Origin of the sequence: Luxibacter massiliensis (assembly GCF_900604355.1) — a bacterium.
GTDB lineage: Bacteria > Bacillota > Clostridia > Lachnospirales > Lachnospiraceae > Luxibacter > Luxibacter massiliensis.
This window is the reverse complement of the sequence record NZ_UWOE01000001.1, coordinates 2,879,628-2,994,970: the sequence shown is the minus strand read 5'-3', so window position 1 is coordinate 2,994,970 and position 115,343 is coordinate 2,879,628. Positions and strand designations below refer to the sequence as shown.

The 115,343-nt window shown below is 44.7% G+C and carries 98 protein-coding genes and 2 tRNA genes (2 of these 100 cut by a window edge); 80 read left to right on the top strand and 20 right to left on the bottom strand.

Going from position 1 to position 115,343, the window contains the following annotated elements:
- The 5 genes from EFA47_RS13725 to rpoC all read left to right on the top strand — a co-directional run.
- Window positions 1–1,032, top strand: partial view of a GntR family transcriptional regulator gene (locus tag EFA47_RS13725; RefSeq protein WP_122643790.1) — the 3' portion only. Its footprint begins 87 nt before the window's first position; the window shows 1,032 of its 1,119 coding nt (coding positions 88–1,119); its start codon lies off the left edge, out of view; its stop codon occupies window positions 1,030–1,032.
- A 55-nt stretch (window positions 1,033–1,087) separates the two neighbouring features.
- Window positions 1,088–1,774: an L-ribulose-5-phosphate 4-epimerase gene (locus EFA47_RS13720; RefSeq protein ID WP_122643789.1), complete on the top strand. Its 687-nt coding sequence runs from the start codon at window positions 1,088–1,090 to the stop codon at window positions 1,772–1,774.
- A gap of 97 nt (window positions 1,775–1,871) precedes the next feature.
- Window positions 1,872–3,368, top strand: coding sequence for an L-arabinose isomerase (gene araA, locus EFA47_RS13715; RefSeq protein ID WP_122643788.1), 1,497 nt, complete (start codon window positions 1,872–1,874; stop codon window positions 3,366–3,368).
- A gap of 219 nt (window positions 3,369–3,587) precedes the next feature.
- Window positions 3,588–7,442, top strand: coding sequence for a DNA-directed RNA polymerase subunit beta (rpoB, locus tag EFA47_RS13710; RefSeq protein WP_122643787.1), 3,855 nt, complete (start codon window positions 3,588–3,590; stop codon window positions 7,440–7,442).
- Window positions 7,443–7,456: 14 nt separating this feature from the next.
- Entirely contained in the window at window positions 7,457–11,083 is a 3,627-nt protein-coding gene (gene rpoC, locus EFA47_RS13705) for a DNA-directed RNA polymerase subunit beta' (RefSeq protein WP_122643786.1), read from the top strand.
- A 198-nt stretch (window positions 11,084–11,281) separates the two neighbouring features.
- On the opposite strand, the gene EFA47_RS13700 is transcribed toward rpoC, so the two are convergent.
- Window positions 11,282–12,064, bottom strand: a complete 783-nt coding sequence (locus EFA47_RS13700; protein ID WP_164690007.1) for an IclR family transcriptional regulator — start codon at window positions 12,062–12,064, stop codon at window positions 11,282–11,284.
- 183 nt (window positions 12,065–12,247) lie between these two features.
- On the opposite strand from EFA47_RS13700, the gene EFA47_RS13695 reads away from it, so the two are divergent.
- The 4 genes from EFA47_RS13695 (at window position 12,248) to EFA47_RS13680 (ending at window position 16,770) form a co-directional block, all read left to right on the top strand.
- Window positions 12,248–13,480: a M20 family metallo-hydrolase gene (locus tag EFA47_RS13695; RefSeq protein ID WP_122643784.1), complete on the top strand. Its 1,233-nt coding sequence runs from the start codon at window positions 12,248–12,250 to the stop codon at window positions 13,478–13,480.
- Window positions 13,481–13,536: 56 nt separating this feature from the next.
- Complete coding sequence (locus tag EFA47_RS13690) at window positions 13,537–14,055, top strand: L-2-amino-thiazoline-4-carboxylic acid hydrolase (RefSeq protein ID WP_235853268.1); 519 nt, start codon at window positions 13,537–13,539, stop codon at window positions 14,053–14,055.
- Window positions 14,056–14,080: 25 nt separating this feature from the next.
- On the top strand, window positions 14,081–15,406 hold the full coding sequence (locus EFA47_RS13685) for an L-cysteine desulfidase family protein (RefSeq protein ID WP_122643783.1): 1,326 nt from the start codon (window positions 14,081–14,083) through the stop codon (window positions 15,404–15,406).
- Between the two features lie 104 nt (window positions 15,407–15,510).
- Entirely contained in the window at window positions 15,511–16,770 is a 1,260-nt protein-coding gene (locus EFA47_RS13680; RefSeq protein ID WP_235853267.1) for an Nramp family divalent metal transporter, read from the top strand.
- Between the two features lie 182 nt (window positions 16,771–16,952).
- On the opposite strand, the gene EFA47_RS19915 is transcribed toward EFA47_RS13680, so the two are convergent.
- From EFA47_RS19915 to EFA47_RS13670, 3 genes are all read right to left on the bottom strand, one after another.
- A complete protein-coding gene (locus EFA47_RS19915) occupies window positions 16,953–17,105 on the bottom strand; it encodes a hypothetical protein (protein ID WP_164690006.1) in 153 nt (50 codons plus the stop codon).
- Between the two features lie 155 nt (window positions 17,106–17,260).
- The gene (locus tag EFA47_RS13675) at window positions 17,261–17,980 is read right to left on the bottom strand and encodes a response regulator (RefSeq protein ID WP_122644552.1); all 720 of its coding nucleotides are present in this window, start codon (window positions 17,978–17,980) and stop codon (window positions 17,261–17,263) included.
- A 6-nt stretch (window positions 17,981–17,986) separates the two neighbouring features.
- Complete coding sequence (locus EFA47_RS13670) at window positions 17,987–19,039, bottom strand: sensor histidine kinase (RefSeq protein ID WP_122643782.1); 1,053 nt, start codon at window positions 19,037–19,039, stop codon at window positions 17,987–17,989.
- Between the two features lie 329 nt (window positions 19,040–19,368).
- On the opposite strand from EFA47_RS13670, the gene EFA47_RS13665 reads away from it, so the two are divergent.
- Complete coding sequence (locus EFA47_RS13665; RefSeq protein WP_122643781.1) at window positions 19,369–20,457, top strand: M24 family metallopeptidase; 1,089 nt, start codon at window positions 19,369–19,371, stop codon at window positions 20,455–20,457.
- 251 nt (window positions 20,458–20,708) lie between these two features.
- Entirely contained in the window at window positions 20,709–22,691 is a 1,983-nt protein-coding gene (locus tag EFA47_RS13660) for a sodium-translocating pyrophosphatase (protein WP_122643780.1), read from the top strand.
- Window positions 22,692–22,749: 58 nt separating this feature from the next.
- Here EFA47_RS13660 and EFA47_RS13655 read toward each other — a convergent pair whose 3' ends face one another.
- From EFA47_RS13655 to murC, 4 genes are all read right to left on the bottom strand, one after another.
- Window positions 22,750–23,949 carry a ribose-phosphate pyrophosphokinase gene (locus EFA47_RS13655; RefSeq protein ID WP_122643779.1) on the bottom strand — a complete coding sequence of 400 codons (1,200 nt, stop codon included), beginning with the start codon at window positions 23,947–23,949 and terminating at the stop codon, window positions 22,750–22,752.
- Window positions 23,922–24,947: an ATP-binding protein gene (locus EFA47_RS13650; RefSeq protein ID WP_122644551.1), complete on the bottom strand. Its 1,026-nt coding sequence runs from the start codon at window positions 24,945–24,947 to the stop codon at window positions 23,922–23,924. The genes EFA47_RS13655 and EFA47_RS13650 overlap by 28 nt, the downstream gene beginning before the upstream one ends.
- A 13-nt stretch (window positions 24,948–24,960) precedes the next feature.
- Window positions 24,961–26,028, bottom strand: a complete 1,068-nt coding sequence (locus tag EFA47_RS13645; RefSeq protein ID WP_122643778.1) for a DnaD domain protein — start codon at window positions 26,026–26,028, stop codon at window positions 24,961–24,963.
- Window positions 26,029–26,173: 145 nt separating this feature from the next.
- Complete coding sequence (gene murC, locus EFA47_RS13640) at window positions 26,174–27,550, bottom strand: UDP-N-acetylmuramate--L-alanine ligase (protein WP_122643777.1); 1,377 nt, start codon at window positions 27,548–27,550, stop codon at window positions 26,174–26,176.
- A gap of 283 nt (window positions 27,551–27,833) precedes the next feature.
- Between murC and EFA47_RS13635 the strand changes: the two genes are divergently transcribed.
- From EFA47_RS13635 to spoVG, 3 genes are all read left to right on the top strand, one after another.
- Complete coding sequence (locus EFA47_RS13635; protein WP_122643776.1) at window positions 27,834–29,108, top strand: glucose-1-phosphate adenylyltransferase; 1,275 nt, start codon at window positions 27,834–27,836, stop codon at window positions 29,106–29,108.
- Window positions 29,105–30,223, top strand: coding sequence for a glucose-1-phosphate adenylyltransferase subunit GlgD (gene glgD, locus EFA47_RS13630; RefSeq protein ID WP_122643775.1), 1,119 nt, complete (start codon window positions 29,105–29,107; stop codon window positions 30,221–30,223). The genes EFA47_RS13635 and glgD overlap by 4 nt, the downstream gene beginning before the upstream one ends.
- A 71-nt stretch (window positions 30,224–30,294) precedes the next feature.
- Window positions 30,295–30,588, top strand: coding sequence for a septation regulator SpoVG (gene spoVG / locus EFA47_RS13625; protein ID WP_122644550.1), 294 nt, complete (start codon window positions 30,295–30,297; stop codon window positions 30,586–30,588).
- A gap of 205 nt (window positions 30,589–30,793) precedes the next feature.
- Here spoVG and EFA47_RS13620 read toward each other — a convergent pair whose 3' ends face one another.
- Window positions 30,794–31,540 (bottom strand): RluA family pseudouridine synthase, encoded by a 747-nt coding sequence (locus EFA47_RS13620; RefSeq protein WP_122643774.1) that lies wholly within the window; start codon window positions 31,538–31,540, stop codon window positions 30,794–30,796.
- Window positions 31,541–31,697: 157 nt separating this feature from the next.
- Between EFA47_RS13620 and EFA47_RS13615 the strand changes: the two genes are divergently transcribed.
- From EFA47_RS13615 to tuf, 10 genes are all read left to right on the top strand, one after another.
- On the top strand, window positions 31,698–32,990 hold the full coding sequence (locus EFA47_RS13615) for a 5-bromo-4-chloroindolyl phosphate hydrolysis family protein (protein ID WP_122644549.1): 1,293 nt from the start codon (window positions 31,698–31,700) through the stop codon (window positions 32,988–32,990).
- Between the two features lie 66 nt (window positions 32,991–33,056).
- Complete coding sequence (locus EFA47_RS13610; RefSeq protein WP_122643773.1) at window positions 33,057–34,181, top strand: toxic anion resistance protein; 1,125 nt, start codon at window positions 33,057–33,059, stop codon at window positions 34,179–34,181.
- A gap of 43 nt (window positions 34,182–34,224) precedes the next feature.
- Window positions 34,225–35,667 carry a proline--tRNA ligase gene (gene proS / locus EFA47_RS13605; protein WP_122643772.1) on the top strand — a complete coding sequence of 481 codons (1,443 nt, stop codon included), beginning with the start codon at window positions 34,225–34,227 and terminating at the stop codon, window positions 35,665–35,667.
- A gap of 241 nt (window positions 35,668–35,908) precedes the next feature.
- Window positions 35,909–37,240: a phosphoadenosine phosphosulfate reductase gene (locus EFA47_RS13600; protein WP_122643771.1), complete on the top strand. Its 1,332-nt coding sequence runs from the start codon at window positions 35,909–35,911 to the stop codon at window positions 37,238–37,240.
- A complete protein-coding gene (locus EFA47_RS13595; RefSeq protein WP_122643770.1) occupies window positions 37,228–37,779 on the top strand; it encodes an IbrB-like domain-containing protein in 552 nt (183 codons plus the stop codon). The genes EFA47_RS13600 and EFA47_RS13595 overlap by 13 nt, the downstream gene beginning before the upstream one ends.
- Window positions 37,780–38,059: 280 nt before the next feature.
- Complete coding sequence (gene rpsL / locus EFA47_RS13590) at window positions 38,060–38,479, top strand: 30S ribosomal protein S12 (RefSeq protein ID WP_122643769.1); 420 nt, start codon at window positions 38,060–38,062, stop codon at window positions 38,477–38,479.
- Between the two features lie 168 nt (window positions 38,480–38,647).
- Entirely contained in the window at window positions 38,648–38,794 is a 147-nt protein-coding gene (locus EFA47_RS19910; protein WP_164690005.1) for a hypothetical protein, read from the top strand.
- Window positions 38,795–38,807: 13 nt separating this feature from the next.
- Complete coding sequence (gene rpsG / locus EFA47_RS13585) at window positions 38,808–39,278, top strand: 30S ribosomal protein S7 (protein WP_178044060.1); 471 nt, start codon at window positions 38,808–38,810, stop codon at window positions 39,276–39,278.
- 16 nt (window positions 39,279–39,294) lie between these two features.
- The gene (fusA, locus tag EFA47_RS13580; protein ID WP_122643767.1) at window positions 39,295–41,412 is read left to right on the top strand and encodes an elongation factor G; all 2,118 of its coding nucleotides are present in this window, start codon (window positions 39,295–39,297) and stop codon (window positions 41,410–41,412) included.
- A 119-nt stretch (window positions 41,413–41,531) separates the two neighbouring features.
- Window positions 41,532–42,725 (top strand): elongation factor Tu, encoded by a 1,194-nt coding sequence (tuf, locus tag EFA47_RS13575; RefSeq protein ID WP_122643766.1) that lies wholly within the window; start codon window positions 41,532–41,534, stop codon window positions 42,723–42,725.
- Between the two features lie 198 nt (window positions 42,726–42,923).
- Here tuf and EFA47_RS13570 read toward each other — a convergent pair whose 3' ends face one another.
- Window positions 42,924–43,403 (bottom strand): hypothetical protein, encoded by a 480-nt coding sequence (locus tag EFA47_RS13570; protein ID WP_122643765.1) that lies wholly within the window; start codon window positions 43,401–43,403, stop codon window positions 42,924–42,926.
- 164 nt (window positions 43,404–43,567) lie between these two features.
- Here EFA47_RS13570 and EFA47_RS13565 point away from each other — a divergent pair, with 164 nt between their 5' ends.
- The 28 genes from EFA47_RS13565 (at window position 43,568) to EFA47_RS13430 (ending at window position 72,647) form a co-directional block, all read left to right on the top strand.
- Window positions 43,568–45,169, top strand: coding sequence for a hypothetical protein (locus EFA47_RS13565; RefSeq protein WP_122643764.1), 1,602 nt, complete (start codon window positions 43,568–43,570; stop codon window positions 45,167–45,169).
- Window positions 45,170–45,310: 141 nt separating this feature from the next.
- Window positions 45,311–46,942, top strand: a complete 1,632-nt coding sequence (locus tag EFA47_RS13560; protein ID WP_122643763.1) for a response regulator transcription factor — start codon at window positions 45,311–45,313, stop codon at window positions 46,940–46,942.
- A 9-nt stretch (window positions 46,943–46,951) separates the two neighbouring features.
- Window positions 46,952–48,016: a sensor histidine kinase gene (locus EFA47_RS13555; protein WP_122643762.1), complete on the top strand. Its 1,065-nt coding sequence runs from the start codon at window positions 46,952–46,954 to the stop codon at window positions 48,014–48,016.
- A 30-nt stretch (window positions 48,017–48,046) separates the two neighbouring features.
- Window positions 48,047–49,510: an ATP-binding cassette domain-containing protein gene (locus tag EFA47_RS13550; RefSeq protein WP_122643761.1), complete on the top strand. Its 1,464-nt coding sequence runs from the start codon at window positions 48,047–48,049 to the stop codon at window positions 49,508–49,510.
- Window positions 49,511–49,723: 213 nt separating this feature from the next.
- A complete protein-coding gene (locus EFA47_RS13545) occupies window positions 49,724–51,211 on the top strand; it encodes a sugar ABC transporter ATP-binding protein (protein ID WP_122643760.1) in 1,488 nt (495 codons plus the stop codon).
- Entirely contained in the window at window positions 51,212–52,189 is a 978-nt protein-coding gene (locus tag EFA47_RS13540; protein WP_122643759.1) for an ABC transporter permease, read from the top strand.
- Window positions 52,190–52,211: 22 nt separating this feature from the next.
- Window positions 52,212–53,225 carry a sugar ABC transporter substrate-binding protein gene (locus EFA47_RS13535; RefSeq protein WP_164690004.1) on the top strand — a complete coding sequence of 338 codons (1,014 nt, stop codon included), beginning with the start codon at window positions 52,212–52,214 and terminating at the stop codon, window positions 53,223–53,225.
- Window positions 53,226–53,336: 111 nt separating this feature from the next.
- Window positions 53,337–54,398, top strand: a complete 1,062-nt coding sequence (locus EFA47_RS13530) for an alcohol dehydrogenase catalytic domain-containing protein (protein WP_122643757.1) — start codon at window positions 53,337–53,339, stop codon at window positions 54,396–54,398.
- A gap of 417 nt (window positions 54,399–54,815) precedes the next feature.
- Window positions 54,816–55,184: an RloB domain-containing protein gene (locus EFA47_RS13525; RefSeq protein ID WP_268888469.1), complete on the top strand. Its 369-nt coding sequence runs from the start codon at window positions 54,816–54,818 to the stop codon at window positions 55,182–55,184.
- A gap of 166 nt (window positions 55,185–55,350) precedes the next feature.
- Window positions 55,351–55,833 carry an RpiB/LacA/LacB family sugar-phosphate isomerase gene (locus EFA47_RS13520; protein ID WP_122643756.1) on the top strand — a complete coding sequence of 161 codons (483 nt, stop codon included), beginning with the start codon at window positions 55,351–55,353 and terminating at the stop codon, window positions 55,831–55,833.
- A complete protein-coding gene (locus EFA47_RS13515; protein ID WP_122643755.1) occupies window positions 55,830–56,492 on the top strand; it encodes a ribulose-phosphate 3-epimerase in 663 nt (220 codons plus the stop codon). Before EFA47_RS13520 ends, EFA47_RS13515 begins: the two co-directional genes overlap by 4 nt.
- A gap of 221 nt (window positions 56,493–56,713) precedes the next feature.
- The gene (locus tag EFA47_RS13510) at window positions 56,714–57,850 is read left to right on the top strand and encodes a LacI family DNA-binding transcriptional regulator (protein WP_235853265.1); all 1,137 of its coding nucleotides are present in this window, start codon (window positions 56,714–56,716) and stop codon (window positions 57,848–57,850) included.
- Between the two features lie 36 nt (window positions 57,851–57,886).
- Window positions 57,887–58,450 (top strand): SIS domain-containing protein, encoded by a 564-nt coding sequence (locus EFA47_RS13505; protein WP_235853264.1) that lies wholly within the window; start codon window positions 57,887–57,889, stop codon window positions 58,448–58,450.
- Between the two features lie 80 nt (window positions 58,451–58,530).
- A complete protein-coding gene (locus EFA47_RS13500) occupies window positions 58,531–59,646 on the top strand; it encodes an autoinducer 2 ABC transporter substrate-binding protein (RefSeq protein WP_122643754.1) in 1,116 nt (371 codons plus the stop codon).
- A 280-nt stretch (window positions 59,647–59,926) separates the two neighbouring features.
- The gene (locus EFA47_RS13495) at window positions 59,927–61,420 is read left to right on the top strand and encodes a sugar ABC transporter ATP-binding protein (protein ID WP_122643753.1); all 1,494 of its coding nucleotides are present in this window, start codon (window positions 59,927–59,929) and stop codon (window positions 61,418–61,420) included.
- 17 nt (window positions 61,421–61,437) lie between these two features.
- Complete coding sequence (locus EFA47_RS13490; RefSeq protein ID WP_164690003.1) at window positions 61,438–62,460, top strand: ABC transporter permease; 1,023 nt, start codon at window positions 61,438–61,440, stop codon at window positions 62,458–62,460.
- A gap of 2 nt (window positions 62,461–62,462) precedes the next feature.
- Window positions 62,463–63,425, top strand: a complete 963-nt coding sequence (locus EFA47_RS13485) for an ABC transporter permease (protein WP_122643751.1) — start codon at window positions 62,463–62,465, stop codon at window positions 63,423–63,425.
- A 169-nt stretch (window positions 63,426–63,594) separates the two neighbouring features.
- Window positions 63,595–64,536: a ribokinase gene (locus tag EFA47_RS13480; protein ID WP_122644545.1), complete on the top strand. Its 942-nt coding sequence runs from the start codon at window positions 63,595–63,597 to the stop codon at window positions 64,534–64,536.
- On the top strand, window positions 64,529–65,095 hold the full coding sequence (gene hxlB / locus EFA47_RS13475; protein WP_235853263.1) for a 6-phospho-3-hexuloisomerase: 567 nt from the start codon (window positions 64,529–64,531) through the stop codon (window positions 65,093–65,095). The genes EFA47_RS13480 and hxlB (EFA47_RS13475) overlap by 8 nt, the downstream gene beginning before the upstream one ends.
- A gap of 47 nt (window positions 65,096–65,142) precedes the next feature.
- Window positions 65,143–65,778, top strand: a complete 636-nt coding sequence (gene hxlA, locus EFA47_RS13470) for a 3-hexulose-6-phosphate synthase (protein ID WP_122643750.1) — start codon at window positions 65,143–65,145, stop codon at window positions 65,776–65,778.
- Between the two features lies 1 nt (window position 65,779).
- Window positions 65,780–66,340, top strand: coding sequence for a 6-phospho-3-hexuloisomerase (gene hxlB, locus EFA47_RS13465; RefSeq protein ID WP_122643749.1), 561 nt, complete (start codon window positions 65,780–65,782; stop codon window positions 66,338–66,340).
- 379 nt (window positions 66,341–66,719) lie between these two features.
- Window positions 66,720–67,103 (top strand): GntR family transcriptional regulator, encoded by a 384-nt coding sequence (locus EFA47_RS13460; protein WP_122643748.1) that lies wholly within the window; start codon window positions 66,720–66,722, stop codon window positions 67,101–67,103.
- On the top strand, window positions 67,084–67,944 hold the full coding sequence (locus EFA47_RS13455; protein ID WP_122644543.1) for an ABC transporter ATP-binding protein: 861 nt from the start codon (window positions 67,084–67,086) through the stop codon (window positions 67,942–67,944). The genes EFA47_RS13460 and EFA47_RS13455 overlap by 20 nt, the downstream gene beginning before the upstream one ends.
- 1 nt (window position 67,945) lies before the next feature.
- Entirely contained in the window at window positions 67,946–68,677 is a 732-nt protein-coding gene (locus EFA47_RS13450; RefSeq protein WP_122643747.1) for a hypothetical protein, read from the top strand.
- 143 nt (window positions 68,678–68,820) lie between these two features.
- The gene (locus EFA47_RS13445) at window positions 68,821–69,996 is read left to right on the top strand and encodes an iron-containing alcohol dehydrogenase (RefSeq protein WP_122643746.1); all 1,176 of its coding nucleotides are present in this window, start codon (window positions 68,821–68,823) and stop codon (window positions 69,994–69,996) included.
- 70 nt (window positions 69,997–70,066) lie between these two features.
- Window positions 70,067–70,531: a ribose 5-phosphate isomerase B gene (gene rpiB / locus EFA47_RS13440; RefSeq protein ID WP_122643745.1), complete on the top strand. Its 465-nt coding sequence runs from the start codon at window positions 70,067–70,069 to the stop codon at window positions 70,529–70,531.
- Between the two features lie 20 nt (window positions 70,532–70,551).
- On the top strand, window positions 70,552–71,631 hold the full coding sequence (mtnA, locus tag EFA47_RS13435; RefSeq protein WP_122643744.1) for an S-methyl-5-thioribose-1-phosphate isomerase: 1,080 nt from the start codon (window positions 70,552–70,554) through the stop codon (window positions 71,629–71,631).
- A gap of 254 nt (window positions 71,632–71,885) precedes the next feature.
- Window positions 71,886–72,647: a DeoR/GlpR family DNA-binding transcription regulator gene (locus tag EFA47_RS13430; protein ID WP_122643743.1), complete on the top strand. Its 762-nt coding sequence runs from the start codon at window positions 71,886–71,888 to the stop codon at window positions 72,645–72,647.
- Between the two features lie 143 nt (window positions 72,648–72,790).
- Here the strand turns inward: EFA47_RS13430 and EFA47_RS13425 are convergent, their stop codons facing one another.
- Window positions 72,791–74,164, bottom strand: a complete 1,374-nt coding sequence (locus tag EFA47_RS13425) for an aldehyde dehydrogenase (protein ID WP_122643742.1) — start codon at window positions 74,162–74,164, stop codon at window positions 72,791–72,793.
- An 18-nt stretch (window positions 74,165–74,182) separates the two neighbouring features.
- Window positions 74,183–74,977, bottom strand: coding sequence for an HAD family hydrolase (locus EFA47_RS13420; RefSeq protein ID WP_122643741.1), 795 nt, complete (start codon window positions 74,975–74,977; stop codon window positions 74,183–74,185).
- Window positions 74,978–75,205: 228 nt separating this feature from the next.
- On the opposite strand from EFA47_RS13420, the gene EFA47_RS13415 reads away from it, so the two are divergent.
- Together EFA47_RS13415 and glmM are read left to right on the top strand one after the other, a co-directional pair.
- Window positions 75,206–76,609, top strand: coding sequence for an NAD(P)/FAD-dependent oxidoreductase (locus EFA47_RS13415; RefSeq protein WP_122644542.1), 1,404 nt, complete (start codon window positions 75,206–75,208; stop codon window positions 76,607–76,609).
- A gap of 77 nt (window positions 76,610–76,686) precedes the next feature.
- Complete coding sequence (gene glmM, locus EFA47_RS13410; protein ID WP_122643740.1) at window positions 76,687–78,030, top strand: phosphoglucosamine mutase; 1,344 nt, start codon at window positions 76,687–76,689, stop codon at window positions 78,028–78,030.
- A gap of 199 nt (window positions 78,031–78,229) precedes the next feature.
- Here glmM and EFA47_RS13405 read toward each other — a convergent pair whose 3' ends face one another.
- Entirely contained in the window at window positions 78,230–80,812 is a 2,583-nt protein-coding gene (locus EFA47_RS13405) for a PEP/pyruvate-binding domain-containing protein (protein WP_122643739.1), read from the bottom strand.
- Between the two features lie 184 nt (window positions 80,813–80,996).
- Complete coding sequence (locus EFA47_RS13400) at window positions 80,997–81,761, bottom strand: N-acetylmuramoyl-L-alanine amidase (RefSeq protein ID WP_122643738.1); 765 nt, start codon at window positions 81,759–81,761, stop codon at window positions 80,997–80,999.
- Window positions 81,762–82,086: 325 nt separating this feature from the next.
- Here EFA47_RS13400 and EFA47_RS13395 point away from each other — a divergent pair, with 325 nt between their 5' ends.
- The 3 genes from EFA47_RS13395 to EFA47_RS13385 all read left to right on the top strand — a co-directional run bounded on the left by EFA47_RS13395 (window position 82,087) and on the right by EFA47_RS13385 (window position 86,712).
- Window positions 82,087–83,037 carry a helix-turn-helix domain-containing protein gene (locus tag EFA47_RS13395; protein ID WP_122643737.1) on the top strand — a complete coding sequence of 317 codons (951 nt, stop codon included), beginning with the start codon at window positions 82,087–82,089 and terminating at the stop codon, window positions 83,035–83,037.
- Between the two features lie 127 nt (window positions 83,038–83,164).
- Window positions 83,165–84,973: an ABC transporter ATP-binding protein gene (locus tag EFA47_RS13390; RefSeq protein WP_122643736.1), complete on the top strand. Its 1,809-nt coding sequence runs from the start codon at window positions 83,165–83,167 to the stop codon at window positions 84,971–84,973.
- A gap of 2 nt (window positions 84,974–84,975) precedes the next feature.
- Window positions 84,976–86,712: an ABC transporter ATP-binding protein gene (locus tag EFA47_RS13385; RefSeq protein WP_122643735.1), complete on the top strand. Its 1,737-nt coding sequence runs from the start codon at window positions 84,976–84,978 to the stop codon at window positions 86,710–86,712.
- A 187-nt stretch (window positions 86,713–86,899) separates the two neighbouring features.
- Here the strand turns inward: EFA47_RS13385 and EFA47_RS13380 are convergent, their stop codons facing one another.
- The 4 genes from EFA47_RS13380 to EFA47_RS13365 form a co-directional block, all read right to left on the bottom strand.
- A complete protein-coding gene (locus tag EFA47_RS13380) occupies window positions 86,900–88,642 on the bottom strand; it encodes an ABC transporter ATP-binding protein (RefSeq protein WP_122643734.1) in 1,743 nt (580 codons plus the stop codon).
- Window positions 88,643–90,445: an ABC transporter ATP-binding protein gene (locus tag EFA47_RS13375; RefSeq protein ID WP_122643733.1), complete on the bottom strand. Its 1,803-nt coding sequence runs from the start codon at window positions 90,443–90,445 to the stop codon at window positions 88,643–88,645.
- An 86-nt stretch (window positions 90,446–90,531) separates the two neighbouring features.
- Window positions 90,532–91,149, bottom strand: coding sequence for a TetR/AcrR family transcriptional regulator (locus EFA47_RS13370; RefSeq protein WP_122643732.1), 618 nt, complete (start codon window positions 91,147–91,149; stop codon window positions 90,532–90,534).
- Between the two features lie 194 nt (window positions 91,150–91,343).
- Complete coding sequence (locus EFA47_RS13365) at window positions 91,344–92,651, bottom strand: HlyC/CorC family transporter (protein WP_122643731.1); 1,308 nt, start codon at window positions 92,649–92,651, stop codon at window positions 91,344–91,346.
- A 511-nt stretch (window positions 92,652–93,162) separates the two neighbouring features.
- Between EFA47_RS13365 and murB the strand changes: the two genes are divergently transcribed.
- From murB to EFA47_RS13295, 14 genes are all read left to right on the top strand, one after another.
- Window positions 93,163–94,068, top strand: a complete 906-nt coding sequence (murB, locus tag EFA47_RS13360) for a UDP-N-acetylmuramate dehydrogenase (protein WP_122644541.1) — start codon at window positions 93,163–93,165, stop codon at window positions 94,066–94,068.
- A gap of 1 nt (window position 94,069) precedes the next feature.
- The gene (gene rapZ, locus EFA47_RS13355) at window positions 94,070–94,948 is read left to right on the top strand and encodes an RNase adapter RapZ (RefSeq protein ID WP_122643730.1); all 879 of its coding nucleotides are present in this window, start codon (window positions 94,070–94,072) and stop codon (window positions 94,946–94,948) included.
- 13 nt (window positions 94,949–94,961) lie between these two features.
- Window positions 94,962–95,921, top strand: coding sequence for a DNA-binding protein WhiA (gene whiA, locus EFA47_RS13350; protein ID WP_122643729.1), 960 nt, complete (start codon window positions 94,962–94,964; stop codon window positions 95,919–95,921).
- On the top strand, window positions 95,918–96,175 hold the full coding sequence (locus EFA47_RS13345) for an HPr family phosphocarrier protein (RefSeq protein WP_122643728.1): 258 nt from the start codon (window positions 95,918–95,920) through the stop codon (window positions 96,173–96,175). Before whiA ends, EFA47_RS13345 begins: the two co-directional genes overlap by 4 nt.
- Before the next feature lie 191 nt (window positions 96,176–96,366).
- A complete protein-coding gene (locus tag EFA47_RS13340) occupies window positions 96,367–97,290 on the top strand; it encodes a diacylglycerol/lipid kinase family protein (RefSeq protein WP_122643727.1) in 924 nt (307 codons plus the stop codon).
- Window positions 97,291–97,641: 351 nt separating this feature from the next.
- The gene (locus EFA47_RS13335) at window positions 97,642–98,394 is read left to right on the top strand and encodes an EFR1 family ferrodoxin (protein WP_122643726.1); all 753 of its coding nucleotides are present in this window, start codon (window positions 97,642–97,644) and stop codon (window positions 98,392–98,394) included.
- Window positions 98,395–98,497: 103 nt separating this feature from the next.
- A tRNA-Glu gene (locus tag EFA47_RS13330) sits at window positions 98,498–98,569 on the top strand.
- Window positions 98,570–98,691: 122 nt separating this feature from the next.
- Complete coding sequence (locus tag EFA47_RS13325; RefSeq protein WP_164690001.1) at window positions 98,692–100,611, top strand: BglG family transcription antiterminator; 1,920 nt, start codon at window positions 98,692–98,694, stop codon at window positions 100,609–100,611.
- A gap of 120 nt (window positions 100,612–100,731) precedes the next feature.
- Window positions 100,732–102,126 (top strand): PTS sugar transporter subunit IIC, encoded by a 1,395-nt coding sequence (locus EFA47_RS13320; protein ID WP_122643724.1) that lies wholly within the window; start codon window positions 100,732–100,734, stop codon window positions 102,124–102,126.
- Window positions 102,104–103,495 carry a glycoside hydrolase family 1 protein gene (locus EFA47_RS13315; protein WP_206215532.1) on the top strand — a complete coding sequence of 464 codons (1,392 nt, stop codon included), beginning with the start codon at window positions 102,104–102,106 and terminating at the stop codon, window positions 103,493–103,495. Before EFA47_RS13320 ends, EFA47_RS13315 begins: the two co-directional genes overlap by 23 nt.
- 13 nt (window positions 103,496–103,508) lie before the next feature.
- Complete coding sequence (locus EFA47_RS13310; RefSeq protein WP_122643722.1) at window positions 103,509–103,817, top strand: PTS lactose/cellobiose transporter subunit IIA; 309 nt, start codon at window positions 103,509–103,511, stop codon at window positions 103,815–103,817.
- Window positions 103,817–104,128 carry a PTS sugar transporter subunit IIB gene (locus EFA47_RS13305; protein WP_122643721.1) on the top strand — a complete coding sequence of 104 codons (312 nt, stop codon included), beginning with the start codon at window positions 103,817–103,819 and terminating at the stop codon, window positions 104,126–104,128. Before EFA47_RS13310 ends, EFA47_RS13305 begins: the two co-directional genes overlap by 1 nt.
- A gap of 245 nt (window positions 104,129–104,373) precedes the next feature.
- Window positions 104,374–105,240 (top strand): class II fructose-1,6-bisphosphate aldolase, encoded by an 867-nt coding sequence (fba, locus tag EFA47_RS13300; protein WP_122643720.1) that lies wholly within the window; start codon window positions 104,374–104,376, stop codon window positions 105,238–105,240.
- Window positions 105,241–105,389: 149 nt separating this feature from the next.
- Window positions 105,390–107,504 (top strand): glutamine synthetase III family protein, encoded by a 2,115-nt coding sequence (locus EFA47_RS13295; protein WP_122643719.1) that lies wholly within the window; start codon window positions 105,390–105,392, stop codon window positions 107,502–107,504.
- Between the two features lie 106 nt (window positions 107,505–107,610).
- Here the strand turns inward: EFA47_RS13295 and EFA47_RS13290 are convergent, their stop codons facing one another.
- Together EFA47_RS13290 and EFA47_RS13285 are read right to left on the bottom strand one after the other, a co-directional pair.
- Entirely contained in the window at window positions 107,611–107,898 is a 288-nt protein-coding gene (locus tag EFA47_RS13290) for a DUF6465 family protein (protein WP_122643718.1), read from the bottom strand.
- Between the two features lie 134 nt (window positions 107,899–108,032).
- Complete coding sequence (locus tag EFA47_RS13285; protein WP_122643717.1) at window positions 108,033–108,275, bottom strand: hypothetical protein; 243 nt, start codon at window positions 108,273–108,275, stop codon at window positions 108,033–108,035.
- A 295-nt stretch (window positions 108,276–108,570) separates the two neighbouring features.
- Between EFA47_RS13285 and EFA47_RS13280 the strand changes: the two genes are divergently transcribed.
- The 9 genes from EFA47_RS13280 to EFA47_RS13240 form a co-directional block, all read left to right on the top strand.
- A tRNA-Gly gene (locus EFA47_RS13280) sits at window positions 108,571–108,641 on the top strand.
- 189 nt (window positions 108,642–108,830) lie between these two features.
- A complete protein-coding gene (locus tag EFA47_RS13275) occupies window positions 108,831–109,454 on the top strand; it encodes a YesL family protein (RefSeq protein ID WP_235853262.1) in 624 nt (207 codons plus the stop codon).
- Window positions 109,455–109,502: 48 nt separating this feature from the next.
- Window positions 109,503–110,084 carry a xanthine phosphoribosyltransferase gene (locus EFA47_RS13270; RefSeq protein ID WP_122643715.1) on the top strand — a complete coding sequence of 194 codons (582 nt, stop codon included), beginning with the start codon at window positions 109,503–109,505 and terminating at the stop codon, window positions 110,082–110,084.
- A gap of 39 nt (window positions 110,085–110,123) precedes the next feature.
- On the top strand, window positions 110,124–110,354 hold the full coding sequence (locus EFA47_RS13265; protein ID WP_122643714.1) for a hypothetical protein: 231 nt from the start codon (window positions 110,124–110,126) through the stop codon (window positions 110,352–110,354).
- The gene (locus tag EFA47_RS13260; protein WP_268888468.1) at window positions 110,347–111,024 is read left to right on the top strand and encodes an HAD family hydrolase; all 678 of its coding nucleotides are present in this window, start codon (window positions 110,347–110,349) and stop codon (window positions 111,022–111,024) included. Before EFA47_RS13265 ends, EFA47_RS13260 begins: the two co-directional genes overlap by 8 nt.
- An 8-nt stretch (window positions 111,025–111,032) precedes the next feature.
- Complete coding sequence (locus EFA47_RS13255) at window positions 111,033–111,740, top strand: 3'-5' exonuclease (RefSeq protein ID WP_122643713.1); 708 nt, start codon at window positions 111,033–111,035, stop codon at window positions 111,738–111,740.
- Window positions 111,741–112,037: 297 nt separating this feature from the next.
- The gene (locus EFA47_RS13250) at window positions 112,038–113,444 is read left to right on the top strand and encodes a glutamate synthase-related protein (protein ID WP_122643712.1); all 1,407 of its coding nucleotides are present in this window, start codon (window positions 112,038–112,040) and stop codon (window positions 113,442–113,444) included.
- A 678-nt stretch (window positions 113,445–114,122) separates the two neighbouring features.
- A complete protein-coding gene (locus EFA47_RS13245) occupies window positions 114,123–114,632 on the top strand; it encodes a DedA family protein (protein WP_122643711.1) in 510 nt (169 codons plus the stop codon).
- Window positions 114,633–114,726: 94 nt separating this feature from the next.
- On the top strand, window positions 114,727–115,343 hold the 5' end (the start) of the coding sequence (locus EFA47_RS13240) for a glycosyltransferase (RefSeq protein WP_122643710.1). The gene runs 745 nt beyond the window's last position; 617 of the gene's 1,362 nt are visible here — the first part of the coding sequence; its start codon is at window positions 114,727–114,729; its stop codon lies off the right edge, out of view.

The window sequence follows — 115,343 nt, the reverse complement described above, 5'->3', positions numbered from 1 at the left end:
ATTTATTCTGAAAATGAGCTGGTATCCATGTTCCGTGTCAGCAGGCAGACAGCACGTCATGCGGTGTCAGTTCTGGAGCGGCGGGGGATTGTGAAAAGGAGGCGCGGAAGCGGCACTTATGTGAGAGGGATTGAAAGACTGGGTGCGCCTTCCGGGGTTAGGACCATGCGCATTGCCGTTATGACAACTTATATAGATGAGTATATTTTTCCAAGTATGATCAAGGAAATAGAAAAGTGCCTGTCGGGTAAAGGGTATGCACTGCAGATTGCTTTTACTAATAATACAGTAGAAAAGGAACGTATGATTCTTAAAGGGTTTTTGAAAGGCGGCGAAGTGGACGGTATTATTGCGGAACCAACAAAGAGCGGCCTGCCTACGCCCAACTTGAATATTTACAGAGAATTGGCCAGTCAAGGAATTCCTGTGTTATTTATAAACAGCTATTATTCTGGGATTCAAGCAGTGCATGTGGGCATGGATGATTTTATGGCAGGGCGAATCGTCACAGAGCACCTGATCCAGTGCGGGCATAAAAAGATTGCAGGGATATTTAAAGGGGATGACGGCCAGGGACATAGAAGATATGCGGGATATGCAGATGCTCTGATGGCCAGGGACATCAAGGTGATAGGGGAGCGGATTGCCTGGGTTGATACCTGCCAGGTGAGAGAGATGGGGGAAGACGCCCCCCGTTATCTCAGGCGTATATTGGGATGTACGGCCTGTGTGTGTTATAATGACGAGGTGGCAAACAAGCTGGTTGGAATCTGCAAAGAAGGGGGAATCCGTATTCCAGAGGATTTGTCTATCGTTGGGATTGATAATTCTGATCTGGCCGGACGGTGTGAGATTCCCCTCACATCTGCACAGAATCCAGTTAAAGAGCTGGCATCGGCTGCCGCTTTTAAGATTCTGGAGATGCTGGAAAAAGGCGGGGATGTGGAGAGCGTTGAACTCCAGCCTAAATTGATTATCAGGAAATCGGTCAGATTGCTGGATGAATTAGAAGAGCTTGGAAGCAGGCTGTAATATTTTAGGCCATCAGGTACCCTAAAATAAAAATTTTAATAAAGGAGGAGCACAAATGTTAGAACAATTGAAGCGGGAGGTATACGAAGCAAACATGCTGCTTCCCAAATACGGACTGGTTACATTTACATGGGGGAATGTCAGTGGACTGGATAAGGAGTCGAATCTGTTTGTAATTAAACCCAGCGGCGTAGATTATGAGGCGCTTACCCCAGATGACATGGTAGTTGTGGATCTGGAGGGCAAGAAGGTGGAGGGGAAATATAACCCATCCTCCGACACAGCCACACATGTTGAATTATACAAAGCGTTTCCTGATATTGGAGGGATTGTACATACACATTCTTCCTGGGCCACCAGCTGGGCGCAGGCAGGGCGGGGGATCCCCTGCTACGGCACTACCCATGCAGACTACATGTATGGTGAAATACCATGCGTGAGAAATCTGACAAAGGCCGAGATTGATGAGGGATATGAGAAAAATACTGGTGTGCTTATAGTAGAACACTTTAAAAACCAGGACTATATTTCCATGCCTGCTGTTTTATGCAAAAACCATGGGCCTTTTACCTGGGGGAAGGATGCGGCCCAGGCCGTGCATAATGCGGTAGTTTTGGAGGAAGTGGCCAAAATGGCCTCCCGCTGTGAGATGATTCATCCGCATGTGCAGCCTGCGCCCCAGGAGCTGCAGGATAAGCACTATTATAGAAAACACGGGGCCAATGCCTATTATGGACAATAAAAGTCAGAATATTCTGAAAATGGAAGTCAAAGGGGACAGTCCCTTTTGCAAAAGGGACTGTCCCCTTTGACCCTATTACCAACAAGGAGGTACAAGCATGAAAAGGAAGCAGTATAAATTCTGGTTTTGTACAGGTTCACAGGACTTATACGGGGATGAGTGCCTTGCCCATGTCGCCGAGCATTCTAAGCGGATTGTGGAGGCGCTGAATGGGTCTGATTCTATTCCCTATGAGGTGGTGTGGAAGCCTACATTAATTACCAACGAGCTGATCAGAAAGACGTTTAATGAAGCGAACATGGATGAGGATTGTGCAGGCGTCATAACATGGATGCACACTTTTTCACCTGCAAAGTCATGGATTCTGGGACTTCAGGAATACCGCAAGCCGCTGCTCCATCTGCACACACAGTTTAACCAGGAGATTCCCTACGATACTATTGACATGGATTTCATGAATGAGAATCAGTCTGCCCATGGTGACAGGGAGTATGGCCATATCTTCAGCCGCCTGGGAATGGAGCGGAAGGTCGTTGTGGGGTTCTGGGGCGACAAATCGGTGCAGGGCAAAATTGGATCTTGGATGCGCACTGGCGTGGGGGTTATTGAGAGCAGCCATGTACGTGTGATGCGTATAGCAGATAATATGAGAAATGTAGCCGTGACAGAGGGTGATAAAGTAGAGGCCCAGATTAAATTTGGATGGGAGATAGACGCCTACCCGGTAAATGAGATTGCAGAGGCCGTGGCAGGAGTCTCTCAGGGGGACATCAATACCCTTGTGGAAGAGTACTACGATAAATATGAGATCATAACCGAGGGGAGAGACGAGAAAGAGTTCAGGGAGCATGTGGCAGTACAGGCGGGGATCGAGCTTGGGTTTGAGAAATTCCTTACTGAAAAAAACTACCAGGCAATTGTGACCCATTTCGGGGACTTGGGAAGCCTGAAACAGCTTCCGGGACTGGCAATCCAACGGTTGATGGAAAAAGGATATGGCTTTGGCGGTGAGGGGGACTGGAAAACTGCCGCTATGGTACGTATAATGAAGATTATGACCGAGGGTATGAAGGATGCCAAAGGGACTTCTTTCATGGAGGATTATACTTATAACCTGATACCGGGGAAAGAAGGGATTCTTCAGGCCCATATGCTGGAAGTATGCCCCACAATAGCAGACGGGCCTATCAGCATCAAAGAGCAGCCTTTGAGTATGGGCGACAGAGAGGATCCCGCACGTTTAGTGTTTACAGCAAAAGAAGGGCCGGCAGTGGCCACATCACTGATAGACTTAGGAGATAGATTCCGCCTGATTATAAATGATGTAAATTGTAAGAAAACAGAGAAGCCTATGCCTAAGCTGCCAGTGGCAACAGCATTCTGGACGCCGGAGCCTGATTTGGCCACAGGGGCCGAGGCATGGATCCTGGCAGGAGGCGCCCACCATACCGCGTTCTCCTATGACCTGACCTCTGAACAGATGGGAGACTGGGCGGCGGCCATGGGAATTGAGGCGGTATATATCGATAAGGACACGAAAATCCGCCAATTTAAAAATGAACTTTTATGGAATGAGGCGGTATTCAGAAAATAAAAGGTTAATATCACAAAAATCGACATATGTCAAGAGTTTTTTTAAAACATTCACAGGAAATATGTTGACAGAAAAAAGAGTTATGTGATATAGTAAAAAATGCGCTATTATGGAAAGGTATGCCATTATTTACTATCACATGGCTCTTTTCCAATTTACAGGAACTGATTGAAGGGCATCTCGCAGCCCGCCAAAAAATATATGAGGAGTGAAACGTCAATGGAGAAAAACAGAATTCGTCCCATCACAAACGGAAAAAGTTCACGCATGAGCTATTCCAGGCAAAAAGAAGTATTAGAGATGCCGAATCTTATTGAAGTCCAGAAAGACTCATACCAGTGGTTTCTGGATGAAGGACTGAAAGAGGTATTTGACGATATTTCCCCAATCTCTGATTTCAGCGGCCATCTGAGCCTGGAATTTGTTGATTTTACGCTTTGCGAGGATGACGTAAAGTACACAATTGAAGAGTGTAAAGAGCGTGATGCAACATACGCTGCACCTTTGAAGGTAAGGGTAAGGCTTTACAATAAGGACAACGATGAGATTAACGAGCATGAGATTTTCATGGGAGACCTTCCGCTTATGACGAAGACTGGTACCTTTGTAATCAATGGTGCTGAACGTGTTATCGTAAGCCAGCTGGTACGTTCACCTGGTATTTATTATGGAATTGCCCATGACAAGCTCGGAAAAGAACTTTATTCATCCACAGTCATTCCTAACCGGGGGGCATGGCTAGAATACGAAACAGACTCCAATGACGTTTTTTATGTACGTGTAGACAGAACAAGAAAAGTACCGATTACCGTTTTAATCCGTGCCCTTGGCATTGGGACAAATGCAGAAATCCTCGACCTGTTTGGGGAGGAGCCTAAAATCCTTGCAAGCTTCGGCAAAGACGTGGCCGAAAATTATCAGGAAGGTTTATTAGAGCTGTATAAAAAGATAAGGCCAGGGGAACCGCTCGCTGTAGACAGTGCGGAGAGCCTGATTACAAGTATGTTTTTTGACTCCAGACGTTATGACCTGGCGAAAGTTGGACGTTATAAGTTCAATAAGAAGTTAGCTTTAAAGAACCGTATTAAAGGCCAGAGAGTGGCAGAGGATGTGGTTAGCCCGCTGACTGGTGAGGTAGTAGCGGAAAAGGGGACAGTGGTTACAAGGGAATTGGCTGACAAAATTCAGAATGCAGCGGTGCCCTACCTGTGGGTAGAGGGGGAAGAAGATTCCCGCAATATCAAGATCCTGTCCAATATGATGGTAGATTTACAGGCTGTGGTTGATATAGACCCGAAAGAGGTAGGTGTCACAGAGCAGGTATATTATCCCGTTCTGGAGGGATTGTTAGAGGAGACTGGCGGTGATATTGAGGAACTCAAACATGCCATCAGAAGGGACATCCATGATCTGATACCAAAGCACATTACGAAGGAAGATATACTTGCTTCTATTAATTATAATATTCATCTGGAATACCGGATGGGCAATGACGATGACATTGACCATTTGGGGAACAGACGTATCCGGGCAGTGGGAGAACTCTTGCAGAACCAGTATAGAATCGGCTTATCCAGGCTGGAGAGAGTTGTCAGGGAGAGAATGACAACCCAGGATCAGGAGGGGATTTCTCCTCAGTCACTGATCAATATTAAACCTGTGACCGCCGCAGTTAAGGAATTCTTTGGATCTTCACAGCTGTCCCAGTTTATGGATCAGAATAACCCGCTTGGTGAGCTGACCCATAAAAGACGTCTGTCTGCCCTGGGGCCTGGAGGTCTTTCCAGGGACCGTGCAGGTTTTGAAGTCCGTGACGTCCACTATTCCCATTATGGAAGAATGTGCCCTATTGAGACGCCTGAAGGGCCTAACATCGGTTTGATCAACTCTCTTGCCACTTATGCAAGAATCAATGAGTACGGTTTTGTGGAAGCACCGTACCGGAAGATAGACAAAACCAATCCGGACAATCCGATTGTCACAGATGAAGTTGTGTATATGACCGCAGACGAAGAAGATAATTATCATGTTGCCCAGGCCAATGAACCTTTGGACGAGAACGGGCATTTCCTGCATAAGAATGTTTCAGGACGTTACCGGGAGGAAACTCAGGAATATGAGAGAAGCAAGTTTGACTATATGGATGTTTCTCCTAAGATGGTATTTTCCGTTGCCACAGCGCTGATCCCCTTCCTTGAGAATGACGACGCTAACCGTGCATTGATGGGATCTAACATGCAGCGTCAGGCAGTGCCCCTCCTCACAACGGAGGCCCCTGTAGTGGGCACCGGCATGGAGACAAAGGCGGCAGTTGACTCCGGGGTCTGCATGGTTGCCGACAGGGCAGGCGTGGTTGAGCGTTCCACATCCAAAGATATCACCATTAAGCATGAGGACGGGACAAGAAAGACTTATAAACTTACTAAGTTCTTAAGGAGTAACCAGAGCAACTGCTACAATCAGAGACCAATTGTAGATAAAGGCGAGAGGGTAGAGGAAGGACAAGTAATAGCTGACGGCCCCTCCACTTCAAGCGGGGAGATGGCTCTTGGCAAGAACCCTCTTATCGGTTTTATGACATGGGAAGGCTATAACTATGAGGATGCCGTTCTGCTCAGCGAGCGGCTGGTGCAGGACGATGTATATACGTCTGTGCATATCGAGGAATATGAGGCCGAAGCCAGAGATACTAAGTTAGGGCCTGAAGAAATCACAAGAGATATACCAGGCGTCGGAGATGATGCACTTAAAGATCTGGATGAAAGAGGGATCATCCGTATTGGAGCAGAGGTACGGGCAGGGGATATCCTAGTGGGCAAGGTGACGCCCAAAGGAGAGACAGAGCTAACTGCCGAGGAGCGGCTGCTGCGCGCCATTTTTGGCGAAAAGGCCCGTGAAGTAAGGGATACATCTCTGAAAGTCCCCCACGGTGAGTACGGTATTGTAGTGGATGCCAAAGTATTCACGAGGGAGAACGGGGATGAGCTGTCGCCAGGGGTGAATCAGGCGGTCCGTATTTATATTGCTCAAAAGAGAAAAATATCTGTTGGTGACAAGATGGCAGGGCGCCATGGCAACAAGGGTGTTGTTTCCCGTGTACTGCCTGTGGAAGATATGCCTTATCTGCCTAACGGGCGTCCTCTGGATATTGTCCTTAACCCTCTGGGAGTGCCTTCACGTATGAACATCGGACAGGTGTTGGAGATCCATTTAAGCCTGGCCGCAAAGGCGCTTGGGTTTAATATCTCCACGCCGGTATTTGACGGCGCCAATGAGATCGATATTATGGACACTCTTGACTTGGCTAATGATTATGTAAATATGGAATGGGAAGACTTTGTGAAGAAACATGGAGATTCTTTGCTTCCAGAGGTGCTTGACTATCTGTCAGAAAACAGGGAACACAGGGCGCTTTGGAAAGGCGTGCCTCTTTCCCGGGACGGTAAGGTGCGTCTGCGTGACGGCCGTACAGGAGAGTTCTTTGACAGTCCTGTAACGATCGGGCACATGCACTATCTGAAGCTCCACCATCTGGTAGATGATAAGATCCATGCACGTTCTACCGGCCCATACTCACTGGTAACACAGCAGCCCCTGGGCGGTAAGGCGCAGTTTGGCGGACAGCGTTTCGGAGAGATGGAGGTATGGGCCCTGGAGGCTTATGGGGCGTCTTACACTTTACAGGAAATCCTGACTGTGAAGTCAGACGATGTTGTAGGGCGTGTGAAGACCTATGAGGCAATCATCAAGGGAGAAAATATCCCGGAACCTGGTATCCCGGAATCTTTCAAGGTGCTCTTAAAAGAGCTGCAGTCCCTGGCTCTGGACGTACGTGTGCTGCGCGATGACAACACAGAGGTTGAGATTATGGAAACCGTCGATTACGGCGAGACAGACCTGCACTCTATTATTGAGGGCGACAGGAGATACCGCGATGAGAATGAGTCTTATGGGGATCATGGATTTACAGAGCAGGAATTCGTCGGGGAAGAATTGGAAAATGTGGAACCGGAGGAGGAAGATTTCGAGGAAGAGGGAATCGACTTTGAAGAATTTATGGATGACGAAGAATAGGAGGAGCCATTTATATGCCAACAAGTAGTAATGAACAACAATACCAACCATTAACTTTTGATGCAATTAAAATCGGGCTGGCTTCACCGGATAAAATTATGGACTGGTCGAGAGGTGAGGTTACGAAACCTGAGACCATCAATTATAGGACACTGAAACCAGAAAAGGACGGCCTTTTCTGTGAAAAAATCTTCGGACCAAGCAAGGATTGGGAATGCCACTGCGGGAAATATAAGAAAATCCGTTATAAAGGGGTAGTCTGCGACCGATGCGGCGTAGAGGTGACGAAGGCCTCTGTCCGCCGTGAGCGTATGGGGCATATTGCGCTGGCAGCGCCGGTTTCCCATATCTGGTATTTTAAAGGGATTCCCAGCCGTATGGGTTTGATCCTGGACATCTCCCCGAGGACGCTGGAAAGGGTATTGTATTTCGCATCCTATATTGTATTGGATAAAGGGGAAACAGACTTACAGTACAAACAAGTACTCTCCGAGGCAGAATACCAGGAAGAGAAGGAAAAGTGGGGGTATGGAGCTTTTCGGGTAGGCATGGGGGCAGAGTCCATCCAGGAGCTCCTCCAGGCAATTGACCTGGAGAAAGAATATACGGAACTCCAGGCGGGCCTTGTAAATGCCACAGGCCAGAAGCGTGCCAGGATCGTAAAGCGCCTGGAAGTGGTGGAGGCATTCCGGGAATCGGGCAATAAGCCGGAGTGGATGATCCTCACAGCAATTCCCGTTATCCCGCCAGATCTGAGGCCGATGGTACAGCTGGACGGAGGACGTTTTGCGACTTCAGACTTGAATGACTTATACAGGAGAATTATTAACAGGAACAATCGCCTGAAGAGGCTGCTGGAACTGGGGGCGCCGGATATTATTGTGCGGAACGAGAAGCGTATGCTGCAGGAAGCGGTGGATGCCCTGATTGATAATGGCCGCCGTGGGCGTCCGGTTACAGGTCCGGGAAACAGAGCCTTGAAGTCTCTTTCTGATATGCTCAAAGGTAAGTCAGGGCGTTTCCGCCAGAATCTTCTTGGGAAGCGTGTGGACTATTCAGGGCGCTCTGTTATTGTAGTAGGCCCTGAACTCAAGATTTATCAGTGTGGCCTTCCAAAAGAGATGGCCATTGAGCTGTTCAAGCCTTTTGTTATGAAAGAGCTTGTCGCCAATGGAACTGCACACAATATTAAAAATGCAAAGAAAATGGTAGAGCGGCTGCAGCCGGAGGTCTGGGATGTGCTGGAGGAAGTCATTAAAGAGCATCCGGTTATGCTTAACCGTGCCCCCACGCTGCACAGGCTGGGTATCCAGGCGTTTGAGCCGATTCTCGTGGAGGGTAAGGCGATTAAGCTTCATCCCCTTGTTTGTACTGCCTACAACGCAGACTTTGACGGAGACCAGATGGCGGTCCATGTGCCGCTGTCAGTAGAGGCACAGGCAGAATGCCGTTTCCTTCTGCTCTCCCCGAATAACCTTCTGAAGCCGTCAGATGGAGGGCCCGTTGCGGTGCCGTCACAGGATATGGTTCTTGGTATCTACTACCTGACTCAGGAGAGGCCAGGCGCCAAGGGAGAAGGGATGTTCTTTAAAAATGTGAATGAGGTTATCTTGGCTTATGAGAATGGATATATTACACTGCATTCCAAGGTTAAAGTGCGTATCTCTAAGACAATGCCTGATGGGTCTGTAAAATCTGGCATAATTGAAGCTACCCTGGGAAGGCTCCTCTTTAATGAAATCATCCCCCAGGATCTGGGATTTGTAGACCGTGAGGCAGAAGGGAATGAGCTCTTACTGGAGGTGGACTTCCATGTAGGGAAAAAACAGCTAAAACAAATTTTAGAGAAGGTAATCAATACACATGGAGCGACCCAGACAGCAGAGGTGCTGGATGATGTAAAGGCAATCGGGTATAAATATTCAACCAGGGCCGCCATGACAGTATCTATTTCCGATATGACAGTACCCCCTGAAAAGCCGCAGATGATTGAAACTGCCCAGAATACAGTGGATAAAATTACAAAGAACTATAAACGTGGCCTTATCACAGAAGAAGAGAGATACAAAGAGGTCGTGGAGACCTGGAAGGCCACAGATGATAAATTGACAGAGGCATTGCTTTCTGGCCTGGATAAGTATAATAACATCTTTATGATGGCAGATTCAGGCGCCCGTGGTTCTGACAAGCAGATTAAGCAGCTTGCAGGTATGCGCGGGTTGATGGCAGATACGACAGGACGTACGATCGAGCTTCCTATTAAGTCTAACTTCCGTGAAGGGTTAGACGTACTGGAGTATTTCATGTCTGCACATGGAGCCCGTAAAGGTCTGTCTGACACAGCCCTTCGTACAGCCGATTCTGGATACCTTACCAGACGACTGGTTGACGTTTCCCAGGAATTAATTATCCATGACAGTGACTGCATGGAGGAGGGAAAAGAAATACCAGGCATGTATGTAAAAGCTTTCATGGACGGCAATGAGGAGATTGAGAGCCTTCAGGAGCGTATAACGGGCCGTTTTTCCTGTGAAGATATTAAAGATAAAGACGGCAATGTGATTGTGAAAGCAAATCACATGATCACGCCAAGGCGGGCAGAAAAAGTCATGAAGAATGGTGTGGATGAGAATGGAAATACACTGGAGAAAGTAAAAATCCGCACTATCCTCACATGTAAATGCAAGAACGGCGTATGCTCTAAGTGCTATGGGGCGAACATGGCTACAGGCGAGGCAGTACAGGTGGGAGAGGCCGTCGGTATTATTGCAGCTCAGTCTATCGGAGAGCCAGGCACACAGCTGACCATGCGTACTTTCCATACGGGCGGTGTTGCCGGTGATGATATTACCCAAGGTCTTCCCCGTGTGGAGGAGCTTTTTGAGGCAAGGAAGCCGAAAGGACTTGCGATTATTACGGAGTTTGCAGGAACTGCCACCATCAGCGATACAAAGAAAAAGCGCGAGATTATTGTGACAAACGATAAGACAGGTGAGTCAAAGGCATACCTTATACCATATGGTTCCCGCATTAAGGTGCAGGACGGAGCAGAGCTGGAGGCCGGCGACGAGCTGACAGAGGGTAGTGTAAACCCACATGATATCCTGAAGATCAAGGGACTGCGGGCAGTGCAGGACTATATGATTCAGGAAGTACAGCGTGTATACCGCCTGCAGGGCGTTGAGATCAATGATAAGCACATAGAGGTGATCGTGCGCCAGATGCTGAAGAAAATCCGTATCGAAGAGAAGGGAGATTCTGAATTCCTTCCAGGCACTATGGCAGATGTACTTGAATTTAACGAGGTGAATGAGCAGCTCGAGGCAGAGGGAAAGGATCCCGCAGCAGGTGAGCAGATTATGCTGGGTATCACAAAGGCGTCTCTTGCAACAGATTCCTTCCTGTCAGCGGCTTCCTTCCAGGAAACAACGAAGGTCTTGACAGAAGCGGCTATTAAAGGGAAAGTAGACCATCTGATAGGCCTGAAGGAAAATGTTATTATCGGTAAACATATTCCTGCAGGTACAGGTATGAGAAAGTACAGGGATGTGAAGCTAAGTACCGAATTGAGCCTAGACGATGAGATTGACTTTGAAGAGGATATGGATCTGAGTGAAGATTTAATATTGCCCGAAGTATAGAGAATGATAAAAAGGTAAGCAGTCCCGGAAGAGGACTGCTTACTTTAGACTGTAGATAAAATTGGCGTTGGAGCCTAACTTCAGCGCCAATTTTATCTACAGTCTGAAGTGGCTCCCTTGTTGGGGCCACTTTTATTTTTAGGAGGCTTGGCGTAGCCATTTAAAAAATACATGGATAATAATAAAAACAAAAAAGTATTAGATAGTATAATGCTTGGAAATATTGTCAGAAATATAAATACTTGCTTGTTTTAAATCTTTTAACAGTTTATTAAAAATCCCTTTCACTTTTACTGAAGGTGCAGCAATACTCAGCGTTCCGTCTAAAGCACCTTGTTTATCAAATATTGGAACAGCCACACTGCTGATACCTTCATCAATTTCTTCGAATTCAGTTGCATACCCATTATGATAGACATCATTTATCATTTGAATAAAAGCCTCCCGTTCAGTAATTGTATACATGGTTAGTTTGTCTAAGGGAACATTTAGAACTATTTTTTGGCGTTCAGTTTCTGGCATGTAAGCAATACGTAGTTTACCTGATGCCGATGCATGTAGCGGAAGATTAGCACCTGATTTTGGAGCATATGAATAAGTTGAATTAGTTGGTTCAACAGTCTCCACGGTATAAATATTTCTATAAAAACTAATTTGTAGCCAAGAAGAAATCCCATAATTTTCTGTTATTTTCTCCATGCGGGGATGTGCAATATCTCTGATACGCTGTATTTGATTTTCATATACTAGTTTTGATTTTGTTAGAAATTCATATCCAAGTGCATAGGTTCCATGTTCAGCATCTCTGGATAGGAAACCATTTACTAAAAGTGTTTGTGCCAAACCACGAGCTGTGTTTATATTAAGTTCTAATTTTGAGCTGATTTCTTTTAAACTAATACTGTGACCAGCATCTCCAACGCAATTCAAAATATCTATGGCTCTTTGTACCGATTGTATTGTCTTAATTTCATTTTTCATAGTTTTCTCTCTCCCTTGGTAATTGTGCATAAAAAAAATAGGATTAATTGAATAACATTAACAATATTTTGATTTTTCACGACAATGCCGTCTTATTAATTGTATTATCGTTTTATTCTGATATTATAACCGTATAAATAAACTATGTCAATTTAGTATTAGTGAAAGCAAGGAGACAAAGCAATGACTGATATAAAAAGAATTCTAGCTGATATTGAAAATCTAAAACACATTTCAGAACCTTGTGAAGCAGGCACTACAAGGATAGGATTTACTGATATTTATCGAAAAGGTGCAAATTATTTCAAACAACGTATGAAAGAGGCAGGATTGAATGTTAGAGAAGATGAAATCGGAAATGTATATGGGCGCTTAGAAGGTTCCCAAAAAGAATTACCAGCTATCTTGTCTGGATCACATTTGGATACTGTGAGATGTGCAGGAGCATATGACGGGATTGCAGGCGCGGTCTGCGCTCTTGAAGCAGCCCGCATGATAAAAGAGCAAGGAATAAAATTACGCCATCCCTTTGAAGTAATAGGAACTATTGAGGAAGAAGGTACCCGTTTTGGGCAAGTATTACTTGGAAGCCAATACATAACAGGCGTATTTGGTGAAAAAGAATTAGATACAATACATGATGACACAGGTTTGTCTTTAAGAAAGGCTAAGGAATCTTATGTATTAAAAGATGCTTGCCCTGCATATAGAACCGATAATGAAATATTGGCATTTCTAGAATTACATGATGAACAAGGGCCAATACTTGAAAAGGAAAAAATTGATATTGGGATTGTTGAAAATATAGTAGCTGTCTCGTGGCTTACGGTGACTGTCACAGGATTTGCCGGCCATGCTGGTACAGTACCAATGTTGTACCGAAAAGATGCAGCAACGGGAGGCTTTCAATTGGCAACACAAATTACAAATTATGTTACTCAGAATTATGTTAACAGTGCTACTGCAACGATTGGAAGAATAGAATTGTTTCCAGGTTCCACCAATTGTATTCCAGACAAATGTATTTTTACTGTAGATTTACGTTCAATAAAACTATCACATATAGAAGAAATAACTAATTTTATTCAACGTGAGGCCAAGGCGGCAGCCCAGAATTGTAATGTAAATATTGAAGTAAAAATTAACTCAAATAAAAGACCAATTAAAATGAATCAGGATTTATGCCATGTAATTGAAAAAAGCTGTGAACAATTGGGATATTCCTATAAGGCCATGAATAGTGGAGCAGGACATGATGCGATGATACTATCATCTCGATGGCCGACGGCAATGATGTTTATCCCTTGTAGAAAAGGTATTACACATAATCCGGCAGAGTATGTTTCACCAGAAGCTCTTGCCAAAGGAACAGAGGTATTATACCAAGCTATTATTGCATTGGATAATGAGAAGTAAGAACATGCGTAGCATTTCTTATAAATGAAATAAAATATTTAAGGAGGAAATTAAAAATGGAAAACAAAGAAAAAACTGAAGGCACAGTAAGTATGAAAGACAACGAAAGTAAGGAACCTGTATCGTGGGCGACTTTATTTTGTAGATTATTCGCGCACCTATCAAAAGAAGTTGTTGAAAAATTTGGAGAGGAAGGAGAGCAAGCTATCCGAGACGGCGTTTGGAATTTTGGTGTGGAAAGAGGTCGAAATATTGCTGAACGTGCTAAAGCAAATGGCGGTGAAGCCAATGTAGAAAATTACCTTCCGAATTATGATATGGGAAGAAGCGATGATTTTACGGCACAAAATACATATGGAGATAATCAAGTAGAACAGTTATTTTCTCAATGTGGATTTGCAGACCAATGGATTCAAGATGGAATGGAAGAATATGGGAAATTATATTGTGACATGATAGATCCTGCCATAGCACATGGTTATAACGAAGATTTAGAATGTATCCATGACAGACGTGTTTATGAAGATGGTGTTTGTTCATTCTGTTTCCGCATGAAAGATAAGAAAGCAGAGTAATCTTTAATTATGAGGAGATAAAAACATGGATCAAAATATCTATGATAATTATGTTGCAATTTTAAAAAGCGAGCTTGTTCCGGCCCTTGGCTGCACGGAACCCATAGCGATAGCTTATGCAAGCGCTAAAGCAGTTGAATTACTTGGCTGTCAACCGACTCATATCGAGATGCTATGTAGCGGAAATATAGTAAAAAATGTACAAGGAGTTACAGTGCCAAATTCAGGAGGGTTGAAAGGCATAGAAGCAGCAGCAATACTAGGTGCATTAGGTGGAAATGCGTCTCGGGAATTAGAAGTATTAGAAGATATATCTCCAAGTGTTAAAGAAAAAACCGCTGAACTTGTGGGGACCGGCTATTGTAATAGCACATTAGCAAAAGAAGTAGAAAATTTATATATCCTTGCTACAGTTTGGTTTGAAAATCATAACGCAGAGGTGGAAATAAAAAATAAACATACAAATATTGTCCGTATGGCAGTAGACGGTAAAGAAGTTTACCATTGTGATACGGAAATGAAAAGTATTGAAAAATTTGGAGATAAAAGGCTATTAAATATCCATGACATTTTAGAATTTGCTGATACCGTAAATATAGAAGATATCAGAGATTTATTAGATAATCAGATTGATATGAATACAGCAATCTCTGACGAGGGATTAACTGGTGATTATGGTGCATGTGTCGGCAAAACTTTACTTCAGACTTATGGAGACGATATAAAAATACGCGCAAAAGCACGAGCGGCAGCAGGCTCAGACGCGCGTATGAGCGGATGTTCTTTGCCGGTTGTTATTAATTCGGGAAGTGGCAACCAAGGAATGACTGCATCCTTGCCAGTTATAGAGTATGCTAAGGAAATTGGAGTGACTAAAGATAAGTTGTATAGAACCCTTGTTGTTAGTAATCTTACAGCCTTACACCAGAAAAAGTACATTGGTAATCTATCTGCTTATTGCGGGGCGGTTAGTGCTGCTTGTGGAAGTGGTGCAGCAATCACATACCTTTATGATGGTGATTATGATGAGGTTTCTAGAACTATAATTAATACTATTGCAAATGTAGGAGGAATCGTTTGTGATGGAGCTAAACCATCATGTGCAGCGAAGATAGCTTCAGCAGTAGATGCAGCCATAATGGCTCACTATTTAAGTGTAAACCATCATGTTTTTGAAGATGGGGAAGGTCTTGTGCAAAAAGATGTAGAACGTACTATTCGCAATATTGGAGAAGTAGGCAGAGAGGGTATGAAATCTACAGATATTGAAATTTTAAATATTATGCTTTCAAAAAATGTGGAGAAAACAGAAAATAATTACCAAGCAGTAGAATCAAGTACTGTGTGTTAAGACAACAATAAATGATTGGTTTTGTTAGAAACGATAATAGCATCTCGATGATATTTTAGTTATTAAATTAAGACTAAAAAAGAAATCTATAGGAGACTAATTTTATGGGAGATAATAAAGCATCAAAGTCTAGCGCTAATGGAGTGCTGTATCATAAATATACTTTAAAGGAAAAACTTAAAAATATGGGGCCAGGGATACTTGTTGTGGGAACTTTTATGGGGCCGGGATCAATTACAAGTGCTACTCGAGCAGGCGCTGATTTTGGATATACTCTATTGTGGACAGTTGTATTTTCTATTATAGCAGTAATTGTTTTACAAGAAATGGCATCGAGGTTTGGTATTGTTACACAGACTGGATTAGCAGACGGGATTGTCTCATATTTAAAAGATAGGCCTACAGTAAAAGCCATAATGAAAGCGGTTATAGCTATTTCCATATCACTAGGTGGAGTTGCCTATATGGGTGGAGACTTAACAGGTACAGCAATGGGTGTATCTACCATATCAGGCATTCCTTCAAATATAGTGGCTGCCGTATGGGGGTGTTGTATACTTATAATCATAAACATTAGTAATGATATATTAGGAACACTTATGAAATTGCTATCTGTTACAGTGACTATTATGGCTATAGTTTTTACAGTAACAATGATAGTAACAAAGCCAGATGTAAGCGAAGTATTCGCAGGGTTAGTTCCCAGGATACCAAAAGGCGCAGCTTTAACATGTGGGGCAATGATAGGTACGACTGTAGTGCCCTATAATATGTTTATTCACGCAACTAGTTCTAAAAGAACATGGTCTGATCCAAAACAACTTCCACTTTCTCGTTTCGATACAACAGTAACAATGATAATTGGAGGAATTATAACAGCAGCTATCATGATCAGTGCAGGCACAGTTATTCGTGGACTTGAAGTGAATTCTGCCGCAGATATGGCAGTTGCATTAGAGCCGCTATTGGGGCGTTTTGCTAAACCATTTTTATGCATAGGGATGATAGCAGCCGGTGTTTCAGCCTCTACAGGGACACCTCTAGGAGTATCATTTGTTCTATCTGGATTATTTGGATGGAAAACTGAAAAAAGTGACAAGCGATACTTTTTCACAAATATTATTGTTCTTGCTATTGGCATTATTGTTGCATTATCAGGATTCCAACCTGTAAAGATTATTATGACTGCTCAGGCTGTTAATGGAATTTTCCTTCCAGTAGTTGTATTTTTGCTGATTTATTTGACTAGTAGAAAATCCCTAATGGGAAAATATAAAAGTACACCCATCCAAACTTTTCTAGGCTTTTTGGTTGGGTTAGTAACGCTTATAGTTGGAATAAGTAGTATTATATCATTTTTTTAAGAGCAATTACCTCATGCTTTTAATCCCATAGAGATATTGAATAAAAGGATTTTGTCTGCAATCTGAGGTAAGCAGTCCCTAAAAATAGGACTGCTTATCTTTTGCTTTTTTAAATAAATGTTTTGGGAATTATCAGGCCAGCAGCTGTATGGCCGTAGAAATGCGGGAAGCCTTTTTTCTTACTAATCGGTTAATTTATACCCATAGCGCGCTTTTCTGTACAGCTTCCATACGATCACAGCTGGAAAACTAAGGGCTAAATATACAGTGGAAATAACCCCCGCTGATCCTCCTATGATCATTAAAATAATCATTCCTATATTTCCTGTATCCATGTAAATACACTCCTTTAATATTGAATTTATTTTCACTTTTTTTATTTTAAAGGATTGAGTATGGAAAGAAAAGCAATTACAAAGGTTCTTAGCGCAATTTTAACTTCAGGATAGTGCTGCTTTTTAATCAACAGATATAAGGCATGTACAAGGCTCTAAAGGGCGTCTGAAAATTCATCCTCTTTCATGCGGTACCCCACGCCTACCTCTGTGAAAATATACTGGGGTTGGGCCGGATCTGCCTCAAGCTTCCTGCGTATATTTGCCATATTTACCCGCAGGATCTTATTGTCGCTGTCGGCATAAGGCCCCCATACACTGGCGAGAATGGCGGCATAGGTCATAACTTTCCCAGAATTTTGGGCAAGGAATGAAACAATCTTATATTCAATAGGGGTCAGATGGATTTCCTCACCGTCAATTGTTAAAAGCCGCCTGGAGAAATCCAGAATCAGGCCTCCGCTTTGGTAGGGGCGGATATAAAGAGTACTGTCAGTCATCAGTTTGTTACTGTGCCTGAGGGAGGCCCGGATACGGGCCAGAAGCTCAGATGTGCCGAAGGGTTTGGTTATATAGTCATCAGCTCCACAATCCAGGGCCAGTACTTTTTCCTTTTCTGCAGTCCTGGCAGAAATAACAATAATGGGGGTGCTGGACCAGGTGCGTACTTCACGGATAATCTCGCCTCCGTCCATGTCGGGAAGTCCCAGGTCCAGCAGAATAATGTCAGGGCACTGGGAGCGGATAATATCCAGGCCTTCACCTCCGCGGTCTGTACAGAGAACTTTATAATCGTGCTTTTTTAGTACTTTAGATACAAAGGTTTGTATATTCTTTTCATCTTCTATAATTAAAACCGTAAATTTATGCGTCATATTCATTCACCCTTTCAGTGGGAGGATAAAAGTAAATTCAGCACCATTGCTATGGTTAGAAGCTGTAATTGTTCCGCCATGGGCCGTTATAATTGTTTTACAGATAGATAATCCGATGCCGATGCCTTTACGGCGGTCGGTTGAATTGCTGATATAATTCCCTGTAAAAATTGAAGGGATCTGTGACTCATCCAGGCCCACCCCGTAGTCACGTATGGTAAATATAACCTCGTCGGCAGTGCTTTTGATGATTATATCTACAGTCCTTGAGCTATTGGCATGCAGCCAGGTATTTTCGAGAAGGTTAATCAGAACTTGCTCTATCAGTGTGGCATCCATTGGAAGCATTAAGAACTCCTGGGGCATGTCCACGTGTATTTTTAATTCGGGATACCGTTTGTGTACCCGCAGGATAGCCTCTGCCACAACCTCCTCTACGACCTCCAGTGATTTTTTGACCTTTCCAGAGTCATTCTGTATACGGGTCACAGTGAGGAGGTTCTCAACCATATTTAAGAGCCAGTTGGCATCTTCATTTATATTGGCGACCAGTTCTAATTGTTCAGCTTGGGATAAATTCTCCTGGTCTTCAATAAAAGAAGCAGAGGAACCTATAATACTGGTCAGCGGCGTCCTAAAATCATGGGAAACTGCTCTTAGAAGGTTAGCGCGTATTTTTTCCTTGTCCGCTTCGGCAAGCTTGCGCTCACGCTCGTCCAAAGCTTCTTTTTGTTTTTTTAGCCTGGTAGTTGTTGTGCTGGTAATAATACTGATAGTCAGCATACCCAAAAACGTGACAGGATACCCGTCCAAAGTGAAATCCATCTTAAAAAATGGATAAGTAAAAAATGTGTTTACCGCAGCTACACAATATACCGCGGCTGCGATCCCGTACAGATATCCCCGTGTGTTCAGGGCAATGATAATCAGGGTCAGAATATAGACCAGGGCAATATTGACCGAGTTCTTATGGCCAAAATGAAAAAATAAAAATGCAAGGACCGTTGATGCGCACAGGCATACAAAGGTTAAAGACAAATTTTTAAATAGGTTCTTCAATTTTATCACCTCATTGTTTCATAAAACAGACATATTTATGGGCAGGCTTTTTAAAGATGCCGGCTAAAACTGAGATAAAACAGGTGAATCAGTCATAAGTATGGATGCATTTCTATGTCCGGTTTTTCAGGAAGGCCTGCAGATAAATCTGCGGATTAAAGTATATCATAATTTGGTCAAAAGCTACAGGAGATTTGAAAAAATTAGCGATAAAAATAACAATAAGATTCCTCTCAGACTGATTGACATGTTGCTTAAATAGCTATACAATTATAGAGGTATGTTAATAAAATTTGCATGGAATGTGCAAGAAAAAGGAGGACTTATTAATGGACACAGGCAAGTTGAACAGAATACTTAAAGCAATGGAAGAGAAGGACATGCCGCAGATGATTATTGCGGATCCGCTTACTATCTTCTGGCTGACAGGAAAGATGATCGTACCAGGAGAGAGGTTATTGGCTCTTTACCTGAATGTAAATGGAAACCATAAACTGATGATTAACGAGCTGTTCCCACAGGAGAAGGATCTTGGGGTTGAGCTGGTATGGTATAATGATGTGCAGGATGGCGTTGAGATTCTGTCACAGTTTGTTGAAAAGGATAAAGCTATCGGCATTGACAAAATCTGGCCTGCAAGATTTTTGCTCAGATTACAAGAATTGGGTGCTGGAAGTAAGTTTATGAACGGCTCTATGATTGTGGATTATATAAGGATGATCAAGGATGAGAAAGAGCAGGCATTGATGCGTGAATCATCAAGGCTGAATGATATTGCCATGGAGAAGCTGATTCCCTGGGCAGGGAAAGGGATGACCGAGAGAGAGCTCAATGAGAAGATCCGTGAGATATACAAGGAACTTGGCTGCGAGGATGTTTCTTTCGACCCGATTACAGCTTATGCGAAAGGCGCAGCAGACCCACATCATGTAACAGATAATTCAAAAGGCAAACGCGGGGATTGTGTAATCCTTGATATTGGCGCATTCAAAGACAGTTATGCATCTGATATGACAAGGACGGTATTTATTGGTGAGGTTTCCGATAGGGCAAAGGAAATATATGACATTGTAGTTGAAGCTAATATGCGGGGGATTGCAGCAGCTAAACCTGGCAACAGAATGTGCGATGTTGATGCTGCATGCCGTGATTATATTACAGAGAAGGGATTCGGCCCGTACTTTACACACAGAACAGGCCATTCTATCGGACTGGAGGATCATGAGTTTGGCGATGTATCTTCTGTCAACGAGGATATTATTAAGCCGGGACAGTGCTTCTCAGTAGAACCAGGAATCTATCTGCCGGATGAAGGGATTGGCGTACGTATCGAGGATCTTGTCCTGATTACAGAGGATGGATGCGAGGTGTTAAACCACTTTACTAAGGATTTGATTATTGTTCCTGAGGAAGCATAAGTCCACCGGGTTGGCCAGCATATGTTTAGGATATAAAGGCGGCCGGGCAGGGGTATGAAATACAAATAAGGCATAATAGCGGCCATCCTGAGTATATTCGGTTTGAAGAGACTACAGGTTTTGGCCGCTTTTTACTGTTCCAATAGCCGAAGGCCAGGCTCTGTATAAGAGTGGGGCCTGGCGGAGAGAAGCATATGGGCGGAATGTCAGTTTTTATAAAGTGATTATGTTTATACGTCAGGAGGGGTGAGATGAAAACAGCATTATACTTGGTTCCAGTGACAGGAATTTTAACATTGTTTTTCGCTGTGTATCTGTCAGTAAAGGTTAAGAGACAATCGGCCGGAAATGATAAAATGAGGGAGATAGCCAACGCAATCAGTGAAGGTGCAAAGGCCTTTCTGGCGGCTGAATATAAAATTCTGGTTATTTTTGTAGCTGTACTGTTTATTTTAATAGGAGTTGGTATTGGAAGCTGGGTGACGGCAGCCTGCTTTGCTGTGGGCGCACTTTTTTCTACGCTGGCCGGATATTTCGGCATGGACGTGGCCACGAAAGCTAATGTCAGGACGGCAAATGCGGCGAGGAGCGGGGGAATGAATAAAGCATTGTCTGTCGCATTTTCAGGCGGGGCAGTGATGGGCATGTGCGTGGCAGGATTGGGCGCCCTGGGGGTTAGCCTTGTGTATATTTTGACCGAAAATGTTGAAGTGTTATCGGGTTTTAGTTTGGGAGCCTCCTCTATTGCATTGTTTGCACGTGTGGGAGGTGGGATTTATACAAAAGCGGCTGATGTAGGTGCAGATCTGGTTGGCAAAGTAGAAGCCGGGATTCCCGAGGACGATCCCAGGAATCCTGCGGTTATTGCGGATAACGTGGGAGATAATGTGGGAGATGTGGCAGGCATGGGGGCGGATCTTTTTGAATCCTACGTAGGGTCTCTCGTATCGGCTATTACTTTGGGGGTTGTTTATTATAAAGCTGCAGGCGCCATGTTCCCGCTGGCTATCGCTGCCCTGGGCCTGATAGCGTCTATAGCGGCAACATTCTTTGTGAAGGGGGATGAGGGATCTAGTCCCCATAAAGCCTTAAAAATGGGAAGTTATGTATCCTCTGGACTTGTGGTGGCAGCATCTATTATTTTGAGTAAAATCGTGTTACATAATTTTAGCGGGGCAGTGGCAGTGATTGCAGGCCTTGTTGTTGGAGTCCTGATTGGGATAATTACAGAAATTTATACTTCTTCAGACTATAGATTTGTAAAGCGGATCGGTGAACAGTCTGAGACAGGGGCTGCAACTACAATCATAAGCGGCATTGCTGTGGGTATGCAGTCGACAGCTGCACCTTTGCTGCTGATATGCGCCGGCATACTGGTTTCTTTTTGGGCCAGCGGCCTATATGGCATTGCCCTGGCGGCAGTGGGGATGCTGTCTACAACGGGTATCACGGTGGCAGTGGATGCCTACGGCCCCATTGCAGATAATGCAGGGGGAATCGCAGAGATGTCGGGCCTGGACAGGTCTGTCCGTGAAATCACGGACAAGCTGGACTCTGTAGGAAATACTACGGCAGCCATGGGCAAGGGATTTGCTATTGGCTCAGCGGCGCTGACGGCATTGGCTCTTTTCGTATCCTATGCGAATGCTGTGAAGCTGGATACGATCGATATTTTGGATTACCGGGTCATAATTGGTCTGTTCATAGGCGGGATGCTGACTTTTTTGTTCTCAGCATTTACAATGGATTCGGTTTCCAAGGCAGCATATGAGATGATAGAAGAAGTCAGAAGGCAGTTTCGTGAGAACCCGGGTATTATGAGGGGGACACAGAAACCGGATTATAAGTCCTGTGTGGCAATTTCTACCACGGCAGCTTTGAAAGAGATGCTCCTGCCAGGGACAATGGCAGTGGCTGCCCCTCTTTTAGTAGGAATTGTACTGGGGGCGGAATCCCTTGGCGGAATGCTGGCCGGAAGCCTGGTCACAGGGGTTCTGATGGCAATTTTTATGTCAAATTCAGGCGGCGCCTGGGATAATGCCAAAAAGTATATCGAAGAAGGGAACTATGGCGGCAAAGGGAGTGAAGCCCATAAGGCAGCCGTTGTGGGGGATACTGTGGGGGATCCGTTTAAAGATACATCAGGCCCGTCTATAAACATCCTGATAAAATTAATGACCATAGTATCGTTGGTTTTCGCACCTTTATTTCTGTCTATAGGAGGATTGATTTAGAGAAGGGGAGCTGCAGGCTGTGCAGCTCCCCGATTTGTCAGGACACTCTGAAAAGATATTATACTGTTTCTGAAAGGGTGTTCCCTGCATTGGTGTATTGAGAAAGCACATGCTGTATCCTCTCATTGGGATTGAGAAGAGTGCTGATAGATCCGTCGTGGTTGAGGGTATCGATCAGGAGGGCAATGTATTTGCTCATGTCACAGTTGATATAGTAGGGCCTGGAGAGGAGCTCTGGAGACTGATAGATTAGGTTGGTAGTTAAAATTCCGGTAATGATGCCATCCTCATAGGCCTTATCAAATTTTTTCATGCCATTTGTGAAAAGGCCAAAGGTTGCAGCCGCATAAATACGGTTGGCCTTGCGCCGTTTCAGCTCAGTAGCCACTTCAATAATACTGTCGCCGGAGGAAATCATATCATCTATGATAATCACATCCTTTCCTTCCACTGAGCTGCCCAGAAATTCGTGGGCAACAATAGGATTCCGGCCATTTACAATCCGGGTATAATCCCGGCGTTTATAGAACATGCCCATGTCCAGTCCGAGTACATTGGCCAGGTAGACAGCACGGTTTGTCCCACCCTCATCGGGACTGATGACCATCATGTGCCTGCTGTCCATCTGCAGGTCCTCCACATTGCGCAAAAGAGCCTTTATAAACTGATACGTAGGAGGAACTGTCTCAAAACCGCTGAGGGGGATTGCATTTTGGACACGGGGGTCATGGGCGTCAAAAGTGAGGATGTTGTCTACGCCCATACGGACAAGTTCCTGTAAGGCGAGGGCACAGTCCAAAGATTCCCTTCCATTTCTTTTATGCTGCCGGCTCTCATATAGGAATGGCATGATAACATTGATACGGCGGCCTTTGCCTTCAATAGCGGCAATGACCCGCTTCAAATTCTGAAAATGATCATCAGGCGACATATGGTTTATGTTTCCTGTCAGTGAGTAGGTAACATTGTAGTTGCATACATCCACCAAAAGATATAAATCCTTTCCACGGACAGATTCTTTAATAATCCCTTTTGCCTCACCAGAGCCGAATCTTGGTACACTGGCATCTATAATATAATTGTCCCTCTCATAGCCGGAGAATGCGATATCCTCTTTGTGCTCGATGGCACTTTCACGCCTCCATTGCACAAGATAATCGTTGACCTTTGCCCCAAGCTCCTCGCAGCCCGGCACCAAAATCAGGCCGAGGGCCCCTACTGGTATATTTTCTAAATTTCTTTCTGTGCGGTGTAACATGAATGATCCTCCCTGTTTCGTAATTTCTTTTTAATTCTGATATCGTCGCCAATCAGCTTCAGCATCGTGTATTTGCTTGTAATTCTGGAGAACGCCCTTTCAGTATAGAGGTCAGCCAGTGTATCCAATGATAAGTTGGTTGATATAATACTGGATTTACGGCTCAAGAGCCTTTCATTGATGCAGGTAAAAAATTGAGAAGCTATAAATGAATTTGTAAATTCGGTGCCTAAATCATCGATTATCAATAAATCACAGTCAAAGATATATTCATATAAATTCTGTGCATCAATATTATTTTTATCGAATGTATTTTTGGCAAGTATAGAAAAGAATTTGGAAGCCGAAAAATATAGAACAGAAAATTCTCTGTCCATTAGCTCCTTGGAAATACAGTTCGTGAGGAAAGTCTTTCCTACCCCCACATCGCCATATAAAAATAAATTGTGAAATTCCCGGCCAAATGAGTCGGTAAAATGATGGCATATTTGAAGGGCATCCTGTATTACTTGTAATGAAGAACGCCCTGTTTTTGGATCTATGTAGTTAGCTGAATAAAAGTCCAATGAAAAAGTATTAAAATTCTCAAGCTTTAATATCTGTTCTAGGTTTGACTGCTTATAGAGGATACGGATTACCTTCTTTTTAAAACAGTGGCATTTTTGATTATGAACGTATCCTGTATCCTGGCAGTCCGTACACTCATAGACAGGTTCTAAATAATCGTCAGGAAAGCCTGAGCCATGCAGAAGCCTTTTTTTCTGCTCCCGGAGCATAGAGAGCTCATTTTTCAGGGAGTCCACTGCGTGCTCGTCCCCATTGAGAAATTTCCGGCCATATTGTACAGACAGAACAGAGATGGAATGATCCAAAGATTCAAATTCAGGGATCATCTTGTATACTTCCTCATAGCGCTGGGCCATAATATCACGGCTTTGAAGCTGAAGCCGTTCATAACCGCGCATAATTTCCTGGTATTGAGATGGTTTGAGTCCCACAGGCATACTCCTTCTAATTACTGTTTAATAGTTGTTCTTCCAAAGAATCCATATCATATGCCCGTCTCTCGAAATTGTTCAAATTCTTTGAGACAGGTTTTGGCCTGGCTTCCGAAGATCTGCGGGCAGCCTTTTCCTTTTGGTAAGCAGTATCTAGCGCTGCAATGTCTTTCAGGTGGCGGACCTGGTTATCGTACCACCTGGTAAGTATAGTATCTGCATAATCAAAGCTGGGCTGATGGGTAGCCGCGATGGTACGGCTGCAGGCCTCCTGAATAATATCCAGAGTAAACCCATACTGTTCTGTCCATTTACGGATAAGGGCAACCTCACCGGGGGCAGGGCCTCTTCCACGGATGCCAAAAGCGCCAAGTACTGTATAACAGTTCTTATTGTAATCTGCTGAACGCTGTTTAGCCTGCTCTACTGTTACTATACCGCTGTCATTCCAGGAAAGGGCGACTTTCTGAATATAATGGATACTTTTATGGCCGTTCTCAACACAGGACTCAATTAAATATTCGATTAAATCGGCAGACATGTTTAAGGACTCATAAAAATATGTAATGGCATCTACATCTGTCCTGGACAAAGTCTTGCCCAGATACTGCTCCGCAATAAAGAGCAGAGATTTCATCTCCTTCTGTGCCTTAAAAGAAGTTAAAGGGATGGCGTTATTGCCCAGGGCGGGTTCAGAGGGCGCCTGGGGCATGTCCCCATGGCAGCCGGCATCCGGGGATAGGAAAGAATCTTTAGGGACGGTCACTCTTCTTGATACGGGAGAAGGGGTCCGCTCCAGTCCAATTCCGATTATCCGTCCATTCTCATCATTCTCCAGACTTAAAAGGCCTTCGGATTCCCAGTATCTGAAGGCTCTCAATATATCATTCTCAGTATTATTCAGACAGTCGGCAATTGTGGAAACTGTCAAACCAGAACAGGAATCATCCAAATGCCTAAGTAAAAACAAATAAACTTTTACAAACTCACCGTTGGCTGCCGCCATATAATTATCTATAAAATCATTTGTAACCAGGGTCACATTTGCCTGGAATTTGTTTTTCAGAGTTAGTGTTTTCATTTTGTATTCCCACCCTTTGATTTTCCTATTTCGTCTCTCATGCGTAAAGGTATTATAGCACCATATTGAAGATGGAAAAAGCACTTTTTCGTGGGTAACTCAAGGTTTTTTGTAGATAACTCTGTGTGGAAAATGTGGATAAGTCCTATTTTAAGAGATCTTCTCCGATGTTTACAACATCCCCTGCCCCCATAGTTATCAACAAATCTCCGGAAGAACAATTTGTACGGAGGAAATTCTCGATATCGTTAAAGGAAGGGAAGTAATGGACATCGGTCCCCAGAGTACGGATCTCCCCCGCAAGGTCCTGGGACGAGATGCCAAGGGTATCTGTTTCCCGCGCTGCATAAATATCCGCTAAAACTACATGGTCAGCGTGAGACAGGGCCTCGGCAAATTCACGGAAAAAAGCCTTAGTCCTAGTGTAGGTATGGGGTTGGAACACACACCAGAGTTTTTGATGGGGATAGTGCTGCGCTGCCTTTAGAGTGGCGGTAATTTCAGTTGGATGATGAGCATAATCATCTACGATTGTAACGCCGCCCACAGTTCCCTTGTATTCAAAACGGCGGTCAGTGCCTGAAAAGGACAGCAGCCCTTTCTGGATCACATCCATAGGGATATGAAGCAGCTCTGCCACTGCTATTGAAGAGAGGGCGTTGGATACATTGTGGTCTCCGGTAACGGAAAGGGCGATATGTTCTGCCAGGGTGCCGCGGCGCACAAGGTCAAAAGAAACTCTCCCCTTTTCATCATACTGGATGTTACGGGCGCTGTAGTCTGCATCCGCCGAGCTGCCGTAGCGTATAATATGGCAGTTCAGCCCGTCACAAATTTCTGAGCTGTCTTTAATATCTGCGTTGAGGACCAGCGTTCCGTCAGCAGGGAGCAGTGCGGCGAACTGGTGGAATGAATGGCGGATATCTTCGAGATCTTTAAAAAAATCTAAATGGTCTTCTTCTACATTGAGTATGACGCTTATTTTAGGGAAGAAATGCAGAAAACTGTTTGTATACTCGCAGGCTTCAGTTATGAAGGTACCTGAACTGCCCACACGGATATTTCCGCCGATTGCTTTAAGGATTCCTCCTACTGATATAGTAGGGTCTGTTTTGCCTTCCAGGAGTATATGCGAAATCATGGACGTAGTAGTAGTTTTTCCATGGGTACCAGAAACTGCAATAGGTGTCTCATAATTTTTCATGAGCTGGCCAAGAAGTTCAGCGCGGGACAGCATGGGGATCTTTTTAGAAACGGCTTCAATAAGTTCTGCATTATCACGGCTAATGGCGGCAGTATAGACAATGCACTGAATGCCGTCAATGATATTTTCTGCCTTCTGTCCATAAAAAATCTGAGCGCCTTTTTCCTCTAATTGTATAGTTAATGGTGATTTCCTGGAATCTGAACCGGAAACTGTAAAACCTTCTTTCAGCAATATTTCAGCCAGTCCGCTCATACTGATACCGCCAATTCCTATAAAGTGTATGTGGATTGGCTTTTCAAAATCAATTTTATACATAAATAATTTCCTTCCCTTAATAAATTTGTAATAGTCCAGACAGCGGCCTTAAATTATATCTGTTATGCGTAAAGATACTAAACTATTACACAAATTTCTTGAAAATGGTCATAAACGACAACCACTTTTTATATTATACTATATGTGGGGAATTTTTAAAGAAGTTCTTTTTGTGCAAAATTTACAAAAAGGTTAAAATTTAAGCTAAAAAAATGTAAAAAATGTGCACAGAAAGAAAATATGTGTTATAATGAATGCAATTAACTAGAAACGAGGTGACGACATGATTAAGAAGGAAATGATTGCTATGCTGTTAGCTGGCGGACAAGGCAGTCGACTCGGTGTTCTTACCGCAAAAGTGGCCAAGCCGGCCGTAGCTTTTGGGGGGAAGTACCGTATTATTGATTTTCCGCTTAGTAACTGTATAAATTCAGGCGTGGATACTGTAGGAGTATTGACACAGTACCAGCCTTTAAGATTGAATACACATATAGGGATTGGCATCCCATGGGATTTGGACCGCAATGTTGGAGGCGTGACTATACTTTCCCCATATGAAAAGAGTACAAGCAGTGAGTGGTATACTGGCACGGCGAATGCCATTTACCAGAATCTGGATTACATGGAGACATACAATCCTGATTATGTACTGATTTTATCTGGGGACCATATATATAAGATGGATTATGAAGTGATGTTAGATTTCCACAAGGCGAACAAGGCGGATGTGACCATAGCCGCTATGCCTGTTCCCATGGAAGAGGCCAGCCGCTTTGGAATTGTCGTTACAGATGAAGAAAGCAGGATTAAGGAATTTGAGGAGAAACCTGAACAGCCCAGCAGCAACCTGGCGTCAATGGGGATTTACATATTCAGCTGGCCGGTACTAAAGGATGCGCTGCTTAAATTGTCAGAGCAGCCCAACTGTGATTTTGGAAAGCATATCATCCCATATTGCCATGAGCATGGCAAGAGGCTGTTTGCATATGAGTATAACGGATACTGGAAGGATGTGGGAACCCTCAGCTCATATTGGGAGGCTAATATGGAGCTGATCGATATTATCCCTGAGTTTAACCTATATGAAGAGTTTTGGAAAATCTATACGAACAGCGCCAATATCCCGCCCCAGTATATTTCAGAACAGTCTGTTGTTGACAGATGTATTATAAGTAATGGCTCAGAGATTTATGGGGAGATCCACAGTTCTGTGCTTGGAAGCGGGGTGACTGTCGGCAAGGGAAGTATCATCCGGGATTCTATCATTATGCGTAATGTAAAAATAGGGGATAATTGTGTGATAGATAAGGCAATTATCGCGGAGGGCACAGACATTGCAGACAATGTGGTGATTGGTATAGGCAGCGAGGTTCCCAACAGAGAGAAGCCCCATATATACAGCGGCGGACTTGCAACTGTGGGAGAGAATTCGCGGATACCGTCCGGCGTACAGATTGGTAAGAATACCGCCATTAGTGGTGTTACATCCATAGATGATTACAGTGATGGAGTACTTGCAAGCGGTGAGACATTAATAAAGGCAGGTGAAAGTGTATGAGAGCAGTAGGGATAATTCTGGCAGGGGGCAACAACAGGAGGATGCTGGAGCTGACATCCAGGCGCGCAGTGGCTGCCATGCCTATGGCTGGAAGTTACAGGGCGATTGATTTTGCCCTGAGCAATATGTCGAATTCACATATTCAGAAGGTGGCTGTTCTGACACAGTATAATGCCAGGTCGCTGAATGAGCATTTGAATTCTTCTAAATGGTGGGACTTTGGAAGAAAACAGGGAGGATTATTTGTATTTACCCCCACGATTACGGCGGAGAATGGTTATTGGTACCGGGGTACAGCAGATGCCATCTACCAGAATCTTGACTTTTTGAAAAAGTGTCACGAACCCTATGTGATCATCACATCCGGGGATGCAGTGTACAAGCTGGATTACAATAAGGTGCTTGAATACCATATAGCCAAAAAGGCGGACATTACTGTCGTTTGTAAAGATTTGGAGGCTGGGGAGGATGCAACGCGTTTTGGCACAGTGCGGATGAATGAAACGGCACGGATCAAAGACTTCGAGGAGAAGCCGATGGTGGCCCATTCCCAGACTATCTCAACAGGGATATACATCATCCGCAGGAGGCAGCTGATAGATCTTATAGAACACTGCGCCGAGGAGGAGAGACACGATTTTGTAACCGATATTTTGATTCGTTATAAGAATCTGAAGAAGATATACGGTTATAAGATAAACAGCTACTGGAACAACATTTCAACAGTAGATGCATATTATCAGACAAATATGGATTTCCTGAAACCCGAAGTCCGCAACTACTTCTTCAGAGAGCTTCCACCAGTTAATTCCAAGGTAAGTGACCTGCCCCCAGCAAAATATAACCCGGGGGCCGTGGTGAAGAATAGCTTGGTTGGAAGTGGAAGTATCATTAATGGTACAGTTGAGAATTCTGTAATATTTAAAAAGGTATTTGTCGGTAACAATTGTGTGATTAAAAACTCTATTATTCTGAACGATGTCTATCTTGGGGACAATACATATATTGAGAACTGTGTCGTTGAGAGCCGTGGGACAATTAGAGCAAACACAAGGCATGTTGGTGAGAATGGCGTGAAAGTGGTAGTTGAGAAAAACGAACGGTATGCATTATAAAGGTGATGTCTATTGAGGCTCTGCTCAATAGGCTGCAGGCTAATGCAGGCGGAGAAAGGAGACTTGAATTTATGCAGATCACAGACGTGCGTGTGCGCAGGGTAGCAAAGGAGGGCAAGCTAAAGGCGGTTGTTTCAATCACCATTGATGATGAATTTGTAGTTCATGATATTAAGGTGATTGAGGGTGAGAAAGGTTTGTTTATAGCTATGCCAAGCAAAAAGGCCCTGGATGGTGAGTACAGGGACATTGCACATCCTATCAATTCTGGCACCAGAGAGAGAATTCAAAGTACCATTCTGGAGAAATATACAGAAGCGGTTGAAGAAGAACCAGAAATGGGAATGGTTATTGGGGAAATGTAAACAAATAAGAGAAAGGCTGCTGCGGTTAGTAACTGCAGCGGCCTTGTTTTATGTGCCCCAGCAACGGGCCGGGGGGACATGCTTACATGTCACCCTGGCGACTGCCTCGGGGGGTCTGATCCCCCGATATTTGTATCGCCGCTAGTTTGACGCCCCTATGCCTGCATCGGGGTCTTTGGCTATTTGGGGGATTACAGGCGTTCTGTCATGAGATATCCATTTTTCCGGCAGCTATGTCTGCAAATGACTGCAGCCGGTTTAACTGGAACTTAAGCGGCTTGTTTGTTCGGGGGTGTAAAAAAGACAGACGGCAGGCGACAAGCCAAAGCCTTCTCTGCCTGGTAAATGCTGCCAGTGATGAACTAGGGGGGAGCAGGGTTCCGTATTTTAAGTCCCCCATGATGGGACATCCCAGGTGCGCCATCTGCACCCGGATCTGATGATGCCTTCCAGAGCGGAGGGTAATTTCTGCCAGGGCACAGGAATCATATGTCTCTATGATTTTATAATGCAGAGAGGCTTTTTTGGCGCCGGGGGCATCGGGAGGGCAGACCCGGGAAGTATTGGAGGCCTTATCTTTCAGGAGATAATCCTCAATATCCCCTTCTGGCTTGGGGGGGATGGCTGTGAGCAGCGCCCGGTAATGTTTGCCAAAGCCTCCTGTAGTTAGCTGGATGTTCAGGCCGCGGGCAGCGGCAGGGGTTTTGGCAAATACCAGAAGTCCTTCTACGGGTTGGTCCAGCCTGTGTATGACGGCCAGATATGGGGATGTATTAAGGTTGGATACAGGGGAGGTCTGCGCAGATATCTGTCTCTTTCCCTGCCGGTATAGGTGGTTCTTTAAGACACTGACCATATCGGGGGTTCCAATACGGCCGCTTTGGGTAGGGAGACCCGGCGGCTTAACACACACTAGTATATCCTCATCTTCATATAAAATTTCAGGTATCATTTCATTTGCTCCTTCCTGCAGCAGTCTTGACTTTTCAGAAGAATCTGACTACACTGATTATCATACAAACGAAGAAAGAGGTCAAGTACATTGATTTTTGAAAGTATATCCAGTATACTTTATTGTAAAAGCAAGACGGAAAGCACAGGTGGAAGATATGTCATATCAGGATTGGGAGAGGTTTGGTGAAGACATTCGCAGGACAGTACAGGATGCGGTTGATTCCAGAGACTTTAACAGGCTGAACCAGACGATTTCAAATACAATAAATGGTGCCATGGATAGCCTCGGGAGAAGTTTCCAAAATGTAGGCGACGCTGTGGACAGGACTGCACAGAATATGAAAGAGCAGGCCAGAAGCCAGGCACAGCAAAAGGGAAGAAGAGGGCAGGCCTGGGATAAGTACCGCTATTATGGGAAACAGGACGGACAGGCATATGGCAGGGATATAAAGAAACCGGAGCCGGGCCAGGCTCAGACTGCTGTGGCAGAGAGGAAATATTCTGAGCTGTTCAAAAAGACTGCAGGTGTACAGGCAGAAGGGATTTTTCTGGCGGCAGCAGGGGGCGTCGTGACTTTGATTATGCTGCTCATGGGGATCTTTACTTTAATTGGTGCAGCCGTGACAGGGGAGTTTGGCGCTGGGGGCGCCATTCTGACAGGTATGCTGGCTATTTTTACACTGGGCGGCATTATTCTAGGCAGCAGGGGGACTGCGCTGCTGGGCAGAATCAAGCGGTTTAAAGCATATATCAGGCAGATGGAGGGGAAAGAGTACTGTGAAATTAAAGAACTGGCAGAAAGCAGCAAGAAGTCTGTCAAGTATGCGGTTAAGGATATAGAAAGAATGATACAGAAGGGATGGTTTAAGCAGGGGCATTTAGACAGGCAGAAAACATGCCTGATAGTAAGTAATGATGCGTATATACAGTATACAGACCTGATGATGCGGATGGAAGAGCAGAAGAAGGAGGAAGAGTTGGCCAGAGAACGCCGTGCAAGCAAACAGCAGGCATTGGATCCGCAGGTACAGGAGGTCATACAGGCGGGTGACGAATATGTCAGGAAGATCCGGGAATGCAATGATGCTATTTTGGGAGAAGAGATTTCAGCAAAAATATCCCGGATAGAAATGTTAGTCGACAGGATTTTTGACAGAGTAGAGCAGAACCCTGACTGTATACCGGATGTGAGGAGGCTGATGGAGTATTATCTTCCCACTACGGTCAAGCTGCTGGAGGCATACGAGGAGCTGGATGCACAGCCTGTGCAGGGGGAGAATATCCTTTCCTCTAAAGGTGAGATCGAGAATACACTGGATACTCTGAATATAGCCTTTGAGAAGCTGCTGGACAGCCTGTTTCAGGATACGGCATGGGATGTATCTGCTGATATTTCCGTGCTTAATACAATGCTGGCCCAGGAAGGGCTGACACGGGATGACTTTTAATCGGAATATCTTTGGGTTTAATGAATGCCCGTCCTGGGATTCACTTTTGCCAAATGGAGGAATAAAATGAACAACGAATTTGAACAGTTTGCCACAACGCCCACGCTCACTCTGGAGCCTTTTCCAGAGGGAAAAGAAGAAGTGCGGCCTGTGGAGGAGAAACCTGTTTTTGATGACAGTGTTTTGTCTGAGGAGGAGAGGCGGGCAGTGGATAATTTTGCCTCTCAAATTGACTTGTCCAATTCCTCTGTGATACTGCAATATGGTGCGGGGACACAGAGGAAAATGGCTGATTTTTCTGAGGCGGCTCTCGAAAATGTGAAAACAAAGGATTTAGGAGAGGTAGGAGAACTGCTTTCGGGGGTGGTGAGGGAACTCCGGGATTTTGACGAAGAAGAATCGAAAGGGTTTCTGGGGATTTTTAAGAAAACATCTAATAAGATCACTGCCATGCGGGCCAAGTATGCCAAAGCGGAGACCAATATTAACCAGATCTGCAAGGTGCTTGAGAACCATCAGGTACAGCTGATGAAGGATATTGCACTTCTGGATAAAATGTATGAGGTAAACCTGACATATTTTAAAGAACTTTCTATGTATATATTGGCGGGGAAAAAGAAGCTGGGGGAAGTCAGGGCAGTATCTCTGCCTCAGCTTCTTTTAAAAGCAAAGAACAGCGGACTTCCAGAGGATGCACAGGCCGCCAGGGATCTGGATTCTATGTGCAGCAGGTTTGAGAAAAAAATTCATGATCTTGAGCTGACAAGGACGATCTCTATACAGACGGCTCCCCAGATCCGGCTTGTACAAGGCAATGATACACTGATGGTGGAGAAAATACAGTCTACAATTGTGAACACAATACCTCTCTGGAAAAGCCAGATGGTTCTGGCTCTTGGTGTGGAGCATTCTGCACAGGCTGCTGCGGCTCAGCGCGAGGTGACAGACATGACAAACGAATTGCTGAAGAAGAATGCGGAGAAGCTGAAGATGGCTACAGTAGAGACTGCCCGGGAGTCCGAAAGAGGGATTGTAGATATAGAGACATTAAAAGCAACCAATGAATCTTTGATCAGTACTCTCGATGAGGTGATGCATATCCAGCAGGAGGGCCGCCAAAAACGCCAGGAGGCTGAGCGGGAGATGATCCGGCTGGAGGGTGAGCTGAAGCAGAAACTGCTTCAGCTATAGTGAAAACGGGAAAGTCCCGGATATTAAGAAAAGGAGACTAACTATGGCAAAGGATAAGAAATTAGTGGAATCAATTACCTCGAGGGAGGAGGATTTTGCGCAGTGGTACACGGATGTGGTGAGAGAAGCTAAACTGTGCGATTATTCTGGTGTAAAGGGGTGCCTGAATTATCTTCCCAACGGCTATGCAATCTGGGAGAATATACAGGCTGATTTAGATAAACGTTTTAAAGATACGGGCGTAGAAAATGTATATCTCCCTGTCCTGATTCCAGAGACACTGCTCCAGAAGGAGGCGGACCATATCGAGGGATTTGCCCCTGAAGTGGCGTGGGTAACTCATGGTGGTTTGGAGAGGCTTCAGGAGAGATTTTGTATCCGCCCCACATCAGAGACACTGTTTTGCGATTTGTGGAGTAAAAGCGTGCAGTCCTACCGGGACCTGCCGAAGGTTTGGAACCAGTGGTGCTCCGTGCTCCGGTGGGAGAAAACAACAAGGCCCTTTCTGCGCTCCAGGGAATTTTTGTGGCAGGAGGGGCATACGATCCATGCCACCTATGAGGAGGCAGAGCAGAGAACCCTGACAATGCGGGATGTATATAGGGACTTTATACAGGAAGATTTGGCCATTCCTCTTATAACCGGACGGAAGACAGAGAGCGAGAAATTTGCGGGCGCCCGTGACACATATACTGTAGAAGCCCTCATGCACGACGGGAAGGCGCTCCAATCTGCCACCAGCCATTTCTTTGGAAATGCCTTTCCAGATGCCTTTGATATTAAATACGCAGATAAAAACAATGAGCTTCATAGTGTCTATGAGACATCCTGGGGACTTTCTACAAGGATTATCGGTGCCATTATCATGGTGCATGGAGATGACAGCGGACTTGTGCTGCCTCCAAGGATCGCACCAATCCAGACAAGGGTTATTCCCATTGCACAACACAAAGAAGGGGTGCTGGAGAAAGCAAATGAGCTGCTTGGCAGGCTGAGTGAGGCGGGATACAAGGCGAAAATAGACGATTCAGATAAGAGTCCTGGCTGGAAATTCAGCGAGCAGGAAATGCTTGGGATTCCTACCCGTATTGAGATAGGGCCAAAGGACATAGAGCAGAATCAGGTTGTAGTGGTACGTCGGGATACGAGAGAGAAGATAATAGTATCTTTAGATGAGATTACAGAAAAGCTTTCAGAAATCCTTGAGGACATTCAGAGGGATATGTTTGACAGGGCAAAAGCATTTTTGGATTCTCATATTGACGCCGCTGTTACAATGGAGGAAATGAACCGGAAATTCCAGCAGAACAGAGGGTTCATAAAGGCTATGTGGTGTGGCAGCCAGGAATGTGAGGACGAGATTAAGGCACAGACGTTAGGGGCATCTTCCAGATGTATCCCAGAGGATGAAGAACAGCTTTCTGATGTTTGCATATGCTGTGGGAAGCCGGCGAAGCACATGGTATATTGGGGCAAATCCTATTAATATATTTGGAGACTATTGGGAAATAGGGAAGAAATCTGCTTGGGCAGAGGTTCTTCCCTATTTTTTTGCTTAAGGGCTAAGAGGGAGGGGATGGGGCACGGGATATCTATTTTCTGACGATATACAGTTCCTTTGGCGCTCAGTGGATTGTTGAATTTTGTCTAAAATTGGAATATAATGGAAAAAGCCAGGGTACCCTATGGCTATATTTATTTGACAAAATATTATAGAAGGGAGCCGTATGAAACGAGAATATCTGACTGAGAATGTTTATGATGCCCTTCAGGCACGCCTTCACTTTTTGTTTGGAGAATTTGACAATATCTTTGTTTCTTTTTCAGGGGGCAAAGACAGTGGATTACTACTAAATATAGTCCTGGATTTTCAAAAAAAATATTACCCGGGACGCCGTATTGGGGTTTTTCATCAAGATTTTGAGGCGCAGTACAGTGTAACTACAGAATATATAGAGCGCACATTTTCCAGAATTGAGAATGATGCTGAACTTTATTGGCTCTGTCTTCCTATGGCCACCCGAACCGCCCTCAGCAGCTATGAGATGTACTGGTATCCATGGGATGACACAAAGGAGCAGGCATGGGTCAGGCCTATGCCGAAACATCCATATGTGATTAACCTTAAGAACAATCCTATGACTACATACCGCTATAAAATGCACCAGGAGGACTTGTCAAAACAGTTTGGGCGCTGGTATAGGATCTCCCATCAGAATAAGCGTACAGTCTGCCTGCTTGGGATGCGCGCCGATGAATCACAGCAGCGCTACGTAGGATTTCTTAACAGGAAGTATGGCTATAAGAATACATGCTGGATAAGCCAGCAGTTTAAAAATGTGTGGGTCGCCTCTCCCATGTATGACTGGACAGTGGGAGATGTTTGGCATGCCAATGCTGTTTTGGGATACGATTACAATAAGCTTTATGACTTATATTATATGGCGGGATTAAAACCGGAACAGATGCGGGTTGCTTCGCCTTTTAATGACTATGCAAAGGAAAGCCTGAATCTTTATAGAGTAATTGACCCGGAAATCTGGGTAAAATTAATAGGCCGGGTCAGAGGGGCAAATTTCGGAGCCATCTATGGCCGGACGAAAGCTTTAGGCTACAGGAATATTACATTGCCCGAAGGGCATAACTGGGAATCCTATACCCGTTTCCTGCTTGCCACGCTTCCGGCCAAACTGAGGAACAGGTATATCGAGAAATTTAACACATCCATTAAATTCTGGCATACAGTTGGCGGAGGGTTGGAGGAAAAGACGATCCAGGAACTGGAAGAGAAGGGATACCGTATCCGACGCAATGGTGTGTCAAACTACACCCTGATGAAAAGTTCAAGAATTATCTTTCTGGAAAAAATTCCGGACCATACAGATAATATTAAATCTACCAGGGATATCCCCAGTTGGAAAAGAATGTGTTTTTGTATTCTGAAAAATGACCATAATTGCCGTTTTATGGGATTTGGGCTTACCAGGGAGCAGCGCCTTGCAGTCAAAAGCTTAAAACAAAAATATGGAGAGTTAGGAGAAAAATCATGCCTTACGTAAGTCCCGTGTATAATATCATCCAGGTTCCGATTGATAAAATTGAACCAAATACATATAATCCTAATTCAGTTGCCCCGCCAGAATTAAAGCTGCTCTATGACAGTATCCATGAGGATGGGTATACTATGCCGATTGTCTGTTACTATGATAAGGTGAGAGATGTATATATTATTGTTGACGGTTTTCACAGATACCGGATAATGCTTGATTATCCTGATATTTATGAGCGGGAGAACGGCCTGCTTCCTGTTTCGGTCATCAATAAGCCTATTGACCGGCGCATGGCCAGTACCATACGGCACAACCGGGCAAGGGGCAGCCATAATGTGGACCTTATGAGTAATATTGTGAGGGAACTTCATGAACTGGGACGTTCTGACGCCTGGATGGCCAAACATCTTGGGATGGAGAGAGAGGAGATTTTACGGCTGAAGCAGCTGACAGGCCTGACGGAGCTCTTTGCGGACAGAGAGTTTGGGAAAGCCTGGAAAGTGGTGGATGAAAGCTTGTTTGAGGAGTCTGAAGAATCAAAAAAGTAGTTTTACCTCCGGGGAGCCATTAGCCGCTCGGTGTGAGCAAGGGTACAGCATGGCTGCATACCCTAATAGTTTTATATATTTTTCCCTAAACGTGCGGGCCAGAAAATAAATAGTAAAATCAAGGGAAATCCCTTGACTTTCCCATAAAAACGTAATAAACTGATTTAGCGTGCACAAAAAGGTACGATTTTTTGGCGCGTAAAAAGATAATTACGGTTATCTGCAACCCCTTTCCATATAGATGGAAAGGCGACGAAAGAATCATAGGAGGTGAAAAAGAATGCCAACATTTAACCAGTTAGTTAGAAAGGGACGTCAGACTTCTGAAAAGAAATCTACAGCACCAGCACTTCAGAAAGGATACAACTCTCTTAAGAAGCGTGCTACCAATGTATCCGCACCACAGAAGAGGGGTGTGTGTACAGCAGTTAAGACTGCAACACCTAAGAAGCCTAACTCAGCTCTGAGGAAAATCGCCAGAGTCCGCCTCTCTAACGGAATCGAAGTAACAAGCTATATCCCTGGTGAGGGACACAACCTTCAGGAGCATAGTGTTGTTTTGATCCGTGGAGGAAGAGTTAAGGATCTGCCTGGTACAAGATACCATATTGTCAGAGGTACGCTTGACACGGCAGGTGTCGCTAAGAGAAGGCAGGCTCGTTCTAAGTACGGCGCTAAGAGGCCAAAAGACGCGAAATAATCCGGGAATAATTTTTCTGATTTGAAAATCAGGTGAAGAGGATTTTTGGAGATTCGCGAGTGTTTTCTGTGAAAGCAGATAAAGCATTTTGCAGACTTAGCAGGAAAGTAACTAAATAGTTAAATCGTATCACAAACAGAACTATGATTATCGTAGGTTGCGGATTAAATGCCACAAAAGACAAGGGCCTATGGGCCAGGATGTGGAAGAATAGATAAGTCCCGCGGCCACGAGCACATGAAGCGCGATTTCCATAGAAAGACACATGTGAGTACCGATGAATTAATCCCGGCGCAGACCGGAAATAGTGATTAAGGAGGGAAGGACCGTGCCACGTAAAGGACATACTCAAAAAAGAGATGTATTAGCGGATCCAATATACAACAATAAAGTTGTTACCAAACTTATCAACAATATCATGTTAGATGGTAAGAAGGGTATAGCACAAAAGATTGTATACAGAGCATTTGAGCGGGTTGAGGCGAAAGCTGAGAAACCGGCTATTGACGTGTTTGAGGAAGCTATGAATAACATCATGCCAGTACTTGAGGTTAAGGCAAGACGTATCGGCGGAGCTACCTATCAGGTACCTATTGAAGTAAGGGCAGACAGGAGACAGGCTCTCGCACTTCGCTGGCTGACATTGTATTCTCGCAAAAGAGGCGAAAAGACAATGGAGGAGAGGCTGGCTAATGAAATTCTGGATGCATCTAACAACACAGGTGCATCAGTAAAGAAGAAAGAAGATATGCACAAGATGGCAGAGGCAAATAAAGCATTTGCCCACTACCGCTTTTAATTAGGAGGAAAAAATCTTGGCTGGAAGAGAATATCCATTAGAGAGAACCAGGAATATTGGTATTATGGCCCACATCGATGCCGGTAAGACGACATTGACAGAGCGTATCCTCTATTATACTGGTGTAAACTATAAGATTGGTGATACTCACGAAGGTACTGCTACCATGGACTGGATGGAGCAGGAACAGGAGAGAGGTATCACGATTACTTCAGCTGCTACAACATGCCATTGGACTTTGGAAGAAAAGACAAAGCCAAAGGAAGGTGCCCTGGAGCACCGTATCAATATTATTGATACACCGGGACACGTTGACTTTACTGTAGAAGTTGAACGTTCACTTCGTGTATTGGATGGTGCTGTAGGTGTGTTCTGTGCTAAGGGTGGTGTTGAACCTCAGTCAGAAAACGTATGGCGCCAGGCAGACACATACAATGTACCGAGAATGGCGTTTATTAATAAGATGGACATTTTAGGTGCAGATTTTTATAATGCAGTAGACCAGATCAAAACCAGGCTTGGTAAGAATACGATTTGTCTTCAGCTGCCCATCGGCAAAGAGGATGAATTTAAAGGTATCATTGACCTGATGGAGATGCAGGCTTATATCTATAATGATGAAAAAGGCGAGGACATTTCCGTAGTTGACATTCCAGAAGAAATGCAGGACGAAGCAGAACTGTACCGTTCAGAATTGGTAGAGAAGATCTGTGAGCTGGACGACGATCTGATGATGGAATATCTGGAAGGTGAAGAACCTTCTGTAGATGCCCTTAAAGCGGCTTTGAGAAAGGCTACCTGCGAGTGTACTGCAATCCCTGTATGCTGCGGTACTGCATATAGGAACAAAGGCGTACAGAAATTATTGGATGCAGTATTGGAATATATGCCTGCTCCTACAGACATTCCGCCAATCGAGGGTGTTGACCCTGACGGAAACGAAGTTGTTAGGCATTCTTCTGACGAAGAGCCATTTTCTGCATTGGCATTTAAGATTATGACAGACCCGTTTGTAGGTAAACTGGCTTACTTCAGAGTGTACTCAGGGTCTATAAATTCAGGCTCTTATGTACTGAATGCAACAAAGGGCAAGAAAGAACGTGTTGGCCGTATCCTTCAGATGCATGCCAACAAGAGACAGGAACTTGATAAAGTATATTCAGGTGACATTGCAGCGGCAATCGGGTTTAAATTCACCACAACAGGTGATACAATCTGTGATGAACAGCATCCGGTTATTCTGGAATCCATGGAATTTCCAGAACCTGTTATTGAGCTCGCTATTGAGCCAAAGACGAAGGCTTCACAGGGTAAACTTGGTGAATCACTTGCTAAGCTGGCAGAGGAAGATCCTACATTCCGCGCGCATACAGATAAGGAAACAGGCCAGACAATTATTGCTGGTATGGGTGAGCTCCATCTGGAGATTATCGTTGACAGACTTCTGCGTGAGTTTAAGGTAGAGGCCAATGTAGGCGCTCCTCAGGTAGCTTATAAAGAGTCCTTTACAAAACCGGTTGATGTAGACAGCAAATATGCGAAACAGTCAGGCGGACGTGGACAGTACGGACATTGTAAAGTTAAATTTGAACCTATGGATGTCAACGGGGAAGAGATATACAAGTTTGATTCAACCGTTGTCGGCGGATCTATACCAAAAGAATATATTCCTGCAGTAGGTGAAGGTATTGAAGAGGCAATGAAGTCCGGTGTACTGGGCGGATTCCCGGTTGTAGGTGTCCATGCGACAGTTTACGACGGCTCTTACCATGAGGTGGACTCCAGTGAGATGGCATTCCACATTGCTGGATCTCTGGCATTTAAGGATGCCATGAAGAAGTCTTCTCCAGTACTCCTTGAGCCAATCATGAAGGTTGAGGTGACAATGCCTGAAGAATATATGGGAGATATCATTGGAGATATCAATTCCAGGCGCGGGCGTATTGAAGGTATGGATGATTTAGGCGGCGGCAAGATTGTGCGTGCATATGTACCATTGTCTGAGATGTTTGGATATTCCACAGATCTCCGTTCCAGAACTCAGGGACGTGGTAACTACTCCATGTTCTTTGAGAGTTATGAGCCAGTACCTAAGTCTGTCCAGGAAAAAGTGTTATCCAACAAAAATGACTAAATGTAATAAAAAGGCTTGAAAAACACGGGACTTTGAAATATAATCAGAGTTAGCCGAGTAAAAACGAAAACTAATAAAATACCTGGGAACAGGTGCTATATTAAGGAGGATTATTCAAAATGGCAAAAGCTAAATTTGAAAGAACAAAACCACATGCTAATATTGGTACCATTGGCCACGTTGACCATGGTAAGACAACATTAACAGCTGCAATCACCAAGACTCTTTCTGAGAGAGTTGCAGGAAACGCAGCGGTAGATTTCGAAAATATCGACAAGGCTCCAGAAGAGAGAGAGCGTGGAATCACAATCTCTACAGCACACGTTGAGTATGAGACAGAGAAGCGCCACTATGCACATGTTGACTGCCCAGGACATGCTGACTATGTAAAGAACATGATCACAGGTGCTGCACAGATGGATGGTGCAATTCTGGTTGTTGCTGCTACTGATGGTGTTATGGCTCAGACAAAAGAGCATATCCTCCTGTCACGTCAGGTAGGTGTGCCATATATCGTAGTATTTATGAATAAGTGTGACATGGTAGATGATGAAGAACTTCTTGAATTAGTAGAGATGGAGATCCGTGAGCTGCTCAATGAATATGAGTTCCCAGGAGATGATACTCCGGTTATCCAGGGATCAGCCCTGAAAGCTCTTGAGGATCCTTCAAGCGAGTGGGGAGACAAGATCATGGAACTTATGGATGCTGTAGATGAGTGGATCCCGGATCCACAGCGTGATACAGATAAGCCGTTCCTGATGCCTGTAGAGGACGTATTTTCTATCACAGGACGTGGTACTGTTGCTACAGGTAGAGTAGAGCGTGGTACTCTGCACGTGTCTGATGAAGTTGAAATCGTTGGTATCCATGAAGATATCAAGAAGACTGTTGTTACAGGTATCGAGATGTTCCGTAAACTGCTTGACGAGGCTCAGGCTGGTGACAATATCGGAGCCCTGCTTCGTGGCGTTCAGAGAACAGAGATTGAAAGAGGCCAGGTTCTTATCAAACCAGGCACAGTAAAATGCCACAAGAAATTTACAGCTCAGGTTTACGTCCTGACAAAAGATGAGGGTGGCCGTCATACACCATTCTTCAACAACTACAGACCACAGTTCTATTTTAGAACAACAGACGTTACAGGTGTTTGCGAGCTTCCAGCAGGAACAGAGATGTGTATGCCTGGAGATAACGTAGAGATGACAATTGAGCTGATTCATCCAGTAGCAATGGAAGAGGGTCTTGGATTCGCTATCCGCGAGGGTGGACGTACAGTTGGATCAGGAAAGGTTGCTAAGATTATCGAATAATCATAGTGAATATATAAAAATCCCGGAAACTTCGGTTTCCGGGATTTTTTTGATGTTATAGGAAAGTTCTCTGAACTTCCCTATAACACAAAACACACTTCGTGTACTGGTTCCCACTGTGGCGGAGTGGAATGATATCCTTCATGGGCCCCGCCCCAGGCAGAGAAAATACTGCTTTGGCAGGCTTCCTTCTTACTATCAGCATAACACAATGATTTTACGGGGTGTAGTCTGTGGGGGCAGGCTCGTGGTAGCGATATTATAAAATACAATTAATGTGTTTCCCCCAATAGAACAGTTATATCTTTGGCCGTTTGCCGTTACGACATTTGTATTTGGGCCGATATTTAATTGTAGGGATCTATCCGCAGCAAGTAGGTTTTCATCAAAATAATTGACTGCAATTTGTCCCTGCAATGAAACAGGACTGATAACTACAGCACGGTATTGAGGTGGGAAAATCATTGGAACCGGCAGGTTAGAATCATAAAATGCAGTTACGCGCATTCCGGGGATTAAGAAGGTATTATTGACAACATAAGTATCTGGAGAAGATACAAAGTTTATAATACCATCGTTGGTCAGCAGGCTGATTAACTGGCTGCAGCATTCCTCAGAAAAGGGCGTTATGCTTCGGATGATTCCCGTAACAGGTACATAAGTCGAATAATTAGGCATAATCAAAAAGTCCTTTTTAACAGTATATGTAGGTATATCTAAAATGGGAATAATTTGTATCCTTTATGTGGGTACTTTGTTTTCGTTTTTGTGCAGATACAGGCCTGAAAACTATAGATTATAGATAAAGGATATGACATACGGTGCAATGAGGAGGGGTAGGTATGCCATCAGTTAAAGAAATGGGGGGCCAACCGGCCCAGGCATTGTCTGCAGCTAAAACAGAGGCAGAGAGCAGGATAATTAGGAAAACCAAAGAGCTGCAGGCCGGGGAGATGTTCATCGCAGAGGCGGCAAAGCAAAATGCGGAAGTTAAAAAAGAATTAAAGGAGAGCAATTCAGAAAAAGAAGAGTATCAGGAGAAAACAGAGGATACACCGGAATTGTCTCTCAAAAGCAAATGGTTTGGCACAGAAGGGAGGATATTGGAGAATGCCCAAATCAAATGGGTATTGGAGATGGAAAGTGAACTGTGGAACCAGCTTTTAAATTGGTTCCCAGCAGCAGGGGGAGATATATCAGTACAGCTCAAGGAGTTATCGGAGCTTTATTTGGCGCTTTTAGAATCTGTGCTGCTGCATACCGCAGGACAGGAACAGGCAGTACAGCTTAGCAGGCTGGAATCTGTGCTGGGGGAAAAACTAAATCTATTGCTTGAGAATAATTTGCATGAGTTAATTTCCCTTTTTGAAAATACGGGGCAAAAAGAAGCTGCCGAGAATGTAAAGGCCAGCCTGTATAAGCAGACAACAGGCCAAACTATATCATCAAAAGCATTGAGGGAATTATTTGGGAAAGGCCAAAGGGGAGGCTTAGGGCACGGCCGGTTATTTACCTTGGATTTAGCCCAAGAGACGGCCAGGCAACCGGCCAGCAGCAGGCAGGGGGGGAGTATAAGGGTTTCCCCAGAAGAGGGAAGTATTTATAGTCCTGCCGGGGGCAGAGGGATTCAAATTAACCAGTCCTACCATAACCAGAAAAAAACACAGGAACTGCTTATGAGCCAGAGGGACACAGCTATAAATACAATGAGCCAGCGTGAAAAAAATTCCATATTTTCAGGCCGGAGAACGGTTCTGTACACAGCGCGTGAAATGACCGCTGCCAACAGTTTTGGCAGACATCTGGCCGGACAGGGCAAGCTGCTGGATAACCCTGGTTTTGGCTTTAGCGCTAAAAATGATGAGCTGCCTGGACTTTTAGCAGCGGTAACAGTCATAAAAAGCCAGGTCATGTCAGATAACGTTTTGGGGAAAAATAGTTCTCTTCGCGTACCCGTAAAAAGTGCCGTCCAGCAGCTGGTGGATCATTATTTGTCTAAGAAGGCATCTTACCAAGTGTACTATCATACGACGAATGCATATGAGAAGTCACGGAACCCACAAAAAGCTGTGGAGGAAGGGATAGAGTACGCTTATAGGATTTTTATGGAGAAAAAACAGGATGCGGCCTATGGCAATGACAGGCGCTATTCTGAGGCGGCAGGTTTTTTCCAGATGCTTAAAAGCGGACAGACATCCCATGAAGAGCTGCTTGCAGGAATGCGGCTTCTGGAGAAAAACTGGAGGGAGTTTTTGGAAGCCGTTCACCTGGGAAATAGGCGTGATCTGGCATTGGCGCTCCAGAAATACAGTCCATGGGGAGCGGCCATGGAACCAGAGGGAGTAACGAGGCAAAAGAGCAGAAAAGATAAGATAATGATTACAATTGCTGCCGCATGTACGGCGGCGGTTTTTATATTCCTCTGCTATAGGATGTTTTTTTAAATATTTCTCCTGGATAATATTAAAAGAAGAAGGGACTGAAAGCCAGGAAGTGAAAAATGGACAAGTGCCACATTTAGTTGTCGGATAATTGGAAATCTGCTAGAATGATTTACAGAATGTATATCTGTATGGGGGTATATTATGTTTAAAGTGATGATAGTGGATGATGAAATCTATGTGGTGGCATTGATTCAGAAGCTTGTTAATTGGGAGAAATATAATATGGAGGTTGTGGCAACTGCCAATGACGGAATCACGGCCCTTCATTTTGTGGAGGAGATTAAGCCGGATTTAATTATCGTAGATGTCAGGATGCCTGGATACGATGGGATAGAATTTATGGACAAGATCCGGGAGTTTAACAAGAAGGTCCGGTTTATTGTTGTCAGCGGACATAAGCAGTTTGACTATGCGAAAGGCGCTATGCGCAATAATGTGGAGGATTATCTGCTGAAGCCGATTAATAAAGAAGAACTGGAAAAGGTAATAGGCAGGGTCTGTAAGGGACTGGCGGAGGACAGGCAGAATGAGAACCGTCTGCGAAAAATAGAGGAGGAGCTGGACTCCAGTAAGCTGAAAATAAAGAAATCTTTTTTGGAATCTATTCTAAGAAATGAGTATGAGGAAGATACGCTTGATTTGATTCAGATAAACCAGCGGTACATGACAAAATTTGAACAAGGCCATTTTAGGATGGCTGCGCTGATCCTGGATGGCACTAATACATTGGAGGAAGGGCAGGCTAACTGTTTAATGCTCAGGGAGGTACAAAAGGAGCTCAGAAATTCTCTGAGGGAGGTATGTTTTGAAATTCTTGAATGTATGCAGAATCAGATAGTTTTCTTTCTCTTGAATTATCCGGGGGAAAAGGAGGAATCTATAAAGGATTGTATGCTGATGCAGCTGGAGAAGAGCAGGCACCAGATAGAAAAATTTGAAAACTTAAGGCTTTGCATCTGTGAAGGAGGGGCAAAGCCGGAGCTATCAGCAATCGGGGAGTCCACTGATGAAATGCATGTTAGTATCCTGATCCGTACATCATTGGAGAATAAACAAATTATTACTTCGAGCTGTGTGGCGGATGCAGATTGCCCTCTGCCAGACACATTGGATATTCATACTATAAAGTTTGAAGAAACGCTGCAGTCTTTGGATATGAATAAAATATCTATGAGTATCCGCAGCATGTTTTCCAAGGCATTTTATGTGGCAGAAGATAATCCGCTGGCGCTGTATAAGCTGTTTATGGCGTTTGTGGGAAAGATCTATGCTTATTTCAGCAATATTGGTATTTATACAGAGACAGAGAAACAGATATGGCTTAAGTATAGAGCCAAATTTATACAGGCGCCTGTTTCCAGCGAGTACCCCAGGATTCTGATCAGGGATATTAAAACCTTGATTGAGAAGAATCAGTTGTCTGAGCAAAATAAAATAACACCTGCCATCAGAATAGCCAAGAGTTATATTGCGGAGCATTACCGGGAAGATATTTCTTTATCTGGGGTTGCGGATATCGTTAATCTGTCCCCAGTATATTTAAGCAGACTTTTCAAAAAAGAGGAGGGGATTAATTTCCTCGATTATTTGAACCAGTACAGGATTGACATTGCAAAAAGAATGCTGAAAGAGGAGATTAAATATAGCGTTATGGATATTGCAGAGGAGTCTGGATTCAGCAATACAAAATATTTTTCCCGCATTTTTAAAAAGTGTGTGGGTATTACACCCTCGGAATACCGGAGCCGCCATCTTGGAAAGGGCAGGGGTTAAAAAATCTGTATGAGAAAGTGGGGAAACTGGAAACACTTATCCAGTAAAAAGGTAATAACAGTTTTATTTTTGAATCTTGTAGTTCTGTCGGCTATTGTATTTGGTTTCGGTATCTGGCTGAATCATTCCAGAGCTCTGTTTCTAAAGGATTCGGTTATTGGGGCGCTGACTTATAGGGAGCTGGCATTGTGCTTTATATTTGCTGGAATTATAAACAGTGTGATAGATTACTATACTATCATTGCACCCATGTGGAACCTGGAAGAAAAAATACAGAAGCATGAAGAAACAGTGAGGTCAGAGGATTTTCTATATAATTCTGCTAACAGTGGCTTATCTATTGAAACCACACTTCAGGAATTGCTCAATCAGCAGAAGCTAATGTATGACAAAAAAAGGATCGAGGAAAAACAGCGTAGAAAGGCCCAGCTTTATGCCCTGCAGACGCAGATTGACCCTCATTTTCTATATAATGCATTGGACTCTATCAGGGGTTATGCGCTGCTGCACGATATGGAGGAGATTTCAGATATAACTGAGGCCCTATCCAGGGTCTTTAGGAACATGATATCAGATAAACATGAATTGCTGCCCTTTTGGCAGGAGATGGATAATATATCTAATTACATGAAAATACAGCAGTTCAGGTTTAATCATAAGTTCCAATATTTTTTTGACATAGATGAAGAAATTGTTAATAAATATATGGTGCCCCGTATGGTGATACAGCCTCTTGTGGAGAATGCCATCGTACATGGATTAGAGAAAAAGGTTGAAGGCGGCTGGGTAAAAGTTACCGCCTATGTGACAGAGCGGCGGCTGGTCATTACAGTGACGGATAATGGCGTGGGAATGAGCGAAGAACGGCTGGAGCTTCTCAATAAGGCAATGGAAATGGGCCTTGAGGAGTACGATATCCAGGGCGGGAGGCAGCATGCAGGGATAGCCCTGATTAATATTAATAAACGCATCAAACTGAATTTTGGAAACCGGTATGGCTTGATCCTAAACAGTACGCAAAATGTGATGACCAGCACGGAAGTCATCCTCCCGCTTTTGATAAACAGAGAATAGGAGCAGATCGTGACAAGAGAGGTTCTTAGAATGTATAATATTTATTCCTGGGAAGGGAATATTAATTTGATCCAAAATGGAAACTTCCACCTTTTTGAAGGGGAGGTTGTGGGTTTGGTTGGCAATAACCATTCTGGGAAAAGCGCCTTTATGGGGGCAGTGACAGGGGAGTTCCCGTGTAAGTCTGGAAAGATATGGATTTCAGAAAATATCAAAAGGATTGATTCTATAGAGCGGGCCAGAAAAGGGGGTGTATTTCTGATTAAGGATGAAAGCTCCCTGATAGAAGAATTCAGTATCAGGGATACAATGAAGCTGAATTATGGCTTGGCAGAGAAAGGGGTTGGGTATCAGGATTACCTCAAAAAATGTAAGGAAATTTTTCATTTATTGAATATATCAGATGCCCAGAACCTGAAAATGGACTATGACTGTAAAATACGGGATATGACCTTCCATCAGAGGGTACTTATAGAAATCGCCCAGGCCATGGTGTGCAATGCGAAAATTATTGTTATGGATTCTGTGGTCGGGATGCTGTCACAGAGCGCCAGAGTACGGATGCGTGAGGTGTTTTGCCTCCTCGTAAACCGTGGAATCAGTATTGTACTGATAGAAAATCAGATAGAGTGTATCCGCATATATTTGAACCGTCTCTGTGTGATGAGAAAAGGAAAGGTGGTTGCAGAATTAAATAGCTCTGAAGTTGACACTAATCTTGTCTCTACGCTGATGGAGGGAGAAAAGAGGGAGCTTCAGGATACGGTGGGGGGAGATTGTATCAGCGAAGCCTGCAAGGCAAAAGCAATCCTTAAGTTTGACGGAGTTTTCACCAGCCAGGGGATACTCAATGGCCTCAGCTTTACGCTTTATGAAGGAGAGACACTGGGAATCTGGAATAAAAACAGACATTCAGGAACTGCCATCGCCCATATTCTTCAAGGGGAGATGCCCTTCGTGAAAGGAGCTATAACAATAGGCAATGAGGCCTTCTTAGGGCAGGTTGGCAGAACCCTCAAGCCAGGCCTGGCTGTCCTGCCTGAGAGTGACCAGCTTTTTACAAATATGAGTATCGGCGAAAATATAAGTATCTCTGCCCTAAGGCAAAACTCCTATGGGAAAGTGGTCATGAAAGAAGGGGAACTCAGGTACCTTACACAAAATCTGGTGGAAGAATATTTCGATAACGGGAAATACAAAACCTTTATAGACCAGATTGTATTTGAAAGTCTCATTATCAAAAAGAAGATATCCCTTTGCAGGGCTATCGCGTCAGGGGCAGGCATCTTCGTATATAGCAACCCATTTTCTCATTTAGATGAAGGGGAGAGGAAGCTATTTAGCCAGGACATACAAAAGACAGCCCAGAAGGGCATATCGCAAATTATTATTTCTGCACATGCGGAAATGCTGTATTCTGTATGCAGCAGAATCCTTGAAATCGAAAGAGGTGTTATTGTAAGGGAGACTGTGAGTCCCACAGGGGGCCGTTAGAACTCACGGGAGTCCAGATGCAGGCCAATTGGTTCCCGGCGTGAGGACTCTCATCTTCCTTTCACAGTATAGCCGTTTCTTATATCAAATCTTATTCTTAAATCCACAATTGGTTTAAAATGTATACTTTTTATCAAAATCATGGAATTGTTTTGGTGAATCCCGCTATGTAAAATAAGTACATAAATTAGATGAAGGGAGGAGACAAAGCATATGACGGGTGATACGATTTTAAAGTTAAACCACATTTCAAAATTGTATCCAGGAGTAGTAGCCCTAGACGATATGAACATGGAGTTTCGGGAAGGGGAAGTCCATGCGATTGTTGGGGAAAACGGTGCAGGGAAATCCACTATGATTAAAACCATATCAGGGGCGATTGAACCTTCCGCAGGAACTATAGAGCTGGGAGGGGAAACTTTTGAAAGGCTCACCCCTAAGCTTTCCAGAGAAAAAGGCGTGGCTGTTATTTACCAGGAGTTTACATTAGTTCCAGTGCTCTCTGTGGCGGATAATATTTTTATGGGGGAATATATGTTAAAAGGCATGGTCCTGGACCGGAAAGCTATGGAAGACAGGACTCGGGATCTCTTTGAGAGGCTTCATGTAAGTATTGACCCAAAAGCTAAAGTGGCAGATTTGACCACAGGGTTCCAGCAGATTGTAGAGATAGCAAAGGCCATTTCTAAGGATGCAAGAGTTTTAATTATGGATGAGCCCTCTGCACCACTGACTATGGCAGAGGTGGAATCTATGTATGAGATCGTGGACCGCCTGAAAGAAGAAGGAGTAACGATTATTTATATTTCCCACAGAATGGAGGAAATTTTCAGGCTCTCTGACAGGACAACTGTCATCAGGGATGGAAAGTATATTCAGACACTAAACACTGCGGATACTAATAAACAGGAATTGATTAAACTGATGGTAGGCCGTGAGCTAAACGATACATATCCATCCAGGGAAAAGGAAGCCAAGGAGACAGTCCTGAAATTAGAAAAAGTCAGTGGAAATGGTGTCAAAGACATTAGCTTTGAGGTAAAAAAAGGAGAAATATTGGGGTTGGGAGGACTGGTGGGAGCCGGGAGGACGGAACTTGCGCAGCTGATTTTCGGGAGTGAGAAACTAACTTCTGGAAGAATTATATATCAGGGACAGGAAATGCATATGAAAAACTGCAAGGAGGCCATTGACAGGGGGATCGCCATGATCCAGGAAGATAGGAAGCGCCACGGGGTTGTCCTTAATATGTCCATACGTGACAATACCACGCTTCCCTGCCTGAGGAGGATTTCAAGACATGGCGTCATAAGCGGCCAGAAAGAAGAGGATGTGACAAAGCGTTATCAGGAAACCCTCAGGATAAAAACGCCGAGTAACCAGCAGCTTGTGAAAAACTTAAGTGGCGGCAACCAGCAGAAAGTAGTTCTGGCTAAATGGCTGGCTATGGATCCGGAAGTTATTATTTTCGATGAACCCACCCGGGGAATCGATGTAGGGGCAAAGCAGGAAATCTACGATATTATGAATGATTTGGCAAATCAGGGAAAATGTATCATCATGATTTCCTCAGATATGGAGGAACTGATAGGTATGTCAGACAGAGTCATTGTCCTGTGCAAAGGGAGGATGGCGGGAAGCCTGTCGAAGGAAGAAGTATCTCAAGAATCAATTTTAACGAAAGCAGCAGGTATAGAATAAATGAAAAGAATTATAAAAAGTAAAGAATTTGGAGTATTTTGTGTGCTGCTCGCGCTGATTGTGTTTTTTAGCATTGCATCTTCACAATTTATGCAGCCGCAGAACTTCTTTAATATCGCAAAACAAATTGCAACTGTGGGAATCTGCTCAGTAGGTTTTAGTTTTGTATTGATAACCGGGGGGATTGACCTTTCTGTGGGGTATCAGATTTCATTGGATATTGTTGTCACGGCAGTCTTAATGAATTCTTTGGGGATGAACTGGGTGCTGGCCTGTATCGTGGCAATGCTTTTAGGAACAGCGATTGGCATGGTGAACGGAGTTATTATCGTAGAGACAGGGGTTGCCCCCCTGATTGTGACCTTATCTATGATGACGATTTTAAAGGGTGTCAGTTATCTGATTACCGGAGGACTGGCAATTTTTAAGTTTGATGAATCATTTGTTTTCCTGGGCCAGGGAACGATTCTGGGAATTGTTCCGGTTTCACTTATCTTTCTGCTGATCATTATACTGGCCGGCGTATTCATCCTGAATAAGACGATTTATGGACGTTATTTTTACGCCATTGGCAATAACGTGGAAGCCGCGAAGCTCTCCGGAGTGAATGTGAAACGGATTCAGCTGATGGCATATAGTTTATGTGGTTTTTTCACTTCCATTGGTGCGATTTTAATGCTGGCCCGTTTAAATTCTGCCCAGTCCTCCACAGGAAATGGATATGAGTTCAACTGCCTGACAGCCTGTGTGGTCGGGGGCGTAAGCAGTAACGGCGGCAAAGGGACTGTATTGGGGGCAATCATTGGATGCCTGATTGTGGGCGTTCTGGAGAACGGCCTTGCAATCATGAATGTCAATGAGTATGTACAGGAGGTCATAAAAGGCCTGGTACTGTTGATTGCAGTTATTTACGATACAATGTCTATTGCTAAAAATGAGCGGGTTAAGAAAATGAAAGCGATAAATGCAGAAAATTAAATGGTGTAAAAGGAGAAAAGCTATGAAGAAAAAAGTGTTGGGGATTGTGTTAAGCGTAGTTATGGCAGCAGGCCTGATAGCAGGATGCGGCGGGCAAAATAGTGGCGCTGGGGGTACAGGTGATACGCAGGATGGCGGAACCCAGGAGGAGGGTTCTGGAGACTATACGGTGGGCATGACGCTGAATCTCGGTAATCTGACGTGGGCAGAGCTGGCAGACGCAGCGAAAGAACATGGGAAAGAACTGGGGATTTCAGTTACAGTACAGAACTCTAATGATAATGCCACAACTCAGGTTTCACAGATAGAGAATTTTATTCAGTCAGGCGTGGATGCAATTATTGTGGCCGCAGTTGAATCTAATTCCGTGGAGGATGTCTGCAAAGAAGCCCAGGAGAAAGGAATTAAGGTCATTGCCTATACCCAGGTTATTGAAAACTCAGACGCAGAATATCTGGTAGATGCCTACAATACGGGATATGCATGTGGGGAAGAAGCGGCAAAGTGGATTAATGAAAATTATGGGGATGAAGAAATAGAATGGGCATTGCAGGATCTTCCTAAATATCCCGAGATTATTGACCGGGCAAATGGGATAAAGGATGCAATAGAGGAAAACGCGCCAAATGCGGTATTAGTAGCTACACAGCCTGCGGAAGTTATGGAAGACGGCCAGAATAATGCAGAAAACTTTATGCAGTCTAATCCAGATATTAAAGTAATCTGTTCTATTGGTTCCGGAGGCGGCGCAGGCGCCAATGAGGGCGTGAAATCCTATATATCAAAAGACGAGTATGATAAATTTGGTATTTTTGGAATTGACGCTACAGAGCAGGAAATTATGAATATCATTAACAAAGACCCACAAAAATCTTCCGTCAGCCTTGGAGGCGGTTCGGTTCATGGCGAGACACTCATTGATATTGCTGACAACTTCCGCAATGGCGTAGAACAGGAGAAGGATCAGTATATGCCAATCACGGTAATCAATGCTGAAAATGCCCAGGAATACTATGACGAACACTTTGCAAAATAGGAGGATAAGGATGCCGGGCCAAACGCCTTGCCATGTAAACGTGAACAGTTTTATCAGCTTTTGACCCTGGCATTTGGAAATATAAATATATGAAAAAGGAGATTGACAGTTATGGCTGAAAAAATGAGAGCAGTAGTATCATATGCTCCGTACGATAATCGGTATGAGGATTTTGTGAAACCAGAGGCAGGAGAAGGGGAAATTATTTTGAAAGTGAAGGGCTGCGGGATCTGTGCAGGGGATGTGAAGGCCTATCATGGTGGTATCCGTATTTGGGGGACTTCGCCGGAAAACCGTTATATCGAAGCCCCGTGTATTGGAGGGCATGAATTTTATGGAGAGGTCGTGGAGCTGGGGGAAGGCGTGTCAGATTATAAGATAGGCGATGTGCTTGTCTCGGAGCAAGTGATCCCCTGTGGAGAATGTGAGTATTGTAAAAAAGGAATTTATTGGATGTGTACAAGATCCGCCGTATTCGGGTTTAAGCAATATGCAAATGGAGGATTTGCAGAATATGTTAAACTAGATAAACATTGCTTAAACCATAGAGTGCCTGAAGGGTTTACGGCAGAACAGGCGGTATTGATTGAACCGATTGCATGCGGCGCACATGCAGTAGAACGCGCCCAGATCCAGCACAGTGATGTTGTGGTTATAGCAGGGTTGGGGGCTATTGGGGCATCTATGGTGAATATTGCCTCCTTATCAATGCCTAAAATGATTATAGGGATTGATGTCCGTGAGAACCGCCTGGAGATGGGAAAAAAATTTGGGGCGGATGTGGTGCTTAACCCAATAGAATGCAATATTGAGGAAGAGATTAAAAAACTGACAGACGGCCTGGGATGCGACGTATATATCGAAGCATCTGGAAGTCCGCGCAGTGTAACACAAGGGTTGGATTCCCTGAAAAATCTAGGCAGATATGTACAGATGGGAGTGTTTGCGGAAGAAGTAAAGGCAGACTGGAATACCATCGGAGATGGGAAGGAACTGACAATTATTGGCTCCCATTTGTCAGGACTTACATACGATTCTGTAATTAAAGGCATAAAAGCGGGGCAGATAAAGACCGATGGATTAATCTCCCATACATTTAAACTCAAAGACTGGAAAGAAGCCTTTGAGGCCACCGAAGCAGAAGATGCCATGAAAGTTATGCTTGTACCATAAATAGAAGCTTATTGCTGCAGACCTCAAACGGATGAAACAAAGCAGGCAGCCAGGCCGGCGACCTCACCAGCCTGGCTGCCTTATTTCATGGGGGTATATCGTCATAGGGGATTTTTAGTATATATTTACAGCTAGCACAGACTTTATATTTTGTGCGAGCTTTTTTGTACAACTTTTTTAGTACCATAAAAGTGTAGTTGTTAGAGAGTAATTAACTCTGACATCTGCGCTTATTTTATTATAATAAGGGGAGTAATTGGTCTAACGTCGGCTTTTTTGGATCGTAGCATCCGCCACAAGAACCGTTAACTAACCTCCTATTATAAGCATTCGATTAAGCAGGTAGGGATTCGCACCCGCGTAACCAACTAAACTGAATGGTAATAAGTGTGGCTGGAACAATTTTTTTAGGAAAAGGTGCAGGACTATGATGAAGTTGTCGCATTGGGAGAGAAGGAGAACATGATTGCAGTGAGTAATCCGGCATTTGAATTATTTTTACTCCTTCACTTTGAAAACGCCTTTAACGAAGACATTGAACCAAATGTAGAGCAGATTATTAAGAATCAAAAAGAGGGCAATCAGACATTCATTTATAAATTGCTTTTAGCAAGGACAGGTGTTAATCCAAAAAAGAATTCTTCCATAGGAGAGTTGGCGAAACGTGTGAATATAGCGATTGCACAAGAGAAAAAAATCAATGAGGATATTCATGATTGCAAAGGAAGGGTGACTTGTAATATTGGGAAAATCATTGAAAGTAAACGAAATGATACTGGAAAATAGTTTGAAAAGATATATCAGTTCATTTAAATATTAAATATAATTATACTTCTTTTTTATATATGTGAAAACAGTTTTCTTGACAAATAGAAGGTGATAGGGGTATATTTAACATATATTGTAACCGGTTACAAAAGTTGAATTATTTTTATAAGGCAGGTGGGTTGTTATGAAGATTATATTAGGTGCGGATCCCGCAGGTTTTGAACTAAAAAATGCGATTAAAGCAGATTTGCTGAAAAAGGGATATGAGATTACGGATATTGACCCGGATACGCCGGTTCTGTTCCAGGATGCGGCAGTGGCAGTGGCCCGGGGCGTCCAAAGCGGGGAGTATGACAGAGGGATTGCCATTTGCGGTACGGGCATGGGAGTCAGCATTATCTGTAATAAGCACAGAGGTGTGTATGCGGCCCTGTGCGAGAGTCTCTATCAGGCTGTGAGGGCGAAAGCGGTAAATAACACAAATGTTCTCTGCATGGGCGGGTTCATTATTGGGAATGAGATGGGTATACAGATGGCAAATGCATGGCTGGAGGCGGAGCATATGTCGGGACTTACCCCTGAAATGGCTAAAATAGTGGAGAAAGAATATGATGAACTGGTGGAATTTGAAAAGACAGTATTTCCAAATGAGGAGGACGGACAGTGAAAAAGATATCCCCATCTATGATGTGTGTCGAGATAGATAAATTAAAAGAGTATTTGTCAGTTTTTGAGGAAGAGAATATAGAATATCTGCATATAGATATTATGGACGGAGAGTATGTCCCTAATTTTACGCTGGGGACAGACTATGTCAGACAACTGCGCAGGCTTACAGATATTCCGCTGGATGTCCATTTAATGGTGAATGACCCGGAAAGGAAGATTGGCTGGTTCGACTTTCAGGAGGGAGAATATGTGTCTGTACATGCCGAGAGTACCCAGCACCTGCAAAAGGCGCTCCAGGCCATAAAGGCCACAGGAGCCAAGGCTATGGCTGCGATTAACCCAGCTACCAGGGTGGAGGAGCTTCAATATGTGCTGGATGATATAGATGCTGTTCTTGTTATGACAGTAAATCCGGGATTCTCCGGCCAGAAGGCTATCCCTCAGGCCATACAGAAGATAGAGGACTGCAGGAAGTTTTTGGACAGCCAAGGGTATCCGAATATTGAGATTGAGGTAGATGGAAATGTGAGTTATGAATTGGCTGGCCAAATGTCACAGAAGCATGCGGATATATTTGTGGCTGGCACATCCAGTTTTCTAAAAGGACTGGATGGAATGCAGCAGGGTATCCGTAAAATGAGGGAAATCATACATTAGTTTGACTGTGAAGCCGCCTTAAGGCGGGGTGTTTTGCCGCAGGTATGTGGAAAAGGGCCTGCGGCATTTTTGTATTCCCCTGAAATGAAGGCGTAAAAATGCAGAAACCGCTTTCTTTTTTGCAGAAAAACCTGTTTTTTCATAAGTTGGGGAAAAAAGGAAAATGACAGAAAAATAACATAATATTTGTGCAATATATACAGTAAATGAAATGAAAATACATGAAAACCGACGAAAACGTCATGGTTTTAAGGTTGAGGGTTGACGTTTTAAAACAGGTATGCGATAATGATTTTACTGAAACCGGTTACATATATTCAGTGGAGGTTAATAAAAAGAAAATGCCTAAAGAATTTACCATTAATGACATTGCAAAGGAAGCAGGTGTTTCAAAGGCAACGGTATCGCGGGTTCTGAATGAATCAGCCTCTGTAAGGCCAGAAACAAAGGAACGGGTTCTGGAGATCATGAAGAAAAGACATTTTTCCCCGTCCGCGGCTGCCAGGAATTTGTCCAGACAGAGCAGCAACACAATCGGCGTGATTGTGCCAGAGGTTGATAATCCATTTTTTGGAGAGATACTTAGAGGTATTACAGAAGTTGCTGATAAATATAATCTCACACTGATTTGCTGTAACTCAGATGACAGTGCGGATAAGGACAGGAAAGCACTCCTAATGCTGAAAGAGCAGCGGATTAAAGGCCTGCTGTATACACCGGCAGTTGATTACAATACGAAGATGCAGCAGAAGGAGATCATCAAGCTTTTGAATGACCTGAATGCACCCATTGTAATTATGGACAGGCATACAGACAGCCTGGATAAATATGACGGAGTATTTTTCGATGACGAGAAAGGCATGTATGAGGCCACAATGGCGCTTATAGGCGCGGGCCACAGGAAGATAGGACTTTTAAATGCCACTCTGGACCGGGTTCTGGCCAGAGTCCGTTATAAAGGGTATGAGAGGGCGCTGAATGAAGCGGGGATCCCAATTGAAAAGCGTTATATATTCGAAGGGGATTATCGCATGACCAAGGCATATCAGCTTTCCTGCAGGCTCTTGTCCATGGAGGACCGTCCCACAGCCGTCCTGACTTGTAATAATAGGAGCAGCCTTGGGTTTTTGAAGGCGTTGTATGAAAGAGGCGAGCGGCCTTCAAGAGATATTGTCTGCATTGGCCTGGATAGAATCGAAGCACTGGAAATCATAGGGAACAAATTTAATTACATAGAAAGAGATGCCAGCCAGATGGGGCGCAGGGCGATTAAGCTTCTGGGAGACAGGATATCATGTCCTGAAAGGCCGCTGCGGCAGATTATTATAACTCCAGTGTTAAGAATACAGGAGTTATAGGTGGGAAGAATAACATTTATGAATTGGAGGAACAGTATGAGTGACAGATTTAAAGAATTGTCATCAGTGGCAATGAAAGAACTGACGGAAGTGTTTGACAGGATGGATGACTCGAATGTCAGAGAACTTCTGGAACTGATTAAAAAGACAGACCGTATTTTTCTGTTGGCGGCAGGAAGGGAAGGACTTTCAACAAAGGCGTTTGCTATGAGGCTGATGCATCTTGGAAAACAAGCTTACTGGATTTGGGATGATACGACTCCGTCCATAGGTGAGGGGGATTTAATGATCTGTGCCTGTGGTTCTGCAAATGTGGGCCATGAGAATTATATTGCACAGATGGCAAAGGATAACGGCGCGACACTGGCTCTGATTACCCCATCCAATGCGGGTTATATGATACCTATTTCTGACCTGGTGGTAGATGTCCCTGCGGCAGCCTATAAGGCAGTTGGAGATTTCGTCCAGACAGAGCAGCTGATGGGGAATCTTTTTGAACAGGCCCTTTTTATTTTGTATGACGTCCTTGTTATGATGCTCAGGGAGGAAATGGGGGTCAGCAGAGAAGAGATGGTCAGCAGGCACCGCAATGTAGAATAAAGCCTGCAAGTGAACTGCCCACAATGGGCCATGCTACAGCATGGAGCGATAACATAAATTTTCAAAGAGGAGGAAAAATTATGAAGAATCTCAAAAAAATTATCGCAATCTTGGCAGCGGCAGCCATGACATTTTCAATGGTGGCATGCAGCAGCGAGAAAACCACCACATCTTCAGATTCTAGCAGCGATGCTAACGAGGAGAGTTCTGATGACAGTGCTGGATCTGATGACCTGTTTGATCTTGCAAACTACAAATCAGACAAGGATCAGTCCGAATGGACAATTGCAGTTGTGACAAAGGACAACACTGCAAACTGGTTTAAACGTATGGAGATCGGCGTGAATGAATTTGGCGATGAGACCGGTATCAACGTAATCCAAAAAGGGCCTGCAAATGCGGATGCAGCCTCTCAGGTACAGGTAATTGACGACCTGATTAACCAGGGCGTTGACGCACTCTGCGTTGTTCCGATTGATCCAGGCGCAATTGAGGCTTCCCTGAAAAACGCTATGGAGCAGGGGATCGTAGTTATTACACACGAAGCTTCTAACCAGAAAAACACACTGTTTGATACAGAGGCGTTTACAGCTGATGATTTTGGCGCAGCTATCATGGATGCCCTCGCATCAGATATGGGCGAAGAAGGCAAATATGCTATGATGGTAGCATACACAACTTCTACAACACACATGGAATATGCGAACGCACAGTATGACCGTCAGCAGGAAGCATATCCGAACATGGAACTGATCAATGACGGCGCAATTCCTTCTGCTGAGTCAGAAGAGTCTATTGACACATCCTATGAGAGGGCAAAAGAGATTCTGAAAGCAAATCCTGACCTGAAAGGTTTCACAGGTGTTGCTTCTACAGACTGCCCGGGTATTGCTAAAGCAGTAGAGGAGTTAGGACTGGAAGTTAAAGTTGTTGGCGTTGGTACACCGAACGAGTTCAAGCCATATGTTGAATCAGGCACAATTTCTACAATCAAATTGTGGGATCCAAAGGATTCAGGATATGTAATGTGTAAAGTTGCTTCTATGATCCTTGCAGGTGAGGAAGTTGGAGACGGATCCGACCTGGGAATCGAGGGTTACAACAGTGTATCACTGGTAGAGGGCGACAACAGATGCCTTATCGGACAGGCTGACCTTACAATTACAAAAGACAATATCAATGATTATGACTTCTAAGATTTGAAGAATAAGATGCCGAAAGAATAGTCTAAGCACTATTCTTTCGGGAAGGCGGGCCCGGAAGGGCCCGGCCAAAAATGCACGTATGGAACCCCGCGGTTCGGTATGTAGTGCAAAGCGGAGATTTTACCCGCGAGTGGTGGTTTTGGAAAATGAGTATAGTCGCACATCTTGCATCCGTGTAGGGTGTGCGGTTTTTTTCCAGACTGGGGCAACGTAAGTAAAACGTGGTGGATTATTTACGTTACTCCAGTAGGAGATAGAAAGGCAAGGTGAGATGATGGGAAATGAAAACATCCTTTGTGTGAAAGGAATTAAGAAATCATTTGGCGGCGTCCATGCGCTCAAAGGTGTGGACCTGACAATCAAGCAGGGGGAAACGCATTGTCTGGCAGGAGAAAATGGCTGTGGGAAGTCTACCATTATTAAAGTTATTTCAGGTTTTTATAAACCAGATGCAGGCTCCATAGAGGTAGACGGGAAAGGATATCCTGTAATGACCCCGGCTGAAGCTATCAAAGCAGGGATTCAGGTTATTTACCAGGACTTTTCAATTTTTCCCAACCTGACAGTAATTGAAAATCTGGCGTTTAACCAGGTGCTTGCTAATAAGAAAAAGTTAGTGAACAAAAAAGAGTTCAGGAAGATAGCGGAAGAAGCCGTGCAAAAAATTAATTTTGACGTGGATCTGGATGCACTGGTGGAGACCCTGCCTGTGGCAGATAAGCAGCTCATAGCCATATCAAGGGCCCTTTTGGATAATGCAAAACTGATTATTATGGATGAGCCCACAACCGCCCTGACTAAAAAAGAGGTCAACAGGCTATTTGAAATTATTGCTGATTTGAAGAAGAATGGCGTGACAATCCTCTTTGTGTCCCATAAGCTGGACGAAGTTTTTGAAATCTCAGACAGTATTACAATTCTGAGAAATGGTGAAAATGTTATTAGCTGCCCCACTTCTGAGATGACAGAAGAGAAGTTTGCGTATTATATGACAGGAAGGCATTTTGAGACGCAAGTTGTCAAGAAAGTCAACGAAGATAATTATGGGGATGTTGTGCTGGAAGCACGCAGCCTAACAGCGCCAGGATTTGAAGATGTAAGTTTCAAACTGCATCAGGGAGAGATTCTTGGTGTTACAGGCCAGCTGGGTTCTGGGCGTACTGAGTTGTCCTTGGCGTTGTTCGGAATGTTAAAGCCAACTGGAGGGCAGATTCTTGTTGAAGGGAAGGAAGTCAATATCAAAGATGTATCCACTGCCCAGAAACTAGGCATCGCTTTAGTGCCTGAGGACCGTCTTACAGAAGGCCTGTTTCTTCCCCAGTCTATTATCCGGAATATTACAGTAAGTAAGATGGATGTGCTTGCAAATAAATTAGGCGTCCTGAGCAATAAGAAAGTTGTGGAGGAATCTGCAAAGTGGGTCAAAGATATTGGAGTGGCAACCAAGAACCATGAATTCCCCGTACAGACTCTCTCAGGAGGGAATCAGCAGAAGGTCGTGCTTGGCAGATGGCTCGCGAATGACCCGAAAGTATTGATTCTAAATGGCCCAACTGTAGGCGTAGACATTGGTGCAAAATATGATATCCATAAGCTTCTGAGAGAGCTGGCAGAAAAGGGCATGGCAATTATTGTCGTATCTGATGATTCTGCGGAGGTAATCGCTACCTGCGACAGGGCGCTTGTAATGCAGGCCGGGCGGGTGACAGGAAGCCTTTCTGCAGACGATATGAATGCAGGAATGCTTACAAAGGCTACAGTATAGGGAGAGGTGAAGTGCAGATGAATAAATATGTTAAGAAAATGGTAAAACAGACAGAATTCTATGTATTTCTGATTATCGTAGTATTGTCGATTGTTATACAGATAAGGTCAGGCCTGTTCTTCGCAAATAATAATATTGTGGATTTACTCCGTTCTATGATAGTGCCGTCTATCTATGCTATCTGTGCATTGCTGTCATTTGTAAGCACAGGGCCGGACGTATCATTTCCACTGATTGCGGCGCTTAGCAGCTATTTGGCGCTGACTGTTACAAATAATCTTGGCCTGGATGGTGCGCCATGGATTATCACTTATATTATTGGAATTGTGTTTGGATGTATTATGGGCGCGCTGAACGGGTTCATTATTGTGAAATATAAGTTCCCCAGCCTAATTGTTACTCTGGGTACGAGTTCTATTTTCAGCGGGATCCTGCTGGGAGCATTTGAGGCAGAGAGGATGGATCTTCCTTCTAATCTGGCAGCTTTTGGCCAGGCATCACTTATAACTGTAAAAAATGCAAAAAGCGGTTTGGGTTCCACATTGCCGATGACTTTTGCTATTATGGTAGTCCTCTACATAGTAGCCTATCTTGTGCTCAATAAGACGATGGTTGGGCGGGGTGTATACGCAGTAGGCGGCGATGAAGTATCGGCAGAAAGGGCCGGCTTTAATGTCAAGGGAATACGTTTTGGGGTTTTTGTGGTAAATGGCGGTATCGCTGCAGTTGCAGGCCTTTGCTACGCAGTTATGTCTATGAGATATCTTCCCACAGAATATGCGGGGGGTGAAATGATTGTAATCGCTGCCATTATCCTGGGAGGCACCAGGATGACAGGGGGCATCGGTACATTGAAAGGATGTATCCTCGGAACCCTGCTCTTGACTATGGTATCAAACAGCCTTATTTTGATAGGGATACCAGTGTATTGGCAGAAAGTTTTTATCGGGGCAATTATTATCATTGGTACTGCGATCTCCGCGATCCAGAGCCATGCAGGGGCAAAAGTTAAAACCAGGTTAAAGAAGGAGGCAGCATAATCATGAAAAAGATGGACAGTAATATCAAAAGATTACTCATAATACTTGTTGCTTTCATCATCATAGCGTGTGTTTCCAAGCCAAATGAGTTTATAAAGATAGGAAACTTCCAAACAATGGCAAAACAGCTTTCTGAGTATGGGTTGATGGCCATTGGCGTGGGTATTTGTATGATATCAGGAGGTATTGACTTATCAACCGTTTATATCTCCAATTTATGCGGCATACTTGCCGGACTGATGATGCAGGGGAACGGAAGTGTAGCTTTAGCAGTCATCGTAGCTCTTGTTGTAGGGATTATATGTGGATGCTTTAACGGGTTCCTCGTCTCCTACCTGAAAATACCGGCAATGCTGGCTACCCTGGGAACATATCAGCTGTTCATGGGTATTGCGATTATTGCGTCGGGCGGAAGTACGGTCAGCGGCATTCCAGAGTCTTATACAAGCTTTGCCACAACGGCACTGTTTGGCTATATCCCTCTGTCATTTGTTGTATTTATACTGATTATTGCAGCTATGACATTTATTATGAGCAAGTCTAAATTTGGAACAAGGGTATATCTGGTAGGAACAAATGAAAAAGCAGCAGAATTTGCAGGCATCCACTGTAAGGCTATCCTGATCCGCACATATATGCTTTCGGGCCTGGTATCTGCTGTTGCCGGACTTTTGAGCCTGGCAAGGATTAATTCTGCAAAAGCAGATTTTGGAAGTAGTTATACTATGCAGTGTATTTTGATCGCAGTGTTGGGCGGGGTAAACCCCAACGGTGGGTTTGGTACGATTCCAGGTATTGCAATTGCGGTTGTCATCCTCCAGATGATGTCATCCTACCTGAATATGTTCCCAAGCATCAGCAATTACTACAGAGATTTAATCTGGGGTGTTGCACTGATTGGTGTTCTGATTATCAACTTTGTCCTTGATAAGAGAAGAACCCAGAGACTGAGCAAGATAAGCTAACATTCCTGCGGGCGCCTCAACGGAGCTTTTGATTCCCGCGAGCAACGAGCCAAGCGGACATGTTTACATGTCCATTTGGCGAATGCCGCGAGGGTCTTTGACTGAGGCGCCCGCAGTATGTATTTTAGCAGGAAGTGAGTTTTATAAGACAGCAGAAAGGAAACAAGTTATGGGGAAAACGAAAATATTAGTAGTCGGAAGTATGAATATGGATCTCTTTGTAGAAGGGGCAAACCAGATTCCGAAGTTTGGGGAGTCCACCATCTGTGGCAGATATGGATATGCCACTGGGGGCAAGGGAGCGAACCAGGCTATTGCAGCCGCCCTGCAGGGGGCAGATGTGACTATGGCTGGCAGGCTTGGGGACGATGACTACGGAAGGTCCCTTAAGCAGGAGTTTGAAAAGACTGGGGTTCATACGGACTATATTGTGACTGACAAAGAGACTCAGACGGGACTGGCGCTCATGCTTGTGAATGAGGATGGCAGGTATGTCTCATATTCCTGTCTTGGGGCCAACGGGAATCTTTGTGCAGAGGACGTAGCTGCGGCGCTGGATGCTGAACACTTTGATATGGTTATTATGCAGTTGGAGATGCCGCTGGAGACTGTTTACCGTACATATGAACTGGCCAGGGAAAGGGATATCCCTGTGTTTTTGGATGCCGGCCCAGCTATGAAGATTCCGCTTAAACGGCTCCAAGGACTTTATATTTTATCTCCCAATGAGGCGGAGACAGAGGCATTGACAGGAATTAACCCAGACACAGAGGTAAAAGCAGTGGAGGCGGCCAGACAGTTATATGAGGCGGCCAGACCTGAATACGTAATCTTAAAGCTGGGTTCAAGAGGGGCCCTTCTCTATGACGGAAAAGAGACGGAGCTGATTCCATGCTTTAAGGTTAAGGCCATTGATTCCACGGCAGCCGGGGATACATTTGGCGCGGCGCTTGCTATCCGCCTCTGTAAAGGAGATGAAATGAAACAGGCTATTCGCTTTGCCCATGCCGCAGCCGGAATTTGTGTTTCCAGGATGGGTGCCCAGATTTCTATCCCAAATGAAGGGGAAGTGATTGAATTTTTAAAGAAAGCAGGCGAGGAGATTGGATAAAGAACAGTATAAGAAGATGAGTGGCATCGTGCTTGGGGAGTGCAAAAGGGCATTAGATGCCGTAGACGAGGAGGCGGTCATTGGGTACCTGGATCTGCTGAATCAAGCTGAAAGAGTCTTTTTTGTAGGGGTAGGCAGGGTACTGCTGTCGCTGGAGGCCATGGCCAAACGCTATGCACATTTGGGGATCCACACAGTCGTTGTGGGGCAGATAACAGAACCGGCGATTACGCCGAAGGACGTGCTCATTGTTGGATCAGGAAGTGGGGAAACGTTGTTTCCTGCAGGGATTGCCAGAAAGGCTAAGGCGATCGGCGCTAAGGTTATCCATATTGGAAGCAATCCCCAGAGTGGACTTAAAGAAGTTGCAGACCTTTTTGTCCGTATTCCTGTGGAGAGCAGGGCAAAAATGGAAGATGAAATTCATTCTGCCCAGCCTATGACATCCTTGTTTGAACAGGCTCTTCTCTTATTTGGGGATACAACAGCCATGATGCTGGTGGCGGATAAGAACATAAAGTTGGAAGACCTTTGGCAATATCATGCAAATCTGGAATAGGTGGATGCAGGGAACTATAAAATAAACTTTTGAAAAGGAGAAGAAAGATGAAATTACAGCTGGCGCTGGATGATCTGGCATTGGATGAGGCAGTTGAACTGACTCGTAAGGTGGAAGAGTATATTGACATTATTGAGATTGGGACTCCTTTTGTATACCAGGAAGGTATGCGTGCAGTCCAAATATTTAAGGAGCAGTTTCCGACGAAGGAAATATTGGCAGATATGAAGATTATGGATGCCGGGTATTATGAGGCGGAGGAGGCTTTGAAGGCCGGGGCAGATTATGTGACTGTGCTTGGGGTGACAGATAACCTGACTATCAAGGGGTGTATTGACGCCGCTGAACATTATGGGAAGGAAATCGTGGTGGATATGATTTGTGTGCCAGATATGCCAGGCCGTATCCGGGAACTGGAAGACTTGGGGGCCCATGGACTGGCTGTCCATGTAGGGACAGACCAACAGGCTGCAGGTCGCAGGCCAATTGACGATCTGAAGGTCATGGCAGAACACTGCAGGAATGCGAAGATTTCTGTGGCAGGAGGGATCAGCGCCGAGACTACGCCTGAGTATGCGGCATTAAATCCAGAAGTGCTTATTGTGGGCAGCGGGATTACCCATGCAGCAGATCCGGCACTTGCAGCGAAAGAAATTAAAGATAGTATGAAAGGGTGTATGTAAGATGGCAGAGGCAGTGGTACTGAAAAAGATACTTGAAGAATTGATGGGGAACGCAGAGCTGATTCAGCAGGAGGAACTGGAAGGATTTGCTGACAGAATTGAGGCTGCCCAAAGGATATTTGTGGCTGGTGCAGGGCGTTCTGGGTTTGTGGCAAGAGCCTTTTCTAACAGGCTGATGCATCTGGGACTTACTGTATATTTTGTAGGGGAACCTACAACACCGTCTATCCAGGCTGGCGACCTTCTGATAATTGCGTCAGGATCAGGGGAGACAGGGAGCTTGAAGGTAATGGCTCAGAAGGCGAAAAAGCAAGGTGCGCTTGTGGCAACTATCACAATTTTCCCTGAGGCTTCTATTGGAAGCATGGCGGACGCTGTTATTAAGGTACCTGGAATCACGCCAAAAAGTGAGCTCAAAAATGATGTACAGTCAGTCCAGCCCATGGGAAATGCATTTGAGCAGACAACCTGGCTTATCTGTGATAATATCATTATGATTTTAATGGAAAGGTTTGGGAAAACAGCGGAGGATATGTTTAAGCTCCACGCAAATTTGGAATAGAATTAATAGTATGCCAAAGCTAAAAGACGTTCCTACTTGCATGGCAAGACTTTTGGACCCAACAGGATTTATATATATTTAGTTGATTCCCGCGGGCGACGGGCCAAGCGGACATGTTTATATGTCCATTTGGCGGCTGCCGCGAGGGTTAAATACCCCGATGCTTGCACCGGGGTATTTGACTATTTTAGATGAAAACGGATGAAGGATGTGTTTGACATGCCTTCTTCCGGGCAGACAGTTAGAGGGTTAAACTGTTTGCCTGGAAGGGGGCGTATTTTTTTGTATTGACATTCTGTTTTTAATCATGTATATTATAAGAGTAATCTAGTTAGTTACTCAAGTAACAAACTAGATATCTAACAGAGGAGGGATGCACTTGAATGTAAATCCAAACATAGATAAACCTATCTTTATTCAAATTGCGGAGCAGCTGGAAGATTCTATATTTACAAATATTTTTCCCGAGGAAACGAAGATACCATCGACAAATGAAATATCCGCATTGTTGAGTATCAATCCCCACACTGTCTTAAAAGGGATGAATATGCTGGTGGATGAGGGGATTATCTACAAGAAAAGAGGACTCGGAATGTATGTGAAGGAGGGCGCTGTGGAGAAAATTCAAAAGAAAAGGCAGGGGCAATTTTATAACCAATATATTGCATCACTAATAGCAGAGGCATCTAAACTGCAGATGTCCAAGGAAGAGGTTATCACATTAATAGAGAGGGGTTATGAAAATGAATGCAATCCAAATTAAGAATATCACAAAAAAATACAAGAATGTGGCCGCATTAGATACCATCTCTTTTTCCTTTGAGTTTGGGAAAATATATGGGTTTCTGGGAAGGAATGGGGCGGGAAAATCAACATTGATCAACATTATAGCCAACCGTATTTTTGCAGACGAAGGGGAAGTATTGATTGACGGTCTTGCCAGCAAGGAGAACATGGGGATCCATGATAAGATATTCTGTATGAGTGAAACGGATCTATATGACGAGTCATTAAAAGTTAAAGATCATTTTAAGTGGATAAGCCGCTTTTACAGGGATTTTAATGTAGATAAGGCCAACCGTATAGCAAGTAGGTTTAACCTTGACACAGATAAAAAATTTAAGGCATTATCCAAAGGCTACCAGTCTATTTTTAAACTGACAGTTGCATTATCCCTCAATGTGCCATATATAATTTTTGATGAGCCGGTACTTGGGTTGGACGCTAATCACAGAGAGTTATTCTATGAATTAATGTTGGAGGATTATGAAGAAAGTGAAAAGACAATCATCATTGCAACGCACCTGATTGAAGAGGTGGCCAATATTATTGAAGAGGTGGTTTTGATTGACCAGGGTAAAGTCCTATTACAGGAAACAGTTGAGTCCTTATTAAACAGAGGATACACTGTTTCTGGACTGACAGAGGAAGTCGACAATTACTGCAGAGATAAGAATGTGATTGGGTATGATGAACTGGGGGCGCTTAAGCTGGCTTATATATTAGGGGAAAGGACAGAATTCCCTCCTAATAGTAATCTACAGATTGCAAATATGAACCTGCAAAAATTATTTGTTAAATTGACGGAAAGAGGAGGGGTCTAAGATGAGAAAATTAAGTGCTGCTGTCCACTATGAGTGTGCAACGTCTTTTAAATATATTTGGATATTTTATTTGGCTTCTTTTTTAGTAGTTGGGGTGATTTATCTGATTGCTGGATTTAGTACAGGCAGTTTTGACGGAGTGGGTACGAATTGCCTGGAAATGAATAGTATGGTCTTTATAGGTGTTTTAGGTGTATTAGGCTTTAAGGAAGACTTTAAAATGTTGATACAAAATGGCTATACCCGGAAATATATCTATTTAGCAACCTTTTCTTTATTTATCTTTGATGCAGCTATTATGTCACTGGTGGACACGGTTATAGGAAAGGTGCTGCACACGGCTATATCTAATGATTATGATACTATATTTGGTAGCCTGTATGGATATGGACATTCAGTGTTTATGGGCTGGCTTTGGTTATTCTTTGTCTATATGCTTATATGCAGCTTGTTTTATCTTGTGATTCTGGCTATTAATAAACTTGAAAAAAGAGGCTCTCTTTATTTAGGGATTGGGGTCGTAGCTTTTGTGCTGATTGTCATTGCAATCTTTCAGTTTGTGCTTCCGGGAGGGACTGTGGATGGACTTCTGGAATTTTTATATAAAGGATGTGGTTTTATGGCCGATGGTACAGTCAATCTTATATATCCAATCCTGTTACTGATTCTGCTTATTGGCCTTTTTGGCGCTGGCGCGTATATGGTGGTGCGAAGGACAGAGCTTAGAGGATAATAATGCAAGTCCTTCGGACGGGTGGACTGCGACCAGCAAGGTATACCCAAAGGGCACCCCTTAATGCAAGTCCTTCGGACGGGTGGACTGCGTCCAGCAAGGTATGATATAATAAAAAACATAAAATAAAAGGAGACGGTATGATGAAGGATTTTACGTTTTACAGTCCCACGTATTTTGTGTTTGGGAAGGAAAAAGAGAGGGAAGCCGGACATTATGTGAAAAGGTTTGGGGGAAGCAAGGTGCTGATCCATTATGGAGGGGGAAGTGTAAAGCGTTCAGGGCTTCTTGGCAGGGTAAAAGAGTCTCTTGAGCAAGAAGGCCTGGAGTATACTGAGTTGGGCGGCGTGAAACCCAATCCGAGAAGCGGGCTGGTATATGAGGGGATTGAACTGTGCAGAAAAGAGGGCGTGGATTTTGTCTTGGCTGTGGGCGGCGGAAGTACCATTGATTCTGCCAAAGCTATTGCTGCAGGTGCTGTCTATGAAGGAGATTTCTGGGATTTTTATCAGGGGAAAGTCATTGAGCGTGCGCTGCCAGTGGGTACCATTTTGACAATAGCAGCCGCAGGAAGTGAAGGTTCTCCTGATTCTGTTATAACAAAAGAAGATGGAATGTTCAAAAGGGGGGCCACTGGGGAGGGAATCAGGCCGGCGTTTTCTATCTTAAATCCGGCCCTTACACAGACGCTTCCTGCGTATCAGACAGCCTGTGGAGCAACAGATATAATGGCCCATGTATTTGAGCGCTATTTTACGAATACAAAGGATGTGGAGATTACAGACCGGCTCTGTGAAGGGATCCTGCTCACAATGGTAAAAGAGGTTCCGAAAGTAATCACAGATCCAGACGACTATGAGGCCCGGGCAAATATTATGTGGGCAGGCATGGTGGCCCACAATAATATCTGCGGCGTAGGGCGGGATCAGGATTGGGCCAGCCATGATATAGAGCACGAGTTAAGCGCTGTCTATGACTGCGCCCATGGTGCCGGGCTTGCAGTAATCTTTCCCGCATGGATGCAATATAATGTGGGGCATGACCCTATGCGTTTTGCCCAGATAGCAGTCAGGCTGTGGGGATGCCAAATGGACTTTAAGAATCCTGTGAATACGGCTCTGGATGGGATTCAAGCGTTTAAACAGTTTCTGCGGTCTATCGGCATGCCTGTGACATTTGGGGAAATAGGCGCCAAAGAAGAGGATATTGAGGCCATGGCCCAGAAGTGTTGTTTTGGAGATAACAGAGGAGGCAAGGTTGGAGGATTTGTAAAGCTGGGAAAAACAGACGTAGAGAATATTTACCGGCTGGCGCTCTGAAGTGAGCTGCCAAATACGCTCTGGGAAGAGAAAAACAGGCTGATTATGTCTGGATAGGAGATGAAAGAAGATGAAAATAGGGATTGGAAATGACCATTCAGCCTTGGAGATGAAGGCAGAAATTATTGAATATCTTGAACAGAGAGGGCATGAGGTTATCGATTATGGGACGAATTCGTCAGAAAGCTGTGATTACCCACACTATGGTGAGATAGTTGGGCGGGCCGTGGCAGATAAGAAAGTGGACCAGGGGATCCTGATATGCGGGACAGGCCTGGGGATCTCACTGGCGGCTAATAAAGTCAAAGGAGTCCGTGCAGCAGTGTGCAGTGAGCCTTTTACTGCCCGCATGGCCCGTATGCATAATAACTGCAATATACTGGCTTTTGGGTCGCGGGTTATTGGGGTGGAACTGGCGAAAATGATTGTGGAGGTCTGGCTGGATACAGAGTTTGAGCTCGGCGGCCGGCATCAGAGAAGAGTAGATATGCTGGATGCCATTGAGGAGAGATGGAACCAGGGATCTTGTGTTTAAAAGACGGGAGATAACACTATATGAGACAGAATGTACTTGACTGTGATACCGTTTTACTGGACGATGAGAACAGTGCTCTGGTAATTATTGACCAGACAAAACTTCCCGGCTGTATTGAGATGCTGTCCTTGACAGGCCTGGAGGAGACATGGGAGGCTATCCGCCTGCTGAAGGTCAGAGGTGCCCCGGCCATCGGCGTGGCGGCAGCCATAGGTGTATATCTGGCTGTGAAGGGCGCGGAGACAGGCAGTATGGAAGAATTTAAAAAGGAATTCCAAAGGGCCAAAGGATACTTGGCATCTTCCCGTCCCACTGCATTGAATTTATTTTGGGCATTGGACCGGATGGAAGCTGTAGTCCTGCATAATATGGAGCAGAAAGTATATCAGGTAAAAGCTCTGCTTCGCCAGGAGGCCTTGCGAATCCGCCAGGAGGATATTGAAGTCTGCAGAAGTATTGGGGAACATGGACTTGCGCTTGTGAAGCCTGGATCTGGACTGCTGACACATTGCAACGCAGGTAAATTGGCAGCCATAAAATATGGCACAGCTACGGCTCCTATGTATCTTGGCATGGAGAGAGGATACGGATTTAGAATCTATGTGGATGAAACCCGCCCTCTCCTACAGGGAGCCAGGCTGACAGCCTTTGAGCTCCAGGAGGCGGGGATGGATGTGACATTAATCTGTGATAACATGGCGGGCATGGTGATGAAAAAGGGGCTGGTAGATGCAGTATTTGTAGGGTGCGACAGGGTTGCTTCCAATGGGGATACTGCAAATAAAATAGGAACGTCCGTGGTTGCTGCAGTGGCAAAGTATTATGGGATACCTTTCTATGTATGTGCTCCTACTGCCACAATTGACATGTCCCTGCAGTCGGGAGAGGAGATTCCTATTGAGGAGCGAGGTGCAGATGAAATCACAGAAATGTGGTATGAGAAGCGGATGGCGCCTGAAGGGGTTAAAGCATATAATCCCTGCTTTGATGTTACAGACCATGGCCTGATAGATGGAATTATAACTGAATTTGGTGTAGCAAGAGCTCCCTATAAAGAGTCCCTGGGCCGGATATTTGACTCTAAAACCCGGAATCAATGACAGTTCAATAGAGCTTGGGAGTCCGGCGCTTGGTGCATAAAATAGGGGGATTCTAGTTATAAGGAGGCCCCGCCCGGCTGTATGGCTAAGGCATATAATACTTTGCGGCGGGATGCACTATATTTGGTTAGTTAAGGAAATTATCACTTTGTTTTTGTTAAAATATGGACAGGGGAAGAGAATCGGTATATAATTCTCATATAATTGTGGTGTGCGTTTCGGAACTCTTTTCTTAAATTGCATAGGAGAACAGTATGGAAGAACGCAGAAGAAAAATATTACAGGAACTGGAGGAAAAAGGGAAGGTTCGTGTGAATGAATTAAGTGCAGAGCTGGGCTGTTCTGAAGTGACAATCCGGAATGATATCAAATGCATGGAACGGGCAGGACTTCTGATTAGAACACATGGAGGTGCCCTTAAGATAGAAGAAAACCCTCAAAAAAAATATTCTGCAGAGAGTATTTACCGGAATACAGATCAAAAGAGAGCGATTGCAGCCTGTGCATACGAACATATTGAGGATAGAGATACGATTATTATAGATGACTCTTCCACAGGATTTTATCTTGCGCTCCATATTAAGCAGCATCCTGAGAAGAGGATAGCCGTTGTGACAAACTCCCTGATGTCTGGCAATGAGCTTGCAGATTTGAAGCATGTAGATTTATATATGGTGGGCGGTCCAGTGGGGGGATACCTAGCCGCCACGATGGGAGAAGAGGCTGCTGAGGATATTCAGAGGTTCCATGTAGACAAGGCATTTATCGGCGTCCATGGAATTAATTTTGATGCCGGGGTGACATCCATCTCCCATCCACAGATGCAGATTAAGCAGGCAGTCATAAAAGTGGCGGATAAGGTGTATGTGCTGGCAGACAGCAGTAAATTTGGAGGAGGGTATCTGTCAGTTATATGCCCTCTTGATAGGATCCATACAATTATTACTGACAGCCAGGTGAATAAGGAATATATCGGCCGGGCAGAGGAGGAACATATCCCTCTTATTATTGCATAGGCCAGAATTAGGCAGGAACCATAAAATATAGGACTGCTGTAAAATGATTAATTCAGCCCGTAGCCTTTGGGCCAAGGAAATCATTTTACAGCAGTCCCATGCTATATGCCCTGGCTGCATCCCTTAATATTAAGATAAAAGTGTCATCGAAGCATAAGCTTAAGCCATTTGAGCTTGTCATGATAAGGGGGGTACCGGAGGGGGATATCAATGGATGTTCTTTTATCTACGATACTCTTCTGGTGTGAGAAAGTGCGGAAACTTTCTGCTCCGTGGTAGCTGCCCATTCCACTGGCGCCCACCCCTCCGAATGGGAGGGAGGAGGAGGCAAGGTGGATGACAGTATCGTTGATACAGCCGCCGCCAAAAGATATTTGGCGGAGAATTTTACTTCGCACCTTGTCCGATTGAGTAAAAAGATAGAGAGCCAATGGTTTGGGGCGTTCTTTTATTTTATAAATACTATCCTCCAAATCTGTATATGCGATAATCGGAAGAAGAGGGCCAAAAATCTCTTCCCTCATGGCAGCGCTATCCCAGCCAGCGTTATGGATCAGTGTCGGCTCGATCTGCCGGGTGTCAGGGTTAGAATTCCCACCATAACGGATATCGTCCTCTTCTGCTATTAACGACATAAGCCGGTCATAGTGCTTTTGGGTGATTACTCTGGGATACTCGGGATTATTCTGTGGATGGGTTCCATAGAAACTGCGCACATATTTCCAGAGCAAATCAATAAATTCCTGCTTTATGCTGGAGTGGACCAGCACATAGTCGGGTGCCACACAAGTCTGTCCTGCATTGAGGAACTTTCCCCATGCAATCCTTTTAGCCGCCAGTTTTAAGTTGGCTGTATCATCCACAATGCAGGGACTTTTACCTCCCAGTTCAAGTGTCACAGGGGTGAGGTGGCGTGCCGCGGCACTCATGACCGCTTTTCCAACCTCAGTCCCTCCAGTAAAAAAGATATAATCAAATTTTTGCTCCAGCAGGGACGTATTCGCCTTGCGCCCGCCTAAAATTACACTTACATAATCTTCAGGATAAATACTGTGGAGCAGCCTGGCTATTATTTTTGAGGTATGAGGGGAGTAGGCGGAAGGCTTGACAACTGCACAGTTGCCAGCAGCTATGGCGCCAATCAGCGGAACCAGTGTCAGTTGGAACGGATAATTCCAAGGGGACATAATTAGTACGACTCCGTAAGGTTCCTTTAGGATATAGGAGCTGGCCGGGAATTGGGAGACGGAAACTTTCGCTTTTATGGGGCGGGAGAGCTTTCGTAAATATCTCAGCATAAAGGACAGCTCTTCCTTTACAATACCTAATTCCGTAGCATAGGCTTCAAAGGGAGCCTTATTCAAATCTTTATGGAGTGCCTGTAGTATATCCTTTTCGTAATGATGCAGTGCTCTTTTTAACAGTAAAAGCTGTTTCCGGCGGAAATTAATAGATTTTGTATGATTCTGCATAAAATAGCCGCGCTGGTTTTGCACGAGAGTTTTTGTATCAGCCATTATATTCACTCCTTGTCTTTAATCGAGTTCGCTTAATAAATCTTCAAGCACATCTTCCACAGAATCTGTCACATAAGTAGAATAGTAGGAAATACCGGGAGCCGCATTGGACATTGCGTAGCTAGTCCCAACAAGCTGCAGCATTTCCACATCATTATACTGATCCCCAAAAGCCATACATTCTTTGGGCGTAACATGGAAAAGCTTCATCATATTTTCAAGGGCGGTCCCTTTGTTGGCGCCTGGGGCGATAAAGTCTATCCAGATATTCCCAGAGGTCACAATCTTGATTTCATTGCCGAACATATTTTGCAAATACTTGAGATACTTATCCATGATATGTGGGCCGTCGTTCATATTGCAGATGGCAATTTTCAAAATCGGGCCGCTGACAGTGGAGACATCTTTTACGACCTGGGTCGTATTCTTCATGACATTGACAATATGATCCACAAATGCTGGGTCATTGTCCTCAATAAAACAGGAATCCTCCCTGGATATAACAATTTCAAAATGCTTCTGTTTCTTGATTTCTGAAACGATTCTTGAGGCAAGCCTATCATCGATTGTGGCTCTTGAAATTACTTTGCCCTGATGTACACAAATAGAACCATTTTCAGCTATATATGAAATCTCATCCTTAATTTTTTCAAATACCAGCCGCTGGTTGTCATATTGCCGTCCGCTGGCGGAAACGAAAATGATGCCTTTTTGAGTAAGCCGGTGAATAAGGTCGATGGCATGAGGGGTAAGGGCCTGGGCGCCTCCCTGCAGTAATGTACCATCCAGGTCGCTGGCTACTAACTTTATCATAAACAAAACACCTCCAAATATACCTATAAATATCCGGCAGATTTAATTTATGTATGGATCTGCCGGTACTTCGCATGAAATACCCTTCAGGGCATTTTCCCTTTGTATAATCTATATGGTATATATATTACATGATATGAATCAGGTTGTATACCCTTGTCCTGCAAAAAGTTGTGTGCTACTATAAAGAAGGTTTAAAGCGTGTTTTTAAGAAAGCCGAGGTATGATATGAATCAGTATGATGTAATTATTATTGGGGCAGGGCCCTCCGGGATTTTCTGCGCATATGAATTAAAGCGCAGGAGGCCGGATTTAAAAGTGCTGATGGTAGAAAAAGGGCGCAGTATTGAGGATAGACAGTGCCCAAAGAGAAAGACAAAGGTATGTGTAGGCTGTCAGCCGTGCTCAATTACTACGGGATTTGCGGGGGCGGGGGCCTTTTCCGACGGAAAGTTATCCTTGTCCCCGGACGTGGGCGGCACCCTTCCCGAGATTCTGGGTTATGAAAAGGCCACAGAGTTAATCCATGAGGCGGACAGTATTTATCTTAAATTTGGGGCAGATACAAAGATATATGGAATCGAGGACCAGCAGGCTATTACGGACATCCGTACAAAGGCAATCCAGGCCAACCTAAAGCTCATCGAATGCCCAATCCGCCATTTGGGAACTGAAGAGGGGTATAAGATTTATACCCGCCTCCAACAGCATTTACTTAAGGAAGGTGTGGAGATCCTTTTTAAGACAATGGTGTCAGATATTATCATCGAGGATAATGCGGCTAAGGGGATTGTAACAGATAAAGGCGAGAAGTTTTATGCCCAGGAGATTGTCTCAGGCGTGGGACGGGAGGGATCCGAATGGTTTGCCCATATTTGCAGGGAATATAACATTGAGACTAGGAATGGGACTGTAGATGTAGGTGTGCGTGTGGAAGTCCGGGATGAAATTATGAAGGAGCTCAATGAGAAGCTATACGAGGCCAAACTGGTATATTATACGCCTACTTTTGACGATAAAGTCCGGGTATTCTGTACCAACCCGTCAGGTGAGGTTGCTACAGAGTACTATGAGAATGGCCTTGCTGTTGTGAATGGACATGCCTATAAGTCAAAGGATATGAAAACAAATAATACAAATTTTGCGCTTCTGGTTTCAAAGAATTTTACGGAACCCTTTAAGTCGCCAATTGAATATGGCAAGCATATTGCACAGCTGGGGAATATGCTCTGCGGGGGCAGGATACTGCTCCAAAGATACGGAGATTTCAGGCGGGGGCGCCGCACCACGAAAGAACGCCTTCTCAGGAACAATATTACGCCTACATTAAAGGATGCTGTCCCAGGTGATCTTTCACTTGTATTCCCTCACCGGATTATGGTTGCCATTGATGAGATGATCAAAGCGCTTGACAAAGTGACTCCGGGCATCGCCAGCGACGAGACATTACTGTATGGCGTGGAGGTGAAATTTTACTCAAATAAAGTCATTGTAAATGAGTCTTTTGAGACAAGCGTTAAAGGACTGCGGGCCATGGGGGACGGGGCGTCTGTCACCAGGGGGCTGCAGCAGGCGTCGGCCAACGGATTGTGCGTGGCAAGGGCCATTCTGGAAAAAAATGTTGTATCCTGAAACAGATAAGAATATAATAACAGTGGAATCGTGCTGAGGCAGCAGGATCAGATAAAAAAGATTAAGAGGAAAAGACTATGGGAAAATATTTTGGAACAGACGGGTTTCGCGGGGAAGCCAATGTAGTATTGACAGTAGAGCACGCTTTTAAGGTGGGTCGTTATCTTGGCTGGTATTTCGGGCGTGACCACAAAGCAAGAATTGTAATTGGGAAAGATACGAGAAGAAGCAGCTATATGTATGAATATGCGCTTGCCTCCGGCCTGACTGCTTCCGGGGCGGATGCGTATCTGCTGCATGTGACCACAACGCCCAGTGTGTCTTACGTGGTGCGTACGGAGGACTTTGACTGCGGCATTATGATATCGGCAAGCCATAACCCATTTTATGACAATGGGATCAAGGTGATTAATGGGCAGGGCCATAAGATGGAAGCAGAAGTGGAGGAGAAAATTGAGGCATATATTGATGGGGATATTGAGGAACTTCCACTGGCTGTCCGGGAGAATATCGGACGTACAATAGATTATGCAGCAGGGAGAAACCGCTATATAGGGCATTTGATTTCATTGGCTACCCGTTCCTTTAAGGATATGAAGATTGGCCTCGACTGTTCCAATGGCAGTGCTTTCAGTATTGCAAAGAGTGTATATGATGCGTTGGGAGCAAAAACATATGTAATTAATAATGAGCCTGACGGGACTAACATTAATGCCGGATGCGGTTCTACCCACATAGAAACTCTCCAAAACTACGTCAGGGAAAATAAGCTGGATGTGGGGTTTGCCTATGATGGGGATGCAGACCGCTGTATTGCTGTAGACGGACAGGGCAGTGTGGTAGACGGAGACCTGATACTTTATGTGTGTGGAAAATATCTGATGGAACAGGGAAGGCTGGCTGGAAATACGATTGTCACAACAATTATGTCTAACCTTGGATTATACAAGGCATGTGACAGAATCGGCATGAAATATGAACAGACGGCAGTAGGCGATAAGTATGTGTATGAAAATATGCTGCAGAATGGATTTGTTTTAGGGGGAGAGCAGTCAGGGCATATTATTTTCAGCAAACATGCAAGGACTGGCGACGGTATCCTCACCTCCCTGATGCTTATGGAAGTCATTATGGAGAAGAAGCAGACATTGGAGAAATTATGTGAGGAGGTCAAGATTTATCCTCAGCTTCTTAAAAACATCCGTGTTACAGACAAAAAGACAGCAAGAGAAAATGCTGCAGTAAAAAAAGCAGTGGAAGAAGTGGGGACAGCACTTGGGGCAGAGGGAAGGATTCTTGTGCGTGAAAGTGGCACGGAGCCTGTTATTCGTGTAATGGTGGAGGCATCCACAGATGAGTTATGTGAGAAATATGTGGATCAGGTAATTCAGGTAATACGTGCAGAGGGATTGGAAGTATAAAAGGGACAGAGCCTGAAGCCTGATTTTCAATGGGGACTGCTGCAAAACAAAATTTTCATTCTGGTTGATTTGTAATATCCGGCTGAAATTTTGTGTTTTGCGGCAGTCCCTATGTGTTAATCTCTGACATATGCCCTTAGAGTCTATGGCCGGGCGGAAACCAACGGTTCCCCGGGGCCTTAAACCCCCTGTATGTTGATCAAGTGCAGATTAAGCGCTGTGTTACAATATCTGAATAGATTTCCAGGTTCTCATGGCTTACATCGGACACATGTATGATATCGGAATAAATCTCTTCTTCAGAACTCCCTGAAAGAAGCCTGTCCAGTATATTGGGATGTGAAAGAATCTTATCCTCGTGGAAGTCTACCTGTCCATCGCTCTGGAACAGGGCAATATAAAATACATTAGACTCTACAATATCCTGGAAAAAATGGCTCCCATAGGATAATTCCGGCATCAGTCCCAGGTTCTCATAAGAAACTTCACAGATTGCATTCATGTTGCACAGATCTGTGAAGCGGACAGGCACGCCCAGGGTAGGAGTGGTGGTGCCCCAGCGCCCTGGGCCGATAAGGATAGCGTGCCTGTCCTTTAGAATACGGTTGAGAACGCCTATCTGTCCTGCGACAGCATACTTCTGGTGTTCTAAAAGTTCCAGATAGGGCCTGATTTTTACAAAGATAATATAGTTTACAGGAAGGCGGACATTTCCGCCCATAAAACTCCCTTTGGACGAAAAGTAGACACGGGATTGATCAATTCTATCAGGAAATTCAATGGTCCTCCCGAGTCCCTTTGTCTGAAGGGGGCGGCATTGGAGGAGATTAATTCTGTAGTTCTCGTCCTCATCAAAATTACAAGTAAACTCGATATCCACTGGGTAATCATAGGTCTGGGATATTGCGGCCAGTACGTGTTCCATTAAAGCCGGAAAATCTGTATGGCGCAAGAGCCGTGTAAAGCTGACAATTGCAGGGATTTTGCGGTTCTTCTGGCCGGCCTCCCGGAAATATCTGGAAAGTTCATAGTCAGGTTCCATAAAAAGCCTTGGGTTTGTCTTAAGAGGGAGGTTTTCTGCTTCCTGTACAGGAATGGTCTGAAATTCATTTGCCTCTAGGTTAATTACATCTACATAATGCTGGGAAAATTTACGTTCATCTCCATAGGTGATAAGCGGGGGCCTCTCAGGCTTGTCGAGAGTGATAATTCTTGGATAATCTGTGTTTACCCTGTCCACTGCCCGGGTTCCCATGCCCAGCACTAGGCGCAGCATCCCTTTAGAAGGATCTGTGTTTTTATCCCATACAAAAAGATTGGAGGAGTTTCCCACACCGGCCAAGTGGGGGAAAAAATATTTTCCGTGATAATCGCCGGACACCCGCTGGACAAGAAGGGCCATCTGTTCGTCCTTTTTAGAAAGGCTGCGGTTGTACCGGTATTCCAATGCCTCCTGGCTCATAGTGCTGGCATATACTTTTCTGACAGCCTCCATAAAATCATGATAACGTTCACTGGGCGTACCCTGGTTTGGGCAAAAGAAACTGTCATATTTTCCTGCAAATGCATTGCCGAAGTTGTCCTCCAAAAGAGAGCTGGAACGGACTATAATAGGGGACTGGCCGAAATATTCCAGCATTGCCATAATCTGTTCTTTTATATTCTCAGGAAAGTGGCCTGTTAGCAGTTTATCCTTTAATTCCGGGGCAGCCGTAAAGAAACCTTCTTCAGCTTTCTGCCTCATGCGCAGGTACCAGGCGTCATTTTGTACAATATACGTATAGAATACATCGGAGCCTATATAGTAGGAGTCATGCATTTCCATATGTTCTTTATAAAAATCTGGGTTCCTTACTTCCAGTATCTTGCGGGCCAGCAGCATTCCAACCGCCTTGCCCCCTATAAAGCCTGTGCCAATCTCCCGTTCTTCAATCTGGATTAAATCAGATAAGGAAAAATATTCTCTGCAAAGAGAAGCGATACGTGAGTCTTTTCCAATCAGGAGGTTCAGGAGCTGTTCTTTGGCAGTACGCTGGCTGGAGAGAGGCTTATTAAGACAGGACTTAGCTTTTTCAAAGCAAGTATCCCAGTAATCCAGTCTTTCATTATTGGCCTGGAACCGGGAGAATAAATCTGCAGACCTGGCGCTGTCAGTGATGCAGACAGCTTTGCCCTCTGTTATTAGATGGGGCAGGAACATGACAGGTGAATAGCGCTGCCACACTTTTAGGGAGTGTAAATAATACCGGCCGTCAATGGCATACAGGTTGAGCAAAAGTTGTGTTACATTCCGTATCCGTGCTATCGTGTCATGTGTGTGTGGTCCTCTCTGTAACGCAAAGTATGATATGGCATTCCTTTTAAATAATAAAGGGCAAATAACCTGGAAAAAATTAGCTGTCATTAAGTCAGAACACCAGTATTTCTGTAATTCTGTCAGGCAGTCAAATATATAGATTGTATTGGCGCTTCCCCTGGAAATGATCTGGTATATCCGGCTGGTAAAGGATTCGAATCCGCTGAGGGCATCTATACGGCAGACTGTAAAATCAGTATCAGTATATTTCGTGGATGTTTCCTTGAAGATTGGGGCATGGTTGCCGAAATGGATATAGATAACTGGCCGGTTATCCTGTATGGCCTGCCCCATAAAATGTTTGGCAGCAAAGAAGTATGCTTCTAGAGAGTCCACCTGCCAGACCACATTATCCCCGGGGCGGAGGCAGCCGATAATTTCATCTGCACCCGGAAGTCCTGTACTGATTTGTTTAATATTCTCCATAATTTTCCTCCGTTTACCTCTTGGACATAGCTATGATATCCAGTTTACCACAAATGTCAGAAAAATCAAAATTCTGCAGAGTTTTTATATAAAAAATCTGCAGAATATGATAAGGCCTTGGTTTTTAATGATTATAACCCTGTCCGCCAATGGGAATACAAAAGGTGTACAGGGAATGCAGAAATCAACGGTTTACAAGCACAGTGGAATAACCGGCACGTTTTAGCCGCTGTTCCATGGCTGTGGCATCATCCAGAGTATTGTAATTTCCTACCTGCACTCTGAAAAAGCCATCAGAATCTACTACTGATGCCGGGAAATCCTGCTCTAATAGTTCATTGAGGAGCCGGTTTGCATAAGTAGGGTTCCTAAAGGCGCCTACCTGGACTCTATACCCAGGCGGGTCAATGATATGGTCCATCTCTAATGTGTCTAGTATCCCGGAGGCTATAGCCTGGGCAATGTCATCAAAATTATTATCAAAAAGCTGGTTGTCTGTATTGGAGTTGATAAAACCGGCTTCGACCAGTACAGCTGGCATTTTTGTGCGCTTGAGCACGACCAGGTTGGGGCGTTCTTTAACTCCGAGATTGACGAAACCTACGGCCTCCAGCTGTTCATTGATATTTTCAGCCATCTGCAGCTTAATTCCAGATTTGTTATATACAAGTGTTTCGACCCCGGATACAACATTATCTGTGGGGAATGAATTCCTGTGTATAGATATAAAGAAATCAACTCCTGCGTTATTTGCCTCCATCGCTTTTTCATAAGGGGTTTGGTAGATATCGGTAGTTCTTGTGTACAGTACATCGATACCATTATTTTGAAGGATTTCCCCAACGGCCAGCGTAAGGCGCAGGGCATCATCCTTCTCCTGGCGGCCGTTATACACTGCTCCTGGGTCACGGCCGCCGTGCCCTGCATCTAACATGATTGAATAAGGCATATAATTAGTTCCTTTCAGATTATTCTATTTTATAATATGTAAAAAGTTCCAGGATGTTACTGGACACAGGCATCAGCCATATAGTGGGTGTGCCCAAAGGCGGCGGTTATCTCTCGGTTGCTGGGGATGCATCCTTTTGGAGCCTGACAGGTGTGTTTGGTTTCCCAATATTCCAATGACAATGTTTCTATATGTCTTTCTGCTCCCAAAGTCAATATAACTAATGACCCTTTTGAAAATGAGAAATGGGTCTTTTCTTGAATCGTATATATTTATATGTTATCATAACGGGAGTAAGTTTAAACTAACCATCTGGGGGATGACAATGGGAAGAGTAAATTTTAATCAAGAATGGTATGGCATACAGGCCAAAGTGCTTGCCCAGAGCGATGACTGTGTGGTTGTAGACTATGGCTGTAATGGCCGGGGCATCGTGAAAAACTATAATTTATTTGAGGGGATCCAGCTTTGTTTCCTGGACTTTGAAACAGACGGGTCTATGAAAACCCAGAAGTTTAATCCAGATATTATCCAGATCACGCATTGCCAGACGGGACGCTATGAATGCGAATTTGCCAATCATACTGTATCGTATTTGCCGGAGGACTATTTTAGCGTCGCGGCAACGGAGCATTTGCCAATTTCCTTTTCTTTTCCTTTGAGGAAGTATTATGGTGTCAGCCTTGTCATAGACCGGCAGGCATTGTCGGAGGCAACACGCCAGTTGATGCAGATGATCCCCATTGACCTTGACAGGATAGGGACAACGCTGGGCCTGGAGACACGGTGGTATGTCAGCTATACCCCACCGCAATTACGGTATCTATTTTCAGAATTATATGCCGCCGATGGAAGGGAGCCAATCGGCTATTTTAAAATAAAGGCTATCGAGCTGCTCTATCACATGGATCAGTTGACGCAAGTAAATGGGTGCGACTTAAAATATTTTGATAAGAAGCAGATACAGGCTACAAAGGCTATACGGGAGTATCTTGTTTCTCATCTGGATGAAAAGGTATCTGTAGAGCAGTTGGCAAAAGAATCACATCTGAACATGTCAGTTTTCCATCTTGTATTTTCTCATATTTATGGGGATACCCCGTATGCACATTTAAAAAAATACAAAATGAATTTGGCCGCCCAGTGGCTTTCGGAAAATAAGATGAAGATTGGGGACATTGCATTGGAGCTGGGATATAGCAATGCAAGCAAGTTTGCCAGAGCATTTCATTCTGTCTATGGGATGCTGCCCAAAGATTACCGAAAAAATAGATAGTATGAACGGGCTATTTTTGGCCTGTATGCGGAGATTTGGAGTAGCAGACATTTCCGGGGATTGCTAAAATGAATGGTGAGGTTAGTGATTTCTAACCTCGCCATTTTATTTAAGGAGGATTTATGATATGTCAAACGAAAGGCCGAAACAGGCGAAACCAAAGACGGGTTTGGCACGGTGCATGGAATTAGCCTCTGACAGAAAGGGCCTTGTATTTTTGGCTGCGGTTCTTTCGTCACTGGCGGCCATTGCGTCGTTCATCCCATACATAGCGGTTTATTTTATGATCCGCTCGATTATAGGTGTCTACCCGAACCTTGATCAGTTGGATATGGTAATGAATTACGGCTGGCTGGCGCTGGCGGGGATTTTGGCAAATATTCTGCTGTATTTTCTGGCTATTTTCAGCTCTCATATGGCTGCGTTTGGGACACTGTACGAACTGAAGGTTCTCTTTGCAGACCATATCACTAAAATCCCGTTGGGGTATCATCTAACGATTGGCAGCGGCCGCCTGCGCAAGATTATGGATGAGAACATCGAAAGTGTGGAAGGGTTTATTGCGCATCAGTTCCCAGATTTTGTCGCGTCCATTACAGCGCCTATCGCCATGGCCATTATTCTGCTGGCCGTTGACTGGCGGTTTGGCCTCCTTTCTCTGGCCGGCATCATTCTGGCCTTTGCCGCAGAGTTTATCGGCTTCGGCAGCGGCGAAATGAAAGAGAACATGGGCAGGTATCAAAAGGCACTGGAGGAAATGAATAATGCTTCTGTGGAGTATGTTCGGGGAATGTCAGTGGTAAAGGCGTTCAACCAGACTGCATTTTCTTTCAAAAAACTCAAGGAGGCAATCACCGGCTATACAGAATGGGTCCTGAAATTCTCCCTGGGTTGGCAGAACTGTATGCCCGCTTTTACTACGATTATTAACAATGTTTACCTGATCCTCGTCCCTGCCGGTATCCTGATCGGCTCCAGAACCGATGATTTTGCGGGGTTTGCAATGACCTTTATTTTCTATCTGCTCTTTGTGCCCGCTATTTCCGGCGTACTGAATAAAATTATGTATATCTCTGAGTCGTTTATGCAGATTGATGGGAATGTGGCCCGGATGGATGAGATACTGAATATCCCTGAATTGACGGAAACCGATCACCCTAAGAAGCCTGCGGGTAATGATGTCATTTTCAAAGACGTCAGCTTCTCCTACACCGGGGATACCTCCGAGAAGGCGCTTGAAGATGTATCTTTCGCGGCGAAGCAGGGACAGGTCACGGCTATCGTCGGCCCATCCGGCGGCGGCAAGAGCACCATTGCCAATCTGATTTCCCGTTTTTGGGATGTGTCCTCCGGCAGCATTACCATCGGCGGCGTAGATGTGCGCGATATGTCAGAGGGTGGCCTGATGCGCCACGTCAGCTTTGTATTCCAGGATATTTTCCTGTTCAAACAGAGCATTCTGGATAATATCTGCATGGGCAATCCTAGTGCCAGTGAGGAACAGGTGATTGCAGCGGCGAAAGCCGCACAATGCCATGAGTTTATTTCTAAACTTCCCGAGGGGTATCATACAGTAGTGGGTTCTAAGGGCGTCCATCTTTCAGGTGGCGAGCGCCAGCGTATCGCCATTGCGCGGGCCATCATCAAAGACTCGCCTATCATCGTGCTTGACGAGGCAACAGCGTTCAGTGACCCGGAGAACGAATACCTGATCCAGAAAGCCTTTGAAAAGCTGATGCAGGGTAAAACGGTTATCATCATTGCGCACCGCCTCTCTACGATCCGCAATGTGGACAAGATCATCGTTATGGAAAAAGGCCATTTGATTGAGGAAGGGAAACATGATGAGCTGGTGGCCGCAGGCGGACGGTATGCGCAGATGTGGAACCATTATACAGAAGCGATTGGCTGGAAAATCAGCGGAAAGGCGGTGTAATTATGAGCAGATTGCAAAAAACTTTATTTTTATCAGACAAGGGTTATGCAGACCTGAAACAAGCAATCTTCGCCTGCACATTGACGAACCTCTCTATGCTTCTTCCCTTCTGTGTGACCGTAATGATCTTCAGCGAGATCCTGACGCCCTTTATAAACGGCGGCCCGATTCATTGGAACCACATTTGGATGCTGTGGGGTGCAGGCATCGTTTCGGCCATCTTAGTATTTCTGGCCGCTAAAAATGATTACCGTAAAACTTATATTGCTTCTTACAAGGAGTCGAACACGACCCGTGTGCGGATTGCCGAACATCTCCGGAAACTTCCCATGAACTTCTTTAACACAAAGGATCTTTCCGAACTGACCACAAATATGATGGCGGATTGCAGCAGCATGGAGTCCCTGCTCAGCAGCACGGTCCCTCCCCTGATTGCAAACGGCATTACCGTAACTCTTACCTGCGTCCTACTTTCCTTTTTCGATTGGCGGCTTGCTTTGTGTGTATTCGTCACGGTTCCGGCTGCGTTCCTCATTATTTGGGTGAGCCGAAACCACCAGAGGAAGCTGTTTGAAAAGCAGGTTGACGCCAAACTGGCTGCCTCCGATCAGGTACAGGAATATCTGGAGGGGATGAAGATCATCAAGTCCTGCGGGTTATCTGGCCCTCGTTTCCACGCATTGGACAAAGCTCTATTAACTATGAAGAAAATCGCCATCAAAGTAGAAATGGCTGTCGGTGTGTTTATGTCCAGTGCCAGTATGATTTTGCAGGCAGGTATTGGTATTACGATCTTTGTTGGAGCCATCCTTTTGACGGACGGGCAGATTGAGCTTCTTCCTCTGCTTATGTTCCTGCTGATGGTTACACGGATTTATGGACCTATTTTGGCAATTTTGGCTAATCTGTCCTCGCTGCTGAATTTGAATGTGGTCACAAGCCGTATGCGCACCCTGCTCACCACCCCTGCCATGGGCGGTGAAGAAAAAACAGTTCCAAACTGCAATATTGAATTGTCCCATGTGACCTTTGCCTATAATCAGGAAGATGTTATCAAAGATGTTTCCTGTAAAATCCCTCAGGGGAGCGTGACTGCCCTGGTCGGCCCGTCAGGCTCGGGCAAAAGCACACTTTCCAAACTGGTTGCCCGCTTTTGGGATGTTCGGCAGGGTAAGATTACCGTGGGCGGCAGGGACGTGGGGAGTATGGAGCCGGAAAGCCTAATGTCCTATATGTCCTTTGTATTTCAGGATGTGACCCTGTTCAATGATACAGTGATGAACAATATCCGGCTGGGCAATCCAAATGCAACAGATGAAGAGGTGATGGCCGCGGCGAAAGCGTCCTATTGCCATGAATTTGTCCGTGAGATGCCGGACGGGTATCAAACCGTTCTGGGTGAAAATGGCAGCACACTTTCCGGCGGCGAGCGTCAGCGTATTTCCATCGCCCGCGCCCTGCTGAAAAATGCCCCCATTATTCTGCTAGATGAGGCAACCGCCTCTCTCGACCCGGAGAATGAGGTCCTGGTGCAGAAGGCCATTGCCAAACTGGTAGAAGGCAAGACGGTTATCGTGATTGCCCACCGGCTTCGTACTATTGTGGATGCTGACCAGATCCTTGTCCTTGATAATGGCAGGCTGGCAGAGCACGGAACACATGAGGAGCTGATGAAGAAGAACGGTCTGTATCACAAGTTGTTCCACATACAGAAGGAGAGCCTTGGATGGGTTGTGTGACTCCTGCAAAGGAGGCTGCGATGAAATTTCATGCTTCTGGGGATCTGAAGGTGATTTTGATATTGCGTAAGAAAACCAGGGAATAGGGCGCTTCCTCTATGGGGAAGAAGCGGGTTTCATCCGTTGTCCGCAGAAAAACAGCCTGAGAGGGTTATGACTCCCTCTCAGGCCGTTTTTTGGTTATCACTTATTCGATGTGCCACTGGGAACTTTGCTGCTGCAGTTTTACCATGCGGCGGTAGAGTCCGTCCCTGGCTATCAGCACGGACGGAGATCCTTCTTCCGCCACCTGCCCGTCGGCCAGGACGACAATCTTATCGGCTGCTTCCACAGTGCGCATCCGGTGGGCGATGACGAGAACTGTCTTGCCTGCCAGCAGGCGGGAGAGCGCCCCCTGCACCTTAGTTTCGTTTTCCACATCCAGGCTGGCGGTGGCCTCGTCCAGCAGCACAATGGGCGCATCCTTTAAAAGAGCCCTGGCAATGGAAATCCGCTGCCGCTCCCCACCGGAGAGTTTGGCGCCATTTTCTCCGATGGGAGTATTGTAGCCTTTGGGAAGCTTGCGGACAAATTCGTCACAGTTGGCGGCTTTGGCTGCAGCCAGTACCTGGTCGTCTGTGGCGCCCCGCTTGCCCAGACGGATATTTTCCATGACTGTATCGTCAAAGAGCACTACATCCTGAAACACCATAGAATAATCCGTAAGCAATACCTCTGGGTCTATGGTTGAAATATCCACGCCGCCTACTTTGATGGAGCCTCTGGAGACATCCCACAACCTGGCAGCCAGGCGGGCGCAGGTACTTTTGCCAGAGCCGGAGGGACCGACCAGCGCTGTGATTTCCCCCTCCTTGGCGGTAAAGCTCACATCGCGGAGGACGTCCTTCTCATCGTAAGCAAAACCCACATGGTCGAATACGATGTCATGCCCGTTGGGCTTAAATTTCGCAGCTCCTTCTGCGGTGGGGGTGTTGTAAATCTCCATCATACGGTCTGCTGATACCTGGGAGACAAACATCTCCGCAATAAGTGCCAGACTCTGGTCAAAGGGCGCATAGACCCGGGTAATAACTAACAGGAACAGAAACAGCAGCATAAAGTCGATGCGGCCGGAGAGGATGAGATTGGCTCCCTCAAGGATTGTGGTGGCTACACCCAGGCGCATGATCACGCTGGCGGCGTTGACGAAAAGGCCTGTGCCCAGCTCACCCCGGATCATAATCCTTTCGTGTTCGTCAATTTTTTGGTTCAGTCCATTGAGATAGCGTTCCTCCTGGTTAGTGGCGCGGATTTCACGGACATTTTCCAGAGCTTCCTGAATTCCGTCCGAGACGACCACAGACGCTTTTTTGGTTTGTTCAGCGCTGCGGCTGGTGATTTTACGGCTGCCGAACAACAGTCCAAAAGCCACTGGTACACCCCATAGGCAGGCGATAGCCAGCCGCCAGTCGTAGATGAGCAGGCAGAGGGCAATGATTGCTGTAGAGATATAGGAACCGTACAGATATCCCAGAACATGGGACCAGACGTGCTCCATGCGGTTGACATCTCCCATGACGGTTTCGGTCAAATCTGCAAGATCCCGTTTGCCAAAGTAACCCAAGGGCAGCTTGCGCAGCCGTTCTGCAAGGCTGAGGCGGGTGGCTTTGACCTCGTTATATACTAGTCCGTAGGTAGCTTTGTATTGCTGCAAATGGGTCACCAAGGACAGGATGACAAATAGGAGTACCAGACCGATCAGAACTGCCGCACCGGGCAGTTCTTCTTTGTCTATCAGGGTTCCCATAAAGCCGGACATCATCAGATACAGGACGCTGATGCCGCCCATGACAACCAGATTGACGATGACCGTCCAGAAAGCGCCTTTTTTGGTATTGCGAATACCCTGGTCGGTTAGGGCGTATTTGCGCTGAAACTTTTTACTGAACATTTACTCTGCCTCCTTTTCACTGGTTATTTTCCATTGGACTGCCCGGTTATAATCAGTCCACATCCGGGCATACAGACCGCTTGCTGAGGTAAGTTCGGCATGGGTGCCCTGTTCGGCGATGTGCCCTTCCTCCAGAACAATGATCTTATCTGCACCCACCACGGTGGACAGGCGGTGGGCAATCATGATGACGGTGCGCCCTTTCGTCAGCGTGGAAAAGGCTTTCTGAATCAGCACTTCATTCTCTGGATCGGCGAAGGCTGTTGCTTCATCCAGCACTACGATGGGAGCGTCCTTTAAAATGGCGCGGGCCAGGGCAATGCGCTGCTGCTCGCCGCCGGAAAGATAGGTTCCCTCAGAACCGATTTGGGTGTCAATCCCATTGGGCAGCTTATCGAGAATATCCTGGCACTGGGCGGCCGTGAGTGCTGCGAGTACCTGCTCCCGTGTGGCATTGGGCCGTGCAGCCCGCACGTTTTCCAAAATAGATGCTTTGAACAGGCGGTTATTCTGGAACACAAAAGCCACCTGATCCATCAGCACGTGGGGATCCATCTGGGTTACATCTACACCGCCGACTTCTACTGTACCGGAAGTCGCGTCCCAGAATCGGGGTATCAGGCTGGCTGCCGTTGTCTTTCCGCCGCCGGAGGGGCCTACCAGCGCTACGGTCTGCCCCGGTTCTGCCGCGAAAGTGACATGGGAGAGGGCAGGTGTTTGTGCGCCGTCATAGGTAAAGCTCACATCCTTAAATTCCACCTTATTGCCATGAGGTGTTTTCGGATGTGCAGGGGCCTGCAGGGTGGGAGCGTCCATCACCTGGTTGATGCGGCCTAAGGCGGTGCCTGCCAGCATCATACCGGAGGCGGCGAACATAATCTTGGCCAGCGCTGTGGAGATAATGGCCGAAAATACCGCATAAAAAGCAAAGTTGGTGACAAAGCCGGCAAAGTTGCCGTTTTCCAGGGCGCCAGGCGCCAAAAACAGCGCTACTGGAACCAGAAATACAAAAGCACCTTCCGTAAAGGTTAGGTTGACGGACTGAGGCGCCCGGCACACATCTGCCTGATAATACTCTGCCTTGCTGCTGTATTCCTCGATGGCCTCTTGAAAGGCTTTAAAAGAATAGACTGTCTGCTGGAAGATTTTCACTACGGGAATGCCCCGGACATATTCGGTGCCTGCTTTAGTCATACGATCCTGGGCAGCTTGGTATTCCGCCATCAGCTGCACGTTTTTGCCGCCCATCATGGAGAACATGGCGATTACCGAGATAACTGCTGCCAGCAGGCAGGCGGCTCCCATCCGCCAGTCAAAGACGAACATCAGTACCAGCATAGTTAGAAACAGAACGACAGTGCCGACAATATCCGCCAGGTTGTGGGCAAGCAGCGTCTCGGTATCGGCCGCCGCTGCGTCCAGCCGGCCACGGATGAGTCCGGAAGCATTGGAATCAAAAAAACCAAGCGGAGCCTTCATCACATGGGCAACGCCCTGTTTGCGAATGTTGGACGCCGTACGGAAGGCTGCCAAATGGGTACACATGAGACCGGCAAAGTAAATTACAATGCCGCCTACCGCAAAGGCGAAGGCCAGCCAGCCGTAGCGGGCAACATTCTGTGCCTGGATCCAGTCGGGTGCCACAGCGATGAGATCTCTGGCTGCCAGCCAGATGCAGATGTAGGGCGCCATACTCAGCAGCATGGACAAGGCCGACAAGGTTAACCCCAGGAAGGTCAGGCCTTTGTGGCTACCTGCATAGCCAAGCAGCGTCGCCAGGTCACTCTTTTTTTCTTTTTTCATGTAATAACCTCCTTATATATATTGGTTAGTGATAACTAACCTTTGGGCGAAAAAACAGGGGGAAATTCCCTTTTCATTCTATGTGCTCATGGAGTCATCAGTTTTAGCCAGCCGGCAGTATAAAAACCCCGCAACTGATTGACATAGCGCATTGCCTGTTCATAAGGCATATCGTGAATTACCACTTCAAAGATGCCGCTGAACATACCGCTGGCAAGAATATGGCATAGCTGTCGGTCTACTTCTGGCACGTTCTGCCCCAGGCGGCGCAGAACCTGGATATATTGCAGGGTGGATTCCACTTCGACCTCTACCATGCGATGAATAAACTGTTCATAGCCGGTGCCCTCGGCACAGCAAAGCAGCAGTTTGACCGGCTCCCGGTGCTGACAGATATATTTGACCATCCAATGCAGATAAGTCCCTGAATCCTGTCCCATGTGCGCCGGCTGTTCCGACTCCGGCAACCCGGCAAAAGAAATCTGAGCTGCCATAAACCTGCTCATCAAAGCGGAGGCGTGGGGTTCTACGATAGAGGCAAACAGAGCTTCTTTATTAGTAAAATAACCGTAAAAGGCTCCCGTGGTCACCCCGGCCTGCTTTACAATCTGACGAAGGGATGCCCCGCGAAATCCTTTTTGGAAAAACTCATTCAGAGCCGCTTTTTGAATTTTTTCCAATGTGTCTGAGACACGTTCCTGCATAATGGCCTCCATGTAACACTGCTATGTGACAGTGTTATAATACACCTTTCAGATGATCTTGTCAATAGTATATAATTTCATAAGTTGTAATCCTATTGACACTCTGCTTTTTACATGCTAAATAAAGGCATATAAAAAAGAATGTGCCAAAGCACATTCTCATAATTGATACATGCCCAAGGGGCAAATTTGTTTTATTCCTTTTCGCTGGAATCCTTTTCTGTTTCCGTGGTTCCCTCTGGTACATCTGTCTCTGGGAGGTAAAGGTGGACACTCTCAACACGGTTTTTATCCAGGGATTCGACAACAAGTTTCATACCATTGCCGGTCTGGACCTCATCTCCCAATTCAGGAAGGCGGTCCAGATTCTCTATAATAAAACCACCCAATGAATCATAATCATCTGATTCTAATTCGAGGCCGAGCCGGTCATTGACATCATCCAAGCTCATGGAACCCTCTACAATATATTCATTTTCACTAATCTGACGGAAAAAATCTTCCTCTTCAGCATCATACTCATCATGGATTTCACCGACAATCTCTTCCAGTATATCCTCCAGCGTAATAAGTCCTGCTGTCTCCCCATATTCGTCCAGCACTACTGCAATATTAAAAGAGGCGTCACGCATTTCAACAAGAAGTTCGGAGATACTCTTATATTCATAAGTAAAATAGGCCTCACGCAGGATGTCGCGCACACTGAAAGTGTCTCTGTTTTCAAACAAAAGAAGATCCTTCATATTGATAGTACCGATAACATTGTCAGTTGTATCCTCATAAACTGGAAGCCGGGTGAATTTATCTTCTTTAAATATTTCGATTAACTCTTTATAAGTACTATTCACATCTGCAAATGTTACATGGACACGTGGGACCATAACATCCTTTGCCCGGGCATCTCCCAGATCAAAAACATTATAAATCATCTCTTTTTCTTCAGATTCAATAATCCCATCTTCATGGCCCACATTAACGATGGTACGCAGCTCATCTTCTGTCATGGCACTATTCTTGGCATTCGGGTCAACACGCAGCAGGCGCAGAATCCCACGGCAGAAAAGATTAATGATAAATATAACAGGGGTCATCAGCGTCATAAATGCACGTATAAAGCGGATGTTAGATAATGCCAGCTTTTCTGCATGCAGCGTGGCCATATTCTTAGGGGTTATTTCCCCGAATACAAGGATGGCAACTGTCAGCACGGCAGTCGCAATGCTGACCATATAACCGCCAAAGCTGTAAGCCAGTGTGGCGGAAAGTGAAGACGCTGAGATATTCACAATATTGTTGCCGATTAATATGGCACTCAGCATTTTGCTGGAATGGTTTTCCGTAACATCTAGTACAAGCTGTGCTTTTTTGTTTCCGTCTTCCGCTAACGAACGCATACGTATTTTATTTACGGTCGTAAGCGCTGTCTCTGAAGAAGAAAAAAATGCAGATAAAAATAATAGTACAATCAATATGACAAATTGTATGGCGTCACTCGAGTCCAATTGTCTGTTCACTCCTTTATTTATGAAATATTCCTATGCATATCTTATTGAACATTGGTAGTTCAATAAGCGTATCCTATTGAACATTAACAGTTCAATAAGCGTATCCTATTGAACATTAACAGTTCAATAAGCGTATCCTATTGAACATTAACAGTTCAATAAGCATATCCTATTGAACATTATCAATCCGATAAGTATGTCATCTTATTGAACATTATCAGTCCGATAAGTATGTCGTCTTATTGAACATTAGTAGTTCAATGAGCGTATCCTATTGAACATTATCAGTCCGATAAGTATGTCCTCTTATTGAACATTGGCAGTCCAATAAGAATCGCCCTATTGAAAACGTAGGTGCCCGCCTGCCTGGCAGGGGGTATCTCAAGGTATATATACTTAACCAATATACATCATTTATAGGGAATTTGCAAGTATCCTGTGGTTGAATTTAGAGATGGATTGTTGTATGATTGTGGGAAGAATAGTTCAAATGAAATGGAGTACATTTATGGATCTACACAGAAAACTATGTGATTTACTGGGGGAAGAACAGGTACTTATAGATGAACCGATGAGCAGGCATACGACATTTAGGATAGGAGGACCTGCAGATTATTTTGTGCGTCCGTCCGGCTCTGAAGAGATAAAGGAGACAATAGCTATATGCAGGGATGCTTCCGTACCCTATTATATTTTGGGCAATGGCAGCAACCTTTTGGTGGGAGATAAGGGATACCGGGGGGTTATAATCCAGATTTACAGGAACATGGACGCGGTGCGGACTGAGGGAAATAGAATTTATGCACAGGCTGGGGCATTGTTGTCTAAAATAGCTGCGGAGGCACTGAAGAATGGACTTACAGGTTTTGAGTTTGCGTCCGGCATACCGGGAACTCTGGGTGGGGCTGTTATGATGAATGCAGGCGCTTACGGAGGCGAAATGAAGCATATTTTAGAAAGTGCTGAGATTATAACTCCAGAAGGGCAGTGTATGGAACTTAAGGCAGGGGAACTTAAACTGGGATACCGGACCAGCATTGTCGCCGCTAACCACTACATTGTCCTTGGCGCAGTTATCAGGCTGGCATCTGGAGACAGGGAAGATATACAGGCATATATGGAAGATTTGAAAAGACGCAGAGTGGCAAAACAGCCTCTTGAGTACCCTAGCGCAGGAAGTACCTTTAAGCGTCCGGAGGGGTATTTTGCGGGGAAGCTGATTGAAGAGGCAGGACTGCGGGGATTCCAGATAGGGGATGCCCAAGTGTCGGAGAAACACTGCGGGTTTGTTATTAACAAAGGGAATGCGACGGCCGCAGATATCATATCTCTAATGGGGAAAGTTGCGGACAGAGTGGAGGCCACAGCGGGAGTCAGGCTGGAGCCTGAGGTAAAACGGATAGGAGAATTCTGATATGAGATTTGTAATTGTTACGGGCATGTCAGGTGCTGGGAAGTCAACAGCCTTAAAAATGCTGGAGGACATGGGGTACTTTTGTGTTGATAATCTGCCCATTCCTTTTATGACAAAGTTTGCGGAGATGTTCTCTACCCCAGATGCGGAGATAAACCAGGTTGCCCTGGGGATTGACATACGGGGGGGCCAGGCATTTGAAGGGTTGGATGAAAAGCTTCAGCAAATAGAAGAAATGGGTATTCCGTATGAAATATTGTTTTTGGACGCAGGAGATGACGTGCTCGTAAAAAGATACAAAGAAACACGGCGGCAGCATCCCCTGGGCGGGACGGGACATATCGATAGAGGTATTGCAAAAGAAAGAGAGAAAATTGCGTTCTTAAAAATGAAGGCAGCGTATATACTTGATACAAGTAAGATGCTTACAAGGGAACTGCGCATGGAGCTGGAGAAAATTTTTGTGCAGGGCAAGGACTTTAAGAACCTGTATATTACAGTGATGTCCTTTGGCTTCAAATATGGCATTCCCCAGGATGCTGACTTGGTATTCGACGTCCGATTTCTTCCGAACCCATACTATATTGAGGAACTTAGGCCCAAGACAGGCAATGACCCTGAAGTAAGGGATTATGTGATGGATAATGAAAAGGCGCAGGAATTCTTAAACAGGCTGACAGGAATGATCGAATTTCTGATTCCAAATTATATACTGGAGGGAAAAAACCAGTTGGTTGCGGCGATAGGCTGTACTGGCGGGAAGCATCGCTCGGTTACTCTTGCAAACGCACTTTACAAATTTTTGGAACCTAAGGAAAATTATGGGGTACGTATCGAACACAGAGATATCGGGAAAGATGATATAACGAAAGAGAGATAAACAGGAGCTGGTCATGTCATTTTCTGGTAATGTAAAAGAAGAGCTTTCAAGACAATGGAATACGGCAAGACACTGTCAGATTGCTGAACTGGCGGCCTTAATCAGTATGTGCGGGATTATTGCTGTCAGAGACGGCGGGAAATATAGTATTAAAATCCAATCGGAAAATTCTGCTGTTGCAAGAAAAGGCTTTACATTAGTAAAAAAAACATTTAATATAGAAGCTGATATCTCTATCAGGAGGAATATTTCAAAGCAAAGTGTATCTTATATGGTTGTTGTAAAACGGCATAGAGATGCACTGCGGATCCTTCAGGCAACGAAACTGATAGACGAAAGCAGAGGTGAATTGGGAGAAATCCATATAGCCAATTCCCTTGTTGTGCAGCAAAACTGCTGCAGGCGTTCTTTTATCAGGGGCGCTTTTTTAGCGGCAGGCTCTATGAGCGATCCGAATAAGTCATACCACTTTGAAATTGTCTGTTTTTCTGAAAAGATAGCACATCAGCTTCAAGAACTGATATGTGGGTTTTCTATGGATGCCAAGATTGTCCAAAGGAAAAGATCCTACATTGTGTATCTTAAGGAGGGGGCCCAGATAGTAGATATCCTGAATATTATGGAGGCGCATATATCCCTTATGGAATTGGAGAATGTCCGTATTCTGAAGGAAATGCGTAATACAGTAAACCGAAAGGTGAATTGTGAAACTGCCAATATTAACAAAACAGTATCCGCTGCAGTAAAGCAGATGGAGGATATTACATATCTGAGAGATACGATAGGTTTTGAAAGATTGCCGGAAGGACTGGAGGAAGCAGCGCTTGCCCGCCTTTCCCATCCTGATGCAACACTGAAAGAGTTGGGAGAACTCTTATCACCGCCCGTTGGAAAGTCTGGCATGAACCACAGGCTTCGGAAGCTGAGCGAAATGGCAGAGAAGGTTAGGCAAAAGCAAGGAGGATTATTATGATTGAAACACCGGTTGTTGTAAGACATGGCAAAGGAATGGACGGAAGGCCGATCGCTTTGTTGGTACAGGAGGCAAGTCAGTACGCAAGTTCAGTGTATATTCAGGTAGATGATAAAAAGATCAATGCAAAAAGTATTATGGGAATGATGAGCCTGAACCTTCTGGAAGGGGAAGAACTGACAGTAGTCACAGAAGGGGAAGATGAAAAGAAGGCTGCCGAAGGCATCAAGACTTTTTTCAGGAAAGTGAAGTAGGCAGCAGGGGCTTGAGATAGAATTAAAAAGAGTATTCCGTAAAGAGGTTGTACTTTTGTACGGCCTTTTTATGATATAGGGAAGTTTTGGCTTTTCTATGCTATAAAACCTTCTGGGAACTGCAGGCTGCATTTTAGGAAGGGCAGGTTCACGGCAAGATCTGTGGACATGGGGTATAATGGAGGATTGCTATGAAAAAGATGTTGTTTATTTATAATCTGAATGCAGGCACAGGTCTGCTTAAACCTAAGCTTTCAGATGTATTAGATATATTTGTAAAAGGGGGGTATGAGGTCACTGTACATCCTACCCAGGGTTGCCATGATGCTCTCGAAAAAACAAACTCTTTTGAGGAAGAATATGATCTGGTTGTCTGCAGCGGGGGAGATGGCACACTGGATGAGGTGGTGACAGGTATGCTCAAAAGGGAGAGGCAGGTGCCGGTAGGGTATATTCCGGCAGGGACCACAAATGATTTTGCGAACAGCCTCCATATATCTAAGGATATGCTTGAAGCTGCCAACACTGCAGTCAATGGCGTGCCCTTTCCATGTGACGTGGGCGTTTTTAATGATGATTTCTTTGTGTATATTGCAGCATTTGGCCTGTTTACAGATGTATCCTACGAGACTAAGCAGAGTATGAAAAATGTGTTGGGGCATTTGGCATATGTGCTGGAGGGAACAAAGCGTATATTTAATGTGCCGTCGTATTGCATCAGGGTGACCCATGACGGTGAAACACTGGAGGAAGAGTTTGTATTCGGTATGGTTACGAACTCCCGTTCTGTAGGAGGGTTCCGTGGGATCATCGGGAAAGACGTGGTATTTGATGACGGAGAATTTGAAGTGACTTTAATTAAAACTCCGAAGAACGCTATAGAGCTCAATGAGATTATTGCCTCCCTGGTAATTAAGCAGATTGATTCTAAGCACATGTATTCATTTAAAAGTGGGGATATTTGTTTTGAATCTGTGGAGGAGATACCTTGGACCCTGGATGGGGAATTCGGAGGAGGCCATGACCTTGTACGAATCAGAAACCAGAAACAAGGACTTCAGATTATGGTGGCAGAGGATATGGTTGAGAATCTATCAGAGAGAGGGAATGTATGAACCAAAAATCCCTGACCAGCGTGAATCCGTACTTCCTTTCATTTCCTTTATGTCCCTTCATTCAGCAACATTTTCAGCCGTATCAGTTATCTATACTTCATATAACTAATGGCTGAACGTGATACATGGTAAAACTCACAGTTTTTACTATTCTGTTTTGATAACTTGATTTTTTGGTAACGGCTTTCTTTACCAATGTTGTTTTTCTAATCGGCTTTTTGTATAATGGTTAAAAAATATTAACAAAAGGAATGGAAGATATGAAACAAAATGGAAAGAAATTAACGATTTAGTCAATCGGATTTAAGAGGGAATACGGCATATTACTCAATCATAAAGGAGAAACGGCTTATGATTTTATATTTTTCAGGAACAGGAAATAGTGAATATGTTGCAAAACGAATAGGAAAGGAAATAAACGATGAAGCAGTAAACCTTTTTGACAAAATAAGAAATAAAGACATTTCCGAAATGACCTCTGAATGTCCATGGGTAGTTGTTGTACCAACCTATGCGTGGCGGATACCGCGTATTGTCCAAGAATGGCTGGAAAAAACGAACTTTGTAAGGAATACAGATATTTATTTTGTCATGACCTGCGGTGGAAGCATTGGGAACGCAGGGAAATATCTTGAAAAATTGTGTGTTCAAAAGGGCATGAATTATTATGGGTGTGCAGAAATTGTAATGCCAGAAAATTATATAGCGTTGTTTTCCTGTCCCACAGAAGAACAGGCGTTTCGGATTATAGAACAGGCAGAAAGTGTGATAAATAACACAGCGCTTTATATCAAAAAAGGGGACAAACTTACCCGATCGAACATTTCTTTGCGTGATAAAATAAATAGTGGAATTATAAACGATTTATTTTACCCGATATTTGTTCGTGCAAAAAAATTTTATGCCACTGATGATTGTATTTCTTGCGGTAAATGTGTCAGTGTATGTCCTCTTAATAATATTCATATTAAAAACAGAAAACCGATATGGGGAAAAAATTGTACTCATTGTATGGCATGTATCTGTGGTTGCCCGTGTGAAGCAATCGAATACGGAAAACATAGTCAAGGACTGCCGCGTTATACTTGCAAAAAAGCTATCTGATACAAACAGACATTAAAAAAGTTATAATAAATTGAAAAAAGTTCTTGCATATTTTAAAAAGACATAGTATAATGAAAATCGCTTGTGAGAGCAAAATTTTTGTGGCTCCATGGTCAAGCGGTTAAGACGCTAGCCTCTCACGCTGGAATCAGGGGTTCGATTCCCCTTGGAGTCATTTTGGAAAATGCCGGGTAACCCAGTATAGATATATGGGTTCCGGCTTTTTTTAATTTATAGAAAGATAGTAAGGTAATCAAAATACTATTAGAGAAAGGAAAATGCGCAGGGAGCTAAACAGTGGGAAGGGGGCAGTGGTTTATTATGTTCAGCAGGGAGGAATGGAGGATTCTCGATATTCTTGCTTCCGGGGAGTATATGACGGCGGCGGATCTTGCGGCTGATTTGGGATGCAGCAGTAAGACGGTCAGAAGCCGGATTAAAAATATAAACAGAGTATTAAACCAGGCAGGTACGGCTTCTGCTGAGATAGAATCGAAACCTAGATTCGGCTTCAGGCTGGCGGCAGGATCACAAAAGGAAGTCAGGCAGCTTCTTTCGTCGGTAAAAAGTGAAGATGTGAATGGGCCTATACCTTCTACCCCCGGCGAGCGTACGGATTTTCTGCTGTTTTATCTACTTGGGCGCAGTGACTATATTACAATCGCTGAACTCTCCGAAGCCTTGTATGTCTCGGAAAGTGGTGTGAAGACAGCACTGAAAAATACAGAGAGTATTCTTGGGCAGTATGGGATAGAAATAAAAAGAAGGCCTGGGTATGGGATTTTGGCCTATGGAGAAGAAACCAGTATCAGAGACTGCCTCGTAGATCTGTTTATGGAGCAGAAAAAACCTTCTGAAATGTTCAGGGGCACACAAAACCAGGAGATGGAAAGACTGGCTTATATCGTCCAAGGGCTGATGAAAGAGCAGGGAGTCTCCCTGACAGAGATGCAGTTTTATAATTTTCTCAAATATATTTATATCTCAGTCAGGAGGATCCGGCTTGGCAGAGAAATTAAATTTGCAGAGGGCAGCCAGGTGCAGATTGACAGGTCCAATATTGAGTTTGTGGAGTGCCTGCGGGAAAAACTGGAGGAATATTACCCTATTCAAATGAGCGCGGATGAACAAGAATATCTGGCTATTCATTTGGCAGGCAAACGTACGATAGGAAGCAGCGGAGAGGGGAATCTGGTTTTCAGGGAAGAACTAAATAATCTAGTTCAGGAGATGGTAGAGACAGCCTGCGGTGAGTTTAATTTGGATCTGCGGTACAACTTTGATCTGCTGATGCTCCTTAATCAGCACATGGTACCTTTAGACATCAGGCTTAAGTATAACATACCTCTTGTGAACCCTCTGCTCAGTGATATTCAAAAAAATTATCCATTCGCTTATACCATTGCAGAGCGTACATCTGTCATTCTGCAGGAACATTATAAAAAAGAGATTCCCATGGACGAGACAGGCTATCTGGCCCTCATATTTGCACTGGCGCTGGAAGAGCAGCAGCCCGATGTGGAACCCAGTAATATTCTGATCGTGTGCAGTTCGGGGAAGGGAAGCTCACAGCTTTTGACCTTTAAGTACAGGCAGGAGTTTGGGAAATATATTAATAAGATCGAAATATGCAACCTATTTGAGCTGGGTAATATGAATTTTGATGCTATAGATTATGTATTCACGACTGTACCAATTAAAGAGCCGGTGCCGGTGCCGGTTTACGAGGTGAATTTATTTTTAGATAGTCAGGATATTGCAAATATCAGGCGTATTCTGGGGAGGGGAAACCATGGATTTTTGAGAGGCTATTTTTCAGAAAAGCTTTTTTTCCAGATCAGCGGCAATACAAAGGAGCAGGTAATCCACCATTTATGTCAGGCCTGTCAGACGGTGAGGGAACTGCCGGAAGGCTTTGAGGAATCTGTGCTCCACAGAGAGAGGCTTTCAACTACAGATTACGGGAACCTGGCTGCCATGCCCCATCCATATAAAGCTATGAGTGGGGAAACATTTGTGGCAGTAGGGATTCTCAGCCAGCCTATCGACTGGGGGAGGAATGTTGTGCAGGCAGTGTTTATGATATCCGTGGGAAGCCGGGAGGATCAGAACATCCAAAGGTTTTATCAGGAAACGATGCGGCTCCTCATGGATGAGAGCGCTGTGCAGGACTTAATAAATAAAAAAAGCCTTGACGCCTTTTTAGGACATGCATGAATTGAGATAAGTTCCACATTCAAATTTTCCAGATTGAATGTGGACTTTTTTTGGCTGGAGATAAATAAGGGAGGTGCTAATATGGAATTATAAAAGAGATACCAGAGGAGGAAGAACGAAATGAATGCAGCAAAAACAAATAGGTTTGAGGAATTTCTGGATTCTAAGCTGATACCGCTCGGCAATAAGGTTTCACAACAGCGGCATTTAAAGGCTATACGAGACGGAATGGTGGCCGCTACGCCGCTGGCGCTTTTAGGAGGCATGACGCTAATTGTCACCTCACCGCCGGTCAACCTGGATACTATGAAACCCACAAATTTTATTTTTAAGTTTCTCATAGCATGGAAAGAGTGGGCAGTAGCACACGGGATGCAGATTGAACTTCTGTATAGGGCGTCTATGGGGTTGATGGCTATGTTTATCTGCCTGGCCATTGCACACTCTCTGGCAAAATCATACAAAATGGATCCCGTTGGAACTATGATCATTTCAGCAGTATGTTTTATGATCACTTCTGCGCCCTCTGATATGGGGGTGATGTCCGCAGGGATTACAGCGCAGATGACAGGGGAAGAGGTGCTGGCAAACCAGGCAGTCTTAATACCAACGGGATTTTTGGGTGCAGAGGGGATCTTTACTGCCATCATACTTGCCCTTCTTACTACTGAGATAACGCGGCTTCTGCAGGAGAAAGGCATGTTTATTAAAATGCCGGATGCAGTACCGGCGCCTGTGAAGGCATCCTTTGCTTCTATTATTCCATTAGTTATCAATGCAGTAGGCATTTTTCTGATCAGCCTGCTCATACAGAAGGTAAGCGGTGGATTATTGATTCCCGAGTTGATCAAAGCCTTATTTAAACCACTGGTTGTTGCGGTGGATTCTCCCTTCGGGATTATTTTGATTTCTGTAGTGACACAGGTGCTCTGGATTGTGGGACTCCACGGATCCTCCATAGTAAGTGGCGTAGTGGGGGCATTTGAGTTGGGGAACCTGACAGCTAACGCCGGACTGGTGACCCAGGGACTGATGCCGGAGTATATTTATACGGAACCATTTAGGGCATTTTTCATGATCCTGGGAGGTGCCGGCGCTACAATCGGACTGAATATACTGATGCTCAGAAGCAAGTCGAAACAACTGAAAACGTTGGGAAGGCTGGCCATTGTGCCCTCTATTTTCAATATCAATGAACCTTTGATTTTCGGTACCCCTATTGTTTTAAACCCTACGCTTGCCATTCCGTTTATTCTGGCCCAAACAGTAAACGGGGTTCTCACATATCTAATTATGTATGTGGATATCATTGGAAAGACTTTTACCTATGTGCCATGGACGACACCCGCTCCAATAGGGGCAGCCATATCCACCATGGATTTCAAAGCATTTATATGGGTGATTCTGCTGATTATAGTAGACTTGGTTATCTGGTATCCATTCTTTAAATCCTATGAAAAACAGTTGGTTTTAGAGGACATGGAGGCCAGCGATGGAAACGAAGGAGGCGAATAAAATGAAGCAGGAGGATGTCAGAAGTAAAATACTCTGGGGAGCGGCCACGGCTGCTTATCAGGTAGAGGGAGCCGCTTTCTGTGATGGAAAAGGAAAAAATTCCTGGGATGAATATTATGAATTAAATGATCTGGGTTATGATGGCTCCAGGGCGGTGGACCATTATCACCATGTGGCAGAAGATTTAAAGCTTTTTAAAGAGATTGGACTGAAGAGTTACCGTTTTTCTGTCTCATGGTCCAGGATTTTGCCAGAGGGGACAGGGGAGATCAACCAAAAAGGACTAGATTTCTATGATTTTATAGTAGATACATTGAATCAGTATGGAATAGAACCTTACCTGACCTTATATCATTGGGACCTGCCGCTGCCTCTATTGAAAAAGGGAGGGTGGCTTAACCCGGAAGTTATTGAGGATTATCTGGAGTACTGCCGTATTCTGTTTAGCCATTTTAAAGGGAGAGTCAGGCTGTGGGCTACAATTAATGAGCCAGCCTCTGAAGTAATAGAGGGATATATCCAGGGGACCCACCCCCCTCAGGAGAAAAATTATGGGCATGCCATACAGGTATCTCATCATTATAACCTGGCCAGTGCCCGCGCGATTAAGTTGTTTAGGGAAATGGATATGGAGGGGAAAATTGGAATTGTCCTCAACCCCATGCCTGTTGACGTGCTGGAGGAGACACCAGAAAACTTGGAGGCTAGAAAAATTGCTTATGATTTTCTGTCAGACTGGTACATACGTCCGGCCCTGACAGGGCACTATCCACCTGAGATGCTGGAATACTGCCAGAAAACGTACCACGCCCCTGTTATAAAAGATACAGACTACCAGCTAATGGAGGAGTATACAGGGGATTATCTCGGTATTAATTATTATATGAGGAGAGTTGTAAAGGCAGGGAAACTGGACAGTGAGAATATAGAAGACAGATTTTCCTACGTCAGGGTTCCCGATGGGGAGTACACAAAATGGGGATGGGAAATTTACCCGTCTGGAGTTGAAAATCTTCTCAGGCAAATTTATAATGATTATGGGAAGCAGGAAATTATTATTGCTGAAAATGGGATTGGATTTGACGACCAAATGAATGAAGCCGGGGAGTTCCAGGATGATGAGAGAATCTCATATTTAAGCAGGCACCTGAATGTGATTGAAGGTTTAAGCAGGCAGGGAATTGATATTGCTGCCTATTATGTATGGTCGGCTATTGACCTTTTGTCATGGACAAATGGCTATCAGAAAAGATATGGACTGGTGGGAGTTGATTTTGAGACTCTAAAACGCAGCATTAAAAAGAGCGGATATTGGTACAGGGATTTCATAAAAGGTGAAATATCCCTGTCAGATATGTGCAGTGAATAGGAGTATAAAACGCATGGAGAATCAAGAAGAATATTTGTTGAATATAATTGTAAATTCCGGGGAGGCAAAATCACTTGCCTTTGAAGGAATACAGATGGCAAAAAAGGGTGATTTTGACGGAGCCGTGAAAAAGCTAGATGAAGCAAAGGAAATGCAGCAAAAGGCACATGCCGCGCAGACTGAGCTGCTTGTCAAAGAGGCAAACGGGGAAAAAGCGCCCTTCAGCATCCTGCTAATCCACGCACAGGATCATTTGATGAACAGTATTACTTTTGTGGATTTGGCTAAAGAAATGGTAGAATTATACAGGAGGTTAAATTAATGAAAAAAATATATTTAATATGTGCTGCAGGATTATCAACTAGCATGATGGTAGAAAAGATGAAGCAGGCTGCTAAAAAGGAAGGATTTGAGTGTGCAATACAGGCCGTAGGAATCCAGATGGCTGAGAGCATTGTCCCAGAGGCCGACTGTATTTTGTTGGGGCCCCAGATTCGTTTTGAAAAGGATAATGTGTCAAAAATTGCGGGAGACGTCCCTGTTGCAGTGATCGATATGAAAGATTACGGACGCATGAATGGGGCGGCGGTTGTAAAGCAGGCCCAGGAGCTGATGGCCCAGGCAGGGCGATGAAAGGCAGGCCAAAAATGCTTTTTGCGGATTGTCTTTTTTCCTCTGATAGGATATAATGAAACAAGTGGGGTGCCGACGGATTTGCAGTGGCATCGTGGAGGCACCTGCATATGCCCAAACGGGGCGGCGATGTGGGGAAGTCCGCAAAACCAGAGTTTCTCCGGGAGGCATCCTGTAACTTATGCCTTTACAGGCGGCTCCGCAGGCAAGCTGCGGGTTAGTGTATAGAAGTGGAGGAAGAGAATATGTTAGTATCAGCAAAAGAAATGCTTCAGAAAGCAAAGGCTGGCCATTATGCAGTAGGGCAGTTTAACATCAACAACCTGGAATGGACAAAGGCGATTCTGACAGTTGCCCAGGAATGTAAATCACCAGTTATTTTAGGCGTATCTGAAGGCGCAGGGAAATATATGGCAGGATATAAGACGGTTGTGGGCATGGTGAACGGTATGCTGGAAGAGCTCAATATAACAGTTCCAGTAGCTTTGCACTTGGATCACGGCAGCTACGAAGGATGCATGAAATGTGTGGAAGCAGGGTTTTCTTCCATCATGTTTGACGGGTCCCACTATCCCATCGAGGAGAATATTGCCAAAACGAAGGAGCTTGTAGGGATCGTAAAAGAGCATGGCATGTCGCTGGAGGCAGAAGTAGGATCTATTGGCGGCGAAGAGGATGGCGTTATTGGCAGAGGTGAATGTGCAGACCCCAAAGAGTGCAAGATGATTGCTGACCTGGGAATTGATTTTCTGGCAGCAGGAATTGGAAATATCCATGGGAAATATCCTGAGAATTGGGAAGGATTAAGCTTTGAAACTTTGGATGCAATCCAGCAGCTTACAGGAGATATGCCTCTGGTGCTCCACGGTGGTACAGGCATACCTGAGGACATGATCAAAAAGGCCATTGACCTGGGTGTGGCAAAGATCAATGTCAATACTGAATGCCAGCTCTCATTTGCAGCAGCAACCCGCAAATATGTTGAGTCAGGGAAGGATCTGGAAGGCAAAGGGTTTGACCCGCGTAAATTGCTTAAGCCGGGTACAGATGCTATTATGGAAACTGTAAAAGAGAAGATGGAACTTTTTGGGTCAGTTGGCAAAGCTGAATAGTTGCATATGTTTCAGTAAAAATAATATTTTTGCTTGCCTTTTTATGGCAGGTGAGTTATACTAGCAAAGGTAAATATAAACAAAGGCGTTCCAAAATATTTTGGAGTGCCTTTTTTATAATATAGGGAAGCAGAGAGGAAGGAAAGATTATGGGCAGTGAATTGATCAATGTAGCGGAAATTTTCGGAGAAAATGTATTTAATGATACTGTCATGCAGGAGCGTCTGCCAAAAAAAATCTACAAAAATCTGAAGAAAACTATAGAAGAGGGGAAGGAATTGGATCTTGAGACTGCAGATGTAATTGCCCATGAGATGAAGGAATGGGCAATTGAGAAGGGGGCGACCCACTATACACACTGGTTCCAACCCCTGACAGGAGTGACGGCCGAGAAGCATGATTCATTTATTTCGGCACCTCTTCCCAGCGGCAAAGTACTGATGAGCTTCTCGGGCAAGGAGCTGATTAAGGGGGAGCCAGATGCATCATCCTTTCCGTCTGGAGGCCTCCGTGCAACTTTTGAGGCAAGGGGATATACTGCATGGGACTGTACATCACCTGCTTTTGTAAGGCAGGATGCGGCGGGGGCCACACTCTGTATTCCAACAGCATTTTGTTCATATAGAGGAGAGGCGTTGGATCAGAAAACTCCTCTGCTGCGCTCTATGGAGGCAGTAAATATCCAGGCGCTTAGGCTGCTTAGGCTTTTTGGCAATACAACGTCGAAGAAGGTGACACCTTCTGTGGGGGCCGAACAAGAATATTTTCTGGTAGATGCAGAGAAGTTCAGATTGAGAAAAGACTTAATATATACGGGACGCACGTTGTTTGGCGCCATGCCGCCAAAAGGGCAGGAATTGGATGACCACTATTTTGGGACTATACGCCAGCGGATTGCGGCGTTTATGAAGGATGTCAATGAAGAGCTATGGAAAGTCGGGGTGTCAGCTAAGACGCAGCATAATGAGGTGGCGCCTGCGCAGCATGAACTGGCTCCCATTTATGCCGAGGCAAATATTGCAGTAGACCACAACCAACTGATTATGCAGACCTTAAAGCGTATTGCCGGAAAGCACGGTATGAAGTGCCTGCTTCATGAGAAACCATTTGCAGGTGTGAATGGATCAGGAAAGCACAATAATTGGTCCTTGATTACAGACGATGGCATTAATATGCTGGAGCCGGGCAGGACGCCCCACGAGAATACGCAGTTCCTGCTTGTGCTGACATGTATTCTGAAAGCAGTTAATAAGCATGCGGATTTGCTGCGTGAATCTGCCGCTGACCCGGGCAATGACCACAGGCTGGGGGCCAATGAGGCTCCGCCGGCTATTATATCTGTATTCCTGGGTGAACAGCTTGAGGATGTGCTGGAGCAGTTAATCAGCACAGGTGAGGCCACCCACAGTCTCAAAGGCGGCAAACTAGAGACAGGGGTGAAGACTCTGCCAGATCTTGCAAAGGATGCTACGGACAGGAACAGGACATCACCCTTTGCATTTACAGGAAATAAATTCGAATTCCGAATGGTGGGTTCACGGGATTCTGTAGCAGCGCCCAATGTAGTGCTCAATACTATAGCGGCAGAGGCGTTTTCCGACGTATGCGATGTTTTGGAGGAAGCAGATGATTTTGACAAGGCCGTACATGACCTGATCAAGGAATATGCTGTTGAGAACCAGAGAATTGTATTTAACGGAGACGGATACTCTGAGGCATGGGTTGAGGAGGCAAAAAGGCGTGGCCTGCCTAATATTTGCTCAATGGTTGATGCGATTCCGGCAATGACGACAGATAAGGCTGTACAGCTTTTCGAGAAATTTAATGTTTTTACAAGGACGGAGTTAGAGTCAAGGGCAGAGATCCAGTATGAATCTTATGCAAAGGCGATTAATATTGAAGCGCGTACAATGATAGACATGGCAAGTAAGCATATTATCCCTGCTATCATGAATTATACAAAAATACTGTCAGATACAGTGATCTCAGTCAGGGAGGCGGGAGCCGACGCAACCGTACAGTCAGAACTGCTAAAGGAGGTCTCCGCACTTTTGCTGGAAACGAAACAGGCGCTGAATGCACTGATAGTACTTGCTGATGAAGCGGCAAAAAAAGAGGAGGGGGCAGTCCAGGCCAATTTCTATTATTCTGAAGTTGTCCCTGCAATGGAGGTTCTGCGCGCACCGGTAGATAAGCTGGAAATGATTGTGGATAAAGATGTGTGGCCAATGCCTTCCTATGGAGACCTGATTTTTGAAGTATAATACATAGGTACCAATGAAGCGGAATCGTGCCTGGGGGTTAACCCCAGGCACTGCAGCAATATAAGTCCTGCAGGAAAAGAAAGTGTGCTGTATGCAGGGACATATTTTATAAGTCTATACTGCCCTTTACATCTCTATATGTATAATAAGCCTTTTTATCTTCAGGTTTCAGATAAATATTTATTTCTTTTTCCACAATGTCCTCTGTTTCGTCCGCCAGGCACTTTTGACGGATCATATGGATGATATCTCTGGACAAGTATTCAGTATTCTGATATTGGATATAAAAATTGATTACAGGCTCCTGGCCAGCGCCTGCTGTAGTGCTTGCGTTTTGCCCAGGTGCTGCCTGGAGTTGTTTTTTAAATTTTTTTTTGTCTGTTCTTCTGCTCATTATTGCCCTCCTTTGTGGTTATACACAGGCTGGATTGTCCCGCCTGCATATTTAGTGCCTGAAATTTTCTTTATATGGCCGCCTCCAGTACAGGGGCCAGAACCAGGGGAACTGGCTGTATGCTGAAAAATACATTAAATATGTGAGGATGCATCCTTAAGTGTATGTATCAATTCTATGTCCTCTTTTTTTAATTTGATATTTGAACAGTAGTTTTTCCCCTCTGGCGTTGTTACATGTATTTCAATAATTGTGCCTTCCATCAAGGCATTTTTTGATACAGTATTGATAAAGGGTTGAAATTTGGGGTGGCTGCGGCGAAATTGTTCCATACTGCTTTTAAATTTCTGCAGCATGGCAATCTGGCTGAGATTCATGTTATCTATGCTCCTTCCTGTGAATATGTAGTGCTGACAATAGCAGGGATAAACCGGATATGCCCGCCTTTGGCAGCAAAATTATCTATCCCTATATTATATGATAGTCCAGTTTGGATAAAATGACAAGCACAGTATCATGTATGGATGGGGCTGCAGCCTTATTTCCTGTGATCAGCAAAGCGATAGACAGGATGCGGCTGGCGGCAGGGATGATGAAAAAATTAAAAAAGTTTTTTTAAGTGTTGTAATTTGAAAAAGATTATGATAAAATATCATTCGTGTCAGAGATGATGCGGGTGTAGTTCAATGGTAGAACACCAGCCTTCCAAGCTGGATACGTGGGTTCGATTCCCATCACCCGCTTTATAAAAAGCCTTATATCTTTCGGAACGCCGAAGTGATATAAGGCTTTTATAGTATCTAACATCTATCACAAGAATCCGGCTGATTTTTTGGGAATAGTGTGATATACTTACTTCATGAATTTGTCGAATTTAGATGAAGCATAGAGTTTGGCCTGTTTAACAATCGGAAAGAAGAGAGGATATGAATATGAATTGGACTGATAATATTGTGACACGCTGCCTGAGCAAAATATGTGACCTGATGATGCTGAATATTTTGTGGATTGTCTGTTCTGTCCCTATCATTACTATTGGCGCTTCTACTACCGCACTCTATACTGTTACCCTGAAGCTGGTAAAGAATGAGGAAGGGTATATAGCCAGGGGATTTTTGGCAGCATTTAAAGAGAATCTTAAAAAAAGTACAATTTTATGGTGTATACTGGCTGTTTTAGGCGGATGTATCTGGATAGACTCCAGGCTGATAGTTTCTATGGAGGGGAGCCTCAGGACTGTATTCCAGAGTGTTTTTCTATTGCTAGGATTTGTCTGGCTATGTGTAGTAAACTATGCATTCCCCTTGACGGCCCGTTATGAGAACACCGTGAAAAATACACTGAAGAATGCATTGATTTTGTTTGTGGCCAGGCTGCCCTATACATTGCTGATGGCAGTGGTGACGGCGGGCCCTGTTATTTTGACTCTTCTCAATACGAGAAATCTGATGATTGGATTATCATTGTGGCTGGTAATCGGGGTGGCTCTTGTGGCATGGGCCAATTCTTTTATATTACGTAAAGTTTTCGAAATATTTCAAACAAACGAGAATTAGGAGATAATGGAATTCAAAAGGGTCAGACCCCTTTGAAAGGAGGATATAATGAACGTATTAGAGGAAAGGATTTTAAAGGACGGCATTGTAAAGGAGGGGAATGTACTAAAGGTGGACAGCTTTCTCAACCACCAGATGGATATTGGACTGTTTAACGAGATGGGCCGGATATTTAAGGAGCGTTTTGCAGAAAAACCTATTAACAAAATTTTGACCATTGAGGCCTCTGGGATCGGAATTGCCTGTATTGCTGCGCAGCATTTCCAGGTGCCGGTTGTATTTGCGAAGAAATCAAAAAGCATAAACCTGGAGGGGGAGATGTATGTGGCGGAAGTCGAGTCCTTCACCCATAAGTGCAGGAATCATGTAATTGTAGCGCAGAAATTTCTTTCACCGGACGACCATGTCCTGATTATTGATGATTTCCTTGCAAATGGCTGCGCGCTTCAGGGACTCATCCAGATTGTACAGTCAGCAGGGGCGACAGTTGAGGGGATCGGAATCGCTGTTGAAAAGGGATTTCAGTCAGGGGGCAGAATTATACGGAATCTTGGGTTCCAGTTGGAATCCCTGGCCATCATAGAAGGGATGGATGCAAGTACGGGGGAGATACAATTCAGCAGGCAGTAAGTTTTAAGGGCAACAATATTTTTCGGGAAAATGCGGAGGATGTCTGTAGGCAGAGGCCATAAAATGCAGGCTGCTTTGATGAAAGGAGAGACAGGCATGGATGGAAGGAACCAGGAACTGATCAAGATGCTCAAGGAAGTAAAAGGGGCGTTAGTCTATAAAAAGCTTCGGGGGGATGACTTTGAAGAGATGCAGGAGGCAGTTCGTAAACTGGAAGAAATTGTAACCTATATTAATGACTGTACAGGCAAGGGGATTTACTTTGAGTAGCCAGATATACCCGCCGGTATCTGGGTTGGTTTTTGATATGGATGGACTTCTCTTTGATTCAGAAAGGGTAGTACAGCGTTCCTGGGAATGGGCGGGGCAGAAGCTTGGATATGAACATTTTGGAAGCCATATTTACCATACAATTGGATTTAATGTGAAAAGGCGGGAGATGTATTTCAAAGAGAATGTCAGTCCCAGTTTCCCAATGGGAAAATTTACGGATATGACTAGAAAAAGATATCATGACATTATAGAAAGTGAAGGACTGGAAAAGAAACCCGGTGCAGAGGAAATATTAAAATATGCATCTGCCCAGGGATACAGGATTGCCCTTGCCACATCTTCGCGCAGGGAACATGCCAGTGATATGCTGAAAAGGCAGGGACTGATGGAATATTTTCAGGGCGCCGTATATGGAGATATGGTGTCAGAGGGAAAACCAAGTCCAGAAATTTACCGCAGGGCATGTCTGGAGATTCAGGTAGAACCACGTTATGCATTGGCGCTGGAGGATTCCCCGGCTGGTATCCGTTCAGCTTGTTCTGCCGGAATGCGGGCCATCATTATTCCAGATTTGGTAGAGCCTGATGCAGAAATACTGGGACTGGCCTGGCGTCGGTATGATAGTCTCTGGGATGTGTTGGAATTACTTAAAGCAGGAGAAAATTAAGAGACATTATGTTAAAATCTTATATTGCGTTTGATTTGGAGACCACCGGTCTAAATCCGGAACAAAATGAAATCATTGAGATTGGGGCCCTGAAGGTAAGGGAAGGAAAAGTTGCAGAGCGGTTTATGGAGTTTATCAGGCCCACTGGGCAGATTTCGCCTGAAGTGGAGGAACTGACCGGCATTACCAACGAGATGGTTGAAGGTGCAGGGACAAGGAGTGAAATTATACCAAGATTCATTGAATTTTGTGGGGAAGATATCTTGATAGGCCATAACATATCCTTTGATTACAGCTTTATGAAGATAAGTGCACTGGCAGAAGGACTGCAGTTTGAAAAGTCTGGAATTGACACACTTAGAATTGCCCGCAAAGTACATAAAAATATGGAATCTAAGAGCCTGGGGAGTCTGTGCTCATATTACCAGATTGAGAATCAATCTGCCCACCGGGCATACCACGATGCTCTTGCCACGGCCAAACTTTACCAGACCCTTGCCCATTATTTTGAACCCAGGGAACCCAGGCTGTTTTGCCCTATGCAGCTCAATTATAAGCAGAAGAAGAGTGCGCCGGCCACACAGAAACAAATACAGTTTTTGCAGAAGCTGATCCGTGGGCAAAAGCTGGATCTGGAGTGGGAGCCAGGGAAAATCACCCGTAGTGAAGCATCCAAAATGATCGATGATCTATTAAATGGCCATATAGCCAGATAAGTAAGAGGCTATAGCACAGGAATAGTAATTGTTACTATTTGTATTGACTGACTATTTTATACCAGCTATAATAGATACAACGCTATACATTCATCTTTGGTTTCTAAGAAGTAAGCCTGTCTGCCAGGGGAAAGGCTGTTTTTAGGTATACTTGTAGAACTATTAATGTTCAATAAGGAAAACTATGCAGGATGCCTAAATATCCTTTTGCCTTTAAGGGCATGGGATGCCTCTGGATAAATTATGTTGGTTTGAGGACGGGTATTGCGCAATATAAAAATAAAAGGGGGAAATAAGATGGCGAAGTATAAATGCGGTATTTGTGGCTTTATTTATGATGAAGAGAAAGAGGATGTCCCTTTTTCTGAGCTTACAGCCTGTCCAGTGTGCAGGCAGCCCGTAAGGGTATTCCATAAGGAAGATGATCCGGCAGAGGGCAGCGGACATGAAATTCCTTCAGTGGAAAAGGAAAGCAGCCTATTATCATATCCGGCTGAGTTTTACAGACGGGATGATTCCTGCCGCTATATGGAAGAGATTCATCAGATGGCTGTGAGTGGAAAATCCATTATCGAGGCTATGGGAACGAAAATGCCGATGCCGGGTTGGGATGATATTTTGATTCTGGGCGCTCAGTTAAATCCTCCGCCCTTAGATGAACATGCCCCTGTAAATATACAGACAGTGATAGGGAAAAAGGCAGAAAAACCTATGGTTCTTGAGGGGCCTGCCTATATTTCACACATGTCTTTCGGGGCTCTTTCGAGAGAGACTAAAATTGCCCTGGCGAAAGGCGCTGCCCTGGCAGGGACTGCGATGTGCAGCGGGGAGGGAGGTATTCTGCCGGAAGAGATGGAATCTTCCCATAAGTACATATTTGAATATGTTCCTAATAAATATAGCGTAACACCGGAGAACCTGCAGAATGCCGATGCCATAGAAATAAAGATTGGCCAGGGGACCAAACCTGGGATGGGGGGACACCTTCCCGGGGAGAAGGTGACGTCAGAAATTGCGGCGGTCAGGAATAAGCCGCTGGGAAAGGATATTATTAGTCCCTCTAAATTTGAGGAGATACGCAGTAAAGAAGATCTGAAAGATTTAGTTTCACAGCTCAGGGCAGGGTCAGGGGGCCGTCCTATAGGAATCAAAATTGCAGCAGGGAAGATAGAAAAGGATTTGGAATATTGTGTCTTTGCAGAGCCTGATTTTATCACCATTGATGGGCGTGGAGGAGCTACAGGGGCAAGTCCCCGCTTAGTGAGGGATGCTACTAGTATACCTACCATATATGCATTATGCAGGGCAAGAAAGTATTTAAGAGAAGTTGGGGCGGATGATATCAGCTTGGTTATTACAGGCGGACTTAGAGTATCTTCTGATTTTGCCAAAGCAATTGCTATGGGAGCAGACGCTGTAGCAGTAGCTTCAGCAGGCCTTATCGCTGCTGCATGCCAGCAATTCCGTATATGCGGCAGTGGGAATTGTCCTGTGGGGGTTGCAACACAGAATCCCGAACTGAGAGAAAGGCTGAAGATTGATGCCGCATCGCAGCGCGTAGGGAACTTTTTGAACTGTAGTTTTGAAGAGCTTAGGACATTTGCAAGAATTACGGGACATGAAGATATACATGAATTGGGATATGAGGATCTATGTACAACTAGCAGGGAGATCTCTGAATATACAGATATTCCCCACGCGTAAAAGTGATAGATTGTAATTGATGTTATGGCGGATGCCGGGGATAAATATAGGGAGAAGCTTTTTTCCCCATATTTATCCCCGGCATTTTATACCTTATTGAACATTAGCAGTTCAATAAATATATCTTATTGTCCTCTTACTGGCAGGAGTCCTCTGTATTGATGATTCTACCTTCTTTTGGCACTGGCTGTATTCTTTATCCATGGTATTTACTACTCCAGAATGTCCAAAACCCATGATTCATGCAACATTTTTTGGAAAAATATACATTGCTGTTGTTTAATCCCCCGTATGTCTGTATGGGGTTTTTTGTTTTTATATCTATACCCAAAGGGCATCCCTTAAAGCAGGCCCCAAAGGGGCAGGCGGACTGTGTCCGATCAGGTTATACTTATTGAACATTAGCAGTTCAATAAATATTTCTACTGGGATTTTTACAAAAAAGGTTTTAGAAAAGCGGGGTTCAAAAGCTTTTATGTATACAAATTTTGCAGTGCTTCCCTATGGTCAATATGGCCGTGTGAAAGGGAGGCGGGGACTGCCCCAGATACAGCCGTGTATCTGAAGGATATATCATTCATAAAATCTTATACTTTCTTAAGAATTTCTTTTGCTTCTTATAGCCGTCACCTTTAGATTTCTATTTTATTCTTAATACAATGAAGGGAGGGCATTTCTATGAATATCCAGATGCTGACACAATATTTTTTACAATATGGCGCTTTTTTTATTTTTCTGATTGTGCTTCTCGAATATATGAATCTTCCTGGCTTTCCTGCAGGTGTGATTATGCCCTTGGCAGGCATATGGGCAGCAAAAGGAGAGATTAGTTTTCCTATGGTTATGCTGCTCTCTGTAGCAGCAGGCCTGACAGGAAGCTGGCTTCTTTATTTTCTTGGAAGGCTGGGAGGGCAGAAGGTGATGGAATGGTATTTCAAGAAGTTCCCCAAGCACAAAGATGTTATTGAAGAAAAGATGGCGATGCTCCGGGAAAAGGGATGTATAGGTGTATTCATTAGTAAACTTCTTCCCATGGTGCGCACCATTATATCCATTCCGGCCGGCATGGTAAAGATGGATTTTATGAAATATACAGTGAGTTCAGCACTTGGGATTTTTATTTGGAATCTGGTATTCGTGGGAGCAGGCTACTTTTTTGGAGAGGCGGCAATAAAAGTACTGGCGTAATCATGGAGGAAAAGTAAAAAACTTATAGGAAAAGGCGCCATGCCTGATTAATTGACAGACTATGCAGGGCGGTAAAAGAGATGGGAGGCATAAGATGAAGATTGCAATGTTGACAAATAATTATAAGCCATTTATAGGGGGAGTGCCTGTCTCCGTGGAACGTCAGGCTAAGGAACTTGTGTGTCTTGGGCATGACGTGGCTGTATTTGCCCCTGACTATGGAGGAGACAGCAGGGAGGAAGGTATAGGCATAAATTATTCAAATCCCGAGGAGGCGCAGCCCAGGGTGGTCCGTTACCGTACGGGCAGCCACAGAATGGAAAATGGCATGATTTTTCCCAGGCTGATCCTGTGGGAAATACTGGATTGCTTCAAAAAAGAGAGGTTTGACTGTATCCATGTACATCATCCCATGTTTACAGGGCCGGTGGCATTGTACCTTGGAAAAAAGTATCACCTTCCTGTTATTTATACATATCATACACGATATGAGGACTACCTGCACTATCTCAGGCCATTTAGGGAGAGGGATACAGGAGCCAGCCAGGGCAGGAGTGAAGGGACAGGCTGTGGATGGAGGAGCATAAGCAGCAAGATATGCAGGGGGTGGACTGATATGGCGAGGAAAAGGTTAGTTCCCTGGTATATGCGGTGGTTTACGAATCAATGTGATTTGATATTATCCCCCAGTGCAGGGATGGCAGACAGAAT

Bases quoted from the DNA above. Each gene is read 5' to 3' on its own strand.
- EFA47_RS13720 (WP_122643789.1), top strand. From the start codon at position 1,088: ATGTTAGAACAATTGAAGCGGGAGGTATACGAAGCAAACATGCTGCTT.
- araA (WP_122643788.1), top strand. From the start codon at position 1,872: ATGAAAAGGAAGCAGTATAAATTCTGGTTTTGTACAGGTTCACAGGAC.
- rpoB (WP_122643787.1), top strand. From the start codon at position 3,588: ATGGAGAAAAACAGAATTCGTCCCATCACAAACGGAAAAAGTTCACGC.
- rpoC (WP_122643786.1), top strand. From the start codon at position 7,457: ATGCCAACAAGTAGTAATGAACAACAATACCAACCATTAACTTTTGAT.
- EFA47_RS13700 (WP_164690007.1), bottom strand. From the start codon at position 12,064: ATGAAAAATGAAATTAAGACAATACAATCGGTACAAAGAGCCATAGAT.
- EFA47_RS13695 (WP_122643784.1), top strand. From the start codon at position 12,248: ATGACTGATATAAAAAGAATTCTAGCTGATATTGAAAATCTAAAACAC.
- EFA47_RS13690 (WP_235853268.1), top strand. From the start codon at position 13,537: ATGGAAAACAAAGAAAAAACTGAAGGCACAGTAAGTATGAAAGACAAC.
- EFA47_RS13685 (WP_122643783.1), top strand. From the start codon at position 14,081: ATGGATCAAAATATCTATGATAATTATGTTGCAATTTTAAAAAGCGAG.
- EFA47_RS13680 (WP_235853267.1), top strand. From the start codon at position 15,511: ATGGGAGATAATAAAGCATCAAAGTCTAGCGCTAATGGAGTGCTGTAT.
- EFA47_RS19915 (WP_164690006.1), bottom strand. From the start codon at position 17,105: ATGGATACAGGAAATATAGGAATGATTATTTTAATGATCATAGGAGGA.
- EFA47_RS13675 (WP_122644552.1), bottom strand. From the start codon at position 17,980: ATGACGCATAAATTTACGGTTTTAATTATAGAAGATGAAAAGAATATA.
- EFA47_RS13665 (WP_122643781.1), top strand. From the start codon at position 19,369: ATGGACACAGGCAAGTTGAACAGAATACTTAAAGCAATGGAAGAGAAG.
- EFA47_RS13660 (WP_122643780.1), top strand. From the start codon at position 20,709: ATGAAAACAGCATTATACTTGGTTCCAGTGACAGGAATTTTAACATTG.
- EFA47_RS13655 (WP_122643779.1), bottom strand. From the start codon at position 23,949: ATGTTACACCGCACAGAAAGAAATTTAGAAAATATACCAGTAGGGGCC.
- EFA47_RS13645 (WP_122643778.1), bottom strand. From the start codon at position 26,028: ATGAAAACACTAACTCTGAAAAACAAATTCCAGGCAAATGTGACCCTG.
- murC (WP_122643777.1), bottom strand. From the start codon at position 27,550: ATGTATAAAATTGATTTTGAAAAGCCAATCCACATACACTTTATAGGA.
- EFA47_RS13635 (WP_122643776.1), top strand. From the start codon at position 27,834: ATGATTAAGAAGGAAATGATTGCTATGCTGTTAGCTGGCGGACAAGGC.
- glgD (WP_122643775.1), top strand. From the start codon at position 29,105: ATGAGAGCAGTAGGGATAATTCTGGCAGGGGGCAACAACAGGAGGATG.
- spoVG (WP_122644550.1), top strand. From the start codon at position 30,295: ATGCAGATCACAGACGTGCGTGTGCGCAGGGTAGCAAAGGAGGGCAAG.
- EFA47_RS13620 (WP_122643774.1), bottom strand. From the start codon at position 31,540: ATGATACCTGAAATTTTATATGAAGATGAGGATATACTAGTGTGTGTT.
- EFA47_RS13615 (WP_122644549.1), top strand. From the start codon at position 31,698: ATGTCATATCAGGATTGGGAGAGGTTTGGTGAAGACATTCGCAGGACA.
- EFA47_RS13610 (WP_122643773.1), top strand. From the start codon at position 33,057: ATGAACAACGAATTTGAACAGTTTGCCACAACGCCCACGCTCACTCTG.
- proS (WP_122643772.1), top strand. From the start codon at position 34,225: ATGGCAAAGGATAAGAAATTAGTGGAATCAATTACCTCGAGGGAGGAG.
- EFA47_RS13600 (WP_122643771.1), top strand. From the start codon at position 35,909: ATGAAACGAGAATATCTGACTGAGAATGTTTATGATGCCCTTCAGGCA.
- EFA47_RS13595 (WP_122643770.1), top strand. From the start codon at position 37,228: ATGCCTTACGTAAGTCCCGTGTATAATATCATCCAGGTTCCGATTGAT.
- rpsL (WP_122643769.1), top strand. From the start codon at position 38,060: ATGCCAACATTTAACCAGTTAGTTAGAAAGGGACGTCAGACTTCTGAA.
- EFA47_RS19910 (WP_164690005.1), top strand. From the start codon at position 38,648: ATGCCACAAAAGACAAGGGCCTATGGGCCAGGATGTGGAAGAATAGAT.
- tuf (WP_122643766.1), top strand. From the start codon at position 41,532: ATGGCAAAAGCTAAATTTGAAAGAACAAAACCACATGCTAATATTGGT.
- EFA47_RS13570 (WP_122643765.1), bottom strand. From the start codon at position 43,403: ATGCCTAATTATTCGACTTATGTACCTGTTACGGGAATCATCCGAAGC.
- EFA47_RS13565 (WP_122643764.1), top strand. From the start codon at position 43,568: ATGCCATCAGTTAAAGAAATGGGGGGCCAACCGGCCCAGGCATTGTCT.
- EFA47_RS13560 (WP_122643763.1), top strand. From the start codon at position 45,311: ATGTTTAAAGTGATGATAGTGGATGATGAAATCTATGTGGTGGCATTG.
- EFA47_RS13555 (WP_122643762.1), top strand. From the start codon at position 46,952: ATGAGAAAGTGGGGAAACTGGAAACACTTATCCAGTAAAAAGGTAATA.
- EFA47_RS13550 (WP_122643761.1), top strand. From the start codon at position 48,047: ATGTATAATATTTATTCCTGGGAAGGGAATATTAATTTGATCCAAAAT.
- EFA47_RS13545 (WP_122643760.1), top strand. From the start codon at position 49,724: ATGACGGGTGATACGATTTTAAAGTTAAACCACATTTCAAAATTGTAT.
- EFA47_RS13540 (WP_122643759.1), top strand. From the start codon at position 51,212: ATGAAAAGAATTATAAAAAGTAAAGAATTTGGAGTATTTTGTGTGCTG.
- EFA47_RS13535 (WP_164690004.1), top strand. From the start codon at position 52,212: ATGAAGAAAAAAGTGTTGGGGATTGTGTTAAGCGTAGTTATGGCAGCA.
- EFA47_RS13530 (WP_122643757.1), top strand. From the start codon at position 53,337: ATGGCTGAAAAAATGAGAGCAGTAGTATCATATGCTCCGTACGATAAT.
- EFA47_RS13520 (WP_122643756.1), top strand. From the start codon at position 55,351: ATGAAGATTATATTAGGTGCGGATCCCGCAGGTTTTGAACTAAAAAAT.
- EFA47_RS13510 (WP_235853265.1), top strand. From the start codon at position 56,714: ATGAAAACCGACGAAAACGTCATGGTTTTAAGGTTGAGGGTTGACGTT.
- EFA47_RS13505 (WP_235853264.1), top strand. From the start codon at position 57,887: ATGAGTGACAGATTTAAAGAATTGTCATCAGTGGCAATGAAAGAACTG.
- EFA47_RS13500 (WP_122643754.1), top strand. From the start codon at position 58,531: ATGAAGAATCTCAAAAAAATTATCGCAATCTTGGCAGCGGCAGCCATG.
- EFA47_RS13495 (WP_122643753.1), top strand. From the start codon at position 59,927: ATGATGGGAAATGAAAACATCCTTTGTGTGAAAGGAATTAAGAAATCA.
- EFA47_RS13490 (WP_164690003.1), top strand. From the start codon at position 61,438: ATGAATAAATATGTTAAGAAAATGGTAAAACAGACAGAATTCTATGTA.
- EFA47_RS13485 (WP_122643751.1), top strand. From the start codon at position 62,463: ATGAAAAAGATGGACAGTAATATCAAAAGATTACTCATAATACTTGTT.
- EFA47_RS13480 (WP_122644545.1), top strand. From the start codon at position 63,595: ATGGGGAAAACGAAAATATTAGTAGTCGGAAGTATGAATATGGATCTC.
- hxlA (WP_122643750.1), top strand. From the start codon at position 65,143: ATGAAATTACAGCTGGCGCTGGATGATCTGGCATTGGATGAGGCAGTT.
- hxlB (WP_122643749.1), top strand. From the start codon at position 65,780: ATGGCAGAGGCAGTGGTACTGAAAAAGATACTTGAAGAATTGATGGGG.
- EFA47_RS13455 (WP_122644543.1), top strand. From the start codon at position 67,084: ATGAATGCAATCCAAATTAAGAATATCACAAAAAAATACAAGAATGTG.
- EFA47_RS13450 (WP_122643747.1), top strand. From the start codon at position 67,946: ATGAGAAAATTAAGTGCTGCTGTCCACTATGAGTGTGCAACGTCTTTT.
- EFA47_RS13445 (WP_122643746.1), top strand. From the start codon at position 68,821: ATGAAGGATTTTACGTTTTACAGTCCCACGTATTTTGTGTTTGGGAAG.
- rpiB (WP_122643745.1), top strand. From the start codon at position 70,067: ATGAAAATAGGGATTGGAAATGACCATTCAGCCTTGGAGATGAAGGCA.
- mtnA (WP_122643744.1), top strand. From the start codon at position 70,552: ATGAGACAGAATGTACTTGACTGTGATACCGTTTTACTGGACGATGAG.
- EFA47_RS13430 (WP_122643743.1), top strand. From the start codon at position 71,886: ATGGAAGAACGCAGAAGAAAAATATTACAGGAACTGGAGGAAAAAGGG.
- EFA47_RS13425 (WP_122643742.1), bottom strand. From the start codon at position 74,164: ATGGCTGATACAAAAACTCTCGTGCAAAACCAGCGCGGCTATTTTATG.
- EFA47_RS13420 (WP_122643741.1), bottom strand. From the start codon at position 74,977: ATGATAAAGTTAGTAGCCAGCGACCTGGATGGTACATTACTGCAGGGA.
- EFA47_RS13415 (WP_122644542.1), top strand. From the start codon at position 75,206: ATGAATCAGTATGATGTAATTATTATTGGGGCAGGGCCCTCCGGGATT.
- glmM (WP_122643740.1), top strand. From the start codon at position 76,687: ATGGGAAAATATTTTGGAACAGACGGGTTTCGCGGGGAAGCCAATGTA.
- EFA47_RS13405 (WP_122643739.1), bottom strand. From the start codon at position 80,812: ATGGAGAATATTAAACAAATCAGTACAGGACTTCCGGGTGCAGATGAA.
- EFA47_RS13400 (WP_122643738.1), bottom strand. From the start codon at position 81,761: ATGCCTTATTCAATCATGTTAGATGCAGGGCACGGCGGCCGTGACCCA.
- EFA47_RS13395 (WP_122643737.1), top strand. From the start codon at position 82,087: ATGGGAAGAGTAAATTTTAATCAAGAATGGTATGGCATACAGGCCAAA.
- EFA47_RS13390 (WP_122643736.1), top strand. From the start codon at position 83,165: ATGTCAAACGAAAGGCCGAAACAGGCGAAACCAAAGACGGGTTTGGCA.
- EFA47_RS13385 (WP_122643735.1), top strand. From the start codon at position 84,976: ATGAGCAGATTGCAAAAAACTTTATTTTTATCAGACAAGGGTTATGCA.
- EFA47_RS13380 (WP_122643734.1), bottom strand. From the start codon at position 88,642: ATGTTCAGTAAAAAGTTTCAGCGCAAATACGCCCTAACCGACCAGGGT.
- EFA47_RS13375 (WP_122643733.1), bottom strand. From the start codon at position 90,445: ATGAAAAAAGAAAAAAAGAGTGACCTGGCGACGCTGCTTGGCTATGCA.
- EFA47_RS13370 (WP_122643732.1), bottom strand. From the start codon at position 91,149: ATGCAGGAACGTGTCTCAGACACATTGGAAAAAATTCAAAAAGCGGCT.
- murB (WP_122644541.1), top strand. From the start codon at position 93,163: ATGGATCTACACAGAAAACTATGTGATTTACTGGGGGAAGAACAGGTA.
- rapZ (WP_122643730.1), top strand. From the start codon at position 94,070: ATGAGATTTGTAATTGTTACGGGCATGTCAGGTGCTGGGAAGTCAACA.
- whiA (WP_122643729.1), top strand. From the start codon at position 94,962: ATGTCATTTTCTGGTAATGTAAAAGAAGAGCTTTCAAGACAATGGAAT.
- EFA47_RS13345 (WP_122643728.1), top strand. From the start codon at position 95,918: ATGATTGAAACACCGGTTGTTGTAAGACATGGCAAAGGAATGGACGGA.
- EFA47_RS13340 (WP_122643727.1), top strand. From the start codon at position 96,367: ATGAAAAAGATGTTGTTTATTTATAATCTGAATGCAGGCACAGGTCTG.
- EFA47_RS13335 (WP_122643726.1), top strand. From the start codon at position 97,642: ATGATTTTATATTTTTCAGGAACAGGAAATAGTGAATATGTTGCAAAA.
- EFA47_RS13320 (WP_122643724.1), top strand. From the start codon at position 100,732: ATGAATGCAGCAAAAACAAATAGGTTTGAGGAATTTCTGGATTCTAAG.
- EFA47_RS13315 (WP_206215532.1), top strand. From the start codon at position 102,104: ATGGAAACGAAGGAGGCGAATAAAATGAAGCAGGAGGATGTCAGAAGT.
- EFA47_RS13310 (WP_122643722.1), top strand. From the start codon at position 103,509: ATGGAGAATCAAGAAGAATATTTGTTGAATATAATTGTAAATTCCGGG.
- EFA47_RS13305 (WP_122643721.1), top strand. From the start codon at position 103,817: ATGAAAAAAATATATTTAATATGTGCTGCAGGATTATCAACTAGCATG.
- fba (WP_122643720.1), top strand. From the start codon at position 104,374: ATGTTAGTATCAGCAAAAGAAATGCTTCAGAAAGCAAAGGCTGGCCAT.
- EFA47_RS13295 (WP_122643719.1), top strand. From the start codon at position 105,390: ATGGGCAGTGAATTGATCAATGTAGCGGAAATTTTCGGAGAAAATGTA.
- EFA47_RS13290 (WP_122643718.1), bottom strand. From the start codon at position 107,898: ATGAGCAGAAGAACAGACAAAAAAAAATTTAAAAAACAACTCCAGGCA.
- EFA47_RS13285 (WP_122643717.1), bottom strand. From the start codon at position 108,275: ATGAATCTCAGCCAGATTGCCATGCTGCAGAAATTTAAAAGCAGTATG.
- EFA47_RS13275 (WP_235853262.1), top strand. From the start codon at position 108,831: ATGAATTGGACTGATAATATTGTGACACGCTGCCTGAGCAAAATATGT.
- EFA47_RS13270 (WP_122643715.1), top strand. From the start codon at position 109,503: ATGAACGTATTAGAGGAAAGGATTTTAAAGGACGGCATTGTAAAGGAG.
- EFA47_RS13265 (WP_122643714.1), top strand. From the start codon at position 110,124: ATGTCTGTAGGCAGAGGCCATAAAATGCAGGCTGCTTTGATGAAAGGA.
- EFA47_RS13255 (WP_122643713.1), top strand. From the start codon at position 111,033: ATGTTAAAATCTTATATTGCGTTTGATTTGGAGACCACCGGTCTAAAT.
- EFA47_RS13250 (WP_122643712.1), top strand. From the start codon at position 112,038: ATGGCGAAGTATAAATGCGGTATTTGTGGCTTTATTTATGATGAAGAG.
- EFA47_RS13245 (WP_122643711.1), top strand. From the start codon at position 114,123: ATGAATATCCAGATGCTGACACAATATTTTTTACAATATGGCGCTTTT.